This is a genomic window from Oryzomonas sagensis (genome assembly GCF_008802355.1).
In the GTDB taxonomy this organism is placed as follows: Bacteria; Desulfobacterota; Desulfuromonadia; order Geobacterales; family Pseudopelobacteraceae; genus Oryzomonas; species Oryzomonas sagensis.
The window spans coordinates 181052-294049 of record NZ_VZRA01000002.1 but is presented as its reverse complement, the minus strand read 5'-3'; the positions used below and the strand labels follow the sequence as shown (position 1 = coordinate 294049).

Here is a 112998-nt window from a genome sequence, read left to right as displayed (position 1 = left end):
TCACCATCCGTATCGGTGACCGTGACGGCCCCGATATCCTGGCTGGTGGCGATCTCCCAGGTCGGCGACTGGAGGTCGGCGTCGAAGATCGTGATCTTGTACCAGGACGAGGCGCCGATGATCTCCTGCATGCCGTCGCCGTCCAGGTCCGCCAGCCTGACCTTGGCGCCGAAGCTGTTGGCGTAGGCCCATTTGACCGCGCCCGTGAGGCCGCTTAACACGTACCCCTTGCCGCCGTAGGTGGTGGTGACGATCTCCGGGGCCGCGTCGGCATCCACATTGCCCACGGCGATGGAGGTGCCGCCGCCCGAGGCGACGCTCCACTTCAGCGCGCCGGTCTGGGAGTTGTAGACGGAAACCTTGAGGCCGTCGCTGGCGACGATCTCCCTGATCCCGTCGCCGTCCAGATCGGCCACGGCAATGTCGCTCAGCGAGGTAATGGTGTGCAGGGTGCGGATCTCTTTCAGGGTCGGCCCGTCGTAGATGCTGACGGTGCCGTCCGCTTGGGCGACGACCACATCGTCCTTGCCGTCGCCGTTCATGTCCGCAAGCAGGATACGGACGATGGCGACCCCGTACAGGGGGCTGCGCCACACCTGGTCATACCCGCCGCTCGCGTTTTTCCGGACGACGTACCATACGGAATCGGCGCCGACAATGGAACTGGCGATGATCTCCGGCGTCCCGTCGCCGTCCAGGTCGGTGGTGTACAGCCCGGCCAAGCCGATGTACGTTCCGTAGATCCCGTATTGCCACTGCTGCGCGATAAAGGCAGGGTCGCTGGCCGTGAGAGGCGTCACGGTCACGGTCACCGTATCCGCCGGACTGGTGGAGTTGCCGTCATACACCGTCAGCCGCAGGACATAGGTGCCGGCTTGCGTGGCGACGAAGGACGGGGTGGCGGTAGCGGCGCCGGTCAGGGCCGGATAGGCGGGACCGCTGGCAATGGTCCAGGTATAGGTGAGCGTGTCACCGTCTGCGTCGCTGCTGGCGCTGCCGTCCAGGTGAACCGTGGCATATTGGCTGACGGTCTGGTCGGGGCCGGCATTGGCCACGGGCGCGGTATTGACCGGCGGGGCGACGTTGGATGGCCGCTCCACCTGCCAGTCGGCACTGCCGTCGCCGTCTGTGTCCGCCTGGATTTGCAGGGTGGTTGCCTGGAAATCCAGCCTGGCCCAACGGCTGTTGGTCCCGCTGAAGGCGAGGGACCCCTGGGAGGGCCACTGATCACCGTAAACGGCAACGAGCGGCGTCCGGGTGGTAAGGTCCACATACCCCTGTTCGTGGTCATAGTAGCGCCCGGCCATGCTCTGGGTGAGGCTGCTCGCTCCATAGACGGTCGTCACTTCGTAATTTTTGAACCAGTAGGTCCTGGCGGTGGCTTGGTCCCGCAGGACCATGTTCATGGACAGGGTTTCGGTGGATGCGCTCAGATTGAACCCCCACGACAGGGAACCGGTCAGGGTGTAAGCGAAGCTGGAGGAGCGGAACGTCAGAGACGGGAAAGAAAGCGTGAGGCGGGTGAACTTCTGCCGGCTTGCGTCCAGGGCGCCGAGAATGTCGGTGGTTCCGTCGATGATGATCCCGTTGGCGGTGAACCCCTGATAGTCGATCGTCCCGGAGAAGGTACCGTCGGTATCGTTGACATCCAGGGTATAGCTGGCCGTGCCGCCGTTGTCCCCCGCTATCTGGTACGAGACGGCCCGGGCGACACTCTTCTTGGCCGTGGCGGTGGAGGGGGTCGAGGTGCGAAGCAGGGCGGCCTTTTGGGGGAGTTCCATGCGCCGGACCGATTGCTTGAGCGCCTGGGCACAAGCGAAAGCGGGAGGGCGCGCCACGGCTTGCGCAGTGCTGTCGTCGGTCGTTTTGGCGACGCTGCCGACGGCTGCGGCGATGCGCGTGCCGCCGTAACCGCCCAAGGCCAGATCCTCGGCGTTCGTCCCGGTCACCACGGCCATGGCGGCGGTCCCTTTGTACGACGACGAAGGGTCCACCAGTTGCCCGGATTTGGCGCTTCCTCCCCCGCCGCCGCTGCATCCGGCAAGGAACGCCGTCACGCACCACACCATGAAGAAACCCGCCATCCGGCTACCCGCCGTTTGTGCCATGCCCGCCTCCTGCCCAAGGATATGATGTGGTATCGCCGTGCGGCATTTTCACATGCCGGAGGCCAACCTTGCAGCGTCACGACGCAAAAACGGGCAGACAGGCAGCGTTATCACGCCAGCCCCACCCGCCGGGATCGCTCCCCCCTGCCCGCTTCAAACAACGCCGGCCCAATTGTGCAATAATTGCGCTCCCCCCTTCTACACTCCGCAAAAACGGTTTTCAATTAAAAACTAAACTGTTAATTTTATTAACATTTTAAGACAATGTTCCTATTTGACTGTTTTCACTTAAAAAAAGGCACCCGACCCACAGCCGGATGCCTTCCATTGCGTCATTTTGATACAAAAAAACTTTTGCGGCAGCGCCCAAGAACGACTCAAAGGCCGCTCATCGGGCCGCCTCGCACGTCCCTGCCGCCTCTTGTCCCGGCACCAGCGCCCTCAATCAACCGCCGGGCGCTTTCCTAACGCCTGCCGCCGCCACGGAACCCGCCACCGCGGACGACACCGCCGCCGCGGAATCCGCCGTCGCCGCCGCGGAAGTAGCCCCTGCCGTAGAAAACGTCCCGGCCATGGAAGCCGCGCCCGCCGTGGCCACCGGTAATGAACACGAAGTCCGAGCCCCAATAGCCGTAGGGATACGGGCCGTAATAGTCGCCGTAATAGCCGTAGTAGGGATGATAATAGGCGCCATCGTACACCGGGACGGCAACACAGCCAGTCACCAGGAGCGAGACGGCGATCAGAAGCAGTAGCCTTTTCATGTGGCACCTCCTTCGATGCCGGGTTCTTTCCCCCTTACTCTATAAGACGTTTCTTCCCGCTCTTTTGTTACAAAAATCCGCTGAAAAGGCGCCCCCGGAGAGCCCGGCGGCGGGCATCAACCGACCAGGGCGGCGATGGCCCGGATGGATTGCGCGATGTGACTTTCCAGGGGTGATCGGTCCGGCCGGTGGGCAAGGAGGAACGCCGCCAGGTCCGTTGACGGGATAATGGGGATGCCCCCGCCTTCAACCCGATCCAGGTTGTTGTCGCGGGACAGGGCGACCGCGCCGGTCACCCAGACGCGCACCCCGTGGTCCTTCAGATAGGTCGAGAGGAGGTGTACCTGCTGCCGCACCTGCTTGATGGGATTGCGCACCGTATCGCGGTACGCCGTGCCGCCCCGCCCGACCTTGTGGATGGTCCAGCGGCGGTCGTCAGAGCCGCCTTCCAGCACGCCGTTATGGCTTTTGGATTCGACGACGAAAACGCCGTTGGGACCGCAGACGATGAAATCCAGCTCCCGTTCGCCCGTTGACGACCGGGGGTCCGGGAGACGGACCTGATAGAAGATGGTGTAGGTGTCGGGGAGTTGTTTCAGGATGCCGAGGGAATAGTTCTCGCCGGCGGCACCGGATACTTTGGCGTTGTCCCGGTATCCGGCGGCCAGCAGGAGGATGCCCACCATCCCGAACCAGAGGAGAACCCCTGCGGGATACAGCGCCGAGGCCGCGAGCGCCAGGGGGAGGCCGATATATGCCACGTACTTTCGCCGTCTGCTACAGTCGCGGGCAAGCTCTTGGGTGATCCGGTTTTCCCGCACGTAGTCGGTGTTTGCCACTAGTTACTCCAGAGGGTATCGGGGGGCATGCGACCCTTTCATGTCGCCGCAACGCAACAACCGCTCGCCCCTACCTCCCGAACACCTTCTTCAGCAACTCGGTCCCCCGCGCCGCCGGGTTGGTCCTGATCTTCTTCTCTTCCTCGCCCAGCATGGTGAAGAGGCCGTCCACCGCCTTGGTGGCGACGTAGTGGTCCAGATCGAACCCCCCGACCGTCGCCCCGGCAAAGGGGATGGACTCCACCTTGCCCATCATCCGGTTGTAGCTGCGGGCCACGCCCACATCCTTCATGCTCGACGCGACCACCGGCTTGAACGCGCCATAGATCCGGTCGCCGGTCTTCTGCCGGAAATAGTCGGTCGCCGAGGTGTTGCCCCCCTGGAGGATCTTCCGGGCGTCGTCGAAGGTCATCTCCTTGAGCGCGGAGACGAAATACTCCGTAGCCTTGGGCGCCGCCTGTTCCGCGGCCCGGTTCATGCTGAGGACGAAGTCGTCCACCTGGGCCTGGAACCCGAACTTGCCCAGCAGGTCGGCGACGGTGCGGATCTTCTCGGGCACGAGGATCTTGATCGCGGCGTTGTTGAAGTAACCGTCCCGCTGCCCCACCGTCGTGACCGCCTTGGTCGTGCCGGTGGCGAGCGCCTCCTTCAGCCCCCTGACGATGGTGGAATCGTCCAGGCCGGCGCCGGAGGAGCCGGAAAGCCCCAACCCGCGGGTCAGATCGTCGAAGAAGCCGCCATGGGCGGCCAGGGGGGATATGCAGAGGAGCAGGACCAGGAATAGTGCGGATGCATGCAGGCGTTTCATAGTGCCTCCCAGGTGTGGTTCGGGGTCGCGAAAGGTCGGACTGAATTATTGTACCATCCAGCCCCGCATCTTTCCACTACCTCCATCACCCCCGTGCGTAATCCACAATGCCCTTCACATGGATGGCGGTCGTGTTCAGGAGCGGGATGCCCGATGGGTTCTGTTCCAGGATCAGCGGCAGCTCGGTGCAGCCGAGGATCACCCCGTCGATCCCCTCCCGGGCGGCCATGCGCCCGATAATCGCCAAAAGCCCCCCGCGGGTCTCGTCCCGGATGATCCCCAGCTCGATTTCGGACATCAGCTTTTCGTGGATATATCCCTGATCGGCCGCCGCAGGCACGACGACTGAAATCCCCTGTTCGGCAAACGGCGGGGCAAAGAAGTTGGCCTGCATCGTAAAAAGCGTCCCCAGGAGGCCGACCCGCCGCAATCCCGCGGCCCGTGCCGCGTCGAGGGTCGCGGTGACGATGCTCACCAGGGGGATGGGCGCTTGCGCCTGGACCCGGTCGAAAACGATATGGGGCGTATTGGCCGAGATCGCGGCGAAATCAGCGCCGGCCCGATGCAACGCCTCGACCCGCGCCACAAGGAGAGCGACCAGGAGATCCCACTCCTGCCGGGCAACCAGACCAAGCACCTCCTCGATATCGACGCTGTAGATGATAATCTCCGGGGCCGCCAGGCTTCCCGCGGACCGGAGCGCCTCGATAAGCCGCTTGTAATAATCAATCGTCGATTCCGGGCCGAGCCCGCCGATAATACCGATCTTTTTCATGGCACCCCCCTGTTTTTCCGTGGCATCCCCAGCCCCGGCCGAACCGTTTTCCCTCTCCCGCACACCATCCCGGCGGAGTGCGGGTCAACTATCCGGGTTTATTCCTGTATCTCCGAACGGTCATTTTTTATGGGTGCCGGGGTGTTTTTTCCTTGACAGCCCCCCTGCCAAAAAATCCGGCAAAGTAACCGGAGCGTCACAAAATCAACACCTTACCACACTACTCCCCAAGCTTTTCCACAGGCGGCTGGGGAAAGCCCGTCCCGGAAGGACGATGCGGGGTCACCCCCGGAGCAAGGAGCCATTTTCCTCGCCCTCCCCCTGCCCGTTCCGCCCCGGGCCGTTCCCGGCAGCCGTCCCGCCAACCACGTAAAAAAACAGGCACTTCACGAGAAGTGCCGTCTGTTTTACTCCACAAAAACACCCATTTCAACCGCAATTCCGCTATGTTAAAATTATTACCACATTCCCCTGATCCGTTAAAAAAAGTAACAAACAGCGATTATCCCGTCAACCAATCTATTTTACAGGAGAAAAGGCACCCGGGCCGCCTCCGGGCGCCCCTGTCTGTCCCATTATGATACAGGGGTTCCCCTCTCCATGTTGGGAACAACAACGGCACCACCTGCTCATTGGTTTTGCACCGGCTGGGAATGGCGGGGAGGCGCATTGGTGGGGATAGTTCCGGCAGCACGGCTTCCCTGGGCAACCGGCCTATTCCCGCCATCCGCCCCCGGCGGCGGCGTAGATGTTGACCAAGTCGTTCCTCAGGCTGGCGTCGGAGGCGGCCAGGCCCGCCTCGGAATCGAGCAGGTTGCGCACGGCCACCAGCACGTCCAACAGGCCGGTGTAGCCGTTGATGTACTGTTGCATGGCCAGGTCGGCCGCGCGGCGGTTCTGCCCCACCCCACTGGTGAGGGCGGCGTTGCGCGCGGTCTCGTGCAGGTAGCCGGACAGGGCGTTTTCCATGTTCTCCAGCGCCTCCAGCACGGTCTGCTGATACCCCAGGAACGCCTGTTTCTGCTGCGCGTCCGCCGCGTCGATCTGCGCCTCGATCCGGCCGAAATTGAGGAGCGGCTGCACCAGGTTGACGCCCACCCCCCAGGGGGTGGAGCCGAAGGGGGTCGCGGTCTGGACGCCGAACAGGGCGGTCAGGGAGATGTCGGGGAACAACTCCGCCCGGGCGGCGGACCTGGCCGAGATGGCTGCGGCAAAACGGCGCTCGGCGGCCCGGATGTCGGGCCGCGCCGCCAGGACCTTGGCCGGGGCCGCGAGCAGAATCCGGTGGTCCAGAGGTTTCAGTTCACGGGCGGTGGCGAGCAGGGCGTCCCTCGTCCCCGGCGGAGAGCCCATCAGCACGTTCAGGCGATTCATGGCGGCGTCGTAGGCGGTCTCCAGGGAGGGGATGAGCGCCTCGGTGGCCGAGACCTGCGCCGCGGCGCGCTGCACGTCGAAGTCGCTGGCCATGGCCCCCTGCACCTGCACCTTCACCAGTTCCAGGGTCTTCTGCTGGGTCTTGAGGTTCCGCCGGGTCAACTGGAGCTGGCGCTCATAGTTGCGCAGGTCGAAGTAATTGCGGGCCACCTCGGCCAGGAGGCCGACCCGGACCGCCTGGCTGCCCGCCTCGCTGGATTCCAGGAGAGCCGCCGCCTCGGCCGTGCGGGCCCGGTTGCGGCCGAACAGGTCGATCTCCCACGAGGCCTCCACATCGGCCCCGGCGATCCAGACGGTCTGATTGTTGGTGGCAAACCCCTGGTTACCGCGCTGGGCCCCGGCGACCCCGTTCACTTGGGGGAAGAGCCGCGACCGGGCGGCGCTCCGTCCGGCCCGCGCCTCTTCCACCCGGGCCTTGGCGATCAGGAGGGTCTTGTTGTTGGCCAGGGCCTCGGCCACCAGGGCGTCCAGGGTCGGGTCGCCGAAGCGGGTCCACCAGGCGTGGTCCACTTGGGCTTCCGGGGTAACGATCAGGGGGGCGTTCGGGTCCGTCGCCCCGGCCTTCCCGGTGAGGCGGTTCCAGAACGAGGGGGCGGCGATCCCGGAGGATTGGGGCCCCAGGGGGCCGCTGCACGCCGCCAGCAGCAGGACGGCCAGCAGGGCCGACAGTAGTATGGCAGTTGGTTTGAGCTTAGACATGGTGGTGTACCTCTTCCGTTTTCGTGATGCGTTTTTCCAGGGTGCGCATCAGCACATAGAAGACCGGCGTCAGGAACAGGCCGAAGAAGGTGACCCCCAGCATGCCGGAGAAGACGGCGATCCCCATGGCGTGGCGCATCTCGGCGCCCGCCCCGGACGAGAACACCAGGGGCACCACGCCCATGATGAAGGCGAAGGAGGTCATGAGGATCGGCCGCAGCCTGAGGCGCGCGGCCTCGACGGCGGCGGCCGTGGTGGTCTGCCCCCCGAGCTCCAGTTCGCGGGCGTATTCCACGATCAGGATGGCGTTCTTGCACGCCAGGCCGATGAGGACGAACAGGCCGATCTGGGTGAACAGGTTGTTGTCGCCGTGGGTGAGCCAGACCCCGGTGATGGCCGACAGCAGGCACATGGGCACGATGAGGATGATGGCCATGGGGAGGAACAGGCTCTCATACTGGGCCGACAGGACCAGGAAGACCAGCAGCACGCAGAGCGGGAACACCAGGATGGCCGTGTTGCCCGAGAGGATCTGCTGGTAGGTCAGCTCGGTCCACTCGAAGCCCATCCCCTTGGGCAGGGTGGCACCCAGGACCCGGGTGATGGCCGCCTGGGCCTGGCCGGTGGAGTAGCCGGGGGCCGGGGCGCCGTTCAGGTCGGCGGAGCGGAAGGCGTTGTAGCGCATGGCGCTGTCCGGCCCGGTGGTCTCGGACACCTGGACGATGGAGCCGAGCGGCACCATGCGCCCCTCGAAGTTCTTGGCCTGGAGTTTCAGGATATCGCTCGGCTTGGAGCGGAACTGCTTGTCGGCCTGGGCGATGACCTGGTAGGTGCGGCCGAACTTGTTGAAGTCGTTGACGTACAAGGACCCCAGGTAGATCTGCATGGCGTCGAACACGTCCTGCACATCCACCCCCAGTTGGGCGGCCTTGGTGCGGTCCAGATCGGCGTAGAGCTGGGGCGCGCTGATCTTGTAGCTGGTGAAGACCCGCGCCAGTTCCGGCGTTTTGGCCGCCTGGGCCTGCACCGCCTTCATGGTCCGGTCCAGCGCCTCGTACCCCTGGTCGGTGCGGTCCTCCACCTGGAGCTTGAAGCCGCCGATGGTGCCGAGCCCCTGCACCGGCGGCGGCGGGAAGATGGCGATGAAGGCACCGCTCACCCCGTTGAACTTCTGTTGCAGCTTCTCGGAGATGGCGAAACCGGACAGCTCCTTGGATTTACGCTCCTCGAACGGCTTGAGCGAGACAAAGACGATGCCCGCCGTGGGGCTGTTGATGAAGCCGTTGATGGAGAGGCCGGGGAAGGCTATGGCGCTCTCCACCCCCGGTTCCTTCAGGGCGATGTCCGACATGGCCCGGATGACCCCCTCCGTGCGGTCCAGGGTGGAGCCGTCCGGGAGTTGGGCGAAGCTCACCAGGTACTGCTTGTCCTGGGTCGGCACGAAGCCGGGGGGCACGTGCCGGAAGCCTGCGTAGGTGGCCCCCAGGAGGAGCGCGTACACCAGAAGCGCGGCGGATTTGCGCCCCAGGATGCCGGTCACGCCGCTGCCGTACCCGTGGGAGCCGGCGCGGAAGAAGCGGTTGAACCCCCGGAACACCGGGCCGAAGAGCTTGTCCATCCACCGGGTCAGCCGGTCCTTGGGGGCGTCGTGGGCCTTGAGCAGGATGGCGGCGAGGGCCGGGGAGAGGGTCAGGGAGTTGAAGGCCGAGATCACGGTGGAGAAGGCGATGGTCAGGGCGAACTGCCGGTAGAACTGGCCGGTCAGGCCGCTGATGAAGGCGATGGGCACGAACACGGCGCACAGCACCAGGGCGATGGCGATGATCGGCCGGGTGACCTCGCCCATGGCCTTGATGGTCGCCTCCCGGGGGGCCAGACCGTTCTCGATGCTGCGCTCCACGTTCTCCACCACCACGATGGCGTCGTCCACCACGATGCCGATGGCCAGGACCAGCCCGAACAGGGAGAGGGCGTTGATGGAAAAGCCGAAGAGGTGCATGACCCCGAAGGTGCCGATGATGGAGACCGGCACGGCCAGGAGCGGGATGATGGAGGCCCGCCAGGTCTGGAGGAACAGGATCACCACCAGGACCACCAGGGCCACCGCCTCCAGAAGGGTGTGCACGACCGCCTCGATGGAGCCGCGCACGAAGATGGTCGGGTCGTAGACGATGCTGTAATCGAGCCCGGCCGGGAAGTTCTTCTTCAACTGGGCCATGGTGCTGCGCACCTGGTCCGAGATGGCGATGGCGTTGGAGCCGGGGGTCTGGAAGATGGGGATGGCCACGGCCGGTTTGTTGTTCAAGAGGGAGCGGAGCCCGTATTCCGCCGCGTCCACCTCGATGCGCGCCACGTCCTTCAGCCGCGTGACCACGCCGTTGTCCCGCTTGATGATGATCTCGCCGAACTGGCCCGGGTCGGTCAGCCTCCCCTGGGCGTTGACCGGCAGTTGCAGTTCGACCCCCTCCTTGTAGGGGGGGCCGCCGATGACCCCGGCCGCCACCTGCACGTTCTGGCGGCGCACGGCGGCGACCACCTCGGCGGCGGTCATGGCGTGCTCCGCCACCTTCTGCGGGTCAAGCCAGAGACGCATGGCGTAATCGCCCGAGCCGAACAGCTGCACGCTGCCGATGCCCGGGATCTTGGCCAACTGGTCCTTGACGTTCAACAGGGCGTAGTTGCGCAGGTAGAGCATGTCGTAGCGCTCGTTGGGCGAGTTCAGGTGCACCACCATGGTCAGGTCGGGGGAGCTTTTCACCGTGGTCACCCCCAACTGGCGGGTGACCTCCGGCAGGCGCGGCAGGGCCTGGTTGACCCGGTTCTGCACCAGCTGCGTCGCCAGGTCCGGGTCGGTGCCGAGCTTGAAGCTGACCGTGAGGGTCAGGGTGCCGTCGCTGGCGGCCTGGGAGAACATGTAGAGCATGCTCTCCACGCCGTTGATCTGCTCCTCCAGCGGGGTGGCGACGGTTTCGGCGATCACCTTGGGGTTGGCCCCCGGAAACTGGGCCTTGACGATGACCGAAGGGGGCACGACCTCGGGGTATTCCGAGATCGGCAACAGGAACATGCAGATCAGGCCGGCCAACAGGATGGCGACCGAGATCACGCCGGCGAAGATCGGCCGGTCGATGAAGAATTTGGATAGGTTCATGGCGCGCTCTTTCCCGGTTTATTCCGTTGGTTGCCGGCTCGTTGCCGCCAGCCGGTCCGGCTCCTGCTGGTGGGCGACCTCCTGGACGCGCACCGTGCTGTCCGGCCGCACGTGCTGCACCCCGTCAACGATCACCCGGTCCCCCGGCCGCACCCCGGCGAGCACGATCCGCTCGCCCCTGGCCTGCTGGCCGAGCCTGACCTCCCGATAGGCGACCCTGTCGTTGTCCCCCACCACGTAGACGAACCGCTTGCTCTGGTCGGTGCCGATGGCCCGTTCCGGCACCAGCAGCACGGCGTTTTCGCTGCTGCTGGCCAAGCGGACCGCCACGAACATGCCGGGCACCAGGGCGCCGTTTCTGTTGTCGAAGCGGGCCCGCGCCCGGATGGTCCCCGAGGCGGGGTCGATGCGGTTGTCGAAGCTCTGGATCGTGCCCTGATAGGGATGGGCTTCGTCTCCCTGCACCGTCACCTCGACGCGTACCTGGCGCTCCTTGGCCGGGGTGTCGGCATGGGCCCGGATGCTGCTCATGTAGGTCTGCTCATCCACCTCGAAGTCGGCGTAGATCCCGTCGTTGGACACGATGGAGGTCAACAGCGGCGCGCCCGCCCCCGCCTGCACCCGGTTGCCCAGGGTAATCTCGGCGCGGCTGACCCGCCCCCCGATGGGGGCCTTGACGTAGGCGTGGTCCAGGTCGATGCGGGCCTGCTTCAGCTCCGCCTCGGCCACCTGGACGGCGGCCCGGGCGACCCGGTCGGCGTTGGCCCGTTCGTCGTAGAGGCGCTGGGCGATGGCCTGGGTCTGCACCATGTTGGCGGCCCGCTCCCGCTCGGTCCTGGCGAACCCGGCGTTGGTCCGGGCCGTGGCCAGATTGGCGCTGGCCTTGGCCACGGCCGCCTCATAGGGGCGCGGATCGATGACGAACAGCACCTCGCCCGCCTTCACGATCTGCCCCTCCTTGAAGCGGACCCCGGTGATGCGCCCGCTCACCTCGGGGCGCAGTTCGGCAAAATCCACGGCCCGCATCCGCCCGGAAAATTCGGACCAGATGCGCACGTTCTGCGGCTTGACCGTCACCACGCCCACCTGGGGGGGCGGCGGGGCCGCGGCGGTCGGCTGGGCGTTCACGTTCGCGGCCATGTGGTAGGCGGCCACGCCGGCCCCGCCGAGGGCGATTATCGCGCCAAGCCCCACGAGGACGGCGCGTTTCCTGATCTTGTTCGTCAGATGTTCCATGGCTTTTCTCCTTGCTGTCCGGGGCGGCCGGTTGCGTCACCCCGTGAGTGTCTATCGGTATGATTGTGCTGCCGTTTCATCTGCGGTTTCTTCCCCGTTCCCGTAACCCGTCGGGATCTTTCCCCTGTCTACTAGTTGACCGGTCAGTCAACAGAGGCGTCAAAAAATGCCGCTGGAAAGCGGCAGGGATGCGACGAAACGGCGTATAGAGTTGTAAAAGAGCCGACCGGGCCGCCTCAGGCGGCTTTTTCGGTCCTGTTCCCCGCTCCCAGTATCTTCAGCAGCCCCGGTTTCAGATCCCGCTTCAGCAGTTCCAGATCGTTCTCAATGCGGGCGATCACCAGTTGGCCGACGATATAGGCATAAATTTCCTGGGCCTTGACCTGGACATCGGTGGTCTCCGGCAACTGCCCCAGCGCCACCAGGTCCCGCAGGGCATTCACGTAATACCGTTCCCTCCGGTGGGCGATATCGGCGAACTTGGCGCGGATGCCGGCCTCCTGGCCGGCCATCTCCGAGCCCAGGGACGTGAAGGGACAGCCGCACACCTGATGGTATTTGGCGGCGGTCTGAGCCTGGAATTCGTAGATGGCGTCGGCCAGGCGCTCGAAACGGGCCAGGGGCTCGGTGCCCGGTGAAAAGATGCTGTCCAGCTCCGGCTGCAAGAGCGTATAGGACTCCTCCATGACGGCGATGGCCAGGTCCACCTTGGAGGGGAAGAAGTGGTAGAAACTCCCCTTCTTCACATCGGCGGCCCGGCAGATGTCGTCAACGCTGACCGAACCGTAGCTCCCTTTCCAGATGAGCTCCATGGCCGCATCGATCAATTTCGTTTTGGTATCCGTTTGCGTCGTTTTCATCGTATAGCTCCTCAACAAGCTATGGTTTTACCGTAGCCCCATTTGACTGACCAGTCAACTCATTTTTTTGTGGGTAGAAGAAACCGCGCGAAACGCCGGCCAGGACCCAAAAGGGCTGCAAGCCGCCAACGGCACAAAAGTCTGAGGCAGGCGCTACCAGGAGGCCCCGGAGAAACCCGGGGCCTTTTCCATGCCTCCCGGAGTTTTGTGCATTCTCCCCTTTTTATTCTTGCGGGCCTGCCTCGGAAGCCCCTTCCGGGGGTGCTGCGGGTCTGGCCGGCGGCGTTGCCGCCCGGACACGGTTTTTGGAGGAGGATTTCATCAACGCCCTGGCCGCCCCGGGATAATGACGGCACCACGCCAAAAGCGTCCTGGCGGCGGGACGGTACCGCCCCGCCAGCTGCTCCACGTCCGCCCAAGAGGGGTGGCTTTCCAGGAACAGCTCGATCCCCTTGCCGGGGTGGGCGAGGGCCCAGGTGACGATCATCCTGGAACGCTCGTGATTGACGGCATCCCACCGGGAAAACGTTCGGGCGGCCGCGGGGTTGTCCCGGGACCACGACCAGAGTTCGAAGGCGGCATCGGGGTAGGTATAGGCCCAATTTTCAACGGCCGCCGGGGCCGCCGGGGCGAACCCGACGCCCGCCACGAAAAGGGCTATGATGAGTACGGCGCAGAGTCTGAATTTCATGTTATTCCACCGCCACTTCATCCTTGAGTTGCTGGATGATTTCAACCTGGCGCTGGTAGATGAAGCGGCCGATGATCGTGTCGGCCCTGGGGTCGGGCTTTATCTGAAAGATACAGGTAGTGCCGTCGTTCCCGTCAGCCGTGGCCCTGACGAACGTTCCCGGGATCTTCAGAGCGGTCCCGGCGAGCGCGAGATGCAGCACCCCCCCCTGGTCGGTATCCGTCGCCGGGACCGGATCGGCATGGATCGAGACGCCGCTGCCCGAGATATCCACCAGGTTCCCCTCAATCTCGACGTCGCCGCAGGTGAATTTCACCGGCAGCGGATCGCGGACCCGGACCCGGACCGCCTCCCGCCGTTCCGCCCGGATCTGCGCATAGGCGAAGTTGTGCAGGATAACGGTCTTCTTGGCGACGTTGACATAGGAGGCATAACAATGCACCCCCAGATCGTTGTGAAAGTGGGGGCATTTTATGAGCGCGCTGTTGTCCTGTCTCAGGATCAACGCCTGGTGTTCATGGACCTTGAGTTCCACGCTGTCGCCCTCCACGCCGACGATGGTCGAGCCATAGCTCACCGGCACCTCGTCGTAATAATTCAGCAGCGAGAAGTCGCGTTTCAGCCTGTTCGCCGCCATGTCGGAAAAGACCTGCACGATGGCGGCATTGTCCGCTGCGCCGTCGTTGACGGTCACCAGATGATAGATATCGGCTTTCATAGAGAGTCCCTTGATAAGATTGAGTACGGGTGCATGCCGGCTCCCCCCAAAGGGGAAAGGGCCGCACCCCCTGTCCGGCACCTGGGGCACGGGGCGAGCGGCCGCGTGCGGGCATGGTGCGCTATCACTTCTACCCTACGCAAATCGCCATTTCAAGAGCAATGTGCAAAAAAGACCAATTAAAAACGTTGGAAAATAGCGCGTTGCACCCTCCGCACCGTCCCGGAGCGGGGAGTCCGGGCGAGGTGCCGGGCCGTAAAAGGCGCTTGAAAAGACTTCACAATTTCCCGATTTGCTGTATACTTTATACGATTTCGGCTGACCTTAAAAAAATCTCACCTCCCTCCCCTCCGCGCCCTCCTGGCCACGGTGTATGGCAGGGGCGGAAAATGCTGCGAGGCTGCCCATGAGGCACATATCGATTGTTCGAATCATGGTTTGCGCCTGCCTCTGCCTGCCGTGGCTTTTCGGCATGACGGGGTGCAGGCGGGAGGCCCCCGCCCCCCTGCAGGTCGCAACCAATGTCTGGCCCGGCTACGAGCCGCTCTACCTGGCCCGTTCCCTGGGCTATTACCCGGACTCCGCGGTGCGGTTCCACGAGATGACCACCGCGACCGATGTGCTGAAGGCGTTCCGCAACCACGCCGTGGACGTCGCCGCCCTGACCCTGGACGAGGCGCTCCTGCTGGTGCAGGACGGGATCGACGTGCGCATACTGCTGATCGCGGATATCTCCCACGGCGCCGACGCCATCATGGCCCGTCCCGCCATCGGGACCGTCCGCGACCTGAAGGGAAAACGGGTCGGCGTCGAATCCATGGCCCTCGGCGCCTATGTCCTGACCCGGGCCCTGGACCAGGCCGGCCTCACCCCCCGGGATGTGACCGTCGTGCCGGTTCCGGTGCAGGAGCACGAACACGCCTACAGCGCGGGCGACATTGACGCGGTGGTCACCTTCGAGCCGGCCAGGACGCGGCTCTTGGCCCTGGGGGCGCACAGCATCTTCGACAGCCGCCGGATTCCGAACGAGGTCATCGATGTGGTCGTGGTGCGCGCCGATATGCTGCAATCGCGGCCCGGCCAGGTGAAGACGCTGGAGGAGGGGTGGTTCAAGGCGCTGGCGTACCTGCGCGCCAACCCCGCCGATGCCGCCAGCATCATGGGGAAACGCGAAGGCCTGACGGCGGGCCAGTTCAAGGCGTCCCTGGGCGGGCTCGCCATCCCCGACAGGGACGAGAACCAACGGCTCCTGTCCGGCGCCCTGCTGCCGCCGGCCAAGCGGCTCGCCGACGTCATGCTGCGGGGAAAACTGCTGGACCGGCCGGTCGATCCCGCCCGGCTCGTCGTCAGGAGACCCTAGCATGACCCTTCCCCGCTACCGCCTGCGCCTCCTCATTCCCGGCATCGTTTTCACCGTAACCCTCCTGCTGATCCTCGTTCTCACCCTTGACCGCATACGGGAAGGAAAGCAGGCGATCATCGGCTCCCTGACCGAAACGGCCCACACCCAGATGACCCAGCTCCAGGACCTCCTCTCGGACAGCCTGATGCGGGGCGAACAGGGGCAGGCGGCGCAACGGCTCTCCTATGCGGCCCTTTCCCCCCAGGTGGCTGCCGTGGCCCTGGTGGGTGCCGACCACCGGGTGCTCATCGCCAGCCGCCAGGAATGGGTGAACGGGGACGCCGCCGCTATCCCCCATTACGACGGGGAGCGTGCCGGCAAGGCCATATCCCTCCACCATGGCACGCTCTACCCGGGGACAACCGATCACCTCCACGGCTACTATCCCGTGACCCTGGGCATGCGGGCCGGGGAGATCAGGCCGCAGCAGAGCGGCATCCTGTTCGTGGGCTACGATTTTTCCGGCCAGGTCGATCACCTCCGGCACGAGGCGTACAAGAGCGCCGCCAAACTGAGCGCCGCCCTGCTCGTCTTTGCGCTGCTCCTGTCGTTTCTCCTGCACCTCCTCATCACCCGGCCCATCGACCGGCTTTTGGGGGTGGTGAAGGAGATTAAGGACGGCAACCTGAGCGCCCGGGCCATGGCCCCGGGTACGGACGAGCTCGGCCGCCTGGCCCGGTCGTTCGACGAGATGGCGGACGAGCTGGCCCGCAACCAGGAGCGCCTCCACGACCAGAACATCCAACTGGAGGAGGAGATCGCCGAACGGCAGGTGGCTCAGGAGGCCTTGCAGGAGCAGGCCTTCCAACTGGAAGAGGAAATCGGGGAGCGGCAGACGGCCCAGGAGGCGCTGCAGGAGCAGGCATACCAGCTGGAGGAGGAGATCGCCGAACACCGGCAGACGGAAGACAAGCTGCGCATCATCTTCGATGCGGCCCAGGCCGGCATCGTCATGGTCGGCGCCAACGGCGTCATCACCTTTGCCAACCGCTGCGCAAGCCGGCTCTACGGCTTCGAGGGCGAGGAGATGGCGGGCTCCCGGTACGAAGACCATGTGCACCCGGATGAGCGCCCGGTCTCCGACGAGTTGCTCGACAAGCTGGTACGGGGCGAGATCGACGCCATCGCGGAAAAGCGCCACTACCTGAAGCGGGATGGGGGCGACTTCTGGGGGTTCCTGAACGCCAAACGGCACCTGGGCGACGACGGCAGCCTGCTGGCCCTCATCATCGTGATCACCGACATTACGGAGCTTCGTAACGCGCAGTTCCAGATGGGCCTCAATTTCCAGCGCCTGGAAAGCCTGGTGAGGATTCTGCAGTACCGCTGCGACTCCGTCCAGGGCTTTCTCGACTACGCCCTGGAGGAGGCCCTGGGGCTCACCGCCAGCAGGTTCGGCGCCATCTTCGTCTATGACGAGGCCCGCCGCGAACTCATCCACACGGCGTGGTCGCGGGACGCCGCGGCGGCGTGCGGCGCCACGGGGCAGCGGGTGCCCTCGGCGCTCGGGGAAGCCGGCCTGTGGGGCGAGGCGCTGCGCCAACGGCAGCCGGTCATCGTGAACAGCTATGAACACCCCGATCCGCTGAAAAAGGGGGGCCCGGCCGGGCAGATCCCCCTGGAGCGGCTCCTGTCGGTCCCGGTCTTCGGCGGGCAGGAGATCGCGGCGGTGGTATGCGTCGCCAACAAGGCCGGGGATTACGACCAGGCGGACGTGCTGCACCTGCGCGTGCTGCTGGATTCCGCCTGGAAGATCTGCCGGCAGATGAAGGGGGAGCAGGAGCGGGAGGCGCTCCAGACGAAATTCAACCAGGCCCAGAAGATGGAAGCGGTGGGCAGGCTTGCCGGCGGGGTCGCCCACGACATCAACAACAAGCTGTCCATCATCATGGGCTACGCCGACCTGCTGAAGTTGCAGCCCAATTCCCTGAGCCAGGACCAGACCCACTACCTGGAGGAGATGCAGAAGGCGGCCAACCATTCCTGCGAGATCGTCCGCCAGCTCCTCGCCTTCTCCCGCAGCGACGTGATCTCGCCGCGCACGGTCAACATCAACGCCATCATCGCCGATGCCAGAAAGAGCCTGGGGCGGCTCATCGGCGAGGACATCAGGTTCGAATTCAGGCCGGCGGAGGATATCTGGCCGGCCCTGCTCGACCCGACGCAGATCGACCAGATCATCATGAACCTGGCGGTCAATGCCCGGGACGCCATGCCCGACGGCGGCCTGTTCAGCATCGAGACCGGGAACGCGTCCCTGGACGAGGCCGCCTGCCAGGGGATCGCCCCGGCCCGGGCCGGCGATTACGTGCGACTGTCGGTGGGGGACACCGGCTGCGGCATGGACGCGGAGACCCTGGGGCACATCTTCGAGCCCTTCTTCACCACCAAGGAGGTCGGCAAGGGAACCGGGCTCGGGCTGGCGACCATCTTCGGCATCGTGTCCCGGAACAAGGGGTTCATCACCGTGTCCAGCGAGGTCGGCTTCGGCACCACCTTCAACATCTTCTTCCCCCGCATGGCGCAGGAAGGGGCCGCCGCCGAACCCCGGGAGGACGAGCGCCGCGTGGCCCCCGGCAGCGGCACCGTTCTGCTGGTGGAGGACGAGGAGGCGCTGTGCGACCTGGCGGCGAAGATGCTGGGCACCCTGGGCTACCGCGCCGTCATAGCCAAATCACCCGGGGAGGCCATCGAGCTCTGCGCGGGGCGCGACCTGGGGGACATCGACCTGGTCCTGACCGATATCATCATGCCGGGGATGAACGGCAAGGAGATGTGCGACCGGATTCGGGAGCTGCGCCCCGGCACCCCGGCGCTCTTCATGTCGGGCTACACCGCCGACGTCATCTCCGCCAAGGGGATACCGGAGGCCTCGCTCCACTACCTGCAGAAACCGTTCAACCTGCTCAAACTCAGCCAGATGATCCGCAAGGCGATGGGATAACGGACGTTTCGGCCGTCCCCCCCCCGCCCCGCATCGGCCCTTGCAAACGGATCGGCATATGCTATAGAATAGGTACGGTCACTGGAGTGCCAAGAGCCATGAGAGCAGTGTCATCGAGGTGATGATATGGCCGAATCTCTTGAATCCGATGTCTTCATGCAGACCCACATCATGGTCGACTGCCGGAGGATGGCAGCCCGGATCACCACGGATGCCTGCGTGAAGTACCAGAAGAACAACGATGCCCTGGCCTGCGTCGGTTGCAGCCGGTGCAACCCCGGCGAGCTCGGCAGGGCGGCGGAGTGGCTGCCCTACATCCAGTCGCGGATCGGCTTCCCCAAAGACCTCTGAAACTTCACCCTCCTGCCAGCCGGACCCGATTCCAGGCCGTGGGCGTCCAAAACGGACGAAGGGCCAGACCTGTCTGCCTGACCCTTCGCATCCGTAACGGCTGGGGGATGGGTGCGCCTACCGGCCGCCCCGCTCGTCGCGACGTTCGTCTTTCTGCTCGCGGCGTTCTTCTTTCACATCCCGACGCTGCTCACGACGTTCTTCTTTCACATCCCGGCGCTGGTCGCGGCGTTCCTCTTTCATGTCGCGGCGTTCCTCTTTCATGTCGCGGCGCTGCTCGCGTCCCGGCTGTCCCATGTCGCGGCGCCCGTCCCGGTCGGGACGGTAGTATCGCCCCTGATAGTGATCCCGATCCCTCGAATAGACGCGGTATTCCCGGTCGCGGAATTCGTGGATCCTCCCCATCTTGTAACGGCGCAGTTCAGGAGGGAGTTCCCGATAGCGCACCCGCACCCAGTCGCCGCCGTAGTACGAGGTGCGATACCAACCGCCCCCCCGGTTGATGAAGTAGATGCCGGAGAGATAGAACATGTCGTAGGGCACGCCGACAGCCACGCCGAAGCCCAGTTCGGCCGGATAGAGGAAGTCGGGGGGCTGCGCGATGACGACCGGCGGGCCGCCCACGTTGATGTTGAAAGAGATGCCCGCCCAAGCCGCCGGAGCCGCCTGGAGCAGGGCCACCGCCGCTGCTGCCGCTAACAATTTTCTCATAAGGTCTCCTTGTCGCTGATCTGGTCTCCCCCGGAAAAACCGGGCGGGAAACAGGCTGCCCCCTTTCGTACTCCAAGGCATTGTCTTATCATACCATACCGTTGTGGCGATGTAGAACAACTTAGTGGAAAAAATCCGTTAAACCGGGGGGTTGCGCAGGAGGAAGGGGAACCGGCCCGGCATCTCTCAGAGCTTGGGAAACCGGATGCGGCTCACCATCAGCGAGCCGGAGACGGCGAAGATCAGCACCAGCGGGTGCAGCGTGAAACCGGCGAACGCCACCTGCCCGAACCAGAGATACTCGTGCACGGCCCCCCGGGTGGCCGCCAGAAAGAGCACCAGCACCAGCAAGAGCGACGTGGGGATCGGGGTTCCCTCGAAATACTTCACCTTGCCGTCGGCGTCGGACAGTTCCCCGGCCGTAACGTTGTAACGCGCCAGGCGGGAGACGCCGCAGGCGACGAAACCGGTGAGGACGATGCGGTCGTAGAGCCCCTGCATGCCGCAGCCGTAGCCGATCACGGCCGGGGCGACGCCGAAGGAGATCACATCCGCCAGGGAATCCAGTTCGCGCCCCATGCCGGAACTCTTCTGCCGCCACCGGGCGACCCGCCCGTCCAGGACATCGAAGACCAGGGCGGCGAGCACCATCCCGCAGGCAAAGGACACATGGCTGATCTCGCCCGTTTGCAGGTACGTCAGCATGGAAAACAGCGCCCCGGTGCCGCAGACCGCGTTTGCCAGGGTAAACCAGTCGGCAAGCTGGAACTCCCGGATCATGGCAAAAGGTTTATGCTGTTTTTTCGTCGTCATGGCGCATTGCTCCTGTCCTTTTTCCCGTTGGGCACACACGTTCGGCATCAGATCACCCCCTACCGCCCCGCGTGCGCCGCCCGCGGCTGTTCTTGCGGAGGGCGACGAGCGGCCAGCAGCCGATCAGGAGCAAAACGCCGCTCACCGCATAGGGGAACACCATCCCGCCCCAGAGCCGCTCCGGCTTGTCGATTTCAGCATCGCGCGGATTATCCCGGTCGTAGAGGACCGGCACGGTCTGGCCGATGGAAAACCCGCGGTAATGGGGACGGTACAGGGATTCGAAGGTAACCGTCCTGCCGTCGTGGGTCCCGAACGTGACGACCGGGCGCACCTCCTTGTCGCCTTTGCGGCCCAAGAGGCTCCATTGCTGCTCCCGGTACTCGACAATGACCCCGCTGGATTTCAGCCCGGAATGCACCAGGCGATAGTTCCTGATGCTCCGCTGCAGGGTGTCGCCCCCCACCAGGTAGGCAAACAAGAAAAACGGCGCGGTAAAGAAGAGGGCATACATGATGGTGCGTTTAACGGCACCGGGCAGTTCTGGTCTGATACGTCGCGGATTCACACTCTTCACCAATCTTGCGGTTCTGCATCGTCCTGCGGTTGCATGTGATTATACCCCCATGGGAGCAAAGGGAAAGGCAACAGCCCCTCGAATCATTCACCCCAACCCGTCCTTGATTTCCTGCAACTGCTTTTCATAACATTCGGGACAGATGCCGTGGCTGAAGCGGGCCTCGGAGTGGTTCGATATGTACTGTTCCAACTGCTGCCAGCTCGCCTTGTCGTCCCGGATCTTCTTGCAATACATGCAGATCGGGATGATGCCCTCGAGATGCTTCACGTTCGCCAGGGCCTCTTCCAGCAGCAGCACCTTATGGGCAAGCTCCTGCTGCGTATCCTTGAGTATCCCGGTTCCCCTTCTGATCACCAGACAGGCGCAGACAAGCACGGACAGCAGGATACCCGCCAGGCAGGCCACGGTCAGCGTAACGATATGGACGATCGCACGGCTGTAGGGGGTAACGTCCGTGTAGAGCTCGAAGACGCCGATGACCTCGTTCCCCGCCCTGATGGGGATGTAGGTTTCCACCACGGCGATGTTGAATTTCGTCTCGTCCCGCAGGTCGAGCATCCGGTCCTTCTTCTCCGTGTGGGAATCGACCGCCCCCGTCAAGGCCCTGGCCAGACGCCTGTTATCGGCGTCCGTATGGCCGATGATCTTCCTGTCGGTGCTGTAGACGATCTTTCCGGCGGGGGTATAGACCTTGACCTTGAGGATGTCGAAGTTACTAAGATAGGTGCGGAAATAGCGGTCAATGACCGGCAGGTCGGCCTGATTCGGCTGGATGCGGTACCGGCCGTCGCTCCCCCTGGGTGCCAGCCGGTCCCGCTGTTCCTCGAACATGGCCCGGCTGACCCGGGCGGCCGCCTCCCTGGCGTCCCGCGTCGCCTCTCCCGCGGTGATCTCGTAGACCGTAACCGCCGAAAGCGCCAGGACGGCGGCGATGGAGATGCCGGCGATCCAGGCGATGAGGCGGAGCACGGCATCGGGATCGGTGCGGGCTCCGGGCGTCAGAAGACGCCGCCCATAGCGTACGACGGCTTCCCTCATGGTCCGCCGCCGGTCGATGGTTGCCACGCTGCCCGCCTCGTCCCCGGTTCCTCTTTCCCTCCGCATCGCATCATCCATCCTGACGACCACCCTTCACAGCCCCCGCAACGCCCCGTTCCCGCTCGCTGCGGAAGTGAAGAAACGCCAGGGTCAGGGATGCGGCCTGGAGCGCGGCGCAGAAGTAGAAGGGCGCGCCGATGCGCCAGTCGCCCCGGGGCAGGTGAGACACCATGGCCAGAAGCGGCGCGCCGCACAGGGGCGCGAATACGGACGCCAGGCTGTTCACGGAGTTGGCCGCCCCCATGATCTCCCCCTGGTCCCGGGGGCCGGCGGCGCCGGAGATGATGCTCTGGAGCGCCGCCGTAATCGTAAAGCCGAGTATGTTCAGGAAGATCACCGCGTACATCATCCACCCCTGGGTGGCCATGCCCCACAGCAGGAAGGCCACGGACGAGGAGAACAGCCCGGCCACCGCCAGGCGGCGGGGGGGAAAGCGCTTCAGCAGGCGGCCGAGCAGAAACCCCTGCACGATCAGCGACATGAGGCCTACCGCCGCCAGGGACCAGCCGTTCTCCCGCGGGCCCCAGCCGAACTTGAAGGTGGTGTACAAGACCCACCCGGTGAACATGACGAATTGGGCCAGCCCGCTCAGGGCGACCACGGCCACCAGCCGCCCCACGCCGTTCAGTCGGGTCAGGCGGCGCAGCGAGGTCAGGGGGTTGGCCTGTTTCCAGTGGAACGGACGGCGGCGCTCCAGGGGGAGCGATTCGGGGAGCACGAAGTAGCCGTAGAGCCAGTTGACCATGGCCAGAGCCCCGGCCACGAAAAACGGCAGCTGCAGGCTGATCGCCCCCAAAAGCCCCCCCATGACCGGGCCGATGATGAAGCCGGCGCCGAACATGGCGCCCAGCAGGCCGAAGCGCCGGGCGCGCTCTTCCGGGGGGGTGATGTCGGCCACATAGGCGTTGCACACGGCCGCATTGGCCTGCATGGCGCCCCCCACCAGCCGTACCGCGATGAGCATCCACAGGGCCGTGGAGAGCCCGGTGGCGAAAAAGGTGAGCCCCAGCCCGCAGAAGCCGAGCAGCAGCACGGGGCGGCGGCCGTAGGCGTCGGACAGCGCCCCCAGGACCGGCGAGCCGAAGAAGTTGGCGAGCCCGAAGGCGAACACCACCACGCCGAACCAGAAGGCCTGATCCGCCTGGGAGCCGGTGAAGCTGCCGACCAGGGGCGGCAGCACGGGGATGATCAGGCCGATGGACGCCACGTCGATCACCACGGTCAGCATGATGAACGGCATGGCCGCGGTACGGTCGCGGCGCGGAGAAAACAGGTTAAAGTCCTTCATACGAAACGACGGGTCCCTTTCGTGATGCGTTCAGCCGGGAAAAACATGTGCCATAGAGCCGCAAAGATAACAAAATCAAAACATTGAATCATGTAGGGGATCACGCCCCGGACCTGTTGTAATGAGAGCCCTGGCCGTACCTTTCCACCAGCCTCTCCAAGGGGCCGCCCTCCACCCCCTCGAAGGCAAACGGGTTAAGCGCCTGGTTCCGCCATAACAGGTTGCGATCCACCTCGGCCAGAGCCGCGTCGTCGCACACTTCCGGCCAATGCTCTTCGATGCACCGTATCTGCCCCACAATAATCCCGACCGCCTCTTCCCGGTGGAGCAGGAAGTGCGGGGCGGCCTTCAAACATGTGACGAGCCGGCTGGAATTATCGTTCCCCGCGATCAGCATGGCCTGTGAGGCGGTCCGTCCATGTCTCGGTTGCGGACAGATATCGTACGCGGGGGTCAGCCGCAGCATACGGCCATCCCAAAAAGCGGCATGGTTACGGGCATGGTCGTCGGTGTTGCCGATCAGAATATTAAAGACGATGCGGGAAAATAGTTCCCGAAGCGTACTGGGGGCATCGATAAATTTTTCCCGCACCAGATGTGCAAAATCCTCATAACTGGCATATCTCGCCATCAACTCATCCAACCGCAACATGGTCAGCGCCGAAACAATACCCCTTCGTCGCCAGCCGCCGGGGGTGGAAACACGATCGAAGCGCTCTACCATCAGCACGTCCTTTCCCGCTACGTTCCGAAGCGAGACAGGGGCAACATCAAGTCCCGCCAGTTTCGCCAACCGCATGGCAAGGTACTCGGACTTTACGATTGAGTACAGGTCGGTGGACGTGGAAAATTTGGCGATGTATTTACGGGAATCGCTCTCCACAAGAACCTTTGGCCGCGCGCCGCCGATAGACGTACCGTGCTGTAGCGCCTGAGCGAGCTCAGGCGTCAAAGGAATCCCCTTCTCAATCAACTCCGCCGCCGCCATCAACTCATCGAGGGGCGCCCCGGTGGCTGATCTCGGCTCATATGCGGTGGCGGAACGCTGAAAATCCAAAGCCCCGATCCGGTCGGACCCCGATTCCAGAAGATAATGCAACTCATCAAGGGAGTCCGGGTCCATGGCGGCAGCCTCGTTGCCAAACCGCTTGTTCAAGATAACCCGGCGGCCCCACGCATCCGGGGCTGCGTCGCGCAGGCATCCCGGCATGGCGAGGCCGTCGGGAAGCGGAAGCAGGCCCCGGCGCAGCGGCAATTCCCCATCATAGAGAGGAATGGCGTTTTCCCGTTGCAGGTAGCTCCGACCATAATTGAAGACGTATGTTTTCCCCTGGGCGCTCAACTTGCCCGCCACCACCGGTTCCGTCTCCTCCGGCAGCCAAACCCATACGTACAGTTCCTTGAGCTCAGAAATCATCGTCAACCTTCAGGGCGGAAGAACGTACCCGCCGGGGCAAAACCGCGAGTTTGTCGGTAACCCGGTCCAGGCGCTCTGCGAGCGTGGTGTGATCGTCGCTATCGAAAAGCCTTACCCCGACGAGGACCGCCAATTCGAAAAACAGGCCGATGGCGCACTGCGGGTCACCATGTTCGATCCTTTGCAGGGTGCGTCTGGCGATACCCGCGCGTCCCGCCAGATCCTCCTCGGACATTTTGCGTTCGCGCCGTTCCAGCCTGATAAGCTTGCCCAGGAGTTCCGCCGCCTCTCGAGTGGCAGGGAGATAGGTTCTATTATGCAGGGAGGGCATGGTGGCACCTAAATGGATACTATAGTAGTCTTTGACAGCTTAATGTATAGTATAGTATCCATTTAGCTAAAACCTGTCAATGTCTTCCACGCTGTTATTCGCTCTCTCTTGCCGCCGGAGACAGTGCCGCATCGTTTGTCGGGACGGGTAGCGGGCGAGCGGGGCAAAAAACACCCGCCCACCTTGTCATCCACATCACTGCACAAAGCCGCCGGTGCGCACCTCCGCGAGGATGCCGTTGCGGAAGATCAGCGTGTGCAGCAGGGTGGAGCCCTGGGTGTAGGTCCACTCCTGCACCTCGATGTAGACGGTGTTGGCCCCGGTCCGGCCGTTCCCTCTGTCGAATTCGGCGGTCACCGGCTCCTCGCGCTTGTACGCGCCGGCAGGAGGGTCGCATTTTGTCGAGACGAGGGAGATGCTGTCTCCGGTGGAGACGATAGCGCCGTTGGGGCAGCGGAAGTTATCGGCAAACGCCTGCGTCGCGGAGAGGGAGACGGCAACGGCGAACAGGGCAACGATCTTTTTCATGGTTTTCCTCCTTGAGATGATTGTTTTTCAGGTTCACAACCATCAACTACAACTTCTCCACCGTGTACCCCTTCTGCCGCAGGGCCTCGATGATGCCGTCCGGCCCCACCAGATGCGCCACCCCCACCAGGACGAACCGGGTCTGGCGCAGCTTTTGGTAGCCCTCGATCACCGGCAGCCAGTTTTTGTTGCGCTCCACGATCAGCCGCTTGTAGAGCTGGGGCTGGCGGGCCTTGAATTCCCCCGACATCAACTCGTCCAGCGTCCCCGCATCCCCCGTGCGCCACGCCCCCACGAGGAGCCCGAACTGCTCCCGGATATTCTTCATATCCGCGATGGAATAGTCCACAAAGTCATCCTCGTTGCCGTCCGCCATGGAGACCACGTAGTCGATCTGCTGGTCGGCCGTCTCCAGCCCGTCCACGGCCTTCTTGTCCGCGATGGCCCGCGCATAGTAGACGTTGTCCACCCCCTGCTGGGTTACCCCCATTTTCAACAACTCCATGAGCGTCAGGGTCGTCACGATCATGGACGGCTTGAACCGGCCGAAGGTCGAAAGCGGGATGCCGTTGGCCTCGGAAAAGGCGCTGAGCGCGGCGTAGGCCTTGGGCGACAGATGCTTGTCCACGGTGCTGCCGTCGCCGTACATGGCCTTGGCCAGAAACCGCTGCTGGGTCGCCGGGGCCTGGAGCTTGCCCAAATCGGTCTCGAAGACCACGACCTGGGCAGCCAGGTATGCCCGGTCGAACTCGGCCGGCAGGGGGAAATCCTGCTCCCGCAGCACATGGCAGGTCCCCCCCAGATAGAGGACGCTCCCGCCCTTCCGGGCCTTCCACACCGACGATTCGGCCCCCGCCCCGGTGCAGGCGAACAGGACCAGCATGATACCCGCGATGACTCTCTTCATCCCTTGTTGCTCCTTCCATGCCTGCGTGGCGGTTTTGGAGATCCGCCCTCCGACATCACCGGTGCCCAGACGGCGCACAATCCCCCGGATTGGCCAGCCCCAGGCGGGATACGGCCTCCCTGAGGGCGGCGATGGTGTAGGGCTTCTGGATGAACCCGTCCAGCCCCTTGCCCGCGAACCGGGGGGCGACATCCTGTTTATTGTAGCCGCTGGACATGATGACCCTGATCCCGGGGTCAAGCCGCCTGAGTTCCCGGAAGCACTGTTCCCCGTCCATGTTCGGCATGGTCAGGTCCAGGATGGCGAAGACGATGCCGGGGGTGCTCCGGCACAGCTCCACCGCCTCCCGGCCATCCGCGGCGGTGACGGGAGTGTACCCCAGCGCCTTCAGCATCTCCCTGCCGATGCTCCGCACGCTCTTCTCGTCGTCCGCCAGAAGGACCGTGCCGCTCCCGTGCCACTCGCAGACAAGGGGCTCCGGGGCGGGCAGTTCCGCAGGCAGGGGGGCGACGGGCAGCAGCACCTTGAAGGTCGTGCCGCGCCCCGGCTCGCTGTAGACCTTGATGGTCCCCCGATGGCCGCGGATGATGCCGAGCACCGCGGCCATGCCCAGGCCCCGCCCGGTGAACTTGGTGGTGAAGAAGGGATCGAAGATCTTCGCCATGGTCTCCCGGTCCATGCCGCAGCCGGTATCGGCGATCTCAAGCCAGACGTAAGGCCCCGGGCCGATGCTCTCGTTCAGCCAGGCGTCCTTCAGATACGCCTCGTCGCACTCCATGCAGCCGGTGGTGATGGCGATCACGCCGTCCCTGTCGCCGATGGCCTCCGAGGCGTTGATCACCAGATTCATGACGACCTGGCGCAGTTGGGTGGCGTCGGCCTCCACCGCCGCGAGTTCCGGGCAGAGGTTGAGCCGCAGCAATGCCTTCTTGGAGATGGAGACCTCCAGCATCTGGACCATGTCTTCCAGGATGCGGTTCAGGTCGATGCTCTCGACGAGGAATTTCCCCTTGCCCGAGTAGGCCAGCATCTGCTTGGCCAGGTCCGCGGCCCGGGCGGCGGCCTCCTCGATCTTGTGCAGGTTCTCCACGCAGGGGGATTCCCTGTTGATGCGCATCAGCGCCAGGTCCGCATTGCCGATGATGGCCATGAGGATGTTGTTGAAGTCGTGGGCGATGCCCCCGGCCAGGACCCCCAGGCCTTCCAGCTTCTGGGCGTGCAGCATCTGCTGTTCGATCTTGCGGCGCTCCTCCTCGGCATGCTTGATCTCGCTGATATCGCTGATGTGCCCTACGACGCCGATGAGCCCCCCGTGATCGTCCTCGTAGCGGCGGCCGGTGAAATACCCCCAGAAGACGCTGCCGTCCTTCCGCAGGTAGCGCCGTTCGGTGCTTATGGTATCGATTTCCCGGTCGATGATCCTGCACAGGTTTTCCCGGCAGGTGGAACGCTGGTCCGGCGGGAGGTGGTCGATATACGGGGAGCCGGTCAGCTCCTCCGGGGTGCGGCCGAGCATCTCGGCCAGGCGCCCGTTGGCCACCATGATCGTACAGGCAGCGTCCAGCAGCACGATGCCGGCCTGGGACGACTCGAAGAGCACCCGCATCTGCCCCTCGCTCTCCCGCAGGGCGCTCTCGCGCCGTTCAAGCTGCTCGGCCATGTGGTCGAAGGTCTGCCCCAGGGCTCCCAGTTCGCCCCCCCGCACCAGTTCCGCCACCCGGATCTTCCGCTCCCCCTCGGCCAGGCGTTGCGAGGCGTCCGTCAGCACCGAGATCCGCCGAATGATGAGGCGGGTGCCCACCAGGTAGGCAGCCCCGGCCGCCAGGAGCAGAAAGGCCGACAGCAGGGCCACGTCCACGAGGAACTGGGTGTCGGCCGCGGCCAGGGCCGCGGCATAGGGTATGGTCACCCGGGCGTACAGGTAGGGCTCCGCCTCCCCCTTGAGGCGCAGCTTGCGGTAGCTGGCGATGCGCCGGTCCCCCGCCATGCTGTCGATACTGCCGGTCGCCTCCTCCGGCCCCCGGACCATCTGCCGGAACAGGTCCGCCCGCAGCGGGGTGCCGACCTGTGGCCTGGCCTCCCTGCTGGCGTAGATGATGACGCCCCGGTGATCCACGAGCAGGAGTCCGGCTTGGGGGGGGAGTTTGAACTGCTCCACGATATTCTGGTAGAAATCCAGGTTGAGGGTGGCGACGATGACCCCGGCGATGGCGCCGTCCCGCCCCCGGTAGGGATAGGCGTAGCTGATGGCGGGCCTGTTGGTGGTGCGGCCGATGAGGTACTCGCTGGAGGAGAGGCGCCCGCTGGCCAGGGCGTTTCTGAAATGGCGGCGGTCGGCGATGGCGAGGGGGAGTTTGGCCGGAATGCCCGAGCACCAGACGTTGCCCAGATGATCGGCGATCAGGAGGTTGGCGTACTGGGGATTGAGCTCGACCAGGCTCTTCAGGATCGCCCCGGTCCGGGCCGCATCCTCGTCCGCGACCTCGGGGAGCCGGCCCAGGGTGGCCATCAACTGCTCGGTCGCCGCCGTGAGGTTCTGCTGTTCCGAGACGATGCGCCCCACCACCCTCCGGGTCTCCGCTCCGGCGCTGCCGATGACCTCGTCCCGGTGGTGCAGCCCGGTATGGATGATAATGCCGACACAGGGGAGCGCAACGATCCCGATGATGAAGAAGAGTACGGTTTTGACGGACGGCGGCGCAGGGGACATGGGAATCCTCCGTGGTTACGCGTTCGTGACGTCGCCGGGGGCCACGACGCGCCGCACGGCAGCGGCGAGGCTCTCCAGGTTGAACGGCTTTTGGACGAAACCGTCCACCCCCACCGCCCCGAAGGATTCCGCGACCTCCCGTTCGCTATAACCGCTGGCGAGGATGACCCTGACGTCCGGCCGGATGCGGCGCAGTTCCCTGAAGACCGCGATGCCGTCCATGATCGGCATGCTCATGTCCAGGAGCACCCCGGCGATCACATCCCCCTTGTCCCGGAAGATACGGATCGCCTCTGGGCCGTTGGCGGCGGCAATGGTCGCAAAACCGAGCTCCTCGAGCATGGCGGCCGAAACGTCGCGGATCATCTCCTCATCGTCGACGATCAGGATGGTTTTTTCGGGCATGATGGTCCTCCTGTGGAACTTTTATGGGAAAGGGGGGTATGGGACATATGGGACCAATGGGACGGAGAGGTCCTAAAACTATCATAAGTCCCGGCTCCCGTTACCCCTCTTGTCTTCACACCCCGAAACGCCAGCTATAGGCCGTTTTCTGACAGTTCAGGACCGCCATGAGCGGTATCCCCAACACTTCCAGACGTTCGGCGGCGCGCTCGAATTCCAGGTTTTCGATCTGCTCCACCAGACTCAGCAGCACGCCGAAGTCCCCCTCCCTGTTCAGCAAGGCATCCAGGACCTCGTCGGAGAGGTGAAGATTCGCCACGATCTCCTCCATGGTGAGGTCGAAGACGGCGGTGAGGATCGACAGGATGCCGATCATATAGCCTTCATCGGCGGCATGACGGTTCCTGCGCACCAGGGGGGTCAGCTTGACCAACTCCTCCATGAAGACCGCCCGCACCGCGGCCAGGTCGACGGCCGGGTCGTCCAGGCACGACTCCCCGTCCGTGGCGAAGATCGCCAGTTGCACCCAGCGCTTGAGCTGGCGCAGCCCGATCATCATGACGGCGTGGCGAATGGAGACGACCTTGGCCCGCAGCCCCAGGGAGATGGAGTTGACCAGGACCAGCAGTTTGTAGACGAGCGGCGGGCTCTGCTTGATCGTTTGCTCCATATCCTCAAGTTCCGCCTCGTCGGTGAGCTGCTGCATCAGCTTGAAGATAACGTCGGACGAGTCGTCCCAGCGCCGCTTCTTCATGACGGCCGGCTGGGAGAACGTATACCCCTGGAACAGGTCGAAGCCTAAGCGGTTGCATTCCAGATAGCGCTCCCGGCTATCGACCTTCTCCGCCAGAAGCTTGACCGGGTACGGCCTGAACTGCTCGACCAGCAGCGCCATCCCGGCGCTGTCCACCCCGGTGATGTCGATCTTTACGACGTTGACCACGCCGTCGTACAACTCCCGGCAGCGGGGATCGTACGTGTGGTCGTCCAGGGCCAGCAGGTACCCCTTCGCCCTCAGTTCGCGGCAGCGCCCGATCACGTCGGGGGTGATGGCGACGGTTTCCAGCAGTTCTATGCCGAACCGTTCCGGCGGGAGGATTTCCAGGGTATCGCTCATGAGCAGGTCCGCATCCACGTTGACGAACCCGCGATGCCTCCCCATGGCGGCCTGTGTGCCGAAGCAGGAGATCGTATTCATGATGGTGTTGGAGGTGGCGCTGACGTCATCCTGGACATCGGCATGGTCCGGCGCTTCCGATGACCTGAATAACAGCTCGTAGGCGACGATCTCCTCCGCCTTGCTGACGATGGCCTGCCTGCCGATGAAGTGCTGCCCCATTAGCGCATGTCCCCCCTCCCCGCCGGCGCGCCGGGCGACGGCTCCGGGGCCCCGTTCAGGATCGAGTCGATCTTTTTCAGGAGCTCTCTCGTGGTGAACGGTTTCTGAATGAAGTTGATCCCCCGGTCCGGCGCGCCGTTGCGGAGGATGGCGGTGTCGGTGTATCCCGACATGTAGAGGGTCGCGAGCCCCGGATGGGTTTTCTGCATCTTTTCCTGCAACTCCGGCCCGTTCATGTCGGGCATGACCACGTCGGTGAGCAGCAGGTCCACCTTCCGGCCGGCGCTCAGGGCGAGGGCCTGGCGAGGTCCCTCGGCAACGATCAGCCGGCAGTTGCAACTGTCCAGCAGGTCCCGGACCAGGTTGCGCACCATATCGTTGTCCTCCACCAGCAGGATGGTGCTGCCGGCCACGTTGACCTCCGAGATCTCCGCGGCGCTTGCGGTTTCCACCGGCACGGCGTCCTCATCCAGGGGGAAGAAGATCTTGAAGGTCGTCCCCTCCCCCTCCTCGCTGAACACCACGATATGCCCGCCGTGCTGTTTGACCAGGCCGTAGACCGTGGCCAGCCCCAGGCCCGACCCCTTGCCCACATCCTTGGTGGTGAAGAACGGCTCGAAGATGTGGGCAATGGTTTCCCGGGCCATGCCCGCGCCGGTGTCGCTGACCCCCAGCATCAGGTATCTGCCCGGCGCGAGCCCCTCGTGCTGGCGGACGTATTCGTCGTCCAGGGTCACCGGCGCCGTCTCGATGGTGATGACGCCCCGGTCGAGGATGGCGTCCTGGGCGTTGATCGCCAGGTTCATGAGGATCTGTTCCACCTGGTTGCGGTCGGCGCGGACGGCGTAGACGATCTCCGAGAGGCGCAGCCGGATGGCGATGTTCTCCCGGATGGTCCGGCGCAGGATCTCGTAGAACGACGTCACCACGTTGTTCAGGTCCACCGGCCGCATTTCGAAAAACTGTTTGCGGCTGAAGCTCAGGAGCTGCTGGGTGAGGACCCTGGCCTTGTCGGCCGCCTGCATGATCCGGTCGACCCGCTCGAAATCCCGGCTGTCGGCCGGCAGGCGGTTCTGCAGCAATTCGGCATAGCCCAGGATCGGCGTCAGCAGGTTGTTGAAGTCGTGGGCGATCCCCCCGGCCAGACGGCCGATGGACTCGATCTTCTGGGACTGGCTCAACTGGACCATCAGCGCCTGCCGCTCCGCCTCCCCCGCCCGGCGCTCCGAGATGTCCCGCAGGATGGCGCAGTCGTACTCCTGGCCGTCTATTTCCAGATAATTGGCCGACACGTCCACCGGCACCAGGCGGCCGTCCCGGGTTTGGGCCGCGGTCTCGAAATGCAGGTGCCCCTCCCGGCGCAGCTCTTCCCAATGGGGGAGCCATGATTCGGCCGTAGCGTTGCGGTAAAGGTCCCACGCCCGCAGGGCAAGCAACTCCCGGCGTTCGTAGCCGCTCAGGCGGCAGGCGGCGTCGTTGACGTAGAGAATCCTGCCGTCCGGGGCGACCCAGGAGACGGCATCCGGCATCCGGTCCATGACGCTGGCCGACCGCTGCAAATCCGCTTCGATCCGCTTGCGCAGGACGATCTCTTCGCCCAGTTGGGCGTTTCGCGCCTCCAGCAGGGAGGTCCGATCCCGGACCATCTCCTCCAACTGCTCCCGGTGCCGGAGCAGTTCGGCCTCCCCCCGCTCCTCGCGCCCGCGGTTACGGTAGAGCAGCCGGGCGGTCACGAGCGATCCGGCGGCAAAGAGGGCCACCAGGGCCGACATGAGCGCGGCTTCCGTGCGCCAGGGGGCCAGGTAGTCGTCGACGGCCAGGCCCGCCGTTACGTAGAGGGGGTAGTTTGCGATCTTGCGGAAGGAGAAGATGCGCTCCACCGGGTCCAGGCCCTCCCGGGTCCGGTAGGTGCCGGAGGTGTGCCCCCCCCGGACCAGCTCCCGCAACTCCCGCGGCACCATGGTACTGCCGGTGCTGCCCTCCCCCCCCGCCTGTTCGGGATAGCGCACCATGACGGCCAGGTCTGCGTCCCGCAGGGCGATGAGGCCGTGCGCTCCCAGGTCGAAGGAGCCGCACAGCCGGACAAAATAATCCAGGGAGACGGCGGCGTAGGCGATGCCGGCGAAGCTGCCGTCCGGGTTGTCCATGCGCCGGACGATGTTGACGGTCCACCGGTTGGTGATCCGGCTCATAAGCGGCTTGGTGACGATCAGGCCGATCCAGGGATTCCGGCTGGCGCTGACGAAGTAGTCGCGATCGGAGATCTTGACCGGCCTTTCGAGGGGCGCCTGATCGCTAAAGACGATCTCGCCCCGGGCGTTGGCTACCCTCAGGTCCTGGATCTCGGAGATACGCTCGTTATGGGCGCGGAGGTAGGAGCGCAGAGCCGGGCGGTCGATGCCGCCGCTTCTGATCTGCCGCTCGGCCTCCTTTTTCACCGCAAAGACGGTGAGGCCGGCCTTGTCCATAATGCCGGCAATGGTCAGGTTGAGGGACTGGGACAGGTTCTGGGTCCGGATGACGGCGCGGCTCTCGTACTGCCGGTGGCTCCGGTAGAGGGAATAGCCTGCCAGCCCGGCGACGAACAGGTTGAGGAGCAGGCAGCTCGCCGCGAGCCAGGGGAGAAAGACCCGGGTGGATATGACCCGGTTGAATGTCGGGGGGGGGGCTTCAGGCATTGTGGGGAACAGCCTCCGCTCGGCGCCGGCCACCTGCCGATGCGACCGATCCGCTCGATATCATTAAAATATTTTCAATTAATTATAAACTATAATAGAAAACCGTCAACATAATAGTGGGCGGGATGCGCGCGGCGGTTAATGCCCGGCCGGGCCGTTCAGGATGGCGTCGATCTTTTTCATGAGATCCCCGGCGGTAAACGGTTTCTGGATGAAGTTGACGCCATCGTCCAGCACGCTGTGGTGGACGATGGCGTCGTTGGTGTATCCCGACATGTAGAGCGTCGCAAGGCCCGGGTGGCTCGACCGCATCTTTTCACACAATTCCGGGCCGTTCATGTCGGGCATGACCACATCGGTGAGCAGCAGGTCCACGTTTTTCCCCGCGCTCAGTTCCAGGGCCTGGCGAGGTCCCTCGGCAACGATCAGCCGGCAGCCGCACCCTTCCAGGATATCGCCGACCAGGGTGCGCACCATGTCGTTGTCCTCCACCAACAGGATAGTGCTGCCGGTCACGTCGACCTCCGAGAGCTCCTCCGCGGCCGCCGTTTCCTCGGGCACCGCGCCTGTGGCGATCGGCAGGTAGATCTTGAAGGACGTGCCCTCCCCCTCCTCGCTCGACACCTGGATATACCCGTTGTGCTGTTCGACCAGGCCGTAGACCGTGGCCAGCCCCAGACCCGACCCCTTGCCCACATCCTTGGTGGTGAAGAACGGCTCGAAGACATGGGAGAGGGTCTCACGAGGCATGCCGGCGCCGGTGTCGCTGACCCCCAGCATCAGGTACCTCCCCGGTGCAAGCCCCTCGTGCCGGCGGACGTATTCGTCGTCCAGGGTCACCGGCGCCGTCTCGATGGTGATGACGCCCCGGTCGAAGATGGCGTCCTGGGCGTTGATCGCCAGGTTCATGAGGATCTGTTCCACCTGGTTGCGGTCGGCGCGGACGGCGTAGACGATCTCCGAGAGGCGCAGCCGGATGGCGATGTTCTCCCGGATGGTCCGGCGCAGGATCTCGTAGAACGACGTCACCACGTTGTTCAGATCGACGGTCTTCATCTCCAGGATCTGCTTGCGCCCGAAGCTCAGGAGCTGCTGGGTGAGGGCCTTGGCCTTGCCGGCCGCCTGCATGATCCGGTCGACCTGCTCGAAGTCCCGGCTGTCGGCCGGCAAGCGGTTCTTCAGCAATTCGGCATAGCCCAGGATCGGCGTCAGCAGGTTGTTGAAGTCGTGGGCGATCCCCGCGGCCAGGCGGCCGATGGACTCGATCTTCTGGGACTGGCTCAACTGGATCATCAGCGCCTGCCGCTCCGCCTCACCCGCCCGCCGCTCCGAGATGTCCCGCAGGATGGAGCAGTTATACACCTGGCCGTCTATCTCCAGGTAATTGGCCGTAATCTCGACCGAAAACAGGCGGCCGTCCCGGGCCGTGGCCTCGGCCTCCATATGGAGGCATTCGCAGCGCTGCAGCTCTTCCATGAAACGCCGCCACGCCTCGCGGTCGAACCCCATCAGACCGATATCGGGCACCGACAGGGAGAGCATCTCTTCGCGGCTGTAGCCGTACATCCGGCAGGCGGCGTCGTTGACGTACAGGTAGCGGCCGTCCGGGGCGACCCACGCCACGGCGTCGGCCATGCGGTCCATGATGATCGCGGCCTTCTTCAAATTTGCCTCGGCCTGCTTCCGCAGGACGATCTCCCCGGCCAGCTGGGCGTTGCCCGCTTCCAACTGGGCGGTCCGCTCCCGCACCGTCTCCTCCATCTGCTCCCGGTGCCGGAGCAGTTCGGCCTTGGCCTCCCCCTCGCGCCTGCGGTTGCGCTGGATCAACCGTGCCGTCAGGAGCGATCCCGCCGCAAAGACGGCCACCAGGAGCGTCATCCCCCAGGCTTCGCGCCGCCAGGGGAGCAGGTAGTCGGCGGTTGCGAGGCCGGCCGTCATATACAGTGGATAATCGAAGACCTTGTGAAAGGAAAAAGAGCGCTCCACCGGGTCGATGCTCCCCTTGTTCCGGTAGATGCCGACGACGTGCCCGGTCCGCACCAGCTCCCGCAGTTCCCGGGAGACCACGGCGCTGCCGATGCTGCGCGGCTCCGGGTAGCGGATGATGACGTTCAACGCCCCGTCCCGCAGGGTGATGACCCCCTGGCGGCCCATATCGAACGTGGAAAAGAGCCGCATCAGGTAATCCAGGGAGATGGCGCCGACGACCACGCCGGCGAAACTGCCGTCCGGGTTGTCGATGCGCCGGACGATGTTGATCACCCACTTGGCGGCGGAACGCGCGAACAGCGGCTCGGAGATGATCAAACCGGCCCGGGGGTCGTTCCGGGCCCGGCGGAAATACTCCCGGTCGTTCACCAGGGTGTCGGAGCCCGGGAGGGAGGAGTCGCCATAGATGAACGCACCCCGGGCGTCCGCGATCCGCAGGCCGTCCAACTCGGGTATGAGGAGCCGCTGGGCAAGGATATAGTGGTTCAGGTCCTGGCCGGCGGCGCGGCCGTCCCTGAGTTGCCGCTCCCGCTCCCGCTGCACCGACAGGAGGGCGATGCCGGTCTTGTCGACAAGACCGGCAACGGTCAGGCTGAGGGCTTGGGCCAGGTCCTGGGTCTGGATGGCGGCGCGGGATTCGTACTGCCGGCGGCTTTGGTACAGGGAAAAGCAGACCAGCCCGATCACAAACAGGTTGGTGAGCAGGACGCCGGCCACGAGCCGGTAGAAAGAGGCACGGCCCGGCGCAGTCGTACCGGATGTCGTGGGGGTGACGTCGGGCATGTTGATGCGACCACCTCCGCGGGAAAATGTCTTCTAGTCAGATAAACTGTTGATTTTAAATTAGAATAATTAAATAATTATAGGGGAAATTTCGGAATCGTCAACACAATAGTGTAAACAGGGGGAAAAACCGGGGAAGCGCAGCGGGGCCGCCCCGGAGCGGGAAACGGCGACAGGCCTTGCCATCCCGATATTTTTTTGGAATACTTGCTTGGTACGGACGAAGCGAGCATGACGGGGAGCGACACCATGACCTTTATGCACTGGGACCAGAACTTCGAACTCGGCATCCATGAGTTCGACGAGCATCACAAGCACCTGGTGGACCTGATCAACCTGGCGTTCGACGGCTTTATGTACAAGGCGGAGCGGGATGAAATCGAAGCGGTTCTCGACGAGCTGTCCGACTATGCGACCTACCACTTCGCCGCCGAGGAGCAGTGGATGGAAGCCCACCAGTACCCCGCCCTGCCGCACCACCGGCAGGAACACCAGCGGTTCTGCGACCGGCTGGCCGAGATCCGGGAGGAGTTCCGCCGGGGGGAGGCCCACCTCTCCCTGGAGGTGCTGCAGTTCCTCCATAGCTGGCTCACCAATCACATCCTCAAGACCGATGCCGACTACGGGCGCTTTGCCCGGGAACTGCCCCACGGCTGACCGGCCGCCGTGCCGCCCCAAGCAACGTCCGCTCCCCTCCCGTCAAGGGAGGGGGGCAGCCCGAAACATTCCACGTTGCAAGGCGTCAGTGCCCCGCACGGAACGCTAGTGGGCCATGGAGTGGTTGTGTCCCGCCGCCCCATGATCCTGCCGGCCTCCGAACGCCGGCATGTCCTGAAAGGCGGTGTGGTTGGGATGGATGCAGTAGCTGCTGGTGGTGCCTGCCGGAACGGCGTACCGGCAGGCGGTGTTGTGGGCGAGACACCGGGAAAATTCATCGACGAGATACTCGGTCCTGCATTCTGCCACATTGGGTTCGCTTCCGCTGAAATTCTGAATCGGTATAGACATAGCTTCCTCGCTTCTCCTCTGCCGGTCAACCGGCCTTTCCACCTGCCCCATTGCATGGTTTCACTACCTGGCCGGAAAGCCCTCAAAGCGGCCGGACGCCGTCTGTGCGCGTAAAAAATGCCGGGCCCCGCGAAGATGACGTATCCTTCGGCAGCTCGGCCCTCTTCCCGTCATCCGGGAGATCCGTGGCTTTCCGTCCCCCTCTCGCGAAGGGGTGAGCCCTGTCGAGGCAGAACGAACATATGAAAAAACTAATTACTCGGATAACTATACCACCGGAGGGGGGGGGTTCAACAAGACAAAATTTATTTTTTTGTTATCAAACTCACGAACCCGCATCGCCAGCGGCGTTACGGGGCAGGGACGTTTCCTCCATGACAGATGCGGATCTCTGCCGTATAATGCAGACGCACCGCGAAAGGGTGGGGCTCCGGAGGGGCCCGGGCTACGCGGCGTCACGGGAAACGCGGCCCCGGCTCCCGAATAACGACGACATGAAGGCATGCAGATGGATGATTCCGATAATTTTGGAAAAATGACCGAAGAGGAGCTTCTCGAATTCGACAGGGCGCACGTCTGGCACCCCTACACCTCGGCCACCAAGGCGCTGACATGCTATCCCGTGGCCAGGGCCGACGGGGTGTACATCGAGCTGATGGACGGGCAGCGCCTGATCGACGGCATGTCCAGTTGGTGGTCGGCCATCCACGGCTACAACCACCCGGCGCTCAATGCCGCCATGACGGCCCAGATCGGGCGCATGTCCCACGTCATGTTCGGCGGCCTGACCCACCAGCCGGCCGTGGAACTGGCGCAACTGCTGATCGGGATCGTGCCGGACGGCCTCGAGCACGTGTTCTTCAGCGATTCCGGCTCGGTGGCGGTGGAAGTGGCCATGAAAATGGCGCTGCAATACTGGCACTCCCGTTCGTGCGGCGCCAAGCACGCGTTCGTCACCGTGCGCCACGGGTATCACGGCGACACCTGGCACGCCATGTCCGTATCCGACCCGGACACCGGGATGCACGCCATCTTCAACAAGAACCTGGCCAGGCAGTACTTTCTGCCCGCGCCCCGCTCCGGCTTTTACGCCGCCTACGACCCGGCGGAGACCGGCGAGGTCGAGGCGTTCCTGCGCCAACACCACGAACATATCGCCGCGTTCATCCTCGAACCGATCGTCCAGGGCGCCGGCGGCATGCGCTTCTACCACCCGGAATACCTGCGCCAGGTGCGCCGGCTCTGCACCGACTACGGCATCCTGCTCATCGCCGACGAGATCGCCACCGGCTTCGGCCGGAGCGGCAGGCTCTTTGCCTGCGAACACGCCGCCATCTCGCCGGACATCATGTGCGTGGGCAAGGCCCTGACGGGCGGCTGCCTCTCGTTCGCCGCCACCCTCTGCACCCAAGAGGTGGCGTACACCATCTCCAATGGCGCGCCCGGCGTGTTCATGCACGGCCCCACCTTCATGGCCAATCCCCTGGCCTGCGCCACGGCCCTGGCCAGCACCCGGCTTTTGCTGAAGGGCGACTGGCAGGGAAACGTCGCGCGCATCGAAGCGACCCTGAAAGAGAGGCTCCTGCCGCTGCAACAGGCGGATGGGGTGGCCGACGTGCGGGTCCTGGGGGCGATCGGCGTGGTGGAGATGCGGGAGCCGGTGGACGTGGGGCGGATTCAGCAGTGCCTCGTAGCCGAGGGGGTCTGGCTGCGGCCGTTCGGCAAGCTGGTCTATACCATGCCGCCGTTCATCATCACCCCGGGGGAGCTGCGGGCACTGTGCGCCGGGATCGGCAAGGTCGTTGCGGGGCTTGCCGGGCGCTGATCCCCCGGGACGGCGCCTCGCTACACACCCTGGCGCGGCGTCCCTCAATTTGCTCTTTATGAGCTCGCCGGGATGACGGCCTGCACTTCATTGGAATACACGCTCTCGTTCCCGGCCGAGTCGTACGCCGTAACGACAAAGTAGTACGTTCCCGGAGCAAGCCCGCTGACGGCATAGCTTGACACCATCCCGGCATTAATGGTGCTCGTATAGCTTCCGGATGACGTCCCGTAATGCAGGTTGATTCCTGCGGCAACGCCTTGCGGCGGGTCCCAGGATAGCTTGACGACTCCCGTTGAGGCGGTTCCTCCGGTCGAAGTGGTTCCTCCGGTTGAGCCGCCAGTGGCGCTGCTCGGCAAAGAACTGCCCGACGACGCCGTCGATCCGCCGCCCCCGCCGCACCCGGCCAGGGAAATACTAACCAGTAAGGACAGGAATAAAGCGGATAAAGGCTTCATCATGCTCATGCGACCTCCTATGTTCTGTTTTGACGCAAAAAAACCGGATCGCGGAAATATTCTGAGATATTTCGGCAATCCGGCTGTCTCGGTGAGACCCATGGATTTTCTGTCCCATCCTCGCGGATGGTTTAGCATTATCGTCTATCTTTTTTGCGCTTCGGTTTTTATTTACGATACACGGATGGAGGTTGTGGCGGTGTGACATGGATCACTATTGGGGCATTTTACGGACCCGCGGGGGTGCGGTATGCGGGGCGGAACAGGGGACAGGCAGCTTATCGAGCACCCGGCGTACCTGGCGCCTGTCCCCGGAATTCCCTGTAGGATGCAGATTTGACTCCGTATGTTTTTTGCCGGGGGAATCACGTTCGGGTTACTTTCTCCCTGAACTCTTTACGCATGTCCACGATGGCCCCGGCCTGATTTCATTTCACGGCAGTAACCGTGTCACTGGTTTTGCACCATGACCAGCTGCGTCTGCATCGGCGCCGGGAAGCCGGCGGCGGCGAGCGATTCGCGGATGGTGCGGTTGCCGTCGAAGTAGACCTGCCAGTAGTGGTCGTTATGGCAGAAGGGCCGAACCGCAAGCACCGGACCGACCAGGGTGAACTCCAGAATCTCCACCTCAACCGCCGGTGTTGACAACACGTTGGGCACCGCTGCCAGCTTCTCGCGTAAAAGCAGCATCGCCGCGACATGATCGGCACTTCCCGCAAGCTGGCATTTCAGTTCTACCCTCCGGTACGCATTTGCCGTGTAGTTCTGGATGTTGTCGCCGAAAATCTTGCCGTTGCCGATCATCGTCTTGACGTTATCCGGCGTGTTGACCGTGGTGACAAACAACCCGATCTCCGTGATGGTGCCGGTCACCCCGGCGGCCGTTATAAAATCGCCCACCTTGAAGGGATGCAGCACCACGATGAAGATGCCTGCGGCCAGGTTCGACAGAAGCCCTCCCCAGGCTGCACCGATGGCGATGCCGATGCCTGCCACCAGGGCGGCGAACGTGGTGGTCTGGAATCCGCAATAACCGAGGATGGCCACGACCAAAACGATGTTCAGCGTAACGGCGACGAAATTGCCGAGATAACGCATCAGGGTCGGATCAACCTTCTGCTTTTCCAACACCCGCTGCATCATCTTCCCGACAAATCCGATCAGCCAGCGTCCCACGACCCAAAACAGGATGACGGCGACCACTTTGGTTCCCATCTCGGTGATATAGGTTACCGCAAGCTGCTGATACTGATCGATGTTTTGCATAATCCACTCCTTGACGCGGTAATGCGGCACACACCAAACTGCGTGGACAGGGGCACAACTACTAAAAACAGCTACATTAGCAGTTACTATATCAGAGTCTCTCGTGCCCACAAGGCTCGCACCCCAAAAAAGACTTCACGGCCGCGTTGAGCATGATTTTGAAAAATACGGGGACATGTCCCTGCATTTTCCGTGGATGACGGGCGAGATCATAATCACGGAGGAGCTGCGGGGGGTATCACGCAAGCGCCCTCCCGGAAAGAGTCCCGGGAGGGCGCCGGTGTGTCGACTGCAGGGTTTGGATGCTACTTGGCGTTGCAGGTGAAGTTGGATTCGATCCGGCGGTTCTGCTCTTTCCCCGCCTTGGTCTTGTTGCTGGCAACGGGTTTCGTCGGACCGTAACCAACAGCCTTGATCCGTTCGGGAGCGATCCCGAACTTTTCGATGAGGTAGGTACGAACGCTTTCGGCACGTCGCTGGGAGAGCTTCATGTTGGCCGTCTTGTTGCCGACATTGTCGGTGTGTCCTTCGATGGCTCCGGTAGCCTGAGGGAATTCGGTCAGGAAATCACCGAGCTTTTTCAGTTCATCGTGGTACTGGGGTTTGATCGCAGACTTGTTTGTATCGAAATGGATATTGATGACCGTGGGGCTGCACAACTTGGGAGCAGGCGCCGGCGGTGCCGGAACAACTACCGCAAGGTTCGCTGCGCTCTTTGCCGTACCGCCGGCACCACTGCACGTAAGGGTATACGTGGCATTTTCGGCAGGGGTGACCGCCATGGTCCCCTGTGGCTGAACCGCGCCGATTTCCGGTTGTATCTCGCAGTTGGTGGCATTCGTCGAACTCCACGTCAACGTCGCGGACTCCCCTTTGGTAATGGAACCGGGGGCAACCGTCAGATTGCCGGACGGGGCCGGAGGTTCCGGCGGGGTTACCGAAAGGTTCGCGGCGCTTTTTGCCGAACCACCGGCGCCATCGCACGTAAGGGTATAGGAGGTCGTGTCGGCGGGTGTGACCGTCATGGACCCCTGCGGCTGAACCGCGCCGATTTCCGGCTGTATTTCGCAGTTGGTGGCGTTCGCCGAACTCCACGTCAAGGTCGCGGACTGCCCCTTGGTAATGGAACTCGGAGCAACCGTCAGCTGGTTGGAAGGAGCGGGAGGGGCTGGAGCAGGTTCTGCGGCCGGCACAGCGGCAACAGGGGCAGGAGCTGTTTGGCCGCCGAAGAGGAAGGTGAACCCTGCGGTATATTCCCAGTTAAACTTGGGACTCTTAGGGTCCTCCAGGACAAACAACTGACGGGCATCGCCCCGCAAGGCAATCGAGTCGGTCACGAAGTACTTGAGTCCCAAGCCTGCATTGGCGGTTGCGTCGGTGGTTCTGTCGCTGATTTTAAGGCCGTCTTTACCGTGGCCATAGGTGATGCCGCCGCCGCCCACGGCAACATACGGCACCAGGGGGCCGTCCGGCATGAAGTTATAGAGGATGTCCAAGCGGTAGGACAAGGCGTTGATGCTCCGTTCACTCCGGGTACCGTCGGTCGCCAGAAAATCGCCCACCGCTTCCACGCCCCAGTTTTTTGTCAGGTCGTAGCCTAGGCGCAACCCGTAAACAGGGGAAGTTTCCACGTGCTGAACACCATCAAAGGTGTAGCCGCCGACAAATGGTGAAACGGAAAAGGCCCCTTGCCGCTCTCCGGCAAGAGCGCCGCTTGCAAATGCCATGCAGGCGAATGCCATTGTTACCAGGGTTGTTATCTTTTTCATCGGGTTCCTCCTTTTTTGGAGTGGTGTTACAGCGCCAGTTCTTGTCTGGTCTTCCACTCGGCAAGCTCCGTGCTGAAGTGAATTGTCGCCAAGCAAGTCAATTGTACCGGACAATGCCGAGCTGTCAACTAGAGCGCCCCGTTCATTGGGCCCCCTGGGGGCAGTCCTGCATTCTGCACAATTTAAACGGGCCCTTTGCCTTCCCGACGCCTGACATGCATACGGTTGATTTTTTGCGCGCTCGTGATTACATTGTAGAAAGAAGCAATCTACAGACAAAAAGGAGCGCACGATATGCCTTTCCCATCATCACCACGCAGCACGTCATTTCCCCGTCCCGTAGCCACGGCACAGAGCACCACCATGGGCGCGGTCTACGGCTGGATGGCCGCCGGCCTCTGCCTCACGGCCCTCGTATCCATGGCGGTCGTCAGTTCCCCGGCGTTGTTCAACGCCCTCTACACCAACAGGATGGTCTTTTTCGGGCTGATCATTGCCGAGTTCGGACTGGTCTTTGCCATCGCCGGTTTTGCCGTCCGCATGGGCACCGCCACGGCGGCCCCCCTCTTCCTGCTCTATTCGGCGCTCAACGGGGTGACGCTCTCGGGGATCTTCCTGGTCTACACCGGCCAGTCCATCGCTTCCGCCTTCCTGAGCACCGCCGGCACCTTCGGCGCCATGAGCGTGTACGGATTCGTCACCAAGCGTGACCTGACCTCCCTGGGGTCGTTCTGCTTCATGGGGCTGATCGGCGTCGTCATCGCCTCCGTGGTGAACATCTTCCTCCACTCCACCATGCTCCAGTTCATGGTCAGCGGCATCGGCCTGATCGTTTTCATCGGCCTTACCGCCTACGATACCCAGAAGCTCAAGGGAGTCAGGGGCGGCGCGGCGGTAGCCGGAGCGCTCGCCCTGTACCTCGATTTCATCAACATCTTCCTCATGATGCTCCAGCTTTTCGGCGACCGGAGAGACTAGAGCTTCACCTGGCCCCAAGCGGCACGCGCGAAGTTCTCGATGGTCAGGTCGCCAAACTTCAAAATCGAAAATTGGCGATCTGACCCTTGCGAGTCCCCCTTTGTGGAAGAGGAGAGACTTGTATACGGTCCGATTTAGGGGTAAAGTCTGCGTGGCGGCCTGCCCGTAAAGGCAGCGTGGAAACCTGTTCCTCTTCGATACTCCCGATAGTGCCTTTGGTACGCTTAGCGGGCCCGCCGATCTCCAAACAATCAGCACGCGACATGGTCGTTTACTATGTGCAGGCATCGATGCGGCGTCTCGGGAGATGTCCGGCCCGGGGAAGCGCGGCGCCGCAAATCGGTGCGCCCATAGACACTTTGGTTAGAGGAGGATCGTTATGCGGACAGGATGGCCGGCGGTACTGGCACTGGTGCTGACCCTTGTCGTGGCGGGATGCGCCACGGCCCCCCCGAAGAAGACGCTTGCGGAGCGCAAGGCGGAACGCGCAAAAGCCGCCGCTGTTGCCGCGGCGAAACCCGCCGCGCCGCCGCGGGTCAAAAGTACGGGAACGCCCGAGGACGCCCGGAAGCACATGCTGCGAGGGATGGCCGCCATCGAGATGGCGAAGTCGCCCGAAGAGTTGGCCGTGGCCGAGGAGGAATTCCTGGCTGCCGCCGACATCGCCCCCCGGCTCGGCAGTGCCTGGTTCAACCTCGGCAAGGTGCAGACCCAGTTGGGGCGGTATGACGATGCGATCGCCAGCTACCGGCAGTATCTCGCGATCGCGCCGGGGGCGGAAGACGCCCAGAAGGTGCGCGACGAGATCGTGAAGCTCGAGTTCCGCCAGGAACAGACCGCTCGGGAAAAAGGACGGGCAGGCTCCTGGGTCGCCGCCACCGGCGCCTGGTACGGCTTGTCCATGGAGGGCAACGGCATCGTCCTCAAAACCGACCAGCGGCGGGTGAGCGAGCAGGAGGTGAACTCCACCTATACCCTGGTCGGGACCGTTCCGAATCTTATCCGCGCCCATGCCGAGCACCATCTGACGGCGCGGGGCAGCCGGCTCGCCGGAACCTGGAGCCGCGGCCCCGTTACCGCCGACAAGTGCCCGATCCCGCCGGATACCGCCGAGGTTGCCGGTGAAATAAACGAACGGGAAAAGAAGATCACCCTGCGCTACGAGGTCACCACCTTCAGCGCGTCGACCCAACTGGCGCTCCTGGGGGACGACTATTGCTCGGGAGTGGCGGTCACCGGCAAAAGAGGGGCCGAAGAGGTTCTCTATGGACCGCTGGGGCCGGCCGGTCTCGGTCCTGACGTCGCCTACTATGGTCTGATCTCCTGGTGGCCCGGCGGCCTTTCTTCCATCCAGCAGGACTGGCAGGGGCACCTTGTCGTGCGTCTCGACAACGAAACCGAGGCCTACGAGGCGGGGCTGAGGGACGAGGATGAAATCCTGGCCATCGACGGGGTACCGGTGAAGAGCCTCAACGCCGGCGAAGCGATGATGCGGCTCTACGGCCAGCCGGGCACTCCGGTCCGCCTCGACATCCTGCGGAAGGACGTGAAGGCCCCCATCACCCTCACCATCCAGCGGATACCGAACGTATGATGCGCCGCGCGGCGGCCTGCGCGGCGGCGGCCCTGGCCCTGGCCGCCGGCTCCGCATCGGGCTACGGCATCCCCGAGGTCAGCCCTTTCAAGATGGACTGCGAAGCGTCGGTGCACGCCCTGGCCTACCAGGGGTACAAGTGCACCTGTTCCGACGGCAAACTGGACTGCGGCGGCAAACCCGCCGCGAAGCCGCTCCGCCCCCCCTCTGCCTCGCAGGAGGCGCAGATGAAATCCATGATCGTCGGCGGCATCTTCCAGGGGCTCATCGCCAACATGGGCGCTCCCCGGAAGGGAAACTTCCCGGCGCTCCGCTCGCTCCAGGAGCAGCACGATGCCTCCGTCCAGGCGGCCCGCCAGGCGGAAGAGCGGCGGCGGGCGGAGGAGGCGGAGTTCCAGGCGGAACGGGACCGGATGCTCGGGACGTACAAGGGGCTGGAGGGTGCCTCCGCCCTGGGGTTCAAGGACGCCGGCACCAGCCTTGACTTCAAGACGCTGGACGGGGGGGCGGAGGCCATGGCCGCCGCTGCCCGGCAGCCGTTCGACACCGCGGCGGGGGACGCGCAGCCGGTGAGCGCCGTGGCCGTCGGCCGGGGCACCCCCTTCTTCGGCGAGACCATGCCGGAGGCCGACCTGCGGCTCCTGGTCGATCCGGAGAACGACCCGCGGGTGGTGGATCTGCGCAACGCCGTCACGTACACCGCCGGAAACCTGAAGGAGGACGGTACGAAAACGGTTCCCCGGAAGGAGAAGAAGGCGAAGGGTGAGGGAGAGCCCATCATCGAGCCTCCCGACTGCGTCGCCCTCTCCCGGAAGCTGGACTCCTTCCTGGAGCAGCGTACCAAATTCCACAAGACGATCCTTCTGGCCCAGAATCAGGTGGCCGATTGGGAGGCCACGAACCGGGGCGCGCTGGTGAACGCGGCGAAGGACGGCATCGAGTATTTCACGGGCGGCTTGTTGGAGACCCTGGCCAACAGGGGCAAAGCGGCGGAGCGTTTGCAGGAGATCTACACCCGGAACGCCTCCCGGATGGCGGCGGAAGGTGTGGACATTCTGGCGCTGGAGGCGAAGATTCGCCGGCTGCAACTCCTCTCGTCGGCGGGGAAGGCGGCGGAAGTGGCAAGCCAGGTAAACGACTGGCAGACCTTCGTCAAGGACGGCATGTCGGCGCTCCTGGCGCAGCTCAACGCCTCCAACGGGGAGGTGCGGGAGATTCTGGCGGACCCGAAGGTGGGGAAGTACTTCCAGACGGAGAGCCCCGAACTGAACACGCTGCTGGACATCAGCAAGATCGCGGCGGCCAACCGGATCTTCGGCAAGTGGGTTAAAAACCAGCTTCCGATCATCGGCCTGACGGAAATCTCCCTGAAGCAGCTTTACAACGGCAGCGAATGGGCCGCGAGTTTCTACCGGCTCGCCAAGGCGAACGACATCAACGGCAACGTGCTGGAGAGCGCCAAAGGGCTCCAGAAGCACATCGACGACACGCGGATCGCGCTGAAGGCGTGCCGCTAGGAGCGGAGGGCCGCCATGGCCGCGCTGGGGGCGGCGGGAAGGTATCGCATCGGCAGGTCACGGCAATCAGCCCGCATGGCCGATCCCCTACCCCACGCATCCCCGCTCCCGCAGACTGCGCGCCAGGATCTCCACCGCCAGGTTGAGGTTGGTTTCCGCATTCAGGCCGGGGCCGAGCAAGCGAGCCTGGCCGGCCGGGGTAAGCAGCCGGTCGTCATACGCGGCTTTGGGGCATAACCGGCGCAGCTCACTGGTCAGGTGGGCAAAGTTCAACTCCCGCGACATCTTCATGGCGTCGCCGAGGCCATCGAAGGTCATGCCGCTCTGGCTGAAGACGGCCGGCGACCGCGTGCCGGCATAGAGATGGAGGGATTTGCTGCGCTCCTCGGTCGACACCACCTCCTGGCGCTCGACCTTCGTGGTCATCGGCACCCCCCCGGCAAGGAGGGTCTTGCCGAGGCTGAGCTTGCGCTCGGTCACGGTCTTGGTCTCGGTGAACCCGACAACGCTCGTACACGGCAGGAGCAGATCGACATCGTCGTAGAGGATCTCCGCCTGCTGCCCGTCGCCCGACTCGATGCGCAGCGCCCACTTTCTGAACTCGAAGCGGCGCACCACGAACCGCCCTCCCCTGCCGCGCACCTCCGTGGCGTCGAAGACCAGCGTGGCGAACCCGCTCCGCTCCAGCTTCCCGGCCAGGGCAAAGGCCCGCTGCGGATCGGCGAAACTGGCCACGACGGCAGGTCCGCCGCCCAGCATCCGGGGCCGGGCTTCATAGGCCGTTATGCCGAGAGCAGCGGCGAGCGCCTGTACCAACTCGTCAGCCCCTTCCCGCCAATGACAAATGGCAACCACGTGCATGCTGTTCTCCTCAAAGAAAAATCCGGCGACAGACTTCAAGATAGCACTTCAGGACAAGAACGCAACAACCGAGAGGCCTGAACACGCCGCCTCCCCCGTACAACCGCCACGTCACCACCTAAAATTGCACCCAAACCGCGCCGCTTGTGATATAATTGGTACGCAAATTATGAAGCAGGGGTAAATGGCCGATAAAGCCACGGTCGGCGGGTAGACCGAAAGGGGACCGCACAACGGAGCGGGCGGGCGGATCAGTTTGCCCGGAACTGAGCACCGTTCGCGAAGAGGATTTTGTGGAGGGACGCCATGCAACCATCCCGGATTTCTGTTTATGTGGTTGTAGCACTGCTTGCCGTGATGATAGGGCTGTACTATCTGCACTGCGAAACGCAGGCCGACAAGAACTGCCCGCTCAACGTCATCCAACTCTTTACCAAGGCCAAATTCTAGCGACCGCACAGCCTCCGCTCCTACGGAGAGGGGTGCATCCCCACGGTTCGACCGCGAACCACGGGGCAGCCGCCCAGGGACTCCCCGTCTCTCGCGACGCCATCCCCGCCGCCCTCCGCCCCCGGAAGGCCATGTAGTGCCCCCCGGCGACTTCGCTGGTTCCTGCTGTCGCCCTAGTGCCCCCCACGTTGGTGACCGGCGATCCCCATTGTCTGCATGATGAAAATGCCATTGCAAACAATACGTATAAGTACCATTATGAAAAAGGGCCGGCTGAACCGTCAACGGGTTGAAAGCCGGCCCATACTTATTGGCTTACAGGAGTAGGTTGGTGGAATTTTTTTCTCTGTCCCAGTGCGTGGGATATATCGCATTCGTTCTGGGGTTTATCGCTTTTCTTCAGAAAGAGGACCGGCCCCTCAAGTTTTTCGTCGGCCTCGAAAGCATCGCCTACACCGTGCATTTCTCTTTGCTCGGCAATCCGACCGCCGCGGCGAGCGCCTTGCTCACGAGCCTCCGTTCCTTCCTGGCGTTAAAGACCCGCTCGTCCCTGGTGGCGGTCGTCGTCATCGTCGCCAATGTCGGTATCGGCCTGATGCTGACGAAAAGCCTCTTCGGCTGGCTTCCCGTGATCGGTTCGTGCGTCTCCACGTATGCCATATTCACCATGAAGGGCATACCCATGCGGCTCGTGATCCTCTCCAGCACCTTCTGCTGGCTGGCGAACAACATCCTCAGCGGTTCCATCGGCGGCACCCTCCTGGAGACGGTCATCGCCATCGTCAATACCTCGACCGTCCTGCGCATGTGGCGCTCGGCCGCACTTGAACGCTCCGGGGACCCGGCGGGAGAGCTGGCGCCGATTAGTAAATCATAAGAGGATAAGCCGGTTAGTGATCCCTCGGCGACCCATTTGGTGCCTGTTGCCTTATTCCACCCTGTGCTTATAGGATGATTATCTGATAATAAAATCCCTATCTTTTGGATCTCTCGGTCTCAACCGCGCGCGCAACGCTTCTTGTTGCCGATCTTTAAAGCCACTTGAATCACTTTTCTGCCCCAGGCCAAAACAATAATAAATAATCATCCCAAGCAAGGGCAGAAGAATCACCAGCAACAGCCAAACGGTTTTATTCGATGGCGACTCAAACTCACTTTTAACAATATCCACCAGTGTCGATACCCACGCAATAAATAGGAACAAACCTATAAGCAACCATATGGCCATGAACCCGGCCAACGATCTGGATGCTTTTTCGAGGTTCCTGGTACTGGCGGCTAACGCCCGATCTTGCTGCTGGTGCATTGCTTCCGCAGCACGCCGCTGTTGTTCCAAAGCGGCTTGGTAAAATGCCTCCTGGTTTGCCTGGCCGGCAACTGGATTGTTTTGTTGATTTATACCTTCTCTGACAGGTGGAGTTGTGCTCTTAATTTGTTCCCGTGTTTCCGCGTATACTTTTTCACGGTATTTGTCAGGAACGGAGGAAGGGTTGTCTGTGAAGTGCATGCCATTGGCATCTTCCCATTTATATACTTCTGCGTATGCAGCGGGATTATCAAATGACGGGAGCAGCAGGAATATGGCGAGGAATGTGATGATAGGCTTTTTCAATGGGAAGCCTCTGAGTAGTGGTTAGTGTGTTAGAGGTACGTAATGCCAGAGTGTCAACCCCACACATTTCACTTTGTAAAAAGTGTGGGTCTGACAACTCCGCTATCCTGTTTTCTCCCGCCTGCCCCTATAGGTTTCCTGGAATTTCACGGGACAATTATCACTGCGCGTTTGCCCCTCGAGAGGCATATTGCCTAAGGTCGTCCGGCGATATGGAAGATGCGGGAACAAGCTGATAATGTTTTTCATCGACTACTTTTATTTCGCCAGCTTGAACGGTAAGTTCGAACATTGCGATGCGATCATCGCTCATAAACTGTGCGGACACAGCCCGGCAAATCAGGTCGGGAAATTTCTCCGAACAACACGATATATCCTGCTGTGTTTGCACCGAGCCGTGTTTATCGCTGCCGCCTTTTGCCTGTACCGGCACGACGAACTGCCGCCCGTGCCGATCAATGCCGACGTAGATTTCGTCGATCTCGATTTGTCCGACGCCCCTTACGGTAGTTCGCAAGTGATTTTGCAACGAAAACGCGGTAACGCCAAGAAACATATCGACAAGACGGTTATAGCGTACCCTCGCCAGCAATGCCTGTTCATCGCTTAATGCGTACGCAGCGATAATCTCGGGTGTCGCGTCGGGAACCTTGATTGTCAGCAATTCCTCTCGCGGCACAATGCGATTCAATCGCACCTGCTTGAAACGATAGCGGGCGCGGCCCGCACCCTCGATGACCCATTCAAGGCCGTCTGCCGCCGTGTTGGTGATGGACTGTGGTAGATCGTTGCGGTAGCGGAAGGAATAAATTACATCGCCAACGTTTTTCGGCAACACGATTCCGAGATTTTCGGCAATCGCCATGAACTCGTCACGGGTAAACTCGAATTCGGTAATGCCGTTGCCGTAATGACTGTCGAATACTTGTGTAATGATTGCCTGATATCGGTTTTGGTGCCGCTCCTTTTTTTCCTTAGGCATACGCTTCCTTCCTCGTTTTTTGTGGAGGTGTCGGCTTACGAGTCCGTTGCGCGATGACGTCGCGTGGCACATCGAAATATCGAGCAGCGGTTCCCATGTCGAATGTCAGCAGTTCGGGAGCACCGAGGCGAAGTTCGGCTTTCGGCTTCGAGGGTTTCGAACCAAGTGCCTTCATGACTTCCGCGGCGACGGCGCGCGCCAGCAGTGGTGGAACACTATTGCCGATCTGGCGAAACCCATGCCACTTCGTTATGTGGAAACGGAACCAGTCCGGGTAAGAATGTAGACGAGCGGCTTCACGAACGGTGATAACACGAGGCAAAAACGGATGTATCGGACGTGGCGATGTGAATGCTCCCCGAGCGCTATCGGTACCGGCACGCAGCGTGTTGCACACGCCATTTGGATCGAGTTTGTGAAAACGGCTCACCGGTTCGGTTTTGCCATGCTTCGTCGCAAGGAAGCGACTTTGCGACAATGGCGTATGTAAAGTGCGTAGGCTCGATGTGAGCATATCGCGGTCGAATACCCGCTGGTAGCCGTAATCGCTTGGGTCGTTTTCGAGCCGACGAAGCCGACGTGCAAAAAGTTCCTTAGTTTCCCACATCGCAGATACTTCATCCGTTGCGGTCAACTCGTCGAAACGGTCGGCATCCGGTAAGTCTCCAATTGCTTCCCACACCTTCGTGCGAGTCTTTAAGCTTTTCGGATACTGCGGCAATTCAAGCCCTTGGCGTGCTGCAACCAAGAAAAGTCGCCGACGGTCTTGCGGCACTCCGTAATCGGCCGCATTCAGCACGCGATACGGCGAGAGTACGTCGTAACCCGCGTTTTGCAATGCTTCGATTAGTTCTGCAAGAAATTCGGTATGCTTGCCGAGAGTGAGGCCTTTTACGTTTTCGAAGACGCAGTATTTGGGGCTTAGTTCGCGCACGATGCGGACATAGTGAAACACCAATTGGTTTCTCTGGTCATCGAAAGCGCGTTTGCCTATCATAGAAAAACCTTGGCAAGGTGCGCCACCGAAAACCACATCGATATCGGTATTACCCAAATTCGCTTTACGCCGAATATCGGCACCGCTCAATTCGACAATGCTTGCACAAATTGTCTTGGTATAAGGAAAATTGTATTCGTGCGTCGCGCAGTGGACAGGGTCTATTTCCACAGCAGCGACGATGTCGAATCCAGCCTGCTCGAAACCCAACGATAAACCGCCGGCTCCCGCGAAAAGGTCGATCCCGATAGGGCGATTATTATTCTTGCTTGAGGAAGTCATGTAATAATTCCGATATTTTCTCTCTGTTTTTCAATTCGCATTGCCAGATGGTCAGAACACGCCAGCCGTCGGCTTCCATCGCTGAGACGTTTTCGCGATCCCGGGCCCGGTTACGTGCAATCTTAGCCGCCCAAAAAGCCACACGACTCTTGGGCAACCCAGCATAGCGGCAACCCTCATGCCCATGCCAAAAACAACCGTTTACGTAAATAGCCTTGCGGCTGCCGGCAAACACCAAGTCGGGCTTTCCGGGCAAACCTTCGACATGAATCCTGTAACGGTACCCCATGCCATAAACCAGACGGCGAACGACCATCTCGGGAGATGTGTTTTTCGCCTTAACTCGGCTCATCAACCAACTTCGTCTTTCGGGGGTTAACCTGTCCATAATAAAAAAATAAAGATTTTCTTTCAAGGTGTCCGACTCATCAGTATAACGCGAATAAGTCAACCGCCTTAATGCAAAGGTGCCGAACCAATTATTAGCTTGCATCTCCCCATTCCGGCAACGGAATGGCTTTGATATCCATACTCTTCATATAGCATATTTTCCCAGCTAGAGACCAGAATATTGATGAAGGAACTACCACACCGGCAGTTGAAAAGATGGGCACGAGATAAATAGCCCTTCTGACGACTTACGGCGTTTCCATTACTTTCGATTTAGCGGGCAAATCAGGAAATCGCATGGCCATGGCCCCAGTAATTTATCCCCCCTCTACGGCTCCGCAAACCCCTCCTGCACGAACGCGATGGCCGAGGCCGAGGTAAAGCGGATAAACCGCGTATCCCCGTAGGCCATCCACGCCTTGAGCGGGGTCTTGCGCGAGTACCACCAGTTGCGCACCGTGCGCGGGGTGACCTCCATGGCCTGGGCCAACTCCTGGGCGCTCACCCAGCGCCGCCTGCGCCACGTCTCCATGCTCTCGTCGATATTCATCGCTCAACCTCCATTCAAAGTCAAAATCCGCCACAGAGACACGGAGACACAGAGGTACACAGAGAAAGGCAAAAAACTTTATGGGTAAAGCCATCACCAAGAATCGTTGTTCTTTTTGCTTGCCTTGCTTCAGGTTTCCTCTGTGTCTCTGTGGCGGATTCTGAGTTTTTTCTGTATCTCCGTAACAGATTTTGACGTTCTCAAAGATTTTCTCTGTGTCTCCGTGTCTCTGTGGCGGATTTTGCTTTTGGTTATTTCCACGGATCGTATTCCACCACATGCCCGGCCCGGTGGCCGAACGCCGCGCGCTTGGGGGTCTCCACCGAGGCGTACACCAGGGCGTCGCCACGGTCCGGGGAACGGCCGATGCGGGCCATGAGGTCCTCCTTGGATTCGATGAGGATCCTGCCCGAACGGAGCGACCAGGTGGGGGCGCACAGGTCGGCGCGGACCGCCTGGCCCGGCGGCAGGGCTACCGGCGGCACGGCCTTCGGGTCCAGCGCCTCGCGCATCTTCCACCACAATTCGGCCCGCAGGTTGTGGAAACGGAGCTTGCCGCTCTTGTCCGTGCCGTGGCTGGCCCCGGCGCCGTTGATGGGCACCACGTGCACCCCGGCCTGGTTCAGGTGGTCGTAGGGGCTGGTGCCGCAGCCGATGACGTCCACGTGGATCGGGGCCCCGTCCCGCGCCGCCGCCATGGCCAGGGCCGCGGCGCTGGGGCCGTCCGGGGTGGCGCTGCCGGGGTAGCAGAGGAGCTGGTCGTACCACGCCCCGTGGCGGCGGGCGATGACCGTCTCGGCCCTGCCGCCCCGGGCCACGTCCTGCCCCACCCCATCCATGGGGCCTTGCCTGCCCTGCTCGCTCCAGCGCCCCTGGGCCGCAACCACCCAGGCGCTGGGGATTACCTGGAAGGGGTTTTCCTCCTGGCCGGCGCTGAAGTCCCCTTCCAGCATCCGGGAGCGGAGCGGTTCGGGCAGCGCCTGGAGGGTGGCCTCGTAGCCGGTCTCCATGAGGAACGGGTTGTCCTGGACCCGCGAGGGGATGAAGGTGCGGGATTGGGGCCTGATCCGCCTCCCCAGGTGAAGGAACGGCTCGCCGCTCTCCACCTCGGCGTCCTTGCCGTCCAGCACGGCGAACCAGCGCAACTCGCCTGGCTGGGCCGGGTTGGGGTGGTCCTTGTCCAGCCAGGGGGCCCAGTAGCGCATGACCCACTCCCCCTGGCTGTCCACGGGCGGGTTGCCGGTGCAGATCACCCGGCAGCGCTGCGCCGTGTCCGTGGTGCGCAGCCAGGTGATGAGGAAGCGGAACTGGGCCTCGGTGAAGGAGGTGATCTCGTCGAAGACCTTCAGGTCGTGGGGGCGCCCCTGGTACTTCTTCTCGTCCCCCAGCACCGGCACCGCCCCGAACTCCACCTGGCGGCCGGGGAGACGCCACAGGTTCCTCTGGGCGTTGAACCCCTCCCCGGTCCCCAGGATCTCGGCCATGCGGTCGCAGATGGCCTGCAACTCGGTGCCGACCCGGCGGAAGATGATGGAGCGCCGGTGCCGGGTCAGGGCCGCGCCGATGACCAGATCGGTCTTGCCGCCCCCGGCCGCGCCGCCGTAGAAGAGCACGTCGGCCGCCGAGTCGTAGGCCGCCTGCTGCGGCCCCTGGAACAGCGGCACCCAGGCCGGGGTGAGCCGCCGGGCGATGGCCGCCAGTTCGGCCCGTTCCTCGGCCGTGGCGTAGCCCAAGAGACTCTTCAGTTTTTCCAGCGCATCACGCGGCATCGGCGCGTTCCTCCAGGATGGCGATGAGGGTCAGGAGCCGGTTGGACAGTTCCAGGTCGGAGAACTCCAGGGGGCCGCCGTCGGGACCTGCGTGCTCCACCCGGTCGGTGAAGAGCTTCAGGTGTTTGCCCAGCAGTTCGTTGGCCTTGAGCGCCTGGGTGAGATTGCCGCCGGTCACGGCCTTGCCCCGGATATCCACGATGGAGCGGAGCACATCCTCGCCGCTCAGGTTCAGCTTCTCGGCCCGCTCCTGCAACCCCTTCCGCACCGCCTCGGCCGCCTCCGGCTTGTGCAGCAGATTGTAGCCGGCAACATGGGCGGTGCGGGCGCTGTAGCCGGCCCGGATGGCCGCCTGGGTGGCGTTCAGGTCCACCAGGTATTCGTTCACGAATAGGGTCTGCTTGTTGGTCAACATCGGTACCTCCTTGAAAGCTTCTGGAACCTATGGGGCCTAAAGGGGCAGGGGGTGGTTGATCTTCCGTGTCCCTACGGCTCCGTGGCAACGATCAGCCGTCCAGATCGCTCGTGGCGGCGGGCTCCGGCCCCACGTCGGCCCAGTAACCGCACATGAGGCAGCTATCACCCTCCACCCAGGCCTGGTCGTCGTCGTACCGCTCCAGGGACGAGGGGGTGGTGATCACCGCCACCCTACGGATGTGGCGGGAATGGCACTTGGGACATTCCATGTCACCCCTCCTTGGCGGCAAACGCCTGGTTCCGGGCCGCCCCGGTGCGCAGCCGCTCCTTCAGCCCGGCGGCCCCCTTCCTGGGCGGGGCCGCTGCTGCGGCCCGCTCACCCACGGGCCCGAACCAGTCGCCCGGCTTGCTCATGCCGTCGTGCAGGCTGGTGCGAATCTTGCCCAACTGCACCGCCTGGGCCGGGGTGGCGGCCTCCAGGGGACAGCCGATACGGGCCTCCACCTGTTCCCTGGTCACCCCGCAGGCGGCGAAGGACTCCGCCAGCCGGGCCAAGGCCGCGGGGGATACGTCGGCAGCGGCGGCCAGGGTCTCCTCGCACTGCTCCACCGCCGCCTCCACCACGTCCCCCGGCACGACCCCCAGGATGCAGGCCCGCAGGCGGCGCGCCCCCTGGTTGGCCACCGCCTCGTAGATGTCCCGGCCGTCCTCCGCCCGCCGGGCCCCCTGGCGGCCCACACGCCGGTGGGGCACCCGGAAGACCTTCTCCTGGCGCGTGTTGCTCTCCACGTCCCAGGCATAGGCCTTGACCGTGGATTCGCCCCCCTGCTGCTCCAGCTCCTGGATGCCGAACTGGATGTTGCCCCAGTTCTGGGCGATAGCCTCGGCCAGGCGGATGGAGGGGCCGCTGATGTCGGAGCCGCCCCGGCTGTAGGTGTAGAGCCCGGCCCGGGCCAGCCCCGCCCTGCGGCAGGCGGCGATGATCCGCCCGAAGGCCTCCCGCTGGTCACGGGGAAAGCGCCGGGCCAGGAGGATGGCCCCCTCGGCGTCCCCCAGGGGGGCGGCGCCCGGGGCGCGGGGAGTGATGGGGGTGGCGAACAGGTTGTCCAGGGTGGTTGGTGCAATGGTCGTCATAGGTATGGTCTCCTTGTATAGTGCGATGCAAAGTAAAAATAAAAATCTGCCACAGAGACACGGAGACACAGAGGTACACAGAGAAAGGCAAAATCTTTTTTGGTTAAAACCATCATCAAAAACCGTTGCTTTTTACCTGCCTTGTTCCTGGTTTTTCTCTGTGTCTCTGCGTCTCTGTGGCGGACGTTGACTTTTCTCCTCATCCTTATTTCAGCAAGAAGCGCCGCGCCGCCTCACCGGTTTTCAGGTACTGCCGGTACAGCTCCGGGTGGGCCGCCCGGAAGGCGTCGTGGTCGAAGCGGCTCGGGGGTTTGGCCGCCTTCCAGGTGGCCGCCAGGCGGCCGTCGATGGTGAGCCCCTCCATCTCGCCCATGCAGGCCTGGATGACGATCTTTAACCGCTCCTCCTCCGCCTCGAGCAGCTTCTGCTCGGCCTTGAGCGCCTTCATCCCGGCCACCGCCGCCACGGCCCCGGGGGTGGCCGGGACCGTGGCGGCCACCGGATGGCGGAACCTGAGGGCCAGGTCGGCCATGGAAGCGGCGTCGGGAGGCTCGCCCCGCTCCACCCTGCCCCAGAATTCGGCCTCCCGGCCGGCCATCAATTCCTGGAGCTCCCGGTCCGCCCGGACCTCGTAGAGCCGGAAATCCTGGCCGCCGATGAGCACCGCCACATCGGCCAGTTCCAGCCCGGTGACCATGAGGTAGTGCTGCACCTGGCACAGGTAGGCCTCGGGGATCTCGTCGCTCCCCGGCTCGCCCCACCCCTCGGCGCTGCGGGCGGTCTTGATCTCCAGCACCCGGCCGTCGTCGGTGACGCCGTCCAGGGTGGCCAGCAGGTAGGGGCGCTCCCGGTGGCGCACTATCCGGCCGGGGACCCGCACCGTGCGGCCGGTGGCGTCGGCGTAGCGCTGGCGGATCGCCGGCTCCAGGGCGCGCCCCCAGAACATGGCCGGGCTCTCGGGCGGCTCCGGCAGCTCGCCCCGCTTATCCAGGTAGACCTGATAGGGGGTGGCGTAGCGCGACACCCCCAGCACCGCCGCCGCGTCCGAACCGCCGATGCCGCTCCTGCGCGCCTGCAACCACTCCGCCCTGCTCGATCCGTCCATGATTCCCCCCGTAACGTCAAAATGAGTACCGTCCGCCGCAGAGACACGGAGACACAGAGAAAACCGGGAGTAAGGCCCGGCAAGGAAAAGCGATTCCCGACGGTGGGGTTACCCGAAACAGTTTTCAGCCTTTCCCTGTGTACCTCTGTGTCTCAGTGTCTCTGTGGCGGATTCAGGATTTTCCCCTCCCCCTCCTCCTCTGCCAGCCGGGAGTAGATCAGGCTCCTGACGATGCTCCCCACGGAGATGCCGGTGCGCCGGGAGAGATCGTGCAGCGCCCGCTTCTTGGTCTGAGGGAGGCGGACCGACATGGCCGCGGCATGGTCCGTTTGATCCGTTTCGTGCATTTAGCACCTCCTTTTTGATTAAAAACTAAATCTAATTGATTTAGTAGTCAAGCAAAAAATAAACATTATGATTTTTATATTGACAATTGCAGGTGTTAAATTATGCTTGACTATAATTCACTGGGGAGGTGCTCATCATGAGCGTTGGGGAAAACATCAAAAAAATCCGTGAGGAAGCCGGCTACACCCAAAAGCAATTGGCAGGGGTCATGGGGGTGAAGCCGTCCTACCTGTCGGCCCTGGAACGGGGGCAGCGCCGGCCGGGGAAGAAACTCCTCCCCCTGCTGTGCGACGCCCTCGGCGTAGATGAGCAGACGATTCTCTTCGGCCCCCGGGAACGACCGCTGCGGCGCGAGGAAAAGGTCCTGCTGGCCGCGGTCCAGGGTTTCTCCACCCGTCTTCTGCTCATCGTGATCGAGTTTGCCATGAAACTGAAGGCATCCGGCGAACCGCTGTATCTCGCTGCCCCCAAAGGCGTATGAGTCCCGGAAGACCGGCGCACCGGCGCCTTCCGCCGAATGGCCGCAGCTGCATCATCTTTTTGATTCATAAATCGTGAAATAAAATGCATAATGATTTTTGGGTTGACAAGCCCCCGGATTAAATTAGGCTTAGAATCAATTCAACAGGGGGTAACCGGTATGAGTGTCGGAGAAAACATCAAAAGATTCCGGGAAGATGCAGGCTACACGCAGAAACAGCTGGCCGAGATCATCCAGGTGAAGGAGCCCTACATTTCGGCCCTGGAGCGCGGGCAGCGCCGGCCGGGGAAGAAGATTCTCCCCCTGCTGTGCGACGCCCTCGGCGTGGACGAAAAGACTATTCTTTTCGGGACCCGGGAGGAGTATCAGCGTCCGTTGAGCTACGAGGAGAAGGTCCTGCTGGCTGCGACCGAGAGTCTTTCCAAAGATCAATTGCGCGAAGTGATTCAGTACATGATGAAATTGAAAGCATCCGGCGAATGAGTTCGATTCTCTCCTGCATGGTAACCACCTGAATCCAATAGTTTTTGGTACAGGAGCATTCTTTTCATTTTCCATGGTTTCAGCCTAGCACCGGAGGGCGACACAAAAAGTCGCATCTGGGGGAGGAACGGTTATGGCCTTGATGAGAAGGGAATTTCGTAGGACGAGGACCGATGGGACTCGTGAGACCCATGAAATTCATAAGACCGATAAGTCCCATTGTCCCTATAAGTCCCATAAAACCGCCCCCCTTGCCCCCCCATGACCACCATCATCCTGCCACCGCGAACTGCTTTCCTACCAATTCCTGCGGGTGCGTGATTTCGAGATTTGGGCAAAGGATTCCCGGGAAGCCCGGTATGTGAGGGAGTTGGGTGAGGACCTTGCACTCCTTGGAGTCCGTGCGGCAGGATTCCAACGGGCCTGAAACAAGATCATGGCAGTATATTCATTTGACAGACCCATTGCTTCTGCTATCCTGCCCGGGAGAATAAGCAGGGAGCGGGTCTCACATTGGGATTGAGACAGTTGAGACCGGACTTCCGGCTTTTTTGCTGAAGGCAAACCTGATTTCATATACCCGTTCCGGAACCCAACGATGAGAAGAACAGAACGTCTCTCCCAGTATCTACCATACTGCTTGCCAGCCTTGATTTTGGCCGTTGTCGTTTATGTTCGCATCCGGCTCCTGACCGTTCCGCTTGAGCGGGATGAAGGGGAATATGCCTACATGGGGCAACTCCTGCTAAAAGGCATTCCCCCTTTTACCCATGCCTACACCATGAAGCTCCCGGGAGTCAGCCTGGCATATGCCTGCTTCATGTTCATGTTCGGCCAGACCCCCGCTGGAATCCATGCCGGCTTAATGATTGTTAATGGAATATGCAGCTATTTGGTCTACCTGCTCACAAAACGGCTCTTTGATCGCACCACTGCTCTGATCTCGTGCGCCAGTTATGCTGTATTGACGCTAACCAGTTCCGTGTTCGGTGTTTTTGCCCATGCAACGCATTTTGTTGTGCTGTTTTCCTTAACAGGCTTCCTGCTACTGCTCCGTTCCATCGACAAAAGGAAAGTTATACTTCTGTTTCTCAGCGGACTCTGCTTTGGCGTTGCCATCACCATGAAACAGCATGCCATAGTGCTGTCTATTTTCGCCGTTCAGTATCTATTGTTACGTGCCTGGAAAAGTCCCGGCTCTGATAAAAAAAACGGCGTGACGGGAAGTATCCTCTTCCTGCTCGGAATGGTCATTCCCTATGCGCTGGTTGTCCTGTGGATGGTCAATACGGGGAGTTTTGCCAATTTCTGGTTCTGGACCGTACAGTACACTCGTGAATATACTTCAGGCATGTCACTTGAGTCCGGATGGTATAATTTCAAAGATACTTTCAGCGATATAGCAAAGCCACAACTACCGTTATGGCTTCTTGCCGGGTTCGGGAGCATCGCGCTCTTCACCCAAAAGAGCCGCTGTATTGACAGGCCTTTCGTATGTGGTTTTCTCTTGTTTTCGTTCCTTGCGGTCTGTCCGGGTTTGTTTTTCCGAGGGCATTACTTTGTTCTGTTTCTGCCCGCAGTGGCAATCATGACAGGTGCGGGGTTAAGTTCTGCCGAGCTCGTGTTCCCTTCCATCACGTCAGTGCGGTTTCCACACGTTATCCAGGCTCTCATTCTGTTAGCGGCTGTTACCTATAGTCTCTACCAAGAAAAAGATAACTTTTTTATCTTAACCCCACTTGAAATGAGTCGTGCAACTTATGGAGTAAACCCCTTTCCAGAGTCACTCCAAATAGCCGATTACATAAAAAAACACACAAAACCGGATGATACAATTGCGGTCCTTGGTTCCGAGCCGGAAATAATATTTTATGCGGACAGGCTTTCGGCAACCGGCCACATTTATATGTACGGGCTGATGGAAGATCAGCCATATGCAGAGCGCATGCAGTTGCAAATGATTCGTGAAATAGAAGCGGCACGGCCAACGTTTATCGTTTTTGTCAACGTTGACTTTTCATGGTTGGCGCGGGAATCTTCCCGCAAGACGATCTTCAATTGGGGAGGGCGCTACATCGATAGTCTCTATGATACGGTGGGAACAATAGATATAATTGGCCCCAATTCGACCAGATATCTGTGGGATACTGAGGAATTAAGGCACTATCAACCGGTTTCCGGGAATTATGTGGCCGTCTATAAAAGAAAAGGCGGAGTATGAGATAACCGTTGCCGGGATACCTGTCGAGCCGGCTCAGATCGCAGGAGGAAAAAGTAACGCCCTCTTTCCGCCCACACCCAATTTGCGCAGCCTGAAATCGATGGCCGTCCTCATGACGCCCATGCCGTACACCATGCTGCGACGGAAGTTTATTGACGATGCTTCGGGAAAGTACTTGGTGGGGCAGGATAGCTCACCAATGCGAAACCCCAACCAGATTACCTGGGCAAGCATTTGGTTGTCGAAAACGAAGTCATCGGAGTTTCTGCCCAATGGAAGCGTTTCCAGAACCTGGCGCGAGAAAGCGCGATAGCCGGTATGGTACTCGGAGAGCTTGTGTCCCAGGAGGATATTTTCAATCAGCGTAAGACATCGGTTAGCGATGTACTTATATAATGGCATCCCACCCTTCAGCGCACCAACCCCGAGAATCCGCGACCCCAAAACGGCATCGAATTCACCGTAGGCGATCATTGCGGCCATGGCTGCAATCAGTTTCGGGGTGTACTGGTAGTCGGGGTGGAGCATGATCACGATGTCTGCCCCGAGTTGCAGCGCGGTGCGATAACATGTTTTCTGGTTTCCCCCATATCCCGTGTTGTTTGTATGGACAACGGTATGGATGCCGAGCTTCTTGGCAACCCCAGCGGTATCGTCATTGCTGGCATCGTCCACGAGCACTACGTCATCCACGAATTCAAAAGGTATTTCCCGATACGTCATTTCCAGCGTCTTCGCTGCGTTGTACGCAGGGAGAACGACAATGACCCTCTTTCGATTCAGCACGCGCACCTCATGACAATTGAATTTCAGTACATGGCAACCGAAACTGCCGGCACATCAATTTGGTGCCGCATCAGGCGTTCCGCCCAGCCCTTGCGACGCCAATCGCATGCCTGTGCGGGCACTTTCAAGATCAGGCGCCAGCCGTAGCGCCTCAGAGAAATGCCGAAGAGCCTCGCCATATTTCTTTTGCTGGAGCAAGGCCACCGCAAGATTGTTGTGACACGCCGCAAAGTCCGGCCGCAACCTCAGGGCCTCATAGTACTCGGCAATGGCCTGGTCTGACCTCCCCAGATGGTCCAAGGCGATACCAAGGTCGTAATGACCCTCCACGAAGTCTGGGACCAGCCGTACCGCTTCCACAAGCTGTTGTACCGCTTCCGCTGTCTTCCCCTGATTGTCAAGGTCGATCCCCAGGCGATGCCGTGCCTCCCCGTAGTCAGGCTTGATCTTCAACGCCAATCGGTACTGGCTGATAGCCTGCTCGGTCCTTCCCTGCTGGTCATAGGCAGTGCCCAGCGAATAGATGGTCAACTCATAATTCGGGAAGGTCTTCAGAGCCTCGTGATACTGGGCAATGGCCTGATCCGCCTCCCCCTGCTCCAGCAAGGCGTTGCCGAGAAATATGTGCGCCATGTAATTGTTGTCGGTAACGGCAAGGGCATGGGTTAAAAGGGTAATATCATCGTGCCAGTACCGGACCTGGTTCCAGGTCAGAACCGCACAACCAAGAACCAGGGATACACACACCGCGATTAATGCCGTGCGGAATCGCGGCAGTCGTGCGCCGATTTCAGCCCCACCCCAGACAATCATAATAAAAAGGCCGATGATCGGTATGTAGGTGTAACGGTCGGCCATCGACTGACCGCCGACTTGGACCAGGCCTATTACCGGCACGAGCGTGACGCCATACCAGAGCCATCCCATGGCCAGATAGGGGTAACGGCGCATCCCCTTGCATACCAGCAATGAGATGACTGCAATTACGAGGAGTGCCAGGGCCGCTCTCGGATATGATACGCCAGTCAGGGAATAATAGGCCGCCAGGTCGGCAGGCCAGAGCGTTTTACGGATATAGGACACGTACGATAACGCGGCGTTGGCGGCACGCATGGAAAATCTAAGGGTTGTCCCGGAAGCAAGAGCCCCCCCCTCCCCCTGTGTGAAGAGAGTCACGACTGAAGCGCCGACCGATAACAGTAAGAACGGTACTTTCTCCCCCAAGAGAAGCCACACGGAATGTTGCGCTGGTGGCAGAGATTTCCTGAAACGGCCCAATGGCCAGAAGTCGAGCAGCAACAGCACAAGCGGCAGCGTGACCAGCATCTGCTTGGCCATCAACCCGAGAACGAATGAGATGAGGGTGAGAACATAGAAGGTGCGCTTGGCTTGTTTTACATAGGCACCATAGAACAAAAGGGAGAGCATCCAGAAGAGGGTGCTCAGCACATCCTTGCGTTCCGCTACCCAGGCAACGGACTCCACATGGAGAGGGTGGAGCGCGAAAAGCGCGGCTACGCACAGGCTTTGCCATAAAGCCCCTGTCATGGTGCAGAGGAGAATGAATAACAGGACGGTATTTACCCCATGAAGCGTCACATTCACGAGGTGGGGACCCATGGGGTTCAACCCGAAGAACTGGCAGTCGGCCATATGGGAAAGCCAGGTAAGGGGGTGCCAGTTGCTGGTGTGAGCAGTGGTGAAGGCCCACTTGATCGAGGCGGGGGTAAGGCCCGAAAGAACATGGTCGTTCTGTGTGATGTAATCCCCAATGTCGAGACCGGAGAGCGGGTAGCTCGCCGTACGGCAATAGACCGCTGCGGTCATTATGAAAAGTGCTGCACTGAGTAGGAATTTCAAGCGCAATGCTGCCCCCGGGGTTTAGTGGGTGAGGTCTCCAGGCTCCCGGCTGGGGCAACAGACCGCATACCAGGCAACCAATCCTGTCACCCATGAGCGGCTCTATTCGCATCTACCGGCAAAAGTCTTTATTTTTATAGCACTTGAATCAAAAATTGTAAACTCCCTCATTAATTTTTACGCTATTATGAGAGACATGAGAGCGTACGAATCAGGCGGGAATTATGGCGATGACATCTCTGACGGCAGCGACCGTACCGCCGTACACGCCAGCAACGGCCCGGCTCCTGTCGCCAAGGCTCGACATTTGCGAGTGGCTTACCACGAAGTCGTATCCCCCGACACGTCCGAGAACAACGATTTGAGCAGGTTCTTCAACTCCGTCCGCAACTCCGTCAAGGCGGCCCTCTCTTCGCCATAGGTGCTGTTGATGTTGTCCGTTATAATGGAGTGCATCTTGACCAGCTTGTTGCGGTCGGCATTGGGGCTCCGCATCTGCTTTTTCAACTCCCGGATCTCGGCCATGTCGATGGACCGGGCCGCCGCCGGCGCTTCCTTCGCCACTTCCACCGTTTCCGGGAGTGCCGTGTCTTCCATGATCCCCAGGAACCCCGCCAGGGTATCCGGGTCGAAGAGTTTCCGTTCGCTCTTCATGGTCCGCAGGGCCTCCGCCGGGGTGGACGCGGACTTGTAGGGGCGGTTCATGGTCAGGGCGCAGTAGATATCGCAGATGGACACCAGCATGGCATAGCGCGGGATCTCGAAACCATCCAGCCCCCTGGGGTAGCCGCTGCCGTCATAGCGCTCGTGATGGCCCAGGGTAATGTCATGGACGATCCGGTCCGTGACCCCGGCGCTGTTGAGCAGGTCGATGCCGTATTTGGGATGGAGCTTGACCCGGTAATATTCGTTCTCCGAGAGCACGTCCATCTTTTCGGTGATATCGCTCGAAATGGACAGCATCCCGATATCGTGCACCATGGCTCCGGTGCCGACGCTGACGAGATCGTCCCTCCCGGCGTTGAACAGCCTCTCGCCCATGAACAGCGCCAGGATCGTGGTCTGGGTCGAATGGTTGATGAGGTATTTGTCGAAGTTGTCTTCCAGCTTGCCAAAGAGCGCGATCAGCTCATCCCGGTCCTCGAACCTGAACCCGACCTTGCGGAGGATGGCGCGGCATTTTTCGAACATGGCGGGCTGGTTGGGCTTTTTGAAGACATCGTCGACAGCCTTGATGATCATCTGGCTGCAGATCAGGTTCTTGGAATACTGGGACAGGAGCGAGGCGGCGCGGGAATCGTCGAGCCGCTTTTCCACATGCTCCTGTACCTCTTCCGAATCCTTGCTGTCGATATACACGAACTCCGTACCGTTTTCCCGCAATCGCTCGATATTGTGGATGGTGAGCTTGGTCTTCTCCGGTTTGTAGAGGGTATATTTCCCGTCGAGCCTGACGAACAGCTCGACCTTGGGAAAATTATCGTGGTTGATGGAATCAAGCACTATGGGCGAATACTCTAAAGCCATTGACGCTCCTTTTTTCATGGTTCCCGGTGCCCGGCCCCCTGCCGCCGGCCCCGCCTGCTATCGTCCGCAGTATAATCATCGGCAGAACTAACCTCTAGCTGTAGCAGGTAATCAGCCATAACGCTAAAAAATTTCAGCATGTTATGCGACAGCAGCGTGTTCCCCATGAAAAGGCCGCTGTCAACGGCACCGACCTCGCCCGCCTTTGCAAAACGGCAAAATAATCGTATAGTACGTATCCGCAGGGGCACCAGACCGCCACTGCCGCATCCCGACACAACCGACGACTAAGGAGCGCTTATTCCAGTTCAGCCTGCGCCGCACGACACCGCATCATCCGCCAGCCAGCGCCGGGGGTACGAAACCGCCCTCCTGGCCGCACTGGTCCCCCTTGCCCTGGCGGCCTCCTACAGCATCGGCCACCTGGACATCCCCGTTGCCCGGCTCGTCACGCGCTACCTTTACGCCAGCAGGGAGTGGCTCCACTTTACCTCCTCCATCCCCGACGCCCTGCTCATCCTGGTGGTCTGCGTTGCCGCAGGCTCCTACGCCCTGTTCCGCTACCGGGTGGCCCGCCACGGCATCGATGCGCCCGCGATCATGTACGAGACCCTCGCCGTCGCCGCCCCGGCTGCCTTTCTGGCAAAATCGCTCCTGAAATTCGCCTTCGGCAGGATCAACACCCGGGAATGGCTGCTCGCGCCCCAGGAGTACGGGTTTCACTGGTTCAACGGCGATGCGCGGTTTTCCGGCTTCCCGTCCGGGCACATGGTGGTCTTCGTCGCCCTTTGTGCGGTCCTGTGGCGTTTTCACCCGCGCTGGCGCCCGGCGTGCCTGGCGCTGCTGCTGCTGTTGGCCCTGGCCCTGATCGCAACCAACTACCACTTTCTGAGCGATGTGATCGTTGGGGCGTATGTGGGGCTCGTGGTCGAGGCGGGCACCCGCCGCGCGGTGGAGCGCGCCTACCGCGGCCCGTCGCTTATGAAGCGATGAGGCGGGGCTCCCGGAGACGGTCCGGGGCCCTTTTTCTGAGCGGAAAAGACATGGGGCAGCCTCTCCATGTTCCATGCCATGACGAAGGCAGACCTGCCCCCCCCATGTTGTTCCCCTCTTTCACGGACCACCGGCTTGACAAATCCCCCGGCATTGCTACCCTTCCAATCAAGCGTATTGCCCGATGATCCCGCAGGGGAAGAGCAGGAGCGTAACTATGGCAACGGAAGATAGCTATGGCATCTGTTTTTTTGCCGCCGGGAAGTATCACATCCTGTGCCGCGAGGGGAAGGGATACCGGTTCCAGAACGTTGCCGAATACAGTGGCCTCACGCCGGTAAGGTTACCGTACCACGAAGCCCGCGCATTCATTGAAAGCCACCCGATATGCGCCAACATCAGCCTGCACGGCATACGGATCATGCCCTACGGCGAGGTTGAGAACATCCTTCAGGGCAAGTCGGCGGCAAGCGCCGTGAAATCCCTCGCCCTCAGCGGCGAGGAAGAGGAAGAAAAACCGCTGCACTGATTGGGCTGGCGCGCAGGAAAAGGCGTTGTTCGCGAGTTCCCCGGACGGCGGCGAACGCGCTATTTTATTGACTGCTCCCCCGCTTCTGCTATTTTGAATAGTTCCACTAAAGCAGACGAAGGAGCGGGTCATAGACACACATAAAGCGATAGACGGTTTGGCAATGGGGCTGATGCTGCTCCTGTGCATTATCTGGGGGCTGCAGCAGGTCGCACTGAAGGCCGCCGCGCCGGATATTGCCCCGCTCCTGCAGTTGGCGCTCCGCTCCGGGATCTCGGCGGCGCTGGTGGGGCTGTTGATGTTCCTGCGGGGGGAGCGCATTTCCCTAGGGGACGGCACGTGGCGTCCCGGCCTGGTCGTGGGGGTGCTGTTCTCCCTGGAGTTCCTGTTCGTGGGCCAGGGGTTGCGCTATACCAGCGCCTCCCACATGGCGGTCTTCCTCTACACCGCTCCCGCCTTCGCCGCCCTGGGGCTCCATTGGCGTCTGCCCGCGGAACGGCTGCAACGCTTCCAGTGGTTCGGCATCCTGCTGGCCTTCATGGGCATCGTCATCGCGTTCTTCGGGCGCAGCCAGCAGCCGGCTGCCGGGGCGCCGGCCGCCATCCTGTGGGGGGATTTCCTGGGGCTCATGGCCGGGGTTTCCTGGGGCGCCACCACGGTGGTGCTGCGCTGTTCAAGCCTCGCCCGCACATCCGCCACCCAAGCCCTGCTGTATCAATTGATCACCGCCTTTGTCCTCTTGCTGGCGGCGGCCGTGTGCCTGGGCGAGACCGCGTTCACCCCCACCCCCCTGGCCTGGGGGAGCATCCTGTTCCAGGCGGTGGTGGTCTCCTTTGCCAGCTACCTCACCTGGCTCTGGCTGCTGCGCAAGTATCTGGCCTCCCGGCTGGGGGTGTTCTCGTTCATGACGCCGTTCTTCGGCATCGGGTTCGGGGTGTGGTTGTTGCACGAACCGCTGGAGGCGAGCTTCGTGATCGGGGCGGTGCTGGTTATCGCGGGGATCGTGCTGGTAAGCGGCTATGGGTGGTTGAAGCAGATATTCGACGGCGGGAAGGACTGACGGCGGAGCGGCGGAACCGGGGCGCACTGCCATGCGGACAAAGGAGTTTCAACAGTGGACATTCCACGGATATTCACCATTTCCGAAAGCGCTCATCACATCCATAACCCCTTCACACCGGAAAAGCTCGCCACTCTCGGCGCGGCGTTGCGTCTGGCACCGGGGACCCGTGTGCTCGACCTCGGCAGCGGTTCGGGCGAGATGCTCTGTACCTGGGCACGCGACTACGGAATCAGCGGCACCGGTATCGACATGAGCCCGCTATTCACCGAACAGGCGAAACTCCGCGCGCAAGAACTGGGCGTCGCCGATCGGGTCCAGTTCATCCACGGAGACGCTGCCGGCTACGTCACCGACGAAAAGGCCGGCGTGGCGGCCTGTGTCGGCGCCACCTGGATCGGCGGCGGAGTCAGCGGCACCATCGAGCTTTTGGCCAAGAGCCTCCGCGCGGGTGGGATCATCCTCATCGGCGAGCCGTACTGGCGGCAATTGCCGCCGACAGAAGAGGTCGCCACGGGATGCCGCGCCCGTTCCATCTCGGACTTCCTCGTGCTTCCGGAACTTCTCGCCTCTTTCGGCACCCAGGGCTACGACATCGTGGAAATGGTTCTGGCGGACCAAGACAGTTGGGACAGGTACGAGGCAGCCAAGTGGCTCACGATGCGCCGCTGGTTCGAAGCGAATCCCCACGATGACTTTGCGAAAGATGTTCGAGCCGAACTGACCTCGGCACCCCAACGCTACGCCGCCTACGCCCGTGAATACCTGGGCTGGGGTGTGTTCGCGCTCATGGCGCGGTGATGGGGCACAACAGGTCTACGCTGACATAAGGACATGGGATTTGAACAGGGGCACGCCCCTGTTTAAGTCCGGCCTTTGGCCACCAGCGCGGGGATAAACTGTTCGGGTAAGTGAACGGGGCCGGTGCGGGGTGGCCGGACGCTATGCGACAAAATGATACAAAGAAGGGGCTCCCGGAGACGATTCGGGGGCCTTTTTTTCGTTTGATTTCGGGGAGGTAGGAGGGAAAGGCTCGAAAGTGGTAATTTTTTTAACACTTTTCCAGAGTGTTAATTATTTTAACATATTGATTTTGCGATTGAAAATTATTGATGCGAGAGGTAGAAGGGTGCTTGTGGGTTTTAATTGGAGGGCAAAATAGCAGTAGCGTTTTTTCATCTTCCAGAAATATGAATAATGGAGACGCGACCCTATGTGTTGCCGCTAGTTTTTCCTCGAGTCAAAGAAGGAGGTTTAGTGTGAGTAGTAACAGTTTGGGCATTGTTGGAATGAAGGATCTCGGATTTGAGTTTGAGCCTCCATCTCTTAAATACCTGAAAGAGTTTCAAACGCAGCAAGATTTTTTTAAAAATGTAGTTGAACCACCTGCACTGAAACACCTGAAAGAATTTCAGCGAAATCAATACGATTGGTTGAAAAATATTGTAGAGCCACCATTCTTAAAGCATCAGCAAGAATTACAGCGTCAGTACGAACAATGGAGAAAGGTGTTTGACTTACCATTTCAAACTCTTGCAACCAATCTGTTCCAAACTTCAGAAATACGTAAGGCGTTAGAATCACCTGTCACAAATATTTTCAAACAGTTTCAATCTCAAAAGTTTTCTTTTCCCATTACTCCTCTATTCATGTCGATACAGAGCATTCACAGAATTTCGTCCGAGTATCAAAAAATATTCGATGCACAAAAGTATCTTGATTTTGCTGACCATGCATTTCCTGAACGTATTGCTACTGAAATGATGAATAGGCTTGAGACCTTACATTATGGATTAGATTCTACCACCGCCGATCCTGAATCTATCATTACCGAAGAAATCAATGCTCTTGCAGAGTTACTGTTAAATGAGTGTAAAAAACTTCCGAAAAAATTAATTTCTTTTGAAGCAATGATTGGCTATGTCCTGACCATTCTAACATTTCTTTATTGTCTCCACTCAGGAAATATGACCGAAGAGAATATCATGAACAGATTATCTACTGACAAGGCAGAGGTACTTCAAGCAATTTCAGAATTACATCCCCAGGTTGATAACAACAAACACTATGTCGTGGATAGGATCGTAAACCTTAGAGTTAAGCCTAATTCAAAATCTCAACGTTTTGGAGCGCTTTACCCTAACCAGAGAGTGACCTTACTGAAACAAGGTGGAAAGTGGATATATATCGAATATTTTGATTATCGAGACGGAGTCCCAAGATGCGGTTGGGTTTTTAAAAAGTATCTTCACCTTCTGAAGTAATGAGCAAGTCGGAAGGGCCGGGTCTCAATCTTCAAAATTTGAAATTTATAACCCTACCCCTCCAGCATGTCATCGGTCCCTCCAGCATGCCCCTTTTTTAGTTTTAAACAGGCCGGGAGGGTCAGGTCTACAATCCTCAAATTTTTGAAATTTGGAGCAGGCCGATAGGGTCAGGTCTACAATCTTCAAATTTTGAAGTTTGTAGACCTGACCCACCAGATGCCGCAATCCGGGCAGCCCCCCTGGCCTCGTCACCGCCCCCCTAGCGACATCACATCAGAGGCCGCATCCCCATTTCCCCACACCAGGCGCAACGACAAAACCGCACCGCGGCCCCGCAACAGAAAAACATTGCTTCTCTTTTAGTAGCATGCTATTAAATACGTAGCGCGCTACAAAATAAATAGCAAGGAGATTGTCATGCCGGTTATCACCGTTGATCTGCACAGCATCGCTACGGAACAAAAAAAGGCCCTCATCAAAAACTTGACAAAGACCGCCGCAGAGGTCACAAATATCCCCGCTGAAAAGTTCACCATCCTGATTAACGAGCTCGACAGCGCCAACATCGGGATCGGCGGCCTGACGCTCGCCGAAATCAAGGCGGCCCGGGCCCGTTAAACCGCTCCGGGCATCGATCCGGTTGTCCGCGGCAGCCGGATCGACGCCCGTTCATCCCCACCCCAAAGGAGATAAGCGCGCCCCATGTCCATTCCAAGCCCCGGGAAAAAGGTACGCGGTTCTCTCTCCGGTACGCCGATCAACGCCCTGTTCGACCTTCTGGGCCGCCGCTGGGCGCTCGGCGTTCTGTGGAACCTGGAACAAGGCCCCTGCACGTTTCGCACATTGCAGGAGCGGTGCGGCGACATCTCACCCTCCATCCTCAATAGCCGCATCAAGGACCTGCGCGAGGCGGACCTGGTGGAAAAGACCCTTGACGGCTACGCGCTGACCCGGCGGGGCAAGGAACTGCGCGACATCATCGTGCCGCTGGGAGCATGGTCCGCAGCGTGGTCGAAAGAGGTCTTCGACTACATCAAGCCGGGTACGGAGGGGTCGTAAAGGCACGATCCGCAAATTTCCCAGAGCCCCGCATTAATCGAGGGACACCAACCAAAGCGCTCAGCCGGTGCCCCTCCCATTCCCTGCCGCCGAAATATCCGTATCGCTCAAATCAGCTTGTCGTAATCGCCGCTGACATAGGGGAAAATGTCGTGGGTCACCTCATGGTTGAGGCCCACGATCGTCCCGCAGGACACGCACAGATACTTTTCGCCCTCGGCCGGGTGGCCGCTCCGTTCGCAATCCCCGCTCCATATCTTGATGTCGCACCGCCCCTTGGGAGCTGCCGACAGGTTCGTTCTCTTCGATGTCATGGTGTGCACCCCCTTCCCGCGTGCCCCCTGCGGCCGGTTCGCAGCCCTGCTTCCGGCGCGGCTGACCGCATGGAACCCTGATTTCAGTATAGCACGGGGCGGGGAATAAACGTAGCTTTCGGCCCCGCCCATGGGGCAGGATGCGGGGGCGGGAGGGTCAGGTCGGCAATCCTCAAATTTTGAAATTTGCAGGCCAGCCCTCCGGCACGCCCACTCACGCCCCCCCAACCAGCCACACGAGCCCCACCGCGACAAAGACCGCCGGCAGCAGGTTGCCCACCGGAAAGCGCTTGATCCCCACCAGGTCCAGGCCGATGGCGACAATCAACAGGCCGCCGACCGCATTCATCTCCGACACCACGGGGCCGGTCAGCAGCGATTTTGCGGAATCGGCCGCCAGGGTGATGCCCCCCTGATAGAGCGCGACCGGCAGCGCCGAAAACAGCACCCCGATCCCCAGCGTCGAGGCCAGGGCGATCGAGGCCACCCCGTCCAGGGCCGCCTTGGCGTAGAGGATGGTCGGCGTGCCGCCGAAGGCGTCCTGAAGCGCCCCCATGATTGCCATGGCGCCGACGCAAAACAGGAGGCTGGCGGCAACGAAGCCTTCGGCAATATCACCGGCGCCGCGACAACGCCCCTGCAACCACAGGCCGAACGATTCCAGACGCGCCTCTATCCCCATGAGTTCGCCCAGGATGCCGCCCAGTATCAGGCTACCGATCACGATCATCGGCTGTTTGCTCTTCAGGGCCAGTTGCAGCCCGATGAGCACGACGCTCAACCCCAGGCCGACCATGACCGTTTGCCGTATCCTGGCGGGGATGATGCGCCCCGCGTAACGGCCGACCAGCGCGCCGGCGCAGATGGCGGCAACATTTACAATGGTTCCGGTCAATATCACCGTTCAACTCCTCGATAATCGTTTCGAGATCGACTACTTCCGTGTGTTGCTCAGGGGGCAGGGTCCGGGCTCCGGCGCAGCGCAGGGGCAATGAAAAACGTGGATGTACCCAAACGGCAGCGCCTGTCCCAGCCCACCGCCGCCTATTTCTGCGTCGCCACGGCACGCCGCTTCGCCGACAGGGCATCGACCCGCAGGCGCAGGACATGGATGCGGGGCACCACCTCGTGGTGGAAGTGATAGTTTTCACCTTCGCGGACATCGTACTGCCGGAGCATGGTCTGGAGCGCGGCGACCTTTTCCTCTTCCGCCACATACTCCATGGTGCCGGTGCCCATGACCGACTCGAATTCCATGGTGCATTCGCACGCACCCACCCGGGGGCCGGTGACGATGCCGTGGGTCGTTTCCATGACGAAACCGACCCGGTTGTTCCGCTTGATCAGGTCGTGCTTCCGCCCCTCTTGGGCACCGTGGAAGTAGAGGCTTACCTCGTTGGTCTCCGTCACTGCCAGGCCAAAGGTCATGGGGACCACGTAGGGATAGGGGTCGTCGGAGAACGCCACGTGGCACACGGTACAACCCCTCATGACGTCGATAATGTTTTCGAACCCGGTAATCTCCCGATCCTGCCGTCTCATCATGGTCACCCCGCATTGGTAATCGCACCGCCAAGCCACGCCGCACCGGTACGGCACCGGCATCCCCCGAAGCGCGCGGAGCAGCAGCCCCCCGGCGGAGGGCCACGGCCACGGCCGGTGTTCCCCGCGCGCCTGCGGCTCCGTGGCCGCCGATACTCTGTACCACAGGCGCGGGAAATCGCAAAATCAAAACGGCAGGCGGCGCCCACCCTGCCGGATTAGTCGGCTTTTTCGATAGTATCCCCCCTGACCGGCCCGGCCGTGCCGCATTCGCGAGGAATAGGCAAGCAATCGACAGGAACGGGTATTGAGATTGCGGCCCATTGCACCTAGTATAAAGTCATTTATACTTTAAGGGGTCTTTAGCGCAAAGGAGGTCTACCGTGCAATACAGAACAATGCCGAAGAACGGGGATGAACTCTCCGTCCTGGGATTCGGGTGCATGCGCCTGCCCGCCAAGGACGGCAGGATCGATGAACCGCGGGCCATCGCCCAGATCCGCCAGGCCATCGACAACGGGGTGAATTACGTCGACACGGCGTGGCCGTACCACGGCGGCGAGAGCGAAATCCTGCTGGGAAAGGCCCTGAAGGACGGCTACCGGGAGCGGGTCAAGGTCGCGACCAAGCTCCCCTCGTGGATGATCAAGAGCCGCGCCGACATGGACCGCTACCTGGCCGCCCAATTGGAGAAACTGGGCATCGACCGCATCGATTACTACCTGGTCCATAGCCTGGACGGCCCCCAGTGGGATACCATGGCAAGCCTGGGCGTCGCGGATTTTCTCGACCGGGCCACGGCCGACGGGCGGATCGGCAACGCCGGTTTTTCCTTCCACGGCCTGGGGCCTGACTTCACGCGGATCGTGGATGCCTACCCCTGGGTATTCTGCCAGATCCAGTACAACTTCCTGGATCAGGAGTACCAGGCCGGCGCCGCGGGGCTGCGCTACGCCGCCGCCAAGGGGCTGGGGGTGATCGTCATGGAACCGCTGCGGGGAGGGAATCTGGGGCTCCCGACGCCGCCGCCCGCCGTGGCCGCGATCTGGAACGAGGCGAAGGTGCGCCGCCCGCCGGTGGAATGGGCCCTGCGCTGGGTATGGAACCACCCGGAGGTCACACTGCTGCTCTCGGGCATGAACGAGGAGCGCCATATCGAGGAGAACCTGGCCATCGCCGATTCGGCCCTGAGCGGCGCCCTGACCGGCGAGGAACTGGCCCTGGTGGACCGGGCCGGCAGGAAGTACCAGGAGCTGATGAAGGTCGGCTGCACCGGCTGCGGCTACTGCATGCCCTGCCCCGTGGGCGTAAATATCCCGGGCTGTTTCGATGTCTACAACAAGATGCACCTGTTCGGCAATACGGAGGAGGCGAAGTTCATGTATTCCATCCGCATGAGCGGCGACCTGCTCAACGACAAGCCGGGGTTCGCCTCCCAGTGCATCGCCTGCGGCGCCTGCCTGGACAAGTGCCCCCAGCAGATCCCGATCCCGGACATCCTGGCCCAGGTGGTCGCCGAGCTGGAGGGGCCGGAGTTGCAGGAGCGGGTGGCCACCGCCAAAAGGATCTTCAAGGTCGAGGCACGGTAGTTCCCGGAAACAGACAGGGGCGGGCCGCNCCCGCCCCTTCGCTTTTCGTTCCCCCCTTTCCCCCCTTTCCCCCCTCCGCCGCCCGCTTCAGCCTGGTAAGCGCATAATCCCGCTGCGCCGCGTTCTGGCGGGCCGTCAGGGGACGGGGACCGAGCCCCCTCAGTGCATGGTTTCCCCCCCATAGGTGAGTTCGAGAATCTGCACCCCCACGATGGCGCTGCCGAGCCGGGCCACGCGGCAGGTGTACTTCACGGGATAGGCGTCCGGCCTGCCGCCCAGGGTCAGGCCGCACCTACAGCCGGGATGCACGCAGTCCGGGATCGCGTTGTCCAGATTGACCAGGGCGCCGCTCAGGGAGATGTTCTCGACCTCGCCGGCATAGGCGAGACCGGCAAAATGCAGGGTGCATTTCGCATGGCCCTCGATCCTGAACCTTTGGCCCATTCTGCCCATGGGATCGGTCGCTTTCCCCAAAAACCGCCTGGAACGTTCTTGCGAGAAAGTATAGCATCCCACACTTTTTTTGCAGGAAATAGTTGATTTTGGGTCGAAATTTCTTTTCGACCCCCTGCCGTTTCATTGCCCCCACGTCTCAGATACCAGCAAAATGATTCAATTTTTCCCGGCATTTTTCCGTGGGCCGGGGAGCGGCAAAAATTACGGCATCTCTTCGCTTACGGGAAGGTCATGCAGGTGCGCGGGCTATACCCGGAAAGGCAGGTGCCGCGGGGTCGCAGAGACAACGGGGCACCTGAAGCAAAAAGGTCGCATGTGGGGGGACGGGCGGCGTAATGGGCGGAGGGGGGGGGATGGTCCAGGGGCTCAGCGCGGATCAGGTATCCAGGAACTGCACGCCGAGATGCGCCCCTTCCACCCTGACGACCTTGCAGCGGTATTCGACCGCGGTCAACAGGAGTGCCTTCAGGGAACCGATCTCCCCGACCCTGATGCCCTCCCGAACCGGGCCGTCCATCTCGATCGAGGCCCCGGTGGTCGAGAGGTTGTCGATCAGGCAACGGTACTTTGCACCGCCGATGTTCAGCAAGCACGGTGTTTTAATGGCGAAGCGTTTGTCGCTCCGTTCCGTTCGTTCCGCTTGCATGCATCCGCCATCCTTTTTTCTATGATTCTACTACCTTTGCCGGCACACGTCTACGCCGTTTGAGCAGAAAAGCCGCCGACCGCCGCCGGCTAATCCCAGAAGATGCCGGTGGGATCGGCCCCCACCTCGGCGACCAGTTTTTCCAGGGTATCCCGGTTGCGTCCCGTGGGGTACGGCTGGCGCCGGTTCTTCCGGTCGTACCAGTACAGGGTCCAAATCTGCGACTCCGGGTCGAATTCGAACTGGGCCACGTTCACGCTGTTCATGATGTTCGGGTCGATGAACAGGGGGCGGGTCTCCACCAGGGCCACCCGGTTCCCCCTGGTCTGGTAGGCAAGGGTCACCGCAGCGCCGCTCCGCGCCCGGCAGAACGCGCCCAAGAGATCCTCCACCCGTGCCGCTTCCCTATCGGGCAACGCCATTGTGCACGCACCTTTCCCCACGCATCATCTCGCCCATGGCCTGTTATGGCCTGAAACCGTCCCGCTTTTCAATGAAAAATTGCCGGTCACATGAGGAAATTGCGGAGGAAATGGGGAAACGGGACTGATAATTTCCATAAAACCGATGGGGCCAGTGCCCCGCGCGGTCAGTCGCGGGAAGCGATGCGGGTACGAACTAAACCGAACGGGAAACTAGTGGTGCCGCTCGTGCGCCGCCCGCGCCTGCTTGTAAAAATCCGTCGACCGGTTTTTCTGAATGGCGGCGGTCAACCGGTCGACCAGGCCCCGCTCATCGGTCCGCAGGTCGAACACGCGCTGTACATCCACGAAGCTGCCGAAGAAGCGCGTTGTGCCGGTCTCCTGATCCTGCGAGATGAACTTGTCGGCGTACCGCTCGAAACGCGGATCGAGGGTGTAGGTGTCCAGCGCCTCCAGCAGTTTGTCGATGCTGTCCGGTTGCTCCTTGTACGATTGAGCGCCGTTTGCCGTAATCTGGGTCATGGTGGTTTCCTTCTGAAATCCGGTATTTACTACAATTTTTTTAGTATACTCCCGTTCCCGTGACAGGGTATCGTTTTTTTTGCTGCAGGCACGTCCGGACGCCGCCAGCCCCTGACCATCCGCCCTCCCCTTTTTCCCCCGGCGAAGTATTCCCGCGGGATGGGGCGTCCCCTGTCCCCTATCGGCATTAAGACATTGGAGAATTTTTGTTCGACATGGTATGGTGAACAGTTGGAAACAGACACAGCGTTCAGACTCCTGGGTGAGGTGAGGCGACATGACCGTGAACACGAGAAAATTTACGAGGGTGGAAATCTCGGCAGTGGCAACCATCGAGTGCCATGATCGGACCATATCCGGCGAGGTTACGGAGATAAGCCTGCGGGGCCTGTTTATAAAAACCGCCGTCAAGCTCCCCGTCAACCAGCAGGTGTATGTAAAGGCGCGTTGCCTGAAGAAGGAATTCCAATTCCCGGCCACCGTGATCTACGAGCAGGAACAGGGCTTGGGGCTCAAGATCGATGAGATCAACCTCCCGTCCTTTTTCCATTTACGGGAGCTTATCGCTTCGAAGATGGAGGACCCCGATGCCGTCATCCAGGAAACATTCATCATGGCCGACATCATAACCGGGTAGCCCGGCGGTCGTTCGCGGTTGTGTCATAATGATACAAGCAGAGGTCCCCGGGGTGTTCCGGGGGCCTTTTTTAATGTGAAAACAGCGGGTTCAAAAGATGGCCGAAATGGTAATTTTTTTAACACTCCCAGGATAGTGTTAATTTTTTTAACATATTGAAATTATGATTGAAATGTGCAGGAGCGTGGCGTAGAAGTGATCTATCGATCGGATGCGATCTGTTCCGTTTCCGCAGGGAAGCTCCGCTCTATTATGTCATGTGTTGTTCGCCCCCTGTTCCGCCGAGGAACAGGGGGGCGTATTTAATCCAAGGAGGTTTTTGGCATGAGAATCAAGGCATTGGTGGTGGGATTGTTTCTGGCGGCAACGACCGGGTCGGCTTGTGCGGCCGGGCCTTACCTCGGGGTCTCGGGCGGCGTGAGCATCTTTCACGATGCCGACATGAAGGTGTCGGGCAGCAGTGTCACGGCCACGACCAACTACAATTCCGGGTATGGCTTTGGCGCCAATGCGGGCTATAATTTCGACCCGGTGAGGCTGGAATTTGAATTCGGCTACCGGAAAGCCGACGTGGACCACCTCTCGGGACCCGGCGGCAGCCTCTCGGTGGACGATACGAATGTCAAAGTCATGAGCTACCTGGTGAACGGCTACTATGACATCAAAACAGGCACGATCTTCACGCCCTATGTCGGCGCAGGGCTTGGCGTGCTGGATGGCGAACTGCAGGTCCAGGGAACCAAGTATGACGATACGGTGTTCGGTTACCAGATCGCCGTCGGGACGACCATTGCGGTGGACCAGCATATAGCCCTCGATTTTTCGTACAAATTCCAGGGCGCCGGGTCCGATTTTTCAAAGGACGGGGTAAGCCTCTCCTACCTGAACAGCAGCTTCTCCGGGGGCTTCCGCTACAGCTTCTGACGGCTGCTGTGCCACTGACCAGGGGCCGTATCATAATGACACAACCAGAGGCGTCCGGGCGAGTTCCGGGCGTCTTTTTTGTGTATAAACGGGAGGTTATGGGGAGCAGGCGTTTTTATGTTAAATTTTTTAACACTTTCTCAGGAGTGTTAATATTTTTAACATATTGATTTTGCGATTGAAATGTATGTTTACGGGGAGTAGAAGGGTATGGGGAGTGGCTTACCCACACCCCCCACCCAACCAAAAGGCAACCACAATGAACACACTGCAAGACCTGTTTGAAACGACCCTGGCAAAGACCCTCTCCGAGGAACGGGTTATCGTTCATATCCTTTTGAAGAAATTCCGGGATCAGGGGTTCGTTCTCAGCAACAAGCAGATCAAGGAACTGGAACAGGTCATATCCAGCAAAGCGGATATCGGCACCTTCAAGTTCGACGAAAGCGAGGCCCTGGAACTACCCGAGGATTTGACGGAATTTGAGAGTAGCGGCGTCCGCATCGAAATCGACCACAAAAAGGACCTGGCCGACGCTTTCGAAGAAATCGCCAAGAACCTGTCCCATTCCCTGCCCGAGATAGCGGTGGAAGTCGCGGATATCATCCTTGACACCTTGAAAAAGAATTTCAAGCAGTATCAGAAACACGCCCGAAAGGAACTCAAACAGTTCAGCGCCGACCTGGACCATACCTGGGGCACGGCCGTCGACCTGCTCGAGATGTTCTATGACATCGCCCTGGAATCGGGAAACAATTTCAACGATTACTATTGGCCGAAAGCCGCCAAAGAGGGCGATCTGGTCTTCGATGTCCTCACACGGCTCCACGCCAAGGGGTGCCGGACCTGCGCGGAGATCATCTGCCTGCTGAAAAACGGCTATGCCGACGGCGCCCACGCCCGGTGGCGTTCCCTGCGCGAAATGGCGGTCATCGCCGCGTTGGTGCGCAGCCACGGCAACGACATTGCCGAGCGGTATCTGTACCATGGCGACATTATGGAGTACCGGGCGGCCCAACGGTATCAGGCCCACTGCGGGGAGGTGGGGTGCCCGAAACTGGACGAGGGAGAGTACGCCGCCCTCAAGGACAATTACCTTGCCCTGGTCGCAAAATACGGCACAAGCTATGAAAACGACTACGGCTGGGCCGCCACGGCGTTGGGCACGGAGGACCCGACCTTTGCCGATTTGGAGGCGGATGTGGGCCCGGACCACCTGCGCCCCTATTACAAAACGGCCGGCCAGAGCGCGCCCGACAGCCCCAGGGGGCTCCTGTCCAAAGCCGGCCTGCTCCCCCAGACATCGGAACTGTCCCTCTCCGGCCCCAGCAATCTCGGCCTGGCCGATCCGGGCCACGGCGCGGCGATCTCGCTGTTGCACATCACCACAGCGCTTTTGACCCTGGATTCCAATCTGGACCGGCTGGTAATCTGCAATGTGCTGCTGAACCTGGAAGGGAAGATCGGCGAGGCGTTTCACGCGGCGCAGGCAGCGGTTGCGGAGCCGGGGGCTGCGTAGGGGGTTATTTTGTTGTGCCAATGACCTGATCCCAAACCAGAAAAAATCCAATATGCATATGATTCTTAAGCCTGAATTCCACGCGCAGAACTCTGCTTGACTGATACCCGTGAAAGGTATATTTTTACCCTATGGACTGGACGGTCGTATTTTCCTCGAAAGCCCGTAAGCAGATACAGAAGCTTCCGGGAAGCGTGCAAGACAACCTTGCCACCTTGGTTGCCGATATCCAGGCGACCGGGCCGGTTCGCGGCGATTGGCCGAATTATTCCAAGCTTTCGGGCACCGAGCACCATTGCCATATCAAAAAAGGGCGACCAACGTACGTGGTGGTGTGGGAAGAGAAGGACAGGCAGATCAGGTTAGTGGAGGTAACGTATGCAGGCACTCACGAAAAAGCGCCCTACTGAGAACGCAGAGGCCCGTTTTGTTGGCGGGCACGAGCAGATTGCACGTTTGCGTCATTTGGCAAAGCGGATGAATGTTATTGATCTCTCCCCGGATGATGAAGATCGGCAGTACACGGTTGAAGAGGTTTTCCCCGAACTCGCAACCAACAGGGCCGGCGTGCTTATTCGCGGTTATCGCGGACGGGAAGGGATGACGCAACGGCAGCTTGCCGAGGCAACCGGCATTCCGCAACGCCACATTTCCGAGATGGAACACGGGAAAAAAATTGTCGGCAAGGAACGCGCACAGAGGCTGGCAAAGGTTCTAAAAGCCGATTATCGGATGTTTCTGTAGCACACGAGGTCCTATAAGGTGTCCGGCATTACCCTCCTAACGTCTCATCCACGTATGCCTACCCTCTTATTTTTTAAATAACCTATGGGTTATTGTTTTGATGCATCGGAATAATGCCGGGGCTATTCAGAGCACCGAAATACAAACGGGGCGGGGCTCCCAGGCTGCCAAGGCATGCATGGCATCCTGGAAGCCCCCACGCTCACGTCACACCGTCACCACGATCTTGCCCTGTTGCAGGTTGGATTCCATGTACCGGTGGGCCTCCACAATGTTTTCCAGCGGGAACGTGCGGTCGATGACCGGTTTCAGTGCGCCGGATTCGAGCCCTCTGGAGACGAATTCTTTGCCGCGGGCCAGCATCTCCGGCTCCCTCACGATCTCGAACAGGGTGTACCCCCGCACCGCCAGCCCCTTGCCCAGGGCTGCGAACAGGGGAAAGGGCGTCGGCGCTGGCGACAATGCCCCGTATTCGAAGATCGTCGCCCCCTGAGCGGCGGCGTCGGCAAGTTTTTCCAGCAGAGGCCCCGCCACGGGATCAAAGACCATGGTTGCGCCTTTCCCGGCGGTAATCGCCATCACCCGCGCCACCAGATCCTCTTCGTCGGTCACGATGACGTGATGCGCCCCAGCCCCCAAAAGAAAATCCTTCTTCCCGGCGCCGCGCGTGGCGGCGATGGCGGTCGCCCCGACGTACTTTGCGACCTGAATCGCGGCCAACCCCACGCTGCTGCTCGCCGCGGTGATCACGACGCTGTCGCCTTTCTGCAAGCGGCCGAATTCCACGAGCGCCCCGAAAGCGGTGAGATACTGCATCCAGATCGCCGCGCCCTCCACCGGCGTCAGAACTCCCGGATACGGGACGGCCGCGTAGGCCGGCACGATGGCGCTTTCCCCGTAGACCCCGTAGTCGCCAACGGAAAAGGAGGGTATGGTGCTTACCCGGTCCCCGACCTTGATGCCGCTGACGCCCGGCCCCACGGCGTCCACGATCCCCGCCGCTTCATAGCCGATCCGCGAGGGGAGCTTGGGCGTCTCCAGGTACTGTCCCTGGCGGAACATGACTTCGGCACGGTTCAGGCCGATGGCCGCAACCTTCAGGCGAATCTCTCCCGCACCCGGCTCCACAAGAGGCGCATCTTCGAGCTTGAGCACCCCGGCATCCCCTGTTTCGTAAAAGCGAACGATCTTCGGCATGGTGTTTCTCCTTTATGGTGTCACTCTACGTCCTGTCATTATCGTCCAGGAATGGCATTATTAATTGTACCACCATATGAAAACGCCGCAGGGGATATTGGGCGGCCATCCCTTTCCGTTGCGCCTCTTCGGATGGAGCGTGAAAAAATACGGCCAGGCGTATAACCTGCCGCCCCGAGGGAGCCGCCATATATGGCAGGTACGTCAAACGTGACGGCATCCCCTGACGGCTTTCCCCATCCCCGCGCCACCGCCTGATTTTTATCCCGCACAACCAGCCACTCCCCCCCCAACAGCCTCGGGCCTCCCCTGCCTTCCACGAGGCGACCTCCAAGTTCAAATGGGGCCCCTTCATTTGCTATGTGGGCATTTTAAGGTATTGTTGAGTGGGATGCACCGGTTTCATACAAACGATAGGGGAGGAAGAGTATGAAAACAAAAACGATTGCGGCATGTCTGGTGTTGGTTTGCAGCCTGGTTACCGCCAATGCCATGGCGGCGGAAACGAATAGCGCGGAGAGCATCAAGGGGAGACTCGGCATAACCGGCGAAATAGGCTTTCTGGTGCCGGCGGACAACGCGGCGGTCAGCACCGGCGTTGTGGTCGGGAGGGGGCATACGGATACGGGCTTCATCGGCGGCGGCGGTCTTATCTTCGGTATCCTCGATAATTTCGCGGCGGAATTCCAGATCACCCATACCGGTTTCGGCACGGACACGAGCACGGATTTCGATACCACCAACATCTCTCTGGGAGCGCAGTACCGCTATCTCAACCTCCCGGTTAAGAAACTGGTTCCCTATGTCGGCGCCGGGGTGGACATCCTGATCAACGGGGCCAACAACGGCCTGGATGTGGACACCGTGGCAGGGATACACGTCAAGGCGGGGGTGGACTATTTTGTCATGCGCCAACTGGCCCTGACGTCTGAACTCAAAGGGGTCATCGCCCCGAATGCCGACATCAAGGCCGGGGGCGGCAAGGTCGGCGAGTTTGATCCCGACAGCTTCTCCATGACCTTCGGGGTACGGTATTTCTTCAACTGACGCGGCCCCGCAGACGACAGAGGGCCTGCCGGTCCCGAAGGCCGGTCAGGTAATCCGTTGACAAAGATGGCCCGGCCATAGCACAATCGCCCATCGTTTACACAATGGGCGTTTTTTTAGGTAAACCATCGGGAAAACGGTAACGCCGCCAGAGCGGCCGAGCAACCGGAGACATAACGGGAGTAGGAGTACATGGAGCATTTCACCTGGAACAGCACGTATTCCGTAGCCGATGAAGAGTTGGATAACCATCACAAAAACCTGTTCGGCATATTCAACAGGCTCTACGACACCTGCCTGAAGAAGGATGAAGCCGCCCCCCTGGGTGCGATCATCGAGGAGTTGCTATCCTACAGCGCGGATCACTTCCATGCGGAAGAACAGCATATGAAGGTCTTGGAATACGGCGGCATCGAACAGCACATCGTCCAGCACAGGGCTTTTGCCGCCAGGATAGACAGGTACCGCCATGCCCACGCGGCAAATGAGGTGGTGGTATCCAAGGAGATCGTGCTGCACCTGTGGAAGTGGCTCATCGACCATGTCATGACGGAAGACAAGAAGTATTCATTCAAGCAGAAACGACCGGCGCAAAGGAGCCACCATGACGGACAGGCACGATAACGAACGGACGCTCTCCCTGGAGGAGCTCGTGGTCTCCCACAGCTACGAGATGCTGGCCCTGATAACGGTCCTGGAGAAGAAGGGCATCCTGGACCGGGGCGAGATCATCGAGGTGATCAAGGAGTTGCGGGACAGCCAGGGCTGAGGCGCGGGGGCCGCGGAAACTCCGGCCGGTTCTTCGTGCCGGATTCGACGTGTAGCACGCAGGCGATAACGGCAGCGCGGTTTCTTTTCCCTGTGCCATAGCTGTCCCTCTGCGCCATGTTACCCCCTCACCCGTCCCCCAAGTTGTTTGACGACTTTACGGCTTCTCAAACATCAACCGCAGTGTCCCCATCCCATGCCGCTTTCGCCTATCCCCAAGTTGTTTGACAATTCATATAGATTAATGTATTTATCACGGTTTTCAAATTAAACATGCCTATTTTTTATTCACGGCATGCCCGAAGAGAAATGCGACACGAAGCCGGGGGGAGGAAAAACATGAAGTGGTCGGACCTGAAGGTAAAAACAAAGCTGGTATTTTTAACCATTGTGACGTGTGTGGCGGTGGCCGTGGTGGCGGGTCTGGGCCTTTACGGCATCCGCGATACGTCCGGCGGCATCGTGGAAGCCAATGAGGGTCTCAACCAGGTTGCTGTCGCGGACAGCCTGGTGAAGAATTTTCTTACCATCCGCCTGGATCTGGTCTACATGCTGTCCCTTACCGATACCCATCAGTTGGAAGACAAACGGGCCGATATGCTCAAACAGGTGGGCGCGATCCGCGAGGGGATCAAAAAACTCGGCGAAACAAAGATGCCGGACCAGGAGAAGGATCTGCTGAAGCAGTTCGGCGACGGCTTTGAGGCGTACCTGCTCCAGGGGGAAAAATTGGCGAAACAGGCCATTGAGTCGGCGGCCAACGGCGGCAAGGGGCATGAGGCGGTCGTTGACTTTGCCGTAACATCGACAGCGCCGCTCTATGAAAAACCGGCCGCTGCGATTGCCAAGATCGTCGAGACCGAGGTGAAGGCGGCACGGGAGATGACCAATGCCGACACGGAGCGCGCCAGGAAGATCGAGGGGGGCATGGCCGTCATGAGCCTCCTGTGCATCGCCGTTGCGCTCCTGTTCGGCTTCACGATCTTCCGCTCCATCACCCGGCCGCTGGCCAGGGTTATCCAGGTGCTTTCCACCGTCGCCTCCGGGGACCTGAAGGCCCGCTCGGGCCTCGATTCCCACGATGAAATGGGCGTACTGGCGCGCGAAGTGGACGATATGGCCCAGAAACTGGCCGATACGATCGGCAAGGTCTCGGTGAGCAGCATCCAGGTATCGGTCGCCGCCAACCGCGTCCACAAGCTGGCCGACGGCCTGGCGCGGAACTCCGAGACCCTCGCCAGCCAGTCCACAACCATCGCCACCGCCAGCGAGGAGATGGCGGCGACGTCGTCCGACATAGCCCGCAACTGCAACGATGCGGCGCAGGAAGGCCAAGGCGCCAGCGAGGTGGCTGTCGCGGGGGCCGATGTGGTGGATGGGACGGTAACGGGAATGGCGCGGATCGCCGAACGGGTCAAGGGCTCGGCACAGATCGTCGAGGAGTTGGGACGCCGCTCCAACCAGATCGGCGAGATCATCGGCACCATCGAGGACATCGCCGACCAGACGAACCTGTTGGCGCTGAACGCGGCCATCGAGGCCGCCCGGGCCGGGGAACAGGGGCGCGGCTTTGCCGTGGTCGCCGACGAGGTCAGGGCTCTGGCCGAACGGACCACCCGGGCGACCCGCGAGATCGGCGAGATGATCAAGTCCATCCAGGAGGAGACCACGTCGGCGGTGGCGGCCATGGAAGAGGGGGTGGCCGAGGTGGAGCGGGGCAGCAAGGGCGCGGCCCAATCGGGAGAGGCGTTGCAGCACATCCTCCAGCGCATCGATGTGGTAACCCAACAGGTCAATCAGATCGCCACGGCCGCCGAAGAGCAAACCGCAACCACCACCGAGGTGTCCCACAATATCATGAATGTCACCGAGATCGCCCACGCGACCTCCAACGAATCGCGGGACATCACCGCCGAAGCCAACAAGCTCACCAGTCTTTCAGCGGCCCTGATGGACGCCATCGGTGCCTTCAAGATCGAAGAGAGCAATTCCCTCATCATCAACAAGGCCAAGAGCGCCCACATGATCTTTGTGGGCAAGATCCGGGCACACCTGGACGGTGCGGCAAAAACCGACCCCTCCACCCTGCCGGACCACCACGGCTGCGCCTTCGGCACATGGTACGACACCACGGGCAGCGAGCATTGCGGCCATCTCCCGACCTTCAAGAGCATTGTCCAGCCCCATGCCAGGGTCCACGAACTGGGCCGTGCCGCCGTCATGGCGCACAACGCCGGCGACCGCGACAAGGCGGCCGAGCTGTGCCAGGAGATGGTGGACAACTCCACCGTCCTGCTCGACATCCTCGGCGAACTGGAAAAGACGTGCGCGTGATGGGCAGAGGGGCGCTGTGGGTGCGGCAGCGATAGCAGCCGCGGTAACAAACAGGGAAGGGGCGGAGCAGAACCGGCGCTTCGCTGTCAAACGGCATAGGCGGAGGCACCTGGAGGCGATCCGGGTGCCTCTTTCGTTTCCGTTACCCCCCCGCCCCCCCATTGCCAACAACCGATTCCCTGCTATGATTTGCACGAGTGTTCCATCACCGGTGGAGGCGCCGGACGCGCTTTCGCCCACAAGGGGGGAGAGTATGCTGAGAATCGTTGTGGCTTGTGCAGTTCTGCTCGCAGCGGCAGGCTCCGGGAGCGCCGCGGACAGGCCGGTGGCTCCCAACGGCATTGCCCTGTATCCCGACTACCTGACCTGGAAGGTCGTCGCCCCCTCCTATCGGGAGGACAAGGGGCACATCCGCATCGTCACCGGCAACGAGGTCGCCGTCGCGGCGTTGCGCGCCGGCACGAAGCCGCTCCCGGACGGCAGCGTGCTGGCCAAGGTGGCCTGGAAAGCGGAGAAACATCCCTCCTTCCCGGTAGCGACCGTGCCGGGGGCGTTCGCCCAGGTGGAGTTCATGGTGAAGGATGCCGCGAAGTACAAGGAGACCGGGGGATGGGGCTATGCCCGATTTCTGGGGAATGAGTTGAGGCCCTACGGCAAGGACGCCGGGTTCGTCAGGGAGTGCTTCGGCTGCCATACGCCGGTGGCGGACAACGACTATCTCTTCACCAGGATCGTCACGGCCCCCTAGGCAACGGCAAAAACGGCCCCGGCCTCCCCTGACGATGGGGCGGCCGGGGCCGCAGAGAGACTGCCTCGCATCCGGCGGCTGCAAAAGCGATGGCGCCCCCAGGGGTTTGAAGGGCATGCCGGGGCAAGCGGGCTGTTATTGTACCGGAAGCCTGACGCTGAGTACCGGACATTTCGCCGCCCGGACAACGCGCTCGGCCGTGCTGCCGAAGACGAGGTGCTCAAGGCCGGTGCGGCCGTGGGTCCCGATGACGATCAGCGATGCGCCGATCTCGCTCGCCTTGGCAATGATTGCCTGGAACGGGATGCCGCTGACGATAGCGGTCGTGTAATTGCCGTAATCCGCCAGCTTGCTGCTGCAGAATTTCGCCATCATTTCCTTCGCGCCCTGGCTGATCTCTTTTTCAAGCTCCTCGTAGGTCGCCTGGGGGACATAAATCCCGCGCAGGTCGGCCGGCTCGTTGATCACATGCACGATGGTCAACTCTGCGTTGAACTCCCTGGCCAGGGCGAGGGCGTAGTCGAATGCGTAATCGGAGTTGTCGGAAAAATCGGTTGCCATCATTATTTTGTCGAATCGTTTCATATGCCGCCTCCTCGCGTTACAACGGGTCTACCGGTGCCGGGCGTGCCGGGGACGCCAGCCGCGGGACCTGTCCGCAAAAAAGCCCTTCGAACAAACGCTCCCCCCTGGCATCCAAGGCACCAGTACCGTGTTATTATTGATAATTCATCACATTACCATTCAAGACCACCTGTATGCAGTGTACCATGTGCCCGCGATTTGTCAAAGGCCGGCCGGGAGTCCTGTCCGGTCACATCCGCCTCCCTGGGTGGGGCATGGACCGGGCAGCCATCACCCCATTGCAGGCGATACCGTGTCGTGATATAGTTAATGAGAATTTCCCACTGCCGTTATCTACGCTCAAGGAGCCGCACGGGGATCGGCACAGCAGCCGTCCGTAACCTGCGAGCCGGGGAGTTCGGCCTATGCAGTGGATCAAAGCACTCATTTCGTGTGTCTGTTTTCTCATGGCCTCCGGTGCCGCGGCACACATCTGCCCGGCCGGCGAGACCATACGCGTCAACGGTTCCGGCAGTTGCCTCGACATGATGAAGCCGCTCATCCAGGCGTACGGGAAGATCGACCACGATGTCCGCCTCGAGATGGCCCCCCCGCTGGGGAGTTCCGGCGCCATCAAGGCGCTCCTGGCCGGTTCCCTGGACCTGGCGCTGAGCGCCAGGGCGCTCAAGCCGGAGGAAGCGGCGAAGGGGGCGCGGGCAACGCCCTACGGCAGGACCCCCCTGGCCATCGTCGCCGAGAAGGGGTGCCCCGTTACCACCATCACCACCAGGGAGTTGGAACAGATTTATGCCGGCAAGACCTACAGGTGGCGCAACGGCGAAGCCATCCGGCTGGTGCTCCGCCCCCGCGAGGACATCGACACCCGGATCATGCGCGCCCTTTCCCCCGGCATGGAGAGCGCCATGAGCGCGGCCCTGGCACGGCCGGGGATGCTCGTCGCGGTCACCGACGCGGATGCGTACCAGACCGTCGCAAGAACCCCCGGGGCCCTGGGGGTGACCGGGCTGACCAGCGTCCTGGTGAACCAGCTCCCCCTCGTCACCCTCTCCCTGAACGGGGTCAAACCGTCACCCCGGGCGGTAGCCAGCGGCGCCTACCCCCTCGCCAAGGAGGTCAACTTCGTCACCCGCCCCGACCCACCGCCCGCCGTGCGGAGATTCCTCAATTTCGTCCATTCCCCCCAAGGGCGGGCCATCGCCAGGAAGGCCGGCGTTCTGGTCACGGCCAGACCAGCGGCGTATGAATAGGATCGACCTCTCCATACGGCACATCTCCCTTGTGACGGCCGCGGCCGTCTCGCTCCTCATCGCGCTGTTGGTGCCGGTCGCCTATTTCGCCATTTCATACCAGTACCTGCGCGGCACCATCGATGCCCAGAACGAGCTGAACGCCGGCGCCGTGACGGACATCGTGAAAAAGAACCCGACCATGTGGCGCTTCGAGGATCTCCGGCTCTCGGAGATGCTCGACCGCCGCCTGGACCATGGCATGGACGAGGAGCGGGTCATCACCGACACCCGGGGCGAGGTCATCGCCCGGAACGCCATAACCGTGCCGCCGCCGCGCATCTCCGGCGTCCATGACATCTACGACGCCGGAACGGTCGTGGCCCGCCTCACCACCTCCCGCTCCCTGGTCCCCCTCTGGTGCGCCACCGTCTTCCTGGCCGCCGGTTCCACGGTCTTTGCCCTGGTGGTGTTCTACCTGCTGCGCACCTATCCCCTGCAAGCCCTGCGCAAAGCCAGCCTGGCCCTGGCCGAGAGCGAAGAGCGGCACCGGCTCCTGTTCGAGCAGAGCCGGGACGCCCTGGTGGTGACCATGCCCGATGGGGCCGTCATCTCCGCGAACCCGGCGGCGTGCGACCTTTTCGGCATGACCCGGGAGGAATTCCTGGCCGTCGGCAGGGACGCCATCATGGACCCCGGGGACGGGCCCAACAGGGAGGCCCTCGCGGTCAAGGCCCACACCGGACAGTTCAACGGCGAGTTGAACTTCACCAGAAGGGACGGGAGCCGCTTCCCCGGCGACGTTTCCCTAAGCCGTTTCAGCGACTCGGCGGGTGTCGTCAGGACCATCATGCGAATCCGGGACGTCACCGAGCGCAAACAGACGGAGGAGTTTCTGCGGCAGGCAAAGAAGGCGGCCGAGGCCGCCAGCCTGGCAAAGGGGCAGTTCCTCGCCAACATGAGCCACGAGATCCGCACCCCCATGAACGGCATCATCGGCGTCACCGGCATGCTGCTGGACACGAAGCTCGACCCGGAACAGCGGGAGTATGCCGAGGTGGTCAGGGAATCGGGCCTCTGCCTCCTCACCATGGTCAACGACGTGCTCGATCTCTCCAAGATCGAGGCCCGCAAGATCGAACTGAAAACCGAGGAGTTCAACCTCCGGGCGACCGTGGCCGGGACCATGGACCTCCTTGCCGTGGAAGCGCGCACCAAGGGGCTGAAACTTGCCGCGGAGATCGACCCGGATGTCCCGTTGTCGCTGAAGGGGGACCCGGGCCGCCTGCGCCAGATCATCACCAACCTGGTGGGCAACGCCGTCAAGTTCACGCACCACGGCTCCGTATCCCTGCACATCTCCAAGGATACGGAAGACCGGCGCAGCGTCACCCTGCGCTTCCTGGTGCGCGACAGCGGCATCGGCATACCGGCCGACAAGCTGGACCAGATCTTTGAGCCCTTCACCCAGGTGGACAGCTCCACCACCCGCAGATACGGCGGCACCGGGCTGGGGCTGGCCCTCTCCCGGCAGTTTGCGGAGATGATGGGCGGAACCATGGGTGTCGAGAGCGTCGAGGGGCAGGGTTCGACCTTCTGGTTCACCGCCGTGTTCGAAAAGCGCGGCGCCCAGGGGGAGCCGTCCCGCGCAACCCGCTGAGGGGGGGATTCCCATAACTCCCATGGGTCCCCTACGTCCTGGGATCATATAACCAGGAGGACGTAGGGGACCTATGTCATCCTCTCTCCGAGCGGCCGTCGTCTCGCGGCGGCCGTCGTCTCGCGGCTGCCGCCTATCCCCACCTCCCGGTACGCCGCGAATCCCCCGGCATCCGGTATCGCAATATATTGCCATTTCATCAATATTCGCAATATACGACAAACGGCTTAACAACATATTGCCATAACGGCTCTTCCTTGATCAGTAACTATTCGATATAACTGATAATAATTATTGGCACGATTGTGGCAATCTTGACCATGAGAGGGTAAACACGACACCCCATCAAGGATAAGGAGAACGAGTATGAAGAGGATCATTATGCTGTGCGTCGCGGCGGCCCTGGCAATCCCCATGGCGGCATCCGCGGCGGACGATACCGGGAGCGGCGAGGGCAAGGACCTCGCCCTGTTGAATACCACAGGGTGCGATGACGCCATCAAAAACGACAACGTCTACGAGCGGATTGCGATGTTGCAAAAGGAGTTGGGGAAAAAGCCCGCACCCTACACAAAGGATGAAGTACGACAGCTCGAGGCCAAGGTGGCTGCCTGCAGGACCGTATTGAACACCTTGGGCTACTAGCGTCCCGTTGCCATGACGGCAAAAGCGGATCAGGGCTCACCTCATGGTGTGCTTTGATCCGTTTTTTTATTCCAAGCGGCCATCGACGGCATGACGGAGGACATGGCCTTCGGCAAAATAAACTCACGGGCATACGGAATGCCGGCAGAGTGTAGTATAATAAAACCTGCGACAGAAAAAACAGGAGGTGGCCACAGGATGAAGATCATGTCTCTGGTTGTCATGGTGATGCTGGCGGTTGCGTCCACGGCCGGAGCGCTGGATACGGGGGACATCTCCCTGCCCGCGCCGCGCATGGAGGGGGGCAAGCCGCTCCTGCAGGCGCTGAGGGCCCGCCAGTCGACCCGCACCTTTGCCGGGAAGAAACTGCCGCCCCAACTCCTGTCCGACCTGCTGTGGGCTGCGGCCGGCATCAACCGCCCCGGCTCCGGGAAACGCACCGCCCCCTCGGCCAGAAACTGGCAGGAGGTGGAGGTGTACGCCGTGGTCCCCGAGGGGGCCTATCGCTACGACGCCAAGGCCAATAGCCTGCGCATGGTGGCCAGGGGGGATTTCCGCAAGCTGGCCGGGACCCAGGCCTACGCGGCCACGGTACCGCTCAACCTGGTGTATGTGGCGGACAGCGGCAAGATGGCCGGGGTGACCGCCCCGGAGGAGCAGGCGTTCTATTCGGGCGCCGACACCGGGTTCATCAGCCAGAACGTCTACCTCTTCTGCGCCTCGGAAGGGTTGGCCACGGTGGTGCGGGCCTCGGTGGACCGAACGGCACTGGGGGCCGCCCTGAAGCTCACCGGCCGGCAAAAGATCACCCTGGTCCAGTCCGTGGGGTATCCCGAGGCTCCGGAGCGGCAATAATAAAGAGAGCGGCACAACAAAAAAGGGCGTATACGTCCTCTACGTCCCATGAAACCTGCAACCACTACCAGCAGAAAGGAACCAACCATGAGCATCGCACTGATAACCGGCGCCAGCCGCGGCCTGGGCAAGAGCATCTCCCTGCACCTGGCCGCCAAGGGGCATGACGCCATCATCACCTACAACAGCAAGAAAACGGAGGCCGCAGAGGTCGTCGCCCGGATAGAGGGGGCCGGCCGCAAGGCCGTAGCCCTCCCCCTGGACGTGGCGGATCACAAGAGCTTTCCCGGCTTTGGGGAGCGGGTCGGGGCGGCCCTGGCGGAAACATGGGGGCGCGGCGACTTCGACTTCCTGGTCAATAACGCCGGGATCGGCATCAACGCCCCCTTTGCGGAGACGACCGAGGAGCAGTTCGACCTGCTGATGAACATCCATTTCAAAGGGGCCTTCTTCCTGACCCAGCGGCTCCTGCCGCTCATCAAGGACGGCGGCCGGATCGTGAACGTCTCGTCGGGGCTGGCCCGGTTCGCGCTCCCCGGCTTTGCCGCCTACGCCGCCATGAAAGGGGCCGTCGAGGTGCTGACCCGCTACCAGGCCCAGGAGTTGGGGCCGCGCGGAATCTCCGTGAACACGGTCGCCCCGGGCGCCATCGAGACCGATTTCGGCGGAGGCATGGTGCGGGACAATGCCGACGCCAACCGGATGATCGCGTCCCAGACCGCCCTGGGGCGGGTCGGTCTGCCGGACGACATCGGCGGCGCGGTGGCCGCGCTCGTGTCCGACGATTGCCGCTGGATCAACGGCCAGCGGGTGGAGGTCTCGGGGGGAATTTATCTCTGAGGAGAGGAAAAAAGAAGCCGGTTATACGTCCCATGGGTCCCATAAGTCCTGGGACTCATGGGACCCATGCAAAAAAACTACCTGATGTTGAGCAGTTCCACCTCGAAGATCAGGGTGGCGTTGGGGGGGACGGCGCTGCCGGCCCCGCGGGAGCCGTAGGCCAGTTCGGGGGGGCAGACCAGCCTGGCCTTGCCGCCCACCTTCATCTTCTGCACCCCTTCGGTCCAGCAGGGGATGACCCCGGTGAGAGGGAAGCTGATGGACTGGTTGCGTTTGTAGGAGCTGTCGAACTCCTTGCCGTTGGTCAGGGTGCCGCGGTAGTTGACCTCCACGGTGCTGGAGGCCTGGGGCGACGCGCCCTTCCCTTCCCTGAGGGATTGGTAGACCATGCCGGAGGCGGTCTTCACGGCGCCCTTCTCCCGGGCGGCCCTGTCGATGGCATCGTTGGCCCCGGCAAAGGCCGGAACCGCAAGCATGGTGGCAATCGCTGCACTGATCAGTCGTTTCATCTTAGCTCCTTGCGTTGGTGTGATGGGGGATGCCCTGGCCGCATCCTACCATCCCCCACGCCCTTCCGTCAACGCCGGGCGGCTCAGGCCGGGGCTCCGCCAGGGACCTCGATCCTGAACTCCGCGCCTTCATCGGTGTTGCGCACGGTCAGTTCCCCCCCCATATTCTTCTCGATGATGGACCGGGACATGAACAGGCCCACCCCGGTCCCCTGGTGCGGCCCCTTGGTGGTGAAGTAGGGATCGAAGATCCGTGCCATGATCTCCTCGGGCACGCCGCCCCCGTTGTCGGCGATGGTGACCACCGTGGCGCCGTTTGCGTTGCGGATGGTGATCGTGACCCTGGGGTTGGCGATCTCCCGCTCTATCATGACGTCCCGGGCGTTGGTCAGGATATTGAGGAACACCTGGGCGAACTCGTTCCAATAGCCGTAGATGACGGCGTCGTCCTCCGCGACGACGGCGATGGCGATGTGGGGGTAGAGCAGGCTCCCCTCCAGGAGCGACAAGGTGGTGTCGATCGCCTCGCGCACGTTGAACGGGGCCTTTTCCTTCTCCGGCCTGAAGTAGTCCCTGAAATCGTCGATGGTTCGGGACATGTGCTGGATCAGCTCCATGGAACTTGCGACATTATGGTTCAGCAGTTCCCGCGAGAATTCTCCCAGGTCGTAGGACAGTTGCAACTGCTGGATCGTCAGCCCGAGCGTATTGAGCGGCTGGCGCCACTGGTGGGCGATATTGCCGATCATCTCCCCCATGGCCGCCTGGCGGCTCTGCTGGATGAACATCCGCTCCTTCTCCAGGAGTTCCTCCGTGGCCCGCAGGCGCCCCGCCGTTTCCTGGTGCAGCAATTCCATGGTCCGGGACAGGAGTTGCTCCGCCTCGTCCCGCTCCCGTGCCCGGCGCTGGAGCAGTTCGGACGCCTGCACCAGGGCTGCGGCCACGTCCCCGGTCTCCTTGACGGAGAGGCCATCGATGGCGGGCACGAGCTCGCCGCGGCCGATGGCCAGGGCGGGGTGCACCAGGGCCTGGATGTTTTGGGCGATTTTCCGGGCCATGCCGAGGCCGAAGATGATGCCCACGAGCGAGATAACGGCCGCGCCGCCCACCGCCCAGGCGGTCCAGCGGTAGAGCTCCGTCATGACGGCCGCTTTGGGCACCGCTATCGCCACGGTCCAGTTGGACATGGCCGACCGGCAGAAGGTGGCGAATACCGGCCTCCCCTCCAGATTGACGATCTCCGCGGTGCCCTCCATGGCCCGTGCCATGGCCCGGTTCAGAGCCGGGGTCACGTGGACCCCGACGCCCCGCTCCGGGCTCTGCGTCTTGGCGGCCACCACCCGCCTGCTGTCCAGGATCGAGCCGTACCACTCCGGGGGGAGCTTCAGGGCCGTCAGAATCGATGCCAGGCGGTCCGAGGGAAAGGTCATGGCCAGGTCGTAGACGACCCTGCCGTCGCGGAATACCGGGACATCGATCCCGATGAGCGGCCGCCGGGTGACGGCGCCGTAGAACAGATCGCTCACCAGCGGCTTCCCGGACTGAAAGATACGGGCCACGGTTTCGGCATTCTTGCGCCTGGGCAAGGGGGTGCCGTAGGGGCGGTAGGAATTGACCAACTGCTGCCCGGTGGCGTCGGCCACGATAATGTCGGCGCCGGGATAGGCGGCCGCCAACTCCCGGGTCTGGCGATGGATGGCCGCGAAATCGCCGGCGGCAAAGGCCGGGGACGTGGCCAGCCCCCTGAGAGCGGCCTCGACGCTGGCCAATTCGCGGTCAACTCCCATGGTCATGGCCCGCGCGGCTTCCAGCATGGTGCTGTTCAGGTGGTCGCGCTTTGCCGAGTAGGCGTAAAACACCAGAAAAGCGGCGGCCAGCCAGACCGGCACGACGCAGGTGGCCACCAGGCGCGTCAACTGGTAACGGATTGTGGAGTGGGATCGGGGAAACATCAAGCGCATCCTTATGGTTGGCCGGCCCCTGCCGGATGGGTTATTCGGGCTTCCCCCACGGAGAGGGCAAACCGCGCCCCACGGCCCAGGGTATTCTTTTAAATTTACCTGAGAGTCGCCGCCTGTCAAGGGAGTAATCACGGGACCAGGGCACGCGCAGGGGGCACCTGCCGTAGAAAACAAAAAAGGCTTGCGGAAAAATCCGTAAGCCTTTGAAGTATCGAAAGAAGACGACTGTGTGGTGAAAATGGTAATCCCAAGGGGATTTGAACCCCTGTTACCGGCGTGAGAGGCCAGCGTCCTAACCACTAGACGATGGGATTGTCCGGGTACTGGCGACAAGCTTGTTCACTGTCGTTGCAATCGTTTGTACAGCAACCTCCCCACAAAGTCAATGAATAGCAGGTAGTGGGTCAGTTTGAATATTCTGCTTGGGTGGTTAATGAGTCGTGCCACTTATCTTGATTTCGATGCCCACATAATGTATACTCCCCCCGAAATATAGAGAAGCACTTAAATAACCTGAATGGGCAACGGTTAAGCTATGCTTGGCTTTAAAAAGGTGAATCTTAAATGTTTCCGCCATGCCATCTCTCTTTCCGCATTGGTTATTATTGCGGTCGGTGCGATTCTGTATTTTTCTGGTTTCTTTAAAGAAAATAGAGATATTTTGATGTTTTTTGGATTTTCTGCGACATCAACGTCTATCTTAGTTGCAGTTTTGCAAAGTATTAAAGTTCATGACTGGAATAGACGGCACGCTGCGCAAAGCGATTTAAACGCGTTTAGGGACAAGACAAAACCCCACGCCAAAATATTAAACGATGCTTTTGGCTATTATTTAAGAGACGAAAATTGCCCTATCACAAAAGACGAAATACATGAAAAAATATGTAAAAAAAATGCAGATGGCAAATTTTCTCGTTGTGATAAAACTGATAAACTTGAATTAAACCCGGACAAATTAGAGTTAACAGATGCAATTAAAGAGTATCTAAATCTTTACGAGGGTATTGCATCAGGAGTGCATCAAGGAATTTATGACAGGGAAGTGGTTGCCGATTTAATGGCTAGCAATTTAATCAAAGTTGCCAATCTTTTTGGACCATATATTGCTCATTTTAACGAAGATATGTATCCATCAAGCCAAGGAAGAATATGGCTGAATATTAAAACTCTCGGGGATGATTTTAAAAGAAAATACAGGGCGGAAAAGCACGCAGTGGAAAGAGACAAGACTGGCTAAAATAAAAAGGCGACCCTAATTTGGGGTCGCCTTTACCTGTGCCAAGTCAAACAGTCGGCCACTCTTTTGAAATTAACATAATACACCTCCTCCGCCTAAAATCGTGTATGATGTAAAAAAACAAATAGTTACGCTTGATTTGAATCAATTCTAGCTAATGACCTCTGCTTTGTCAATCATTATATCAGAGCTGCAATTTCCTCCACCGTCCAACGTGGTCAGTCACTCCCGCCTCCATCGCCGGTGTAACCCGCAGCGTCTTGTGAATCCTACCGAAATTATAATACATGAAATAAAGGGTCGTAGCAAAGAAATGGTTTTCGATCTTTTTGCTGAAGCCGTTGGTAAGGCGTGTAAAGCGCCTCATGCACATACGCATGGTCAGGTTTTGGCGTTCAACGTAGCTTGTGGAAAACAAAAGGCGACACCATACAATTTTGAACGAATGCCGACCGGTCAAAAAAAGAATTGCGATTGCAAATAGTGCCGTTATGGGGTACAAGTAGAGAAACATTTTATTAATGAATTCTATACGTAACACCGCAACACGGAGGGGGGTTGCCTTCCAAGGCAGATCAGGCTATGGTGCCCATCTGCCCGGGCCGCAGAAGGATCGGAGGTTCAAAGAAGATGGCGCGGGGCCGCTCGTGGGGCGCTGTGCCGATTCAGGGACGAAAAGAGGTGCGGACACGAGGCGTGCAGGTAACGTTCATGAGGAATCATGGGAAACGGGGGTAGTATATGGCACGCTTTTTCGACTCCATGGGCAACGCAGAGGCAAACCGGCTGGTGGACCTTTTGAAAGAGAGGGGCATCGCATATCCCCAGGGGATTCCACCGGAAAGGTCGCACCAGAGGGAGATCATGGCAGCCGCGGAGGATCTGGAGGCCGCGGAACGGATCTTGTGCAGCCCCACCCGCGGGGAGGCGTAGCGGGACCGGTGATGTTCGCGCAGTAACGTAACAGGAGGGCACCCGGAGATGATCCGGGTGCCTTTTTCGTGTGATCGTGCAAATTCAGGAACCCGATAGCCTCGCAAGGCCGCCGGACAACCGAAGCGGCCTCCCGGTGACCCTATGAAAAAGATACGCATATGCGTCAACGACCTGATGCAGACGGATTACGTCTATTACCTGACGGAACCGGCGGGGGAGAACTTCCATCCCGACTTCCGGCCCGAGTTGACACCGCGGGAGATGCTGGAACTGGGGGTCTTCGGGGGGAAGTACCTGACCGACTGCAGGGGCGAGTTCCCCGAGGAGTGGTTCGCCAACGCCCGGCTCTGCCACGAGCGCCATGTGCCCGAATTGAACTTCTTCGGCGTCAACGCCTCGAAGCCGCTCTCCTATTGGCGGGAAAAGGGGTGGATTCACAGCGACGACCCGCGGGGGTGGTTCCAGTGGTACTGCCGCTACTACCTGGGCCGCAGGTGCTCCGACGACGAGCGGCAGATCAGGCGGTGGCGGGCCATGGCGCGGCATATCGCCCAGCTGCGCAAGAACTGCCCCGAGGGGCACCTGGCCTGCCGGAGAAAGCAGCGCCAGGCGCTGCTCCACTGGGCCTACGACAGCAGGAAGATATGAACCGCACCGGCGGTTCCGCCCGGAGCCCCGGAGAGAAAGGTGCACTCAGGCCGACAGCTCCTCCAGGTCCCGTGCTTCCAGGATCTGCTTGTCCGCCCCGTAGCGCGCGACCCGGAGCATGGCGCGCCCGATCCGTTCGGTGGTGGTGATGCGGCCGGGGAAGGCCCGGCGCAGCAGCGGCAGCACCGGCCCCAACAGGCGGTAGAGCAGGCGGTAGCTCTTCGTCTTGGATTGGATGCCGTGCAACGGCTGGATCACACCGGGGCGGAAGATGTAGACCCTGCGGAAGGGGAGGCGCCGGAGGGCGTTTTCGAGCCTCCCCCGCACCCGCGCCCACATGACCCGCCCCTGTTCCGAACCGTCGGCCCCGGCGCCGGAGACATAGACGAAGGTCATGTGGGGGTTGAGCCGCGCCAGGGCTTGGGCGGCGGCCATGGTCAGGTCGTAGGTAACGCGGGTATACTCCTCCTCACCCTTGCCGGCCGACGACGTGCCCAGGCAGAAGAAGCAGGCGTCGAACCCGGTCAATTCCCCCTCGATCGCCCCGTAGTGCCACAGGTCCGGGTGGGTCAGGTCCCGCAGCTTCGCGTTCGCCAGACCGGTCGGCGTTCTCCCCACAGCCTGCACGAAGGTCACCCCGCTATCCAGGAGGCATTCCCGCAGCACCCCCTGCCCCACCATGCCGGTGGCGCCGAACATCAGCACCCGCATACCGCTCATCCCATTTCTCCCATCGTTATGATAACTCTTCACAACACAAGAACATCTGCCACAGAGACACAGAGAACGTCAAAAACAAAGAAACAACCATGTAAAAAACAGCCTGTGACTTTGATGTTCTCCGTGTCTCTGTGTCTCTGCGGCAGGTTCTCGGTTTTGGCGCGACTATCGTTCAAAGATTCAACGTTCTTCCGGATCTTTCCCGCACGGCACTGCCCCGCCCCCGAAGCGGCGCCGCATGAGGGCCATGTACGACTGCTCGCCGGCCTCCCGCCGGGCCATGACCAGGGTCTCGATATCCTCGGTGGCCACGTAGCGCAACCGGCCCGTGCCGTCGGTGGCGGCATCGAAGATGACCTGGGCCACGTGATCCTCCGTGGCCAGCCGCGCGGCGCGCAAGCCGGCGAAGGCCTTCTGGGTCCGGGCGACAAAGGGGGCATAGTCGGGCAGCGCGGCGTTGCGGGCGGCCTCGGCGCCGCTGCGCCGGCCGAAGTTGGTGCTGAGGACTCCCCCCGGCTCGACGATCTTCACCACGATGCTCTGGGAGGCCAGTTCATAGGAAAGCGCCTCGCTGAACCCCTCCAGGGCGAACTTGCTGGCGCAGTACAGGGAGAGCATGGGCAGGGTGAACACCCCGGCCCCCGAACTGACGTTGAGGATCAGCCCCCCCTTGTTGGCGCGGAAGTGGGGGAGGATGGCGCGGGTGACCGCCATCACCCCGAAGACGTTCACGTCGAACTGCTCGGCGACCTTTTCCGGGGGCGTCGCCTCGAACAGGCCGAAGAGGCCGAAGCCGGCGTTGTTGACCAGGGCGTCGATGCGGCCGAAGCGGGCGATCCCGGCCTCGATGGCAGACGCGATAGTCGCGGGGTCCTGCACGTCCAGCCGCGTGACCAGCACGTTGGGAAGCGCGGCCAGGTCCCGTTCCTCCTCCGGGCGGCGCATGGTGGCGACCACGTTCCACCCCTCCCAGGCGAACAGGCGGGCGGTGGCCCTGCCGAAACCGGACGAGCATCCGGTGATCAAGATGGTGTTCTTCATGTCTGGCCTCCTCCCTTGCGCTGTGGTGACGTCTCCCACAACCATTCCACACTTATACAATTTCACATCTATCGAATTTATCAGCAAAATAAAAAGCCCGCTGCCAGGCTCCCTACCCTCGTGCAAACGCGCTGTCCCTACTCCGGCAGGAATCGTTTCACCTCTGCCCAGGTCTCGGGCAGCGGGCGGGCCACCAGGAACTTCCCCTGGCGCTCGGTGGTGATGAGCCCCGCATTGGCCAGCTCCTTCAGGTGATGGGAGACCGTGGGCGCGCCGATCTTCAGCGTCGCGATCAGCTCCGCCACGCCGCATTCGCACGCCTCGGTCTTGAAACTCCCCTGCTCACCCTTGACAATGCTGAGATAGATCTCCAGCCGGTTGGGATGGGAAAGGGCCTTGAATATCTTTGCCGCCTGCTTGATGTCCATGCCTGCTCCATAAACTTCGATAACTGTCGAAAAGTTAGCGCGGATGATCGCCCTGGTCAAGGATTATTTTTCCTGCCCGACGACGTTCAGAACTGCCCGGCCATGCCGTGGATGAGGCCCTGCACGTGGTGCACGGCGCGGCAGCGCTCTTCCTCCAGGACCGCTTCGGGGTGCTCGGGATCGACCGGGTGCACCGCCGGCCAGGGTCCGGGGGTCCCGGAAGCGTTCCAGCAGGGGGGTGAGCCGTTCGGCGGTGGAGGAAGGGATATAGCCGACCCCGTACTGGCCGGTGTGCGCCAGGGCGCCGGCCGGCTGTCCCTCCAGCATCTCGCGGACCGTGCCGTGCAGTTTCTGCCCCTCCAGCGCGAACATGCGGTCGATGGTGAAGTGATTGTCGAAGGAGAGGATGGTGACCGGCAGACTCTCCCGCAGGGCCCGCAGGTACACGGCCAGGTTGCAGGCCAGGGTGGTCTTGCCGCCCCCTCCCTTTTCCGAGGAGATGGTTATGACGTAGGGGTACGGCTGCATGGGGCGCGCCCAAACTCCGTGCCGCCGACATACGGCTTTTCGCTGCCTGCTGGTCCTTATCGGCAGTATACCGCAGCAGGTAAATCGAATGCTATGCCCGTTTTTCAATCCCAGGGCAAATTCACATTATTTTCACAAAACGACCCCGTTCATGGCCCTGCAACCGATCCCTCTTTACCGGCTTACGGTGATGTGCATCACAAACAAGACAAATAAACTCCTTTACATCTTTTCCCGCAATTCGCTATAGTGCCCGTATTGCAGGTACGGCATAGCTCCGGCACACGACAGAAAGGAAAGAATCGGAACAATGGACATGAGAGGTAACGGCAACAGAAGGGGAAAATGGCTTCAGATCGTGGCGCTGCTGGGCATGGCGGCCGCGCTGTGGGGGTGCGGAAACGGCGGGGATGCGGCATCGACGGCCACCGGCAGCGCCTCCCAATCCAGCACCGCCGTCAGCAAGAGCGCATTCGTGTCCCTGGTCCCTTCCGGCGACGGCGGGTTGATCATCCAGGGGAACAACATGAACGGGGTTGCCGGCATAGCCCTGACCATCAATTACGACAGTTCGGTGCTGGCGGCCCCCACCGTAACCCAGGGGGGGCTCGTCGCCGGTTCGGTCATGGCGACCAACACCCAGTACGCCGGGACCATAAAGCTCGCCATCGTGAGCAATACGGCACTGTCGGGCAACGGCGAGATCGCCGCCGTCTCCTTTGCAACGGTCAACGGCACGGGAAACGCCTCCCTGGCCTCGGTGGAATTGATCGACGGCAGCGGCGCGGCGGTGCCCTGAACCGGCAGCTTGCACAATGTGCCAAAATGAGAGGACTAAAGGCACCCGGAGACGATCCGGGTGTTTTTTTTGTGTGAAATCAGTATGTTGAATAAACAATGACGCTTTGTGTTATTTTTTTTACCATCCGAGGAAAGTGTTAATTTTTTTAACATATTGAAATTACAGTTGAAATATGTATTTTTCTGGGATACAACCGGTACCAGCTCTTTATGAAGTGCACATTTGCGGCACATTTTGAATGAGGCGCGGCGGAGAACAGGCAGCATTCAGCAATGGCAGTATCATGGGGGGTATCGATGGGCAAGATCGTTACGAGGATAAGGAGCGTTCTCATGGCCGTGGGCGCGGCGTGCCTTCTTGCCGCGTGCGGCAGCGGGGATAGCGCCCCTACGAGTGGCAACCAGACTGCCAGCCATCTATCCATCGTCCCTTCGGGAAACGGTATCTATGTCATCCGGGGCGACAATCTGAGCGACACTGCCGGTATTGAACTGACCCTCAGTTACGACAAAGCAAACATGTCATCCCCTACCGTGACCCAGGGTACGTTCATCTCCGGGGCGATGCTGGTGGCCAACACGCTCACCCCCGGCACCATCAGGATCGCCATGATCAGTAACAGGGCGTTCTCCGGCAGCGGCCCCATAGCAACCGTATCCTTTGCCACGGTTACGGGAGCGGGAACCATTGGCATATCCTCCTACAGCATAATCAACAGCAACGGCACCGGCGCGGGTCCCAGCCCCGATACCGGCACCGGCCCCAGTCTCCCCAGCAGCAACGGCACTGGCACTGGCAACGCCAGCACCGGCAGCGCCAGCGGCAGCAGTACGTCGGCGCCCCCGCATTGAGGGGCCTGCGGAGGCGCCACGCGCAGCAATGGAGAGGGCGCGGCGTGATACGCAATTCGTCCCCCAAAACGGCGCCAGATAAAAATAGCTTGACACGGAACGGCAGCGCCCGTACACTGCGCTCCTCATAAAGGGGAGTAGCTATCAACCGGAGACATGGTTGATCCCGGGTTCGTCAACACAGCCGCGAGGCTCGGACCGGGAACGATATCCATCGCCAGCAAGACCTTTATCCACTGTATTCCTATGCCGTGGGTAAAGGTCTTTTTTTATTTACCCCGGCGCAGACTGAAACGCCGGAGGTATCATGCACCCACGATCTGCCCGCAATCACCCCGCACCCTTCCCGCCGTCCCATGCCATCCGCCACGCCAAGAAGACGGTCCGAGTCGCCGACGGCCCGAAGCTGCCGGCACGTTTACCCTCGTTTTCCCCCGGAGTTTCCCCGGCGGAGACTACCCTGCAAAGGAGAAAATCATGCCATACCCAAGGAATGCCGTTACCAGGGAGCCGCAACCGTCCAAAAGGAGTCTGAAAAAGAAAAAGGAGAAGACCGAGCAACTGCAGAATATCATTTCACTGCGCATCAACGACGACGAGAAGAGGGCGCTGGAAAAGCTGACAAAGTCCACGTCCAAGAACATTTCCGAGATCATGAGAGAGGCGATTGCCCTGTGGAGCCAGAACCGGCGCAAACTGTGCCTGGATTGACCACGGAAACAGCAACCCAGATAAGGAGAGCAGAATGAAGAAACATCTTGTCAAGGCGGGCGCCATTATGGCGGCCATACTGTTCCTGAGCATCACCGCATTCGAATTCAACGCCGACGCCCGGGCCGGCGGCGGCCGCTCTTTCGGCGGCGGTTCGCGCAGCTATTCCCGTTCCGCCAGCCCCTCCCCCTCGTCCAGCTACGGCGGCCCGTCGCGGCAGCAGGCCGCGCCCGCGCCCGGCGCCTTCCAGCAACCCCAGGGGGGCGGGTTCCTGCGGAGCATGGCCGGCGGCCTCGCCGGGGGCATGCTGGGCAGCATGTTGTTCAGCAGCTTTGCCGGGGCGGGATCGGGGGTCGGCGGCATGGGCGGCGGAGGCATGGGCCTAGTGCAGATCGCCCTCCTGGCGGGGGTCGGCTATCTCATCTACCGCTCTATAAAAAAAAAGCGGGCCGATAGCGCGGCCACCTTCTCCGGGCAGGGGGGGTATGGGGGCGGAACGGTGATCCCCCTGCCCACTGCGCAGCTGGGCACTCAGCCGGCAACGGACGATGTGGGGGCCGGTCTGTCCCATATCCGCCGGATGGACCCCTCGTTCGACGAGAACCGCTTCACCGATGCGGCCATGGATACCTTCTTCAAGATCCAGGGGGCGTGGATGAATCGCGGTCTGTCGCCGGTGGCGGGGCTTCTGACCGACGAGATGCGGGGGATCTTCCAGACGGACCTGGACCGGTTGCTGCGGGACAAGCAGATCAACCGGCTGGAGAATATCGCCGTCAGGGAGGTGCGGATCGCCGAGGCGTGGCAGGAGGCGGGACAGGACTATATCACCGCTTCGATCTATGCGAACCTGCTCGACTATACCACCGACGAGACGACCGGCGCGGTGGTGTCCGGCAGCACGGCGGAGCCGGTCAAATTCGAGGAATTCTGGACCTTCACCCGGGCGGTGGGCGCCAACCCGTGGCGGTTGTCGGCGATCAACCAGGCATAGCCGGCGTGCAGCAACCGGGCACGTCCCCCTTCCCGCCACGGGAGGGGGACGTGCCGAAACATTGCATGCCTCAAGGTATCAGTTTCCCCCTGCCGGTTATGGCGGCCCGGGCCGGGGATCACGGCCGTTTGCAGCTGCAGAGCCCACCGGATCAGCCCGGTGGGCTCGCTTTGTCCCGGCCCCGGAAAGGGGAAAGCCGGCGATGGCCACCCCATGAAACGACGGCCGGGGCGATTGCCCCCGTGGCGCTTTTCCTTGAGCATCGGGTCAAAGCTTGCTACTGTCGGGGGGCACGCCATCACGACGCAACCGGGAGAATTGCCATGTACATCGCCAGAGACCAGAATAACGACCTGTACCTCTTCTGCGAACTGCCCAAACGGGGCAAGGAATGCTGGTGGGCCCCTTCGGGGCTCGACGGGACCTACCTCCGCCTCGACAAATCCCTCTACCCCCACGTCACCTGGGATTCGGCCCCCCTGCGGGTGGAACTGCGGGACGTCGAACCCTCCTGATATCGGCAGGCCCCACGATACGGCAACCGGGGAAAGGCATGCGCCACGCAACCGGGACGACAAAATCAACGCCTTTTCCGAAGAAACGCCGCGCTGTGCCCTGCGCCTTTGCGGCCCTGTGGCAAAACCGCCGTTGCGAGGTTTTTCCTGCCGGGAGGTCGAACGGTTCGTTACAGGGGAAATTCGGACAGGGAGTGCCGTGCCAGAAACTGCATGGTCTCGTCGGCGGGCAGCGGGCACGATACCAGGTACCCCTGGATCTCGTCGCATTCCAGGTCCCGCAGGTAGTCCAACTGCTCCCGGGTCTCGACCCCTTCGGCCATGACCCGCATGTCGAGGCTGTGGGCCAGGGAGATGATCGCCCGGGAGATGGCGGCGGACTTCTCATCCGTGGTGACCGCGCTGGTGAAGGTCTTGTCGATCTTCAGCTTGCTGATGGGGAACTGGCTCAGGTAGGCAAGGCTGGAGTAGCCGGTGCCGAAATCGTCGATGGCGATATGCACCCCCTCGGCGTGCAGGGTGTTGAAAGCCGCCACCGTGGCCTCGCTGTTCTTCAGGAGAGCGCCTTCCGTTATCTCCAGCTCCAGAAAGTTAGGGTCCAGTCCGGTTTCTTCAAGGACCGAGAAGATCCAGGGCACCAGGTTGCCGGAGTGGAGTTGGGTGGGGGAAAGGTTGACCGCATACCTGACCGGCTGGCAGCCGGAACTGCTGCAGGCGAGATGGTGCTCGCAGGCGGTTCGGAGCACCCATTCCCCCAGGGGCGCCATCATGCCGATACCCTCGGCGAGCGGGATGAACTGGTCCGGGGAGATGTTCCCCAGGGTCTGGTGCTCCCAGCGCGCCAGGGCCTCCACCCCCACGACCCGGCCCCCCTGCAGGTCCACCTGGGGCTGGTAGTGCAGGGAAAAATCCTGGCGATTGACGGCCCGGCGCAGGTCGTTCTCCAACAGGAGCCGGCCGAATTCCGATTCGTAACTTTGCGGGGAAAAGAAGCGGTGGGTGTTTTTCCCGGAATCCTTGGCCTTCAGGAGGGCCGCATAGGCGTTTCTGATCAGGGCGTCGGCGCTGCCCCCCCCTTCCGGGTAGAGGCAGATCCCCATGTTGGCGTTGATGACAAGCTCCTGGTCCGCCAACAGGAAGGAATCCGCCATGGCGTCGAAAACGTCCGCCACGACCTGCATGACGTCGTCCCGGCAGCCCATGCCGGGCAGGAGCAGCAAGAACTCGTTCCGCCCCGGCCGGCAGAGGGTGTCGCGGGGCGCGAGGCAGGCGTCGAGGCGGACGGCCGTCTCCCGCAGGAGCGCGTCCCCCACGAACTGGCCGAGGGTATCGTTGATGAGTTTGAAACGATCGAGGGCAAAGAAGATGACGGCAAGCTTGCCGCCGCTCTCTTTGGCTGAGGAAAGGGCGTTGTTCAGGGTATCGTAGAACATGGACCGGTTCGGCAAACCGGTCAGACGGTCCGTCAAAGACGCCGCACCGTGGCTTTCGCCCCGGTGGCGCATCTTCGTCACCGTTTCCTCCAGGAGAACAACCCGGCCGCGCAAGGCGTCTATCTCTCTTTGGAGCTGCCGCCGCGTCCTGCTCGCATCGTGCATTAAGAGTCCCGTGCCGTCATGGTGACAAACGAACGTCGAACAGCCGACGCCGGAAGGGCGCTTCCGGCCGCATCGATCCGGCAAACAACACCATACCCGGATGGGAGTACTCTTTATACCATTTTTCGAATAATCACAAGGGATAAGAGGGGCTGAAATGTGCAAAAAAAGAGCAAGCGGCAGCGACGGGTTCCGCGTCGGTCCGGCCTTGGCGCCCACCAGCGGCCGGGAGTACGCACTCCAGGGCCATCGGCCCCGCTTCCCTTGGGTGCGGGCCGACTTTTTGCCCCATTGTAACCGGGCCAGGACCGTGCCGGAACATTCCGGGTATAAGCTTCCCCCACGCTCAGGCAACCGGGCGGAACCCAAAAAGGAGGCGCACCGTGGATTTTATTACGCTCAAATCGGGGTTGGAACTTGCGGTCATAGGGGTGGCGATGGTTTGCGTCCTGTTCGTATTCTACTGGAAGCTGGGACAGGTCACCCTGGAAAAGCGGGAGAACGAGGGGCAACGGGATAGCAGGGAAGCGGGGTACGGAACCCATTCGGCGCCCCATGGGGAGCCGTCGATCCCGGGACAATGAGGCACGGAATGGGGGGGATGGTCACCCCATCCCCCCTGACATACGCCGCTATCGGGTATTCGGTTGAAATATCCATGCAGTGCTATTATAATTCAACCCATCGCCTGTGACGCCAAACGGAACCGGAACGGAACGGAAGCCTATGCCCCTTTGCACCTGGGAGACCAGTTTCAACCTTGAATCAGGGGTTATGAACGAACACCACCAGCGGTTGGTGAGCCTCATCAACGCGGCCTACGACGCCATTCAGTTGAACGACAGCCACGGCATGGTGCGTATCGTGGACGAGCTTCTCGATTACGCCACCTACCATTTCAGGACCGAAGCGGACCTGATGCGCCAGTGCGGCTATCCGTCCCAGGCGTCCCACCTGGAACAGCACGGCCACTTCTTTCGCCATATCAGCGACCTGCAGAGCCGGCTGCACGCACGCGAGCCGCTGCACAACCTTGAGATCGTGATCTTTCTGAAGGAGTGGCTGATGCAGCACATCCTCGTGACAGACCGGGAACTGGCCGGCTATCTCGCCGCCAACGTCCCGGCCGCACCGGCCCCCCTCCCCTCCCAAGGCGGCGCATGACAAGACCTTTGGCGGGAGAGCCGCTACCCGCGCCTTCACAAACCCACCGACAAGGGGCATGCCGACCGCCCGGAGGGTATACCTGTTTGCCTCCCCCGCCGTTGCCGGGACGCGGCGGAGCGCGTGCCGGGCAAATCTCCCAGAGAGGAAACTGACATGAGACTCGCACCCATCATCATTGCGATCACCCTGGGTGCCGCTTCCGCCGCTTTTGCCGAGCAGGCGCCCGGACCCGGGGCCGGCAAGGACCTGTGCCTGTTGGATATCAGCAACTGCACCGGCCGGAGTTACTACCATATCGTCGAAAAGATCGCGCGCCTGAAGACGGCTCTTGAGGCCGGAACCACGGTCTATTCTCCGGGGGAGATCGAGCACCTCACGTACCTGCTGGAAGAGGCGTTCACAACCGCCGACTTGATCGGCGCGGACCCTTCGATTGTCCCGGAAAACAAGGACCGATGAGTACCGGCACCCGCCACGCAGCGCCGCGAGGCATCCGCAGACGACAGGAACCGGCATGAAAAGACTCCTTATCATTTTGCTGCTGGCGGCGTCCGCCGCCCAGGCGGAAACCTATGAATGGACCGATCGGGAGGGAACCGTCCACTTCTCCGAATCCCGCGCCGAGATCCCGGCACCCTACCGGAAAAGCGCCACCCCCCTGGGGATCGACGTCACGGGAAGCGGGAGCGGCCCCGCAGCAGCCGTCTCCTCCCCCGCCACCCGGCAGGGCACCACGGAGGGCGGTTCCGTCGCCGACCGGATGGAGGAGGTGAAGGGGCGGTTGCAGAATGACGAAGGGAGCATGGCGCTCATCCGCCAACTGCAAGACGACCCGCAGATGCAGGCGCTGTTGAGCGACCCGGCGGTGCTGCGCGCGGTCCAGGCCGGGGATTACGGCGCCCTGATGAACAACCCCGCGTTCCTGAAGCTGCTCACCAATCCCCGGGTGCAGCAGATCGAGAAACGGCTGCAGCAGGGGGGGACGAAGTAGCCCCTCTCCCCGTTTTCCCCCAGACCCCCGGTGACGGTGGCGCATGCCGTTCCAGGATCACATGCCGGCTTTTTCTCCCCCCTCCGGTATTTACGGCATCTCCCCCGCCCCTTTCGCCTTCACATGAATAACCATAACCGATCATCAAACGAAAACGCAATCGCCCCGGCTTCCGAGCATGCGGTCCGCTTCATTCCAGCCGGTCATGCCTGCCGTTGCCGGCTGATTCAGCACAGTTGCATGCGCAATCGTCCGCGTGGTACAGTACCGGCCATCATACAGGGCAGCGCGAAGCGGGTCGCTGCCCGGGAGGCAATCGTTTGGAAACTGCGACGTTCGACAATTATATGGAGAAGAGCGGACAGGTATTGACACGGGATTCCGTGGCGTGCCTGCAGATGAATCTGGGGTATGCCTGCAACCTGAGTTGTAGCCACTGCCACGTGGGAGCGGATCCTCACCGCACGGAAGAGATGAGCCGGCAGGTGATGGAGCACTGCCTCCGCTTTGTGGAGCAGGGGGCGGTCAATGTGGTGGACCTTACGGGGGGGGCGCCGGAAATGAATCCCCACCTGCGCTACCTGATCGAGCGGCTGCGCATGATCGGCTCCCTGGAAAAGATCCTGCTCAGGAGCAACCTCAGCATCCTGGCCGAGGCCGGCTATGCCGACCTGCCCTCCTTCCTGGCGGAGAACAACGTGGAGATCGTTGCCTCCATGCCCTGTTACCTGAAGGAAAACGTGGAAGCCCAGCGCGGCCCCGGCGTTTACGAGGCCAACATCACGGTCTTGCAGGAGTTGAACCGCATCGGCTACGGGACCACGGGCCCCGGCCTGCACCTGGTCTACAACCCGGGGGGGGATTTCCTGCCCGGCCCGCAACCGGCTCTGGAGGCCGCCTACAAGGAGCATCTGGGCAAGCGGTTCGGCATTACGTTCACCAGCCTGTACACCATCACCAACATGCCCATCGGCCGCTTCCGCAGCGACCTGGAGCGGCACGGGCAGTTGCAGCCCTACCTGGACCTGCTGGCGGAGAGCTTCAACCCCGCCAACCTGGCCAGGGTGATGTGCCGGAACATGGTCAGCGTGGATTGGCAGGGGCAGGTGTACGACTGCGACTTCAACCACGTCCTGCGGCTCCCCCTGGATGTGGCCGACGGCTACATCGGCAATGTGCGCGCCGACGACCTGATCGGCACCGCCATCGCGTCGGGCGAGCACTGCTTCGCCTGCACCGCCGGCGCGGGCAGCAGCTGCCAGGGAAGCCTGAGCGCCTAGCGCGACCCCGACGCCACCAAGAGAGAAGCTACGATCATGCCCCAGGAACCATCTCCCGTTGTCTGCAAAAACTGCGCGCTGCTGCTTGTCCGGCGCTGCTATGGAAAGCATTGGTGGTTCCGCCTGGTCCGGGAGCCGTTGGTGTGGGGCATGCGCCTCTTGTCCCTCTGCCACGGGATCGACGCCCGCAGGCACGTGGTGAGCAATCCCGAATGCCGCGGCTGCGTCCGCTTCATGAAGGCGGAACTGGAGGAGAAATCGCCCCTGTTCCGCTTCCTCAACGACCGCATCGGCCCGCGCTTCGGCGCCATGCGCAACGCCATGCTCACCCCGGCGGAACTGGACGAGGCCAAACGCCGCGCCAGGGAGATGATGGCGCCAAAGCCCCGGGAATAGGACGGCACGGCACGCTCTGAAGAATTACGGTTCGAATCCCGAAATTGATGGACAACCCCGCGATCTTTTTGCTATGTATAACGGATTTACCGATGCTGGTGTGCGGGCCGTGGCGAGGCGGGAGTATCCCCGGCACGTATCCCCAGGCGGAGGCGCATTCCAGGGAACGGAAGCAAAGCAGCGATGTGACGACGGGAACGGGAGTTGTTACAGCGGGGGAGATGGTCGAGGCGTTCGCCATTCGGAGAGGGCTGCCGGGAATGAATCGCGGCGATTGCTCATCGGACGAATAGCACTGTCCCCTTGCAGAAAACGAGGAACAAGAGATTGGATTCGATTCAAACCGTGATCACGGGAAAGACCAGGCTTCCTTCGCCTCCCTTGATTTGCATCAATATTCTCGATCTGGTGCGCGAGGACGATTTCACCTTTCAGGACCTGGCCCACATCATCGGCGCGGACCCCTCCCTGACCGCCAAACTCCTGAAGGTTGCCAATACCCCCTACTACAACCTCTCCGGTTCGGTTACCAGCGTCGAAAAGGCGGTCGCCATCCTGGGGGTGAATATCGTCAAGATCATCGCCCTCTCCTTTGTCGTGTACAGCGAGTTCCAGGTGGAGGGAGACGGCACGTTCGACATCGACCTCTTCTGGCGGCGCTCCCTGACCTCGGCCGTGGCTGCCGAACAGATTGCCACCGCCCTTGCCGGTTCGGGCGGCGACCTGTTCCTCATCGCCCTGCTCCAGGACATCGGCGCCCTGCTCATGCGCAACTGGCGGCCCCAGGACTACCGGCAGCTCTCCAGGGCCGCCCTGGACGGGCGCACCCCGCTGCACCGCCTGGAGCGCGACCTCTTCGGATTCGACCATCAGACGGCGGGCGCGGAACTGTTCAAGAGCTGGAACTTCCCCGAAGAGATCTGCCTCCCCATACGGCATCACCACTGCGGCGACGACGCGCCGCAACAGTATCGCCTGACCATCGACATACTGGAGGCCGCCAACGTCCTTTCGTGCTTCTACAACGACAGCCACGACGTCGCCAGGATTACCCGGGCCAAACAGCTGCTCACCGCGGGCCTGGGCTTCGAGGAGCATGCCGCCGACAGCCTGATCGAGGAGGTCGCCCGCAAGAGCGGGGAGATGTTCGTCGCCTTCGGCATCAACGGCGCGACCGTGAAGCCGCTCTCCCAGATCCTGCAGGAAGCCAACGAGGAACTGGGCGCAATGTACCATTCCTACGAGCTGATGATGCTGGAATTGAAACAGGCGCGGGAAAAGGCCGAGGCCCTGGCCCAGGAACTCCATGAGAGCAACGAACGGCACCGGGAGCTGGCCTACAAGGACGACCTGACCCAGGCGTACAACTACCGTTTCTTCCAGGAGGCCCTGGGGCAGGAAATCAGCAGATCCCAGCGCTACGGCCGGGAATTTTCCCTCGTCCTGTTCGACCTGGATCAGCTCAAGGAGATCAACGACACCCACGGGCATCTCGTGGGGAGCCAGGTGCTGGTCAACGTCAGCAGGCTGGTGCAGAAAAAGGTGCGGGCCACCGATATCTTTGCCCGCCTGGGGGGCGACGAATTCGGCATCATCCTGCCGGAAACGGACGCCTCCCGGGCCGGCATCGTTGCCGAGCAGATCAGGCGCTCCATAGAGGCTTCGGCCGGGAGTATCGCCGCCACCATCAGCGTCGGCGTGACCAGCTACCGCTCCGACCATGGGGATTGGGACAAGAGGGTCATCTTCAACAAGGCGGACGCGGCCCTGTACATGGCCAAGAAAACCGGCAAGAACCGCGTCCACGTGGCATAGCCGCGCGGTGCGGCCAGACGATGAAAAAAGGGGCGGCCCCATACACGGACCGCCCCTTTTCATTGCCCGGCCTGCGGCGACATGGCGGCCTCCCTGCCGGACAAAGCATGCGATAAAATATGCTATCATTGCCGGATATCACAACAGATGCGGGGCTGTTTCCGGCTGTTCGTCGGGAGCCGGGCAGAAAAAGGCCGGGCAGGGCCGCACGCCGCCATTGCCAAACCGGCGATTTCGGCTTACTCTGTTCCCTCCGTCCCGGCGGACCGGGATAAGAGTTCCATCGATCACGCGGTTCACACCTATTTGGGGAGGAAGTATATGCGCAACCTGCTCTGGTCAGGTTTTCTTATGGTACTGCTGTCCGGCTGCGGTTGGGATGGGGCCGCGACCCGGGAGAACGATATCACCCCCCTCACCGCCATCACGATCACGGCGGATTACTCCACCATCGCCCTGAACACCTCCACCAAGCTCAAAGCCACGGGCAATTACTCGGGCCTGTTCACCCGCGACATCAGCGACAAGGTGACCTGGACCAGCGATACGCCCACCGTGGCCGCCTTCGCGACCACGGCCAACCCGAGCCGGGTGACCGGCAAGGGGGCGGGCGGCGCCGTCCTGACCGCCACCATGGGGGGCGTGTCGGCCACCTACACCATGAACGTGAGTGCGGCCACCGCCACCGCCATCACCGTCACCCCCGCCGCTCCGACCCTGGCCAAGGGGTTGACCACGCAGTTTGCGGCCGCCGGCACCTTCTCGGACGGCAGCAGGCAGGATCTGACCTTCGACGCCGCCTGGGCCTCCAGCGACGCCACCGTGGCGTCCGTCAGCGACGCGGCCGACGACACCAAGGGGCTGGCCACCGCCCTGGCCGCCGGCACCACGACCATCAGCGCCACCTTCGGCGGCATCAGCGGCACGGCGCTCCTCACCGCCACCGCCCCGGTGCTGCAATCCATTGCGGTCTCGCCGGGCACCCCCTCGGTCCTCTCCCTGACCAAAACGACCTTTACGGCCACCGGCACCTATTCGGACGGAACCACCGGCGACATCACCGGTCAGGTCGCCTGGGGCTCGTCCAACACCAACACGGCGCCCGCCCCCACCGCCGGGACGACCGTCACCTCCGCCCCCGGCACCACCACCATCAGCGCCGCCCTGGGCAGCGTCCGCGGGACAACCACCCTCACGGTGACGGGGGGCACCCTGACGAGCTTCAGCATCTCCCCGAACAGCCAGACCCTCGTCAAGGGAACCATGGGGCGCATCAGCGCCACCGGCGTCTTCAGCAACGGCACGACGCGCGACATCACCGGGGCGCTCACCTGGACGGTGGACTTCACGAGCCGCGCCACGCTGACCGCGCCGTCGGGCAATGTGATGTGGGCAAGCGCCCTGGCGAGCGGCGCCGTCACCATTACGGCAGACTCCGCCTCCCTGCGCAGGACCGCCACCGTGACGGTCACCGCCCCGTCGCTCAATCACCTGGCAATCGCCCCGGCCAGCCTCGGCCTGACCAAGGGGTCCACCGGCCGCTTCGCCCTGACCGCAATCTTTAACGACGGCACGTCCCAGGACGTGACCGACAGCGCCGCCTGGAGCTCCAACGCCACCTCCGTCGCCACGGTCGGCACCGCCGGGCTGGCAAGCGGCCAGGTCACCGCCGTGGCCGCCGGCACCGCCACCGTCACCGCCACCTACGGCGGCAC

General features: G+C 61.6%; 113 protein-coding genes, 1 tRNA gene, 1 pseudogene and 2 riboswitches (2 of these 117 only partly in view). Of the genes and pseudogenes, 52 read left to right on the top strand and 63 right to left on the bottom strand.

Annotated features, from left to right (window positions below):
- The 11 genes from F6V30_RS09240 to F6V30_RS09190 form a co-directional block, all read right to left on the bottom strand.
- Positions 1–2108, bottom strand: partial view of an FG-GAP-like repeat-containing protein gene (locus tag F6V30_RS09240; RefSeq protein ID WP_151156691.1) — the 5' portion only. Its footprint begins 1240 nt before the window's first position; the window shows 2108 of its 3348 coding nt (coding positions 1–2108); the start codon lies at positions 2106–2108; the stop codon falls past the left edge of the window.
- 464 nt (positions 2109–2572) lie between these two features.
- A complete protein-coding gene (locus F6V30_RS09235) occupies positions 2573–2872 on the bottom strand; it encodes a hypothetical protein (RefSeq protein WP_218043328.1) in 300 nt (99 codons plus the stop codon).
- Positions 2873–2988: 116 nt separating this feature from the next.
- A complete protein-coding gene (locus tag F6V30_RS09230; protein ID WP_151156690.1) occupies positions 2989–3711 on the bottom strand; it encodes a nuclease-related domain-containing protein in 723 nt (240 codons plus the stop codon).
- Positions 3712–3781: 70 nt separating this feature from the next.
- A complete protein-coding gene (locus F6V30_RS09225; protein WP_151156689.1) occupies positions 3782–4519 on the bottom strand; it encodes a DUF4197 domain-containing protein in 738 nt (245 codons plus the stop codon).
- An 85-nt stretch (positions 4520–4604) separates the two neighbouring features.
- Positions 4605–5294 (bottom strand): aspartate/glutamate racemase family protein, encoded by a 690-nt coding sequence (locus tag F6V30_RS09220; RefSeq protein WP_151156688.1) that lies wholly within the window; start codon positions 5292–5294, stop codon positions 4605–4607.
- A 714-nt stretch (positions 5295–6008) separates the two neighbouring features.
- Entirely contained in the window at positions 6009–7427 is a 1419-nt protein-coding gene (locus F6V30_RS09215) for an efflux transporter outer membrane subunit (RefSeq protein WP_151156687.1), read from the bottom strand.
- Complete coding sequence (locus F6V30_RS09210) at positions 7420–10578, bottom strand: efflux RND transporter permease subunit (protein WP_151156686.1); 3159 nt, start codon at positions 10576–10578, stop codon at positions 7420–7422. The genes F6V30_RS09215 and F6V30_RS09210 overlap by 8 nt, the downstream gene beginning before the upstream one ends.
- Positions 10579–10596: 18 nt before the next feature.
- Entirely contained in the window at positions 10597–11814 is a 1218-nt protein-coding gene (locus F6V30_RS09205; RefSeq protein WP_151156685.1) for an efflux RND transporter periplasmic adaptor subunit, read from the bottom strand.
- Positions 11815–12050: 236 nt separating this feature from the next.
- Positions 12051–12674 carry a TetR/AcrR family transcriptional regulator gene (locus tag F6V30_RS09200; protein WP_151156684.1) on the bottom strand — a complete coding sequence of 208 codons (624 nt, stop codon included), beginning with the start codon at positions 12672–12674 and terminating at the stop codon, positions 12051–12053.
- A gap of 223 nt (positions 12675–12897) precedes the next feature.
- A complete protein-coding gene (locus F6V30_RS09195) occupies positions 12898–13365 on the bottom strand; it encodes a hypothetical protein (RefSeq protein WP_151156683.1) in 468 nt (155 codons plus the stop codon).
- 1 nt (position 13366) lies between these two features.
- Positions 13367–14083 (bottom strand): PilZ domain-containing protein, encoded by a 717-nt coding sequence (locus tag F6V30_RS09190; protein ID WP_151156682.1) that lies wholly within the window; start codon positions 14081–14083, stop codon positions 13367–13369.
- 406 nt (positions 14084–14489) lie between these two features.
- Between F6V30_RS09190 and F6V30_RS09185 the strand changes: the two genes are divergently transcribed.
- The 3 genes from F6V30_RS09185 to F6V30_RS09175 all read left to right on the top strand — a co-directional run bounded on the left by F6V30_RS09185 (position 14490) and on the right by F6V30_RS09175 (position 18780).
- Positions 14490–15443 (top strand): ABC transporter substrate-binding protein, encoded by a 954-nt coding sequence (locus F6V30_RS09185; protein WP_191965634.1) that lies wholly within the window; start codon positions 14490–14492, stop codon positions 15441–15443.
- Position 15444: 1 nt separating this feature from the next.
- The gene (locus tag F6V30_RS09180) at positions 15445–18429 is read left to right on the top strand and encodes a GAF domain-containing protein (protein ID WP_151156680.1); all 2985 of its coding nucleotides are present in this window, start codon (positions 15445–15447) and stop codon (positions 18427–18429) included.
- A 126-nt stretch (positions 18430–18555) separates the two neighbouring features.
- A complete protein-coding gene (locus F6V30_RS09175; RefSeq protein ID WP_151156679.1) occupies positions 18556–18780 on the top strand; it encodes a hypothetical protein in 225 nt (74 codons plus the stop codon).
- A gap of 117 nt (positions 18781–18897) precedes the next feature.
- On the opposite strand, the gene F6V30_RS09170 is transcribed toward F6V30_RS09175, so the two are convergent.
- The 14 genes from F6V30_RS09170 to F6V30_RS09105 form a co-directional block, all read right to left on the bottom strand.
- Positions 18898–19491, bottom strand: coding sequence for a hypothetical protein (locus tag F6V30_RS09170; protein WP_151156678.1), 594 nt, complete (start codon positions 19489–19491; stop codon positions 18898–18900).
- A 186-nt stretch (positions 19492–19677) separates the two neighbouring features.
- Positions 19678–20304 carry a CDP-diacylglycerol--serine O-phosphatidyltransferase gene (gene pssA / locus F6V30_RS09165; RefSeq protein WP_151156677.1) on the bottom strand — a complete coding sequence of 209 codons (627 nt, stop codon included), beginning with the start codon at positions 20302–20304 and terminating at the stop codon, positions 19678–19680.
- Positions 20305–20356: 52 nt separating this feature from the next.
- Positions 20357–20872, bottom strand: coding sequence for a DUF3592 domain-containing protein (locus F6V30_RS09160; RefSeq protein WP_151156676.1), 516 nt, complete (start codon positions 20870–20872; stop codon positions 20357–20359).
- 96 nt (positions 20873–20968) lie between these two features.
- Positions 20969–21988, bottom strand: coding sequence for a hypothetical protein (locus F6V30_RS09155; RefSeq protein WP_151156675.1), 1020 nt, complete (start codon positions 21986–21988; stop codon positions 20969–20971).
- Between the two features lie 4 nt (positions 21989–21992).
- Positions 21993–23270, bottom strand: a complete 1278-nt coding sequence (locus F6V30_RS09150) for a TCR/Tet family MFS transporter (protein WP_151156674.1) — start codon at positions 23268–23270, stop codon at positions 21993–21995.
- Positions 23271–23370: 100 nt separating this feature from the next.
- A complete protein-coding gene (locus F6V30_RS09145) occupies positions 23371–24687 on the bottom strand; it encodes a type II toxin-antitoxin system HipA family toxin (RefSeq protein ID WP_151156673.1) in 1317 nt (438 codons plus the stop codon).
- Positions 24677–25018 carry a helix-turn-helix transcriptional regulator gene (locus F6V30_RS09140; protein ID WP_151156672.1) on the bottom strand — a complete coding sequence of 114 codons (342 nt, stop codon included), beginning with the start codon at positions 25016–25018 and terminating at the stop codon, positions 24677–24679. The genes F6V30_RS09145 and F6V30_RS09140 overlap by 11 nt, the downstream gene beginning before the upstream one ends.
- Positions 25019–25213: 195 nt before the next feature.
- On the bottom strand, positions 25214–25546 hold the full coding sequence (locus F6V30_RS09135; RefSeq protein WP_151156671.1) for a DUF2845 domain-containing protein: 333 nt from the start codon (positions 25544–25546) through the stop codon (positions 25214–25216).
- A 46-nt stretch (positions 25547–25592) separates the two neighbouring features.
- Positions 25593–26453, bottom strand: a complete 861-nt coding sequence (locus F6V30_RS09130) for a TraB/GumN family protein (RefSeq protein ID WP_151156670.1) — start codon at positions 26451–26453, stop codon at positions 25593–25595.
- A 55-nt stretch (positions 26454–26508) separates the two neighbouring features.
- A complete protein-coding gene (locus F6V30_RS09125; RefSeq protein WP_151156669.1) occupies positions 26509–29163 on the bottom strand; it encodes a PAS domain S-box protein in 2655 nt (884 codons plus the stop codon).
- Between the two features lie 15 nt (positions 29164–29178).
- Complete coding sequence (locus tag F6V30_RS09120; RefSeq protein WP_151156668.1) at positions 29179–29568, bottom strand: response regulator; 390 nt, start codon at positions 29566–29568, stop codon at positions 29179–29181.
- A gap of 115 nt (positions 29569–29683) precedes the next feature.
- On the bottom strand, positions 29684–30907 hold the full coding sequence (locus F6V30_RS09115; RefSeq protein ID WP_151156667.1) for an EAL and HDOD domain-containing protein: 1224 nt from the start codon (positions 30905–30907) through the stop codon (positions 29684–29686).
- Entirely contained in the window at positions 30907–33585 is a 2679-nt protein-coding gene (locus tag F6V30_RS09110) for a hybrid sensor histidine kinase/response regulator (RefSeq protein ID WP_151156666.1), read from the bottom strand. Before F6V30_RS09110 ends, F6V30_RS09115 begins: the two co-directional genes overlap by 1 nt.
- A 138-nt stretch (positions 33586–33723) precedes the next feature.
- Positions 33724–36357, bottom strand: coding sequence for a hybrid sensor histidine kinase/response regulator (locus tag F6V30_RS09105; RefSeq protein WP_151156665.1), 2634 nt, complete (start codon positions 36355–36357; stop codon positions 33724–33726).
- A 249-nt stretch (positions 36358–36606) separates the two neighbouring features.
- Here F6V30_RS09105 and F6V30_RS09100 point away from each other — a divergent pair, with 249 nt between their 5' ends.
- Positions 36607–37014, top strand: a complete 408-nt coding sequence (locus tag F6V30_RS09100) for a bacteriohemerythrin (protein ID WP_151156965.1) — start codon at positions 36607–36609, stop codon at positions 37012–37014.
- Positions 37015–37119: 105 nt separating this feature from the next.
- Here the strand turns inward: F6V30_RS09100 and F6V30_RS09095 are convergent, their stop codons facing one another.
- A complete protein-coding gene (locus F6V30_RS09095; protein ID WP_151156664.1) occupies positions 37120–37365 on the bottom strand; it encodes a hypothetical protein in 246 nt (81 codons plus the stop codon).
- 146 nt (positions 37366–37511) lie between these two features.
- A riboswitch (cyclic di-GMP riboswitch) is annotated at positions 37512–37595 on the bottom strand.
- A 278-nt stretch (positions 37596–37873) separates the two neighbouring features.
- Here F6V30_RS09095 and bioA point away from each other — a divergent pair.
- Positions 37874–39190, top strand: a complete 1317-nt coding sequence (bioA, locus tag F6V30_RS09090; protein ID WP_246163395.1) for an adenosylmethionine--8-amino-7-oxononanoate transaminase — start codon at positions 37874–37876, stop codon at positions 39188–39190.
- Between the two features lie 56 nt (positions 39191–39246).
- Here the strand turns inward: bioA and F6V30_RS09085 are convergent, their stop codons facing one another.
- From F6V30_RS09085 to F6V30_RS17360, 3 genes are all read right to left on the bottom strand, one after another.
- The gene (locus F6V30_RS09085; protein ID WP_151156663.1) at positions 39247–39657 is read right to left on the bottom strand and encodes a fibronectin type III domain-containing protein; all 411 of its coding nucleotides are present in this window, start codon (positions 39655–39657) and stop codon (positions 39247–39249) included.
- Positions 39658–39718: 61 nt separating this feature from the next.
- Positions 39719–39794, bottom strand: a riboswitch (cyclic di-GMP riboswitch).
- Between the two features lie 304 nt (positions 39795–40098).
- Positions 40099–40914 carry a mechanosensitive ion channel family protein gene (locus tag F6V30_RS09080; RefSeq protein ID WP_151156662.1) on the bottom strand — a complete coding sequence of 272 codons (816 nt, stop codon included), beginning with the start codon at positions 40912–40914 and terminating at the stop codon, positions 40099–40101.
- 305 nt (positions 40915–41219) lie between these two features.
- Positions 41220–42683: an OmpA family protein gene (locus F6V30_RS17360; protein WP_246163392.1), complete on the bottom strand. Its 1464-nt coding sequence runs from the start codon at positions 42681–42683 to the stop codon at positions 41220–41222.
- Positions 42684–42977: 294 nt separating this feature from the next.
- Between F6V30_RS17360 and F6V30_RS09070 the strand changes: the two genes are divergently transcribed.
- The 3 genes from F6V30_RS09070 to F6V30_RS09060 all read left to right on the top strand — a co-directional run bounded on the left by F6V30_RS09070 (position 42978) and on the right by F6V30_RS09060 (position 46772).
- Positions 42978–43661: a Bax inhibitor-1/YccA family protein gene (locus F6V30_RS09070; RefSeq protein ID WP_151129330.1), complete on the top strand. Its 684-nt coding sequence runs from the start codon at positions 42978–42980 to the stop codon at positions 43659–43661.
- A 379-nt stretch (positions 43662–44040) separates the two neighbouring features.
- On the top strand, positions 44041–45255 hold the full coding sequence (locus tag F6V30_RS09065; RefSeq protein ID WP_151156661.1) for a PDZ domain-containing protein: 1215 nt from the start codon (positions 44041–44043) through the stop codon (positions 45253–45255).
- Positions 45252–46772 carry a hypothetical protein gene (locus F6V30_RS09060; RefSeq protein ID WP_151156660.1) on the top strand — a complete coding sequence of 507 codons (1521 nt, stop codon included), beginning with the start codon at positions 45252–45254 and terminating at the stop codon, positions 46770–46772. The genes F6V30_RS09065 and F6V30_RS09060 overlap by 4 nt, the downstream gene beginning before the upstream one ends.
- Positions 46773–46859: 87 nt before the next feature.
- Here F6V30_RS09060 and F6V30_RS09055 read toward each other — a convergent pair whose 3' ends face one another.
- Positions 46860–47633, bottom strand: a complete 774-nt coding sequence (locus tag F6V30_RS09055) for a hypothetical protein (RefSeq protein WP_151156659.1) — start codon at positions 47631–47633, stop codon at positions 46860–46862.
- A 306-nt stretch (positions 47634–47939) separates the two neighbouring features.
- Here F6V30_RS09055 and F6V30_RS17080 point away from each other — a divergent pair, with 306 nt between their 5' ends.
- Positions 47940–48083, top strand: coding sequence for a hypothetical protein (locus tag F6V30_RS17080; protein ID WP_191965633.1), 144 nt, complete (start codon positions 47940–47942; stop codon positions 48081–48083).
- 331 nt (positions 48084–48414) lie between these two features.
- On the top strand, positions 48415–48960 hold the full coding sequence (locus F6V30_RS09050; RefSeq protein WP_151156658.1) for a YgjV family protein: 546 nt from the start codon (positions 48415–48417) through the stop codon (positions 48958–48960).
- Positions 48961–49038: 78 nt separating this feature from the next.
- Here the strand turns inward: F6V30_RS09050 and F6V30_RS09045 are convergent, their stop codons facing one another.
- The 11 genes from F6V30_RS09045 to F6V30_RS08995 form a co-directional block, all read right to left on the bottom strand.
- Complete coding sequence (locus F6V30_RS09045; RefSeq protein ID WP_151156657.1) at positions 49039–49695, bottom strand: PLDc N-terminal domain-containing protein; 657 nt, start codon at positions 49693–49695, stop codon at positions 49039–49041.
- Positions 49696–49855: 160 nt separating this feature from the next.
- The gene (locus F6V30_RS09040; RefSeq protein WP_151156656.1) at positions 49856–50677 is read right to left on the bottom strand and encodes an endonuclease; all 822 of its coding nucleotides are present in this window, start codon (positions 50675–50677) and stop codon (positions 49856–49858) included.
- Entirely contained in the window at positions 50670–51956 is a 1287-nt protein-coding gene (locus F6V30_RS09035; RefSeq protein ID WP_151156655.1) for a DNA cytosine methyltransferase, read from the bottom strand. The genes F6V30_RS09040 and F6V30_RS09035 overlap by 8 nt, the downstream gene beginning before the upstream one ends.
- Positions 51934–52449 (bottom strand): very short patch repair endonuclease, encoded by a 516-nt coding sequence (locus F6V30_RS09030; RefSeq protein WP_246163389.1) that lies wholly within the window; start codon positions 52447–52449, stop codon positions 51934–51936. The genes F6V30_RS09035 and F6V30_RS09030 overlap by 23 nt, the downstream gene beginning before the upstream one ends.
- 225 nt (positions 52450–52674) lie before the next feature.
- The gene (locus tag F6V30_RS09025) at positions 52675–52896 is read right to left on the bottom strand and encodes a hypothetical protein (RefSeq protein ID WP_151156654.1); all 222 of its coding nucleotides are present in this window, start codon (positions 52894–52896) and stop codon (positions 52675–52677) included.
- Between the two features lie 251 nt (positions 52897–53147).
- Complete coding sequence (locus tag F6V30_RS09020) at positions 53148–54665, bottom strand: terminase (protein WP_151156653.1); 1518 nt, start codon at positions 54663–54665, stop codon at positions 53148–53150.
- Entirely contained in the window at positions 54655–55080 is a 426-nt protein-coding gene (locus F6V30_RS09015) for a terminase small subunit (protein ID WP_151156652.1), read from the bottom strand. Before F6V30_RS09015 ends, F6V30_RS09020 begins: the two co-directional genes overlap by 11 nt.
- A gap of 91 nt (positions 55081–55171) precedes the next feature.
- Entirely contained in the window at positions 55172–55351 is a 180-nt protein-coding gene (locus tag F6V30_RS09010; RefSeq protein ID WP_151156651.1) for a hypothetical protein, read from the bottom strand.
- A 1-nt stretch (position 55352) separates the two neighbouring features.
- Positions 55353–56216: a hypothetical protein gene (locus F6V30_RS09005; RefSeq protein ID WP_151156650.1), complete on the bottom strand. Its 864-nt coding sequence runs from the start codon at positions 56214–56216 to the stop codon at positions 55353–55355.
- Positions 56217–56421: 205 nt separating this feature from the next.
- Positions 56422–57321, bottom strand: coding sequence for a YqaJ viral recombinase family nuclease (locus F6V30_RS09000; RefSeq protein WP_151156649.1), 900 nt, complete (start codon positions 57319–57321; stop codon positions 56422–56424).
- Between the two features lie 152 nt (positions 57322–57473).
- A complete protein-coding gene (locus F6V30_RS08995) occupies positions 57474–57668 on the bottom strand; it encodes a hypothetical protein (protein WP_149306433.1) in 195 nt (64 codons plus the stop codon).
- Positions 57669–57805: 137 nt separating this feature from the next.
- On the opposite strand from F6V30_RS08995, the gene F6V30_RS08990 reads away from it, so the two are divergent.
- The 3 genes from F6V30_RS08990 (at position 57806) to F6V30_RS08980 (ending at position 60854) form a co-directional block, all read left to right on the top strand.
- Positions 57806–58150, top strand: coding sequence for a helix-turn-helix domain-containing protein (locus tag F6V30_RS08990; protein ID WP_151156648.1), 345 nt, complete (start codon positions 57806–57808; stop codon positions 58148–58150).
- A 159-nt stretch (positions 58151–58309) separates the two neighbouring features.
- Positions 58310–58633 carry a helix-turn-helix domain-containing protein gene (locus tag F6V30_RS08985; protein WP_188055296.1) on the top strand — a complete coding sequence of 108 codons (324 nt, stop codon included), beginning with the start codon at positions 58310–58312 and terminating at the stop codon, positions 58631–58633.
- Positions 58634–59231: 598 nt separating this feature from the next.
- The gene (locus F6V30_RS08980) at positions 59232–60854 is read left to right on the top strand and encodes an ArnT family glycosyltransferase (protein ID WP_151156646.1); all 1623 of its coding nucleotides are present in this window, start codon (positions 59232–59234) and stop codon (positions 60852–60854) included.
- 33 nt (positions 60855–60887) lie between these two features.
- Here F6V30_RS08980 and F6V30_RS08975 read toward each other — a convergent pair whose 3' ends face one another.
- From F6V30_RS08975 to F6V30_RS17075, 4 genes are all read right to left on the bottom strand, one after another.
- The gene (locus F6V30_RS08975; protein WP_151156645.1) at positions 60888–61640 is read right to left on the bottom strand and encodes a glycosyltransferase family 2 protein; all 753 of its coding nucleotides are present in this window, start codon (positions 61638–61640) and stop codon (positions 60888–60890) included.
- 54 nt (positions 61641–61694) lie between these two features.
- Positions 61695–63500 carry a tetratricopeptide repeat protein gene (locus F6V30_RS08970; RefSeq protein WP_151156644.1) on the bottom strand — a complete coding sequence of 602 codons (1806 nt, stop codon included), beginning with the start codon at positions 63498–63500 and terminating at the stop codon, positions 61695–61697.
- A gap of 318 nt (positions 63501–63818) precedes the next feature.
- A complete protein-coding gene (locus F6V30_RS08965; protein WP_191965632.1) occupies positions 63819–65027 on the bottom strand; it encodes an HD-GYP domain-containing protein in 1209 nt (402 codons plus the stop codon).
- A 333-nt stretch (positions 65028–65360) separates the two neighbouring features.
- Positions 65361–65513, bottom strand: coding sequence for a hypothetical protein (locus F6V30_RS17075; protein WP_191965631.1), 153 nt, complete (start codon positions 65511–65513; stop codon positions 65361–65363).
- 36 nt (positions 65514–65549) lie between these two features.
- On the opposite strand from F6V30_RS17075, the gene F6V30_RS08960 reads away from it, so the two are divergent.
- The 7 genes from F6V30_RS08960 (at position 65550) to F6V30_RS08930 (ending at position 70935) form a co-directional block, all read left to right on the top strand.
- Complete coding sequence (locus F6V30_RS08960) at positions 65550–66020, top strand: phosphatase PAP2 family protein (protein WP_191965630.1); 471 nt, start codon at positions 65550–65552, stop codon at positions 66018–66020.
- Positions 66021–66237: 217 nt separating this feature from the next.
- The gene (locus F6V30_RS08955) at positions 66238–66549 is read left to right on the top strand and encodes a hypothetical protein (RefSeq protein ID WP_151156641.1); all 312 of its coding nucleotides are present in this window, start codon (positions 66238–66240) and stop codon (positions 66547–66549) included.
- Between the two features lie 163 nt (positions 66550–66712).
- A complete protein-coding gene (locus F6V30_RS08950; protein ID WP_246163386.1) occupies positions 66713–67609 on the top strand; it encodes a DMT family transporter in 897 nt (298 codons plus the stop codon).
- Between the two features lie 54 nt (positions 67610–67663).
- The gene (locus tag F6V30_RS08945) at positions 67664–68410 is read left to right on the top strand and encodes an SAM-dependent methyltransferase (RefSeq protein WP_151156639.1); all 747 of its coding nucleotides are present in this window, start codon (positions 67664–67666) and stop codon (positions 68408–68410) included.
- Positions 68411–68868: 458 nt separating this feature from the next.
- Positions 68869–69873: an SH3 domain-containing protein gene (locus F6V30_RS08940; protein WP_191965629.1), complete on the top strand. Its 1005-nt coding sequence runs from the start codon at positions 68869–68871 to the stop codon at positions 69871–69873.
- Between the two features lie 420 nt (positions 69874–70293).
- Positions 70294–70494, top strand: coding sequence for a 4-oxalocrotonate tautomerase DmpI (gene dmpI, locus F6V30_RS08935; RefSeq protein WP_149306446.1), 201 nt, complete (start codon positions 70294–70296; stop codon positions 70492–70494).
- Between the two features lie 84 nt (positions 70495–70578).
- A complete protein-coding gene (locus F6V30_RS08930) occupies positions 70579–70935 on the top strand; it encodes a winged helix-turn-helix transcriptional regulator (protein WP_151156637.1) in 357 nt (118 codons plus the stop codon).
- Positions 70936–71042: 107 nt separating this feature from the next.
- Here F6V30_RS08930 and F6V30_RS08925 read toward each other — a convergent pair whose 3' ends face one another.
- From F6V30_RS08925 to F6V30_RS08915, 3 genes are all read right to left on the bottom strand, one after another.
- Positions 71043–71249 carry a hypothetical protein gene (locus F6V30_RS08925; RefSeq protein ID WP_151156636.1) on the bottom strand — a complete coding sequence of 69 codons (207 nt, stop codon included), beginning with the start codon at positions 71247–71249 and terminating at the stop codon, positions 71043–71045.
- 214 nt (positions 71250–71463) lie between these two features.
- Positions 71464–72150, bottom strand: a complete 687-nt coding sequence (locus F6V30_RS08920; protein WP_149306455.1) for a DUF554 domain-containing protein — start codon at positions 72148–72150, stop codon at positions 71464–71466.
- Positions 72151–72293: 143 nt separating this feature from the next.
- Positions 72294–72794, bottom strand: coding sequence for a pyridoxamine 5'-phosphate oxidase family protein (locus F6V30_RS08915; RefSeq protein ID WP_191965628.1), 501 nt, complete (start codon positions 72792–72794; stop codon positions 72294–72296).
- 380 nt (positions 72795–73174) lie between these two features.
- On the opposite strand from F6V30_RS08915, the gene F6V30_RS08910 reads away from it, so the two are divergent.
- On the top strand, positions 73175–74380 hold the full coding sequence (locus F6V30_RS08910; RefSeq protein ID WP_151156634.1) for an aldo/keto reductase: 1206 nt from the start codon (positions 73175–73177) through the stop codon (positions 74378–74380).
- Between the two features lie 159 nt (positions 74381–74539).
- On the opposite strand, the gene F6V30_RS08905 is transcribed toward F6V30_RS08910, so the two are convergent.
- The 4 genes from F6V30_RS08905 to F6V30_RS08890 form a co-directional block, all read right to left on the bottom strand.
- On the bottom strand, positions 74540–74833 hold the full coding sequence (locus F6V30_RS08905) for a PilZ domain-containing protein (RefSeq protein ID WP_151156633.1): 294 nt from the start codon (positions 74831–74833) through the stop codon (positions 74540–74542).
- Between the two features lie 379 nt (positions 74834–75212).
- Positions 75213–75482 carry a PilZ domain-containing protein gene (locus tag F6V30_RS08900; RefSeq protein WP_151156632.1) on the bottom strand — a complete coding sequence of 90 codons (270 nt, stop codon included), beginning with the start codon at positions 75480–75482 and terminating at the stop codon, positions 75213–75215.
- An 89-nt stretch (positions 75483–75571) separates the two neighbouring features.
- Entirely contained in the window at positions 75572–75904 is a 333-nt protein-coding gene (locus tag F6V30_RS08895) for a DUF3024 domain-containing protein (RefSeq protein WP_151156631.1), read from the bottom strand.
- A 213-nt stretch (positions 75905–76117) separates the two neighbouring features.
- Complete coding sequence (locus tag F6V30_RS08890) at positions 76118–76426, bottom strand: hypothetical protein (RefSeq protein ID WP_151156630.1); 309 nt, start codon at positions 76424–76426, stop codon at positions 76118–76120.
- Between the two features lie 283 nt (positions 76427–76709).
- Here F6V30_RS08890 and F6V30_RS08885 point away from each other — a divergent pair, with 283 nt between their 5' ends.
- The 5 genes from F6V30_RS08885 to F6V30_RS08865 all read left to right on the top strand — a co-directional run bounded on the left by F6V30_RS08885 (position 76710) and on the right by F6V30_RS08865 (position 80250).
- Positions 76710–77063 carry a PilZ domain-containing protein gene (locus tag F6V30_RS08885; RefSeq protein WP_191965627.1) on the top strand — a complete coding sequence of 118 codons (354 nt, stop codon included), beginning with the start codon at positions 76710–76712 and terminating at the stop codon, positions 77061–77063.
- 324 nt (positions 77064–77387) lie between these two features.
- Positions 77388–77987 (top strand): outer membrane protein, encoded by a 600-nt coding sequence (locus F6V30_RS08880; RefSeq protein WP_151156628.1) that lies wholly within the window; start codon positions 77388–77390, stop codon positions 77985–77987.
- Positions 77988–78246: 259 nt separating this feature from the next.
- Positions 78247–79506, top strand: a complete 1260-nt coding sequence (locus F6V30_RS08875) for a DUF5677 domain-containing protein (RefSeq protein ID WP_151156627.1) — start codon at positions 78247–78249, stop codon at positions 79504–79506.
- Positions 79507–79637: 131 nt separating this feature from the next.
- On the top strand, positions 79638–79916 hold the full coding sequence (locus F6V30_RS08870; RefSeq protein ID WP_151156626.1) for a type II toxin-antitoxin system RelE family toxin: 279 nt from the start codon (positions 79638–79640) through the stop codon (positions 79914–79916).
- Positions 79885–80250 (top strand): helix-turn-helix domain-containing protein, encoded by a 366-nt coding sequence (locus tag F6V30_RS08865; RefSeq protein ID WP_151156625.1) that lies wholly within the window; start codon positions 79885–79887, stop codon positions 80248–80250. Before F6V30_RS08870 ends, F6V30_RS08865 begins: the two co-directional genes overlap by 32 nt.
- 207 nt (positions 80251–80457) lie before the next feature.
- Here the strand turns inward: F6V30_RS08865 and F6V30_RS08860 are convergent, their stop codons facing one another.
- Positions 80458–81447, bottom strand: coding sequence for a zinc-dependent alcohol dehydrogenase family protein (locus tag F6V30_RS08860; protein WP_151156624.1), 990 nt, complete (start codon positions 81445–81447; stop codon positions 80458–80460).
- A gap of 429 nt (positions 81448–81876) precedes the next feature.
- Between F6V30_RS08860 and F6V30_RS08855 the strand changes: the two genes are divergently transcribed.
- The 5 genes from F6V30_RS08855 (at position 81877) to F6V30_RS08840 (ending at position 86344) form a co-directional block, all read left to right on the top strand.
- Positions 81877–82494 (top strand): outer membrane beta-barrel protein, encoded by a 618-nt coding sequence (locus tag F6V30_RS08855; protein WP_151156623.1) that lies wholly within the window; start codon positions 81877–81879, stop codon positions 82492–82494.
- Between the two features lie 192 nt (positions 82495–82686).
- Positions 82687–83118: a bacteriohemerythrin gene (locus F6V30_RS08850; RefSeq protein ID WP_151156622.1), complete on the top strand. Its 432-nt coding sequence runs from the start codon at positions 82687–82689 to the stop codon at positions 83116–83118.
- Positions 83099–83263, top strand: a complete 165-nt coding sequence (locus tag F6V30_RS17070; protein WP_191965626.1) for a hypothetical protein — start codon at positions 83099–83101, stop codon at positions 83261–83263. Before F6V30_RS08850 ends, F6V30_RS17070 begins: the two co-directional genes overlap by 20 nt.
- 338 nt (positions 83264–83601) lie before the next feature.
- A complete protein-coding gene (locus F6V30_RS17445; protein ID WP_151156621.1) occupies positions 83602–85596 on the top strand; it encodes a methyl-accepting chemotaxis protein in 1995 nt (664 codons plus the stop codon).
- 253 nt (positions 85597–85849) lie between these two features.
- Entirely contained in the window at positions 85850–86344 is a 495-nt protein-coding gene (locus F6V30_RS08840; RefSeq protein ID WP_151156620.1) for a cytochrome P460 family protein, read from the top strand.
- A gap of 135 nt (positions 86345–86479) precedes the next feature.
- On the opposite strand, the gene F6V30_RS08835 is transcribed toward F6V30_RS08840, so the two are convergent.
- Positions 86480–86929, bottom strand: a complete 450-nt coding sequence (locus F6V30_RS08835) for a universal stress protein (RefSeq protein WP_151156619.1) — start codon at positions 86927–86929, stop codon at positions 86480–86482.
- 404 nt (positions 86930–87333) lie between these two features.
- Between F6V30_RS08835 and F6V30_RS08830 the strand changes: the two genes are divergently transcribed.
- From F6V30_RS08830 to F6V30_RS08810, 5 genes are all read left to right on the top strand, one after another.
- A complete protein-coding gene (locus F6V30_RS08830; RefSeq protein WP_151156618.1) occupies positions 87334–88176 on the top strand; it encodes a substrate-binding domain-containing protein in 843 nt (280 codons plus the stop codon).
- Complete coding sequence (locus F6V30_RS08825; RefSeq protein ID WP_151156617.1) at positions 88169–89815, top strand: hybrid sensor histidine kinase/response regulator; 1647 nt, start codon at positions 88169–88171, stop codon at positions 89813–89815. Before F6V30_RS08830 ends, F6V30_RS08825 begins: the two co-directional genes overlap by 8 nt.
- Before the next feature lie 366 nt (positions 89816–90181).
- Positions 90182–90460 (top strand): hypothetical protein, encoded by a 279-nt coding sequence (locus tag F6V30_RS08820; protein ID WP_151156616.1) that lies wholly within the window; start codon positions 90182–90184, stop codon positions 90458–90460.
- Between the two features lie 198 nt (positions 90461–90658).
- On the top strand, positions 90659–91315 hold the full coding sequence (locus tag F6V30_RS08815; RefSeq protein ID WP_191965625.1) for a SagB/ThcOx family dehydrogenase: 657 nt from the start codon (positions 90659–90661) through the stop codon (positions 91313–91315).
- An 87-nt stretch (positions 91316–91402) separates the two neighbouring features.
- A complete protein-coding gene (locus tag F6V30_RS08810) occupies positions 91403–92155 on the top strand; it encodes an SDR family NAD(P)-dependent oxidoreductase (RefSeq protein WP_151156615.1) in 753 nt (250 codons plus the stop codon).
- Between the two features lie 77 nt (positions 92156–92232).
- Here F6V30_RS08810 and F6V30_RS08805 read toward each other — a convergent pair whose 3' ends face one another.
- The 3 genes from F6V30_RS08805 to F6V30_RS08795 form a co-directional block, all read right to left on the bottom strand.
- The gene (locus F6V30_RS08805) at positions 92233–92664 is read right to left on the bottom strand and encodes an FKBP-type peptidyl-prolyl cis-trans isomerase (protein ID WP_151156614.1); all 432 of its coding nucleotides are present in this window, start codon (positions 92662–92664) and stop codon (positions 92233–92235) included.
- Between the two features lie 83 nt (positions 92665–92747).
- Entirely contained in the window at positions 92748–94616 is a 1869-nt protein-coding gene (locus F6V30_RS17440; protein WP_275938137.1) for an ATP-binding protein, read from the bottom strand.
- 248 nt (positions 94617–94864) lie between these two features.
- Positions 94865–94939 (bottom strand) — tRNA-Glu (locus F6V30_RS08795).
- Positions 94940–95160: 221 nt separating this feature from the next.
- Between F6V30_RS08795 and F6V30_RS08790 the strand changes: the two genes are divergently transcribed.
- Positions 95161–95862 (top strand): DUF4760 domain-containing protein, encoded by a 702-nt coding sequence (locus F6V30_RS08790; RefSeq protein ID WP_151156612.1) that lies wholly within the window; start codon positions 95161–95163, stop codon positions 95860–95862.
- Positions 95863–96046: 184 nt separating this feature from the next.
- Here F6V30_RS08790 and F6V30_RS08785 read toward each other — a convergent pair.
- Positions 96047–96274: pseudogene (locus tag F6V30_RS08785) on the bottom strand (hypothetical protein); the annotation flags it as partial.
- Positions 96275–96603: 329 nt separating this feature from the next.
- Between F6V30_RS08785 and F6V30_RS08780 the strand changes: the two are divergent.
- The gene (locus tag F6V30_RS08780) at positions 96604–96795 is read left to right on the top strand and encodes a hypothetical protein (RefSeq protein ID WP_151156611.1); all 192 of its coding nucleotides are present in this window, start codon (positions 96604–96606) and stop codon (positions 96793–96795) included.
- A gap of 144 nt (positions 96796–96939) precedes the next feature.
- Complete coding sequence (locus tag F6V30_RS08775; protein ID WP_151156610.1) at positions 96940–97446, top strand: hypothetical protein; 507 nt, start codon at positions 96940–96942, stop codon at positions 97444–97446.
- 45 nt (positions 97447–97491) lie between these two features.
- Here F6V30_RS08775 and F6V30_RS08770 read toward each other — a convergent pair whose 3' ends face one another.
- The 4 genes from F6V30_RS08770 to F6V30_RS17490 form a co-directional block, all read right to left on the bottom strand.
- Positions 97492–98166 carry a Rossmann-fold NAD(P)-binding domain-containing protein gene (locus F6V30_RS08770; RefSeq protein WP_218043320.1) on the bottom strand — a complete coding sequence of 225 codons (675 nt, stop codon included), beginning with the start codon at positions 98164–98166 and terminating at the stop codon, positions 97492–97494.
- 180 nt (positions 98167–98346) lie between these two features.
- A complete protein-coding gene (locus F6V30_RS08765; RefSeq protein ID WP_151156609.1) occupies positions 98347–99207 on the bottom strand; it encodes an SDR family oxidoreductase in 861 nt (286 codons plus the stop codon).
- Between the two features lie 137 nt (positions 99208–99344).
- Entirely contained in the window at positions 99345–99635 is a 291-nt protein-coding gene (locus tag F6V30_RS08760) for an ArsR/SmtB family transcription factor (RefSeq protein ID WP_151156608.1), read from the bottom strand.
- A 63-nt stretch (positions 99636–99698) separates the two neighbouring features.
- The gene (locus tag F6V30_RS17490; protein ID WP_338042766.1) at positions 99699–100163 is read right to left on the bottom strand and encodes a ParA family protein; all 465 of its coding nucleotides are present in this window, start codon (positions 100161–100163) and stop codon (positions 99699–99701) included.
- Between the two features lie 310 nt (positions 100164–100473).
- On the opposite strand from F6V30_RS17490, the gene F6V30_RS08750 reads away from it, so the two are divergent.
- The 5 genes from F6V30_RS08750 (at position 100474) to F6V30_RS08730 (ending at position 104036) form a co-directional block, all read left to right on the top strand.
- A complete protein-coding gene (locus tag F6V30_RS08750) occupies positions 100474–100962 on the top strand; it encodes a cohesin domain-containing protein (RefSeq protein WP_151156607.1) in 489 nt (162 codons plus the stop codon).
- Positions 100963–101261: 299 nt separating this feature from the next.
- Positions 101262–101816, top strand: a complete 555-nt coding sequence (locus tag F6V30_RS08745) for a cohesin domain-containing protein (RefSeq protein WP_151156606.1) — start codon at positions 101262–101264, stop codon at positions 101814–101816.
- Positions 101817–102293: 477 nt separating this feature from the next.
- Positions 102294–102527 (top strand): ribbon-helix-helix protein, CopG family, encoded by a 234-nt coding sequence (locus tag F6V30_RS08740; protein WP_151156605.1) that lies wholly within the window; start codon positions 102294–102296, stop codon positions 102525–102527.
- Positions 102528–102561: 34 nt separating this feature from the next.
- Positions 102562–103521 (top strand): Tim44 domain-containing protein, encoded by a 960-nt coding sequence (locus tag F6V30_RS08735; RefSeq protein ID WP_151156604.1) that lies wholly within the window; start codon positions 102562–102564, stop codon positions 103519–103521.
- Between the two features lie 323 nt (positions 103522–103844).
- Positions 103845–104036 carry a hypothetical protein gene (locus F6V30_RS08730; protein WP_151156603.1) on the top strand — a complete coding sequence of 64 codons (192 nt, stop codon included), beginning with the start codon at positions 103845–103847 and terminating at the stop codon, positions 104034–104036.
- A gap of 170 nt (positions 104037–104206) precedes the next feature.
- Here F6V30_RS08730 and F6V30_RS08725 read toward each other — a convergent pair whose 3' ends face one another.
- Entirely contained in the window at positions 104207–105634 is a 1428-nt protein-coding gene (locus F6V30_RS08725) for a putative bifunctional diguanylate cyclase/phosphodiesterase (RefSeq protein ID WP_151156602.1), read from the bottom strand.
- A gap of 383 nt (positions 105635–106017) precedes the next feature.
- On the opposite strand from F6V30_RS08725, the gene F6V30_RS08720 reads away from it, so the two are divergent.
- From F6V30_RS08720 to F6V30_RS08685, 8 genes are all read left to right on the top strand, one after another.
- Positions 106018–106218 (top strand): hypothetical protein, encoded by a 201-nt coding sequence (locus F6V30_RS08720; protein ID WP_151156601.1) that lies wholly within the window; start codon positions 106018–106020, stop codon positions 106216–106218.
- Between the two features lie 142 nt (positions 106219–106360).
- Positions 106361–106798 carry a bacteriohemerythrin gene (locus F6V30_RS08715; RefSeq protein WP_151156600.1) on the top strand — a complete coding sequence of 146 codons (438 nt, stop codon included), beginning with the start codon at positions 106361–106363 and terminating at the stop codon, positions 106796–106798.
- 156 nt (positions 106799–106954) lie between these two features.
- The gene (locus F6V30_RS08710) at positions 106955–107260 is read left to right on the top strand and encodes a hypothetical protein (RefSeq protein ID WP_151156599.1); all 306 of its coding nucleotides are present in this window, start codon (positions 106955–106957) and stop codon (positions 107258–107260) included.
- A 55-nt stretch (positions 107261–107315) separates the two neighbouring features.
- The gene (locus tag F6V30_RS08705) at positions 107316–107792 is read left to right on the top strand and encodes a DUF4124 domain-containing protein (RefSeq protein WP_151156598.1); all 477 of its coding nucleotides are present in this window, start codon (positions 107316–107318) and stop codon (positions 107790–107792) included.
- 320 nt (positions 107793–108112) lie between these two features.
- Positions 108113–109072, top strand: a complete 960-nt coding sequence (gene arsS, locus F6V30_RS08700) for an arsenosugar biosynthesis radical SAM (seleno)protein ArsS (protein ID WP_246163383.1) — start codon at positions 108113–108115, stop codon at positions 109070–109072.
- A 36-nt stretch (positions 109073–109108) separates the two neighbouring features.
- On the top strand, positions 109109–109468 hold the full coding sequence (locus tag F6V30_RS08695; protein ID WP_151156597.1) for a nitroreductase: 360 nt from the start codon (positions 109109–109111) through the stop codon (positions 109466–109468).
- Positions 109469–109795: 327 nt separating this feature from the next.
- Positions 109796–111283, top strand: coding sequence for a sensor domain-containing diguanylate cyclase (locus F6V30_RS08690; protein ID WP_151156596.1), 1488 nt, complete (start codon positions 109796–109798; stop codon positions 111281–111283).
- Positions 111284–111604: 321 nt separating this feature from the next.
- Positions 111605–112998: the 5' portion of an Ig-like domain-containing protein gene (locus F6V30_RS08685; protein WP_191965624.1), read on the top strand. The gene runs 310 nt beyond the window's last position; only the first 1394 of its 1704 coding nucleotides appear in the window; it begins with the start codon at positions 111605–111607; the stop codon falls past the right edge of the window.

Coding starts and splice junctions, on each gene's coding strand:
- F6V30_RS09235 (WP_218043328.1), bottom strand. CDS start 2,872: ATGAAAAGGCTACTGCTTCTGATCGCCGTCTCGCTCCTGGTGACTGGC.
- F6V30_RS09225 (WP_151156689.1), bottom strand. CDS start 4,519: ATGAAACGCCTGCATGCATCCGCACTATTCCTGGTCCTGCTCCTCTGC.
- F6V30_RS09220 (WP_151156688.1), bottom strand. CDS start 5,294: ATGAAAAAGATCGGTATTATCGGCGGGCTCGGCCCGGAATCGACGATT.
- F6V30_RS09215 (WP_151156687.1), bottom strand. CDS start 7,427: ATGTCTAAGCTCAAACCAACTGCCATACTACTGTCGGCCCTGCTGGCC.
- F6V30_RS09210 (WP_151156686.1), bottom strand. CDS start 10,578: ATGAACCTATCCAAATTCTTCATCGACCGGCCGATCTTCGCCGGCGTG.
- F6V30_RS09205 (WP_151156685.1), bottom strand. CDS start 11,814: ATGGAACATCTGACGAACAAGATCAGGAAACGCGCCGTCCTCGTGGGG.
- F6V30_RS09200 (WP_151156684.1), bottom strand. CDS start 12,674: ATGAAAACGACGCAAACGGATACCAAAACGAAATTGATCGATGCGGCC.
- F6V30_RS09195 (WP_151156683.1), bottom strand. CDS start 13,365: ATGAAATTCAGACTCTGCGCCGTACTCATCATAGCCCTTTTCGTGGCG.
- F6V30_RS09190 (WP_151156682.1), bottom strand. CDS start 14,083: ATGAAAGCCGATATCTATCATCTGGTGACCGTCAACGACGGCGCAGCG.
- F6V30_RS09185 (WP_191965634.1), top strand. CDS start 14,490: ATGAGGCACATATCGATTGTTCGAATCATGGTTTGCGCCTGCCTCTGC.
- F6V30_RS09180 (WP_151156680.1), top strand. CDS start 15,445: ATGACCCTTCCCCGCTACCGCCTGCGCCTCCTCATTCCCGGCATCGTT.
- F6V30_RS09175 (WP_151156679.1), top strand. CDS start 18,556: ATGGCCGAATCTCTTGAATCCGATGTCTTCATGCAGACCCACATCATG.
- F6V30_RS09170 (WP_151156678.1), bottom strand. CDS start 19,491: ATGAGAAAATTGTTAGCGGCAGCAGCGGCGGTGGCCCTGCTCCAGGCG.
- pssA (WP_151156677.1), bottom strand. CDS start 20,304: ATGACGACGAAAAAACAGCATAAACCTTTTGCCATGATCCGGGAGTTC.
- F6V30_RS09155 (WP_151156675.1), bottom strand. CDS start 21,988: ATGCGGAGGGAAAGAGGAACCGGGGACGAGGCGGGCAGCGTGGCAACC.
- F6V30_RS09150 (WP_151156674.1), bottom strand. CDS start 23,270: ATGAAGGACTTTAACCTGTTTTCTCCGCGCCGCGACCGTACCGCGGCC.
- F6V30_RS09145 (WP_151156673.1), bottom strand. CDS start 24,687: ATGATTTCTGAGCTCAAGGAACTGTACGTATGGGTTTGGCTGCCGGAG.
- F6V30_RS09140 (WP_151156672.1), bottom strand. CDS start 25,018: ATGCCCTCCCTGCATAATAGAACCTATCTCCCTGCCACTCGAGAGGCG.
- F6V30_RS09135 (WP_151156671.1), bottom strand. CDS start 25,546: ATGAAAAAGATCGTTGCCCTGTTCGCCGTTGCCGTCTCCCTCTCCGCG.
- F6V30_RS09130 (WP_151156670.1), bottom strand. CDS start 26,453: ATGAAGAGAGTCATCGCGGGTATCATGCTGGTCCTGTTCGCCTGCACC.
- F6V30_RS09125 (WP_151156669.1), bottom strand. CDS start 29,163: ATGTCCCCTGCGCCGCCGTCCGTCAAAACCGTACTCTTCTTCATCATC.
- F6V30_RS09120 (WP_151156668.1), bottom strand. CDS start 29,568: ATGCCCGAAAAAACCATCCTGATCGTCGACGATGAGGAGATGATCCGC.
- F6V30_RS09115 (WP_151156667.1), bottom strand. CDS start 30,907: ATGGGGCAGCACTTCATCGGCAGGCAGGCCATCGTCAGCAAGGCGGAG.
- F6V30_RS09110 (WP_151156666.1), bottom strand. CDS start 33,585: ATGCCTGAAGCCCCCCCCCCGACATTCAACCGGGTCATATCCACCCGG.
- F6V30_RS09105 (WP_151156665.1), bottom strand. CDS start 36,357: ATGCCCGACGTCACCCCCACGACATCCGGTACGACTGCGCCGGGCCGT.
- F6V30_RS09100 (WP_151156965.1), top strand. CDS start 36,607: ATGACCTTTATGCACTGGGACCAGAACTTCGAACTCGGCATCCATGAG.
- F6V30_RS09095 (WP_151156664.1), bottom strand. CDS start 37,365: ATGTCTATACCGATTCAGAATTTCAGCGGAAGCGAACCCAATGTGGCA.
- bioA (WP_246163395.1), top strand. CDS start 37,874: ATGGATGATTCCGATAATTTTGGAAAAATGACCGAAGAGGAGCTTCTC.
- F6V30_RS09085 (WP_151156663.1), bottom strand. CDS start 39,657: ATGAGCATGATGAAGCCTTTATCCGCTTTATTCCTGTCCTTACTGGTT.
- F6V30_RS09080 (WP_151156662.1), bottom strand. CDS start 40,914: ATGCAAAACATCGATCAGTATCAGCAGCTTGCGGTAACCTATATCACC.
- F6V30_RS17360 (WP_246163392.1), bottom strand. CDS start 42,683: ATGAAAAAGATAACAACCCTGGTAACAATGGCATTCGCCTGCATGGCA.
- F6V30_RS09070 (WP_151129330.1), top strand. CDS start 42,978: ATGCCTTTCCCATCATCACCACGCAGCACGTCATTTCCCCGTCCCGTA.
- F6V30_RS09065 (WP_151156661.1), top strand. CDS start 44,041: ATGCGGACAGGATGGCCGGCGGTACTGGCACTGGTGCTGACCCTTGTC.
- F6V30_RS09060 (WP_151156660.1), top strand. CDS start 45,252: ATGATGCGCCGCGCGGCGGCCTGCGCGGCGGCGGCCCTGGCCCTGGCC.
- F6V30_RS09055 (WP_151156659.1), bottom strand. CDS start 47,633: ATGCACGTGGTTGCCATTTGTCATTGGCGGGAAGGGGCTGACGAGTTG.
- F6V30_RS17080 (WP_191965633.1), top strand. CDS start 47,940: ATGCAACCATCCCGGATTTCTGTTTATGTGGTTGTAGCACTGCTTGCC.
- F6V30_RS09040 (WP_151156656.1), bottom strand. CDS start 50,677: ATGCCTAAGGAAAAAAAGGAGCGGCACCAAAACCGATATCAGGCAATC.
- F6V30_RS09035 (WP_151156655.1), bottom strand. CDS start 51,956: ATGACTTCCTCAAGCAAGAATAATAATCGCCCTATCGGGATCGACCTT.
- F6V30_RS09030 (WP_246163389.1), bottom strand. CDS start 52,449: ATGCAAGCTAATAATTGGTTCGGCACCTTTGCATTAAGGCGGTTGACT.
- F6V30_RS09025 (WP_151156654.1), bottom strand. CDS start 52,896: ATGAATATCGACGAGAGCATGGAGACGTGGCGCAGGCGGCGCTGGGTG.
- F6V30_RS09020 (WP_151156653.1), bottom strand. CDS start 54,665: ATGCCGCGTGATGCGCTGGAAAAACTGAAGAGTCTCTTGGGCTACGCC.
- F6V30_RS09015 (WP_151156652.1), bottom strand. CDS start 55,080: ATGTTGACCAACAAGCAGACCCTATTCGTGAACGAATACCTGGTGGAC.
- F6V30_RS09010 (WP_151156651.1), bottom strand. CDS start 55,351: ATGGAATGTCCCAAGTGCCATTCCCGCCACATCCGTAGGGTGGCGGTG.
- F6V30_RS09005 (WP_151156650.1), bottom strand. CDS start 56,216: ATGACGACCATTGCACCAACCACCCTGGACAACCTGTTCGCCACCCCC.
- F6V30_RS09000 (WP_151156649.1), bottom strand. CDS start 57,321: ATGGACGGATCGAGCAGGGCGGAGTGGTTGCAGGCGCGCAGGAGCGGC.
- F6V30_RS08995 (WP_149306433.1), bottom strand. CDS start 57,668: ATGCACGAAACGGATCAAACGGACCATGCCGCGGCCATGTCGGTCCGC.
- F6V30_RS08990 (WP_151156648.1), top strand. CDS start 57,806: ATGAGCGTTGGGGAAAACATCAAAAAAATCCGTGAGGAAGCCGGCTAC.
- F6V30_RS08985 (WP_188055296.1), top strand. CDS start 58,310: ATGAGTGTCGGAGAAAACATCAAAAGATTCCGGGAAGATGCAGGCTAC.
- F6V30_RS08980 (WP_151156646.1), top strand. CDS start 59,232: ATGAGAAGAACAGAACGTCTCTCCCAGTATCTACCATACTGCTTGCCA.
- F6V30_RS08965 (WP_191965632.1), bottom strand. CDS start 65,027: ATGGCTTTAGAGTATTCGCCCATAGTGCTTGATTCCATCAACCACGAT.
- F6V30_RS08955 (WP_151156641.1), top strand. CDS start 66,238: ATGGCAACGGAAGATAGCTATGGCATCTGTTTTTTTGCCGCCGGGAAG.
- F6V30_RS08950 (WP_246163386.1), top strand. CDS start 66,713: ATGGGGCTGATGCTGCTCCTGTGCATTATCTGGGGGCTGCAGCAGGTC.
- dmpI (WP_149306446.1), top strand. CDS start 70,294: ATGCCGGTTATCACCGTTGATCTGCACAGCATCGCTACGGAACAAAAA.
- F6V30_RS08930 (WP_151156637.1), top strand. CDS start 70,579: ATGTCCATTCCAAGCCCCGGGAAAAAGGTACGCGGTTCTCTCTCCGGT.
- F6V30_RS08925 (WP_151156636.1), bottom strand. CDS start 71,249: ATGACATCGAAGAGAACGAACCTGTCGGCAGCTCCCAAGGGGCGGTGC.
- F6V30_RS08915 (WP_191965628.1), bottom strand. CDS start 72,794: ATGATGAGACGGCAGGATCGGGAGATTACCGGGTTCGAAAACATTATC.
- F6V30_RS08905 (WP_151156633.1), bottom strand. CDS start 74,833: ATGGGCAGAATGGGCCAAAGGTTCAGGATCGAGGGCCATGCGAAATGC.
- F6V30_RS08900 (WP_151156632.1), bottom strand. CDS start 75,482: ATGCAAGCGGAACGAACGGAACGGAGCGACAAACGCTTCGCCATTAAA.
- F6V30_RS08895 (WP_151156631.1), bottom strand. CDS start 75,904: ATGGCGTTGCCCGATAGGGAAGCGGCACGGGTGGAGGATCTCTTGGGC.
- F6V30_RS08890 (WP_151156630.1), bottom strand. CDS start 76,426: ATGACCCAGATTACGGCAAACGGCGCTCAATCGTACAAGGAGCAACCG.
- F6V30_RS08880 (WP_151156628.1), top strand. CDS start 77,388: ATGAGAATCAAGGCATTGGTGGTGGGATTGTTTCTGGCGGCAACGACC.
- F6V30_RS08875 (WP_151156627.1), top strand. CDS start 78,247: ATGAACACACTGCAAGACCTGTTTGAAACGACCCTGGCAAAGACCCTC.
- F6V30_RS08870 (WP_151156626.1), top strand. CDS start 79,638: ATGGACTGGACGGTCGTATTTTCCTCGAAAGCCCGTAAGCAGATACAG.
- F6V30_RS08865 (WP_151156625.1), top strand. CDS start 79,885: ATGCAGGCACTCACGAAAAAGCGCCCTACTGAGAACGCAGAGGCCCGT.
- F6V30_RS08860 (WP_151156624.1), bottom strand. CDS start 81,447: ATGCCGAAGATCGTTCGCTTTTACGAAACAGGGGATGCCGGGGTGCTC.
- F6V30_RS08855 (WP_151156623.1), top strand. CDS start 81,877: ATGAAAACAAAAACGATTGCGGCATGTCTGGTGTTGGTTTGCAGCCTG.
- F6V30_RS08850 (WP_151156622.1), top strand. CDS start 82,687: ATGGAGCATTTCACCTGGAACAGCACGTATTCCGTAGCCGATGAAGAG.
- F6V30_RS17070 (WP_191965626.1), top strand. CDS start 83,099: ATGACGGACAGGCACGATAACGAACGGACGCTCTCCCTGGAGGAGCTC.
- F6V30_RS17445 (WP_151156621.1), top strand. CDS start 83,602: ATGAAGTGGTCGGACCTGAAGGTAAAAACAAAGCTGGTATTTTTAACC.
- F6V30_RS08840 (WP_151156620.1), top strand. CDS start 85,850: ATGCTGAGAATCGTTGTGGCTTGTGCAGTTCTGCTCGCAGCGGCAGGC.
- F6V30_RS08835 (WP_151156619.1), bottom strand. CDS start 86,929: ATGAAACGATTCGACAAAATAATGATGGCAACCGATTTTTCCGACAAC.
- F6V30_RS08830 (WP_151156618.1), top strand. CDS start 87,334: ATGCAGTGGATCAAAGCACTCATTTCGTGTGTCTGTTTTCTCATGGCC.
- F6V30_RS08825 (WP_151156617.1), top strand. CDS start 88,169: ATGAATAGGATCGACCTCTCCATACGGCACATCTCCCTTGTGACGGCC.
- F6V30_RS08820 (WP_151156616.1), top strand. CDS start 90,182: ATGAAGAGGATCATTATGCTGTGCGTCGCGGCGGCCCTGGCAATCCCC.
- F6V30_RS08815 (WP_191965625.1), top strand. CDS start 90,659: ATGAAGATCATGTCTCTGGTTGTCATGGTGATGCTGGCGGTTGCGTCC.
- F6V30_RS08810 (WP_151156615.1), top strand. CDS start 91,403: ATGAGCATCGCACTGATAACCGGCGCCAGCCGCGGCCTGGGCAAGAGC.
- F6V30_RS08805 (WP_151156614.1), bottom strand. CDS start 92,664: ATGAAACGACTGATCAGTGCAGCGATTGCCACCATGCTTGCGGTTCCG.
- F6V30_RS17440 (WP_275938137.1), bottom strand. CDS start 94,616: ATGTTTCCCCGATCCCACTCCACAATCCGTTACCAGTTGACGCGCCTG.
- F6V30_RS08790 (WP_151156612.1), top strand. CDS start 95,161: ATGCTTGGCTTTAAAAAGGTGAATCTTAAATGTTTCCGCCATGCCATC.
- F6V30_RS08780 (WP_151156611.1), top strand. CDS start 96,604: ATGGCACGCTTTTTCGACTCCATGGGCAACGCAGAGGCAAACCGGCTG.
- F6V30_RS08775 (WP_151156610.1), top strand. CDS start 96,940: ATGAAAAAGATACGCATATGCGTCAACGACCTGATGCAGACGGATTAC.
- F6V30_RS08770 (WP_218043320.1), bottom strand. CDS start 98,166: ATGAGCGGTATGCGGGTGCTGATGTTCGGCGCCACCGGCATGGTGGGG.
- F6V30_RS08765 (WP_151156609.1), bottom strand. CDS start 99,207: ATGAAGAACACCATCTTGATCACCGGATGCTCGTCCGGTTTCGGCAGG.
- F6V30_RS08760 (WP_151156608.1), bottom strand. CDS start 99,635: ATGGACATCAAGCAGGCGGCAAAGATATTCAAGGCCCTTTCCCATCCC.
- F6V30_RS17490 (WP_338042766.1), bottom strand. CDS start 100,163: ATGCAGCCGTACCCCTACGTCATAACCATCTCCTCGGAAAAGGGAGGG.
- F6V30_RS08750 (WP_151156607.1), top strand. CDS start 100,474: ATGGACATGAGAGGTAACGGCAACAGAAGGGGAAAATGGCTTCAGATC.
- F6V30_RS08745 (WP_151156606.1), top strand. CDS start 101,262: ATGGGCAAGATCGTTACGAGGATAAGGAGCGTTCTCATGGCCGTGGGC.
- F6V30_RS08740 (WP_151156605.1), top strand. CDS start 102,294: ATGCCATACCCAAGGAATGCCGTTACCAGGGAGCCGCAACCGTCCAAA.
- F6V30_RS08735 (WP_151156604.1), top strand. CDS start 102,562: ATGAAGAAACATCTTGTCAAGGCGGGCGCCATTATGGCGGCCATACTG.
- F6V30_RS08730 (WP_151156603.1), top strand. CDS start 103,845: ATGTACATCGCCAGAGACCAGAATAACGACCTGTACCTCTTCTGCGAA.
- F6V30_RS08725 (WP_151156602.1), bottom strand. CDS start 105,634: ATGCACGATGCGAGCAGGACGCGGCGGCAGCTCCAAAGAGAGATAGAC.
- F6V30_RS08715 (WP_151156600.1), top strand. CDS start 106,361: ATGCCCCTTTGCACCTGGGAGACCAGTTTCAACCTTGAATCAGGGGTT.
- F6V30_RS08710 (WP_151156599.1), top strand. CDS start 106,955: ATGAGACTCGCACCCATCATCATTGCGATCACCCTGGGTGCCGCTTCC.
- F6V30_RS08705 (WP_151156598.1), top strand. CDS start 107,316: ATGAAAAGACTCCTTATCATTTTGCTGCTGGCGGCGTCCGCCGCCCAG.
- F6V30_RS08695 (WP_151156597.1), top strand. CDS start 109,109: ATGCCCCAGGAACCATCTCCCGTTGTCTGCAAAAACTGCGCGCTGCTG.